The sequence below is a fragment of the Halolamina pelagica genome (genome assembly GCF_900115675.1).
Taxonomy (GTDB): Archaea; Halobacteriota; Halobacteria; order Halobacteriales; family Haloferacaceae; genus Halolamina; species Halolamina pelagica.
Genome location: NZ_FOXI01000005.1, coordinates 108121 through 219470 on the forward strand (window position 1 = coordinate 108121; position 111350 = coordinate 219470).

General features: G+C 69.7%; 108 protein-coding genes and 2 tRNA genes (2 of these 110 only partly in view). 59 read left to right on the forward strand and 51 right to left on the reverse strand.

Annotated elements, in window-relative coordinates:
* Both BMZ83_RS08645 and BMZ83_RS08650 read right to left on the reverse strand, forming a co-directional pair.
* Positions 1-474 carry the 5' portion of an amino acid-binding protein gene (locus BMZ83_RS08645; RefSeq protein WP_074877674.1) on the reverse strand. Its footprint begins 51 nt before the window's first position, so 474 of the gene's 525 nt are visible here — the first part of the coding sequence; the start codon lies at positions 472-474; its stop codon lies beyond the left edge, outside the window.
* 142 nt (positions 475-616) lie between these two features.
* Positions 617-2806 (reverse strand): elongation factor EF-2, encoded by a 2190-nt coding sequence (locus BMZ83_RS08650; RefSeq protein WP_074877675.1) that lies wholly within the window; start codon positions 2804-2806, stop codon positions 617-619.
* Between the two features lie 163 nt (positions 2807-2969).
* On the opposite strand from BMZ83_RS08650, the gene BMZ83_RS08655 reads away from it, so the two are divergent.
* Positions 2970-3704 (forward strand): DUF5781 family protein, encoded by a 735-nt coding sequence (locus BMZ83_RS08655; RefSeq protein WP_074877676.1) that lies wholly within the window; start codon positions 2970-2972, stop codon positions 3702-3704.
* On the opposite strand, the gene BMZ83_RS08660 is transcribed toward BMZ83_RS08655, so the two are convergent.
* The 11 genes from BMZ83_RS08660 to BMZ83_RS08710 all read right to left on the reverse strand — a co-directional run bounded on the left by BMZ83_RS08660 (position 3701) and on the right by BMZ83_RS08710 (position 16140).
* Positions 3701-5062, reverse strand: coding sequence for a PQQ-dependent sugar dehydrogenase (locus tag BMZ83_RS08660; protein ID WP_074877677.1), 1362 nt, complete (start codon positions 5060-5062; stop codon positions 3701-3703). The genes BMZ83_RS08655 and BMZ83_RS08660 overlap by 4 nt on opposite strands.
* Before the next feature lie 45 nt (positions 5063-5107).
* Entirely contained in the window at positions 5108-6316 is a 1209-nt protein-coding gene (locus BMZ83_RS08665; RefSeq protein ID WP_143076918.1) for an MFS transporter, read from the reverse strand.
* A 98-nt stretch (positions 6317-6414) separates the two neighbouring features.
* Positions 6415-7044 (reverse strand): 30S ribosomal protein S7, encoded by a 630-nt coding sequence (locus tag BMZ83_RS08670; protein ID WP_074877679.1) that lies wholly within the window; start codon positions 7042-7044, stop codon positions 6415-6417.
* The gene (locus BMZ83_RS08675; protein ID WP_049979636.1) at positions 7041-7469 is read right to left on the reverse strand and encodes a 30S ribosomal protein S12; all 429 of its coding nucleotides are present in this window, start codon (positions 7467-7469) and stop codon (positions 7041-7043) included. Before BMZ83_RS08675 ends, BMZ83_RS08670 begins: the two co-directional genes overlap by 4 nt.
* A gap of 100 nt (positions 7470-7569) precedes the next feature.
* On the reverse strand, positions 7570-7770 hold the full coding sequence (locus tag BMZ83_RS08680) for a hypothetical protein (RefSeq protein WP_143076919.1): 201 nt from the start codon (positions 7768-7770) through the stop codon (positions 7570-7572).
* 109 nt (positions 7771-7879) lie between these two features.
* Positions 7880-8302, reverse strand: coding sequence for a NusA-like transcription termination signal-binding factor (locus BMZ83_RS08685; RefSeq protein ID WP_074877683.1), 423 nt, complete (start codon positions 8300-8302; stop codon positions 7880-7882).
* A 49-nt stretch (positions 8303-8351) separates the two neighbouring features.
* A complete protein-coding gene (gene rpoA2, locus BMZ83_RS08690; protein WP_074877685.1) occupies positions 8352-9590 on the reverse strand; it encodes a DNA-directed RNA polymerase subunit A'' in 1239 nt (412 codons plus the stop codon).
* On the reverse strand, positions 9583-12510 hold the full coding sequence (locus BMZ83_RS08695) for a DNA-directed RNA polymerase subunit A' (RefSeq protein WP_074877687.1): 2928 nt from the start codon (positions 12508-12510) through the stop codon (positions 9583-9585). Before BMZ83_RS08695 ends, rpoA2 begins: the two co-directional genes overlap by 8 nt.
* Positions 12511-14343: a DNA-directed RNA polymerase subunit B gene (gene rpoB / locus BMZ83_RS08700; protein WP_074877690.1), complete on the reverse strand. Its 1833-nt coding sequence runs from the start codon at positions 14341-14343 to the stop codon at positions 12511-12513.
* Position 14344: 1 nt separating this feature from the next.
* Entirely contained in the window at positions 14345-15913 is a 1569-nt protein-coding gene (locus BMZ83_RS08705) for a DNA-directed RNA polymerase subunit B'' (protein WP_049979641.1), read from the reverse strand.
* Positions 15913-16140 (reverse strand): DNA-directed RNA polymerase subunit H, encoded by a 228-nt coding sequence (locus BMZ83_RS08710; protein WP_074877692.1) that lies wholly within the window; start codon positions 16138-16140, stop codon positions 15913-15915. The genes BMZ83_RS08705 and BMZ83_RS08710 overlap by 1 nt, the downstream gene beginning before the upstream one ends.
* Before the next feature lie 222 nt (positions 16141-16362).
* On the opposite strand from BMZ83_RS08710, the gene BMZ83_RS08715 reads away from it, so the two are divergent.
* Positions 16363-16435, forward strand: a tRNA-Asp gene (locus BMZ83_RS08715).
* A gap of 111 nt (positions 16436-16546) precedes the next feature.
* On the opposite strand, the gene BMZ83_RS08720 is transcribed toward BMZ83_RS08715, so the two are convergent.
* Positions 16547-18088 carry an alpha,alpha-trehalose-phosphate synthase (UDP-forming) gene (locus BMZ83_RS08720; RefSeq protein WP_074877694.1) on the reverse strand — a complete coding sequence of 514 codons (1542 nt, stop codon included), beginning with the start codon at positions 18086-18088 and terminating at the stop codon, positions 16547-16549.
* A 129-nt stretch (positions 18089-18217) separates the two neighbouring features.
* Here BMZ83_RS08720 and folP point away from each other — a divergent pair, with 129 nt between their 5' ends.
* A complete protein-coding gene (gene folP / locus BMZ83_RS08725) occupies positions 18218-19432 on the forward strand; it encodes a dihydropteroate synthase (RefSeq protein ID WP_074877698.1) in 1215 nt (404 codons plus the stop codon).
* Positions 19433-19444: 12 nt separating this feature from the next.
* Here folP and BMZ83_RS08730 read toward each other — a convergent pair whose 3' ends face one another.
* Entirely contained in the window at positions 19445-19711 is a 267-nt protein-coding gene (locus BMZ83_RS08730; protein WP_074877700.1) for a hypothetical protein, read from the reverse strand.
* On the reverse strand, positions 19708-20832 hold the full coding sequence (locus BMZ83_RS08735; RefSeq protein WP_074877702.1) for an ATP-binding protein: 1125 nt from the start codon (positions 20830-20832) through the stop codon (positions 19708-19710). Before BMZ83_RS08735 ends, BMZ83_RS08730 begins: the two co-directional genes overlap by 4 nt.
* A gap of 74 nt (positions 20833-20906) precedes the next feature.
* Between BMZ83_RS08735 and BMZ83_RS08740 the strand changes: the two genes are divergently transcribed.
* Positions 20907-21389: an Ig-like domain-containing protein gene (locus BMZ83_RS08740; protein WP_074877704.1), complete on the forward strand. Its 483-nt coding sequence runs from the start codon at positions 20907-20909 to the stop codon at positions 21387-21389.
* Between the two features lie 124 nt (positions 21390-21513).
* Here the strand turns inward: BMZ83_RS08740 and BMZ83_RS08745 are convergent, their stop codons facing one another.
* From BMZ83_RS08745 to BMZ83_RS08755, 3 genes are read right to left on the reverse strand one after another with little or no spacing between them, the layout of a single operon-like run.
* Entirely contained in the window at positions 21514-22314 is an 801-nt protein-coding gene (locus BMZ83_RS08745) for a protein-L-isoaspartate O-methyltransferase family protein (protein ID WP_074877706.1), read from the reverse strand.
* A 42-nt stretch (positions 22315-22356) separates the two neighbouring features.
* Positions 22357-23304 (reverse strand): methyltransferase domain-containing protein, encoded by a 948-nt coding sequence (locus BMZ83_RS08750; protein WP_074877708.1) that lies wholly within the window; start codon positions 23302-23304, stop codon positions 22357-22359.
* A gap of 46 nt (positions 23305-23350) precedes the next feature.
* The gene (locus BMZ83_RS08755) at positions 23351-23980 is read right to left on the reverse strand and encodes a protein-L-isoaspartate(D-aspartate) O-methyltransferase (RefSeq protein WP_074877710.1); all 630 of its coding nucleotides are present in this window, start codon (positions 23978-23980) and stop codon (positions 23351-23353) included.
* An 87-nt stretch (positions 23981-24067) separates the two neighbouring features.
* Between BMZ83_RS08755 and BMZ83_RS08760 the strand changes: the two genes are divergently transcribed.
* From BMZ83_RS08760 to nikR, 5 genes are all read left to right on the forward strand, one after another.
* Entirely contained in the window at positions 24068-25213 is a 1146-nt protein-coding gene (locus tag BMZ83_RS08760; RefSeq protein WP_074877712.1) for a DHH family phosphoesterase, read from the forward strand.
* Between the two features lie 58 nt (positions 25214-25271).
* Positions 25272-26372, forward strand: coding sequence for an aldo/keto reductase (locus BMZ83_RS08765; protein ID WP_074877714.1), 1101 nt, complete (start codon positions 25272-25274; stop codon positions 26370-26372).
* 71 nt (positions 26373-26443) lie between these two features.
* A complete protein-coding gene (locus BMZ83_RS08770; RefSeq protein WP_074877716.1) occupies positions 26444-26752 on the forward strand; it encodes a hypothetical protein in 309 nt (102 codons plus the stop codon).
* 76 nt (positions 26753-26828) lie between these two features.
* Positions 26829-29096: a pyruvate, water dikinase gene (ppsA, locus tag BMZ83_RS08775; RefSeq protein ID WP_074877717.1), complete on the forward strand. Its 2268-nt coding sequence runs from the start codon at positions 26829-26831 to the stop codon at positions 29094-29096.
* A 64-nt stretch (positions 29097-29160) separates the two neighbouring features.
* Complete coding sequence (gene nikR / locus BMZ83_RS08780; protein WP_074877719.1) at positions 29161-29661, forward strand: nickel-responsive transcriptional regulator NikR; 501 nt, start codon at positions 29161-29163, stop codon at positions 29659-29661.
* A 10-nt stretch (positions 29662-29671) separates the two neighbouring features.
* On the opposite strand, the gene BMZ83_RS08785 is transcribed toward nikR, so the two are convergent.
* Complete coding sequence (locus tag BMZ83_RS08785; protein WP_074877721.1) at positions 29672-31102, reverse strand: amidohydrolase family protein; 1431 nt, start codon at positions 31100-31102, stop codon at positions 29672-29674.
* A gap of 92 nt (positions 31103-31194) precedes the next feature.
* Between BMZ83_RS08785 and BMZ83_RS08790 the strand changes: the two genes are divergently transcribed.
* From BMZ83_RS08790 to mutL, 4 genes are all read left to right on the forward strand, one after another.
* Positions 31195-31863, forward strand: coding sequence for a DsbA family oxidoreductase (locus BMZ83_RS08790; RefSeq protein ID WP_074877723.1), 669 nt, complete (start codon positions 31195-31197; stop codon positions 31861-31863).
* A 222-nt stretch (positions 31864-32085) separates the two neighbouring features.
* Complete coding sequence (mutS, locus tag BMZ83_RS08795; protein WP_074877725.1) at positions 32086-34782, forward strand: DNA mismatch repair protein MutS; 2697 nt, start codon at positions 32086-32088, stop codon at positions 34780-34782.
* 81 nt (positions 34783-34863) lie between these two features.
* Positions 34864-35253 (forward strand): NUDIX domain-containing protein, encoded by a 390-nt coding sequence (locus BMZ83_RS08800; protein ID WP_074877727.1) that lies wholly within the window; start codon positions 34864-34866, stop codon positions 35251-35253.
* Positions 35254-35255: 2 nt separating this feature from the next.
* Positions 35256-37565, forward strand: coding sequence for a DNA mismatch repair endonuclease MutL (mutL, locus tag BMZ83_RS08805; protein ID WP_074877729.1), 2310 nt, complete (start codon positions 35256-35258; stop codon positions 37563-37565).
* Here mutL and coaBC read toward each other — a convergent pair whose 3' ends face one another.
* The gene (gene coaBC / locus BMZ83_RS08810) at positions 37566-38729 is read right to left on the reverse strand and encodes a bifunctional phosphopantothenoylcysteine decarboxylase/phosphopantothenate--cysteine ligase CoaBC (RefSeq protein WP_074877732.1); all 1164 of its coding nucleotides are present in this window, start codon (positions 38727-38729) and stop codon (positions 37566-37568) included.
* Between the two features lie 55 nt (positions 38730-38784).
* Between coaBC and BMZ83_RS08815 the strand changes: the two genes are divergently transcribed.
* Positions 38785-39558, forward strand: a complete 774-nt coding sequence (locus tag BMZ83_RS08815; RefSeq protein WP_074877734.1) for an NRDE family protein — start codon at positions 38785-38787, stop codon at positions 39556-39558.
* A 47-nt stretch (positions 39559-39605) separates the two neighbouring features.
* Here BMZ83_RS08815 and BMZ83_RS08820 read toward each other — a convergent pair whose 3' ends face one another.
* Both BMZ83_RS08820 and thpR read right to left on the reverse strand, forming a co-directional pair.
* Positions 39606-39884 (reverse strand): hypothetical protein, encoded by a 279-nt coding sequence (locus BMZ83_RS08820; protein ID WP_074877736.1) that lies wholly within the window; start codon positions 39882-39884, stop codon positions 39606-39608.
* 89 nt (positions 39885-39973) lie between these two features.
* Positions 39974-40552 carry an RNA 2',3'-cyclic phosphodiesterase gene (gene thpR, locus BMZ83_RS08825; RefSeq protein WP_074877737.1) on the reverse strand — a complete coding sequence of 193 codons (579 nt, stop codon included), beginning with the start codon at positions 40550-40552 and terminating at the stop codon, positions 39974-39976.
* An 81-nt stretch (positions 40553-40633) separates the two neighbouring features.
* On the opposite strand from thpR, the gene BMZ83_RS08830 reads away from it, so the two are divergent.
* Both BMZ83_RS08830 and BMZ83_RS08835 read left to right on the forward strand, forming a co-directional pair.
* Positions 40634-41377 carry a tetratricopeptide repeat protein gene (locus tag BMZ83_RS08830; protein ID WP_074877740.1) on the forward strand — a complete coding sequence of 248 codons (744 nt, stop codon included), beginning with the start codon at positions 40634-40636 and terminating at the stop codon, positions 41375-41377.
* Positions 41377-41679: a DUF424 domain-containing protein gene (locus BMZ83_RS08835; RefSeq protein ID WP_074877742.1), complete on the forward strand. Its 303-nt coding sequence runs from the start codon at positions 41377-41379 to the stop codon at positions 41677-41679. The genes BMZ83_RS08830 and BMZ83_RS08835 overlap by 1 nt, the downstream gene beginning before the upstream one ends.
* Positions 41680-41751: 72 nt before the next feature.
* On the opposite strand, the gene BMZ83_RS08840 is transcribed toward BMZ83_RS08835, so the two are convergent.
* Positions 41752-42552 carry a high-potential iron-sulfur protein gene (locus BMZ83_RS08840; RefSeq protein ID WP_074877743.1) on the reverse strand — a complete coding sequence of 267 codons (801 nt, stop codon included), beginning with the start codon at positions 42550-42552 and terminating at the stop codon, positions 41752-41754.
* A gap of 201 nt (positions 42553-42753) precedes the next feature.
* Here BMZ83_RS08840 and BMZ83_RS08845 point away from each other — a divergent pair, with 201 nt between their 5' ends.
* The 3 genes from BMZ83_RS08845 to BMZ83_RS08855 all read left to right on the forward strand — a co-directional run bounded on the left by BMZ83_RS08845 (position 42754) and on the right by BMZ83_RS08855 (position 44958).
* Complete coding sequence (locus BMZ83_RS08845) at positions 42754-44028, forward strand: aminotransferase class V-fold PLP-dependent enzyme (RefSeq protein ID WP_074877745.1); 1275 nt, start codon at positions 42754-42756, stop codon at positions 44026-44028.
* An 83-nt stretch (positions 44029-44111) separates the two neighbouring features.
* The gene (locus tag BMZ83_RS08850; protein ID WP_074877747.1) at positions 44112-44531 is read left to right on the forward strand and encodes an iron-sulfur cluster assembly scaffold protein; all 420 of its coding nucleotides are present in this window, start codon (positions 44112-44114) and stop codon (positions 44529-44531) included.
* Between the two features lie 85 nt (positions 44532-44616).
* Entirely contained in the window at positions 44617-44958 is a 342-nt protein-coding gene (locus BMZ83_RS08855) for a winged helix-turn-helix domain-containing protein (RefSeq protein ID WP_074877749.1), read from the forward strand.
* Here BMZ83_RS08855 and BMZ83_RS08860 read toward each other — a convergent pair.
* Positions 44955-45683, reverse strand: coding sequence for an RAD55 family ATPase (locus tag BMZ83_RS08860; protein ID WP_074877751.1), 729 nt, complete (start codon positions 45681-45683; stop codon positions 44955-44957). The two genes, BMZ83_RS08855 and BMZ83_RS08860, sit on opposite strands and share 4 nt — an antisense overlap.
* A 182-nt stretch (positions 45684-45865) precedes the next feature.
* Here BMZ83_RS08860 and BMZ83_RS08865 point away from each other — a divergent pair, with 182 nt between their 5' ends.
* Positions 45866-46480: a HalX domain-containing protein gene (locus tag BMZ83_RS08865; protein ID WP_079990146.1), complete on the forward strand. Its 615-nt coding sequence runs from the start codon at positions 45866-45868 to the stop codon at positions 46478-46480.
* Here BMZ83_RS08865 and BMZ83_RS08870 read toward each other — a convergent pair.
* From BMZ83_RS08870 to BMZ83_RS08880, 3 genes are read right to left on the reverse strand one after another with little or no spacing between them, the layout of a single operon-like run.
* Positions 46477-47910, reverse strand: coding sequence for a DHHA1 domain-containing protein (locus BMZ83_RS08870; RefSeq protein ID WP_074877753.1), 1434 nt, complete (start codon positions 47908-47910; stop codon positions 46477-46479). The genes BMZ83_RS08865 and BMZ83_RS08870 overlap by 4 nt on opposite strands.
* Before the next feature lie 42 nt (positions 47911-47952).
* Entirely contained in the window at positions 47953-49233 is a 1281-nt protein-coding gene (locus BMZ83_RS08875) for an MFS transporter (protein WP_079990147.1), read from the reverse strand.
* Between the two features lie 8 nt (positions 49234-49241).
* Positions 49242-50432: an amidohydrolase gene (locus BMZ83_RS08880; protein WP_074877755.1), complete on the reverse strand. Its 1191-nt coding sequence runs from the start codon at positions 50430-50432 to the stop codon at positions 49242-49244.
* Between the two features lie 409 nt (positions 50433-50841).
* On the opposite strand from BMZ83_RS08880, the gene BMZ83_RS08885 reads away from it, so the two are divergent.
* The 3 genes from BMZ83_RS08885 to rnhB all read left to right on the forward strand — a co-directional run bounded on the left by BMZ83_RS08885 (position 50842) and on the right by rnhB (position 53402).
* Positions 50842-51150 carry a hypothetical protein gene (locus BMZ83_RS08885; protein WP_074877757.1) on the forward strand — a complete coding sequence of 103 codons (309 nt, stop codon included), beginning with the start codon at positions 50842-50844 and terminating at the stop codon, positions 51148-51150.
* A 318-nt stretch (positions 51151-51468) separates the two neighbouring features.
* Positions 51469-52752, forward strand: a complete 1284-nt coding sequence (locus BMZ83_RS08890; protein WP_074877759.1) for a tRNA pseudouridine(54/55) synthase Pus10 — start codon at positions 51469-51471, stop codon at positions 52750-52752.
* Positions 52752-53402: a ribonuclease HII gene (gene rnhB, locus BMZ83_RS08895; protein WP_074877762.1), complete on the forward strand. Its 651-nt coding sequence runs from the start codon at positions 52752-52754 to the stop codon at positions 53400-53402. Before BMZ83_RS08890 ends, rnhB begins: the two co-directional genes overlap by 1 nt.
* Here rnhB and BMZ83_RS08900 read toward each other — a convergent pair.
* The 4 genes from BMZ83_RS08900 to secF are packed head-to-tail and all read right to left on the reverse strand — an operon-like array spanning position 53399 to position 56619.
* Positions 53399-53800: a methylated-DNA--[protein]-cysteine S-methyltransferase gene (locus tag BMZ83_RS08900; protein ID WP_074877764.1), complete on the reverse strand. Its 402-nt coding sequence runs from the start codon at positions 53798-53800 to the stop codon at positions 53399-53401. The two genes, rnhB and BMZ83_RS08900, sit on opposite strands and share 4 nt — an antisense overlap.
* A 43-nt stretch (positions 53801-53843) precedes the next feature.
* Positions 53844-54107, reverse strand: a complete 264-nt coding sequence (locus BMZ83_RS08905; protein ID WP_074877766.1) for a hypothetical protein — start codon at positions 54105-54107, stop codon at positions 53844-53846.
* A gap of 41 nt (positions 54108-54148) precedes the next feature.
* On the reverse strand, positions 54149-55750 hold the full coding sequence (locus BMZ83_RS08910) for a preprotein translocase subunit SecD (RefSeq protein WP_074877769.1): 1602 nt from the start codon (positions 55748-55750) through the stop codon (positions 54149-54151).
* On the reverse strand, positions 55750-56619 hold the full coding sequence (gene secF, locus BMZ83_RS08915) for a protein translocase subunit SecF (RefSeq protein ID WP_074877940.1): 870 nt from the start codon (positions 56617-56619) through the stop codon (positions 55750-55752). The genes BMZ83_RS08910 and secF overlap by 1 nt, the downstream gene beginning before the upstream one ends.
* 150 nt (positions 56620-56769) lie before the next feature.
* Between secF and BMZ83_RS08920 the strand changes: the two genes are divergently transcribed.
* From BMZ83_RS08920 to cgi121, 10 genes are all read left to right on the forward strand, one after another.
* Complete coding sequence (locus BMZ83_RS08920; protein ID WP_074877771.1) at positions 56770-57474, forward strand: NfeD family protein; 705 nt, start codon at positions 56770-56772, stop codon at positions 57472-57474.
* A 73-nt stretch (positions 57475-57547) separates the two neighbouring features.
* The gene (locus BMZ83_RS08925) at positions 57548-58693 is read left to right on the forward strand and encodes an SPFH domain-containing protein (protein WP_074877773.1); all 1146 of its coding nucleotides are present in this window, start codon (positions 57548-57550) and stop codon (positions 58691-58693) included.
* A gap of 96 nt (positions 58694-58789) precedes the next feature.
* Positions 58790-60598, forward strand: a complete 1809-nt coding sequence (locus BMZ83_RS08930) for an ABC transporter permease (RefSeq protein WP_074877776.1) — start codon at positions 58790-58792, stop codon at positions 60596-60598.
* Entirely contained in the window at positions 60599-61654 is a 1056-nt protein-coding gene (locus tag BMZ83_RS08935; protein ID WP_074877778.1) for an ABC transporter ATP-binding protein, read from the forward strand.
* Positions 61655-61698: 44 nt separating this feature from the next.
* Positions 61699-62463, forward strand: a complete 765-nt coding sequence (locus BMZ83_RS08940) for an SAM hydrolase/SAM-dependent halogenase family protein (protein WP_074877780.1) — start codon at positions 61699-61701, stop codon at positions 62461-62463.
* 62 nt (positions 62464-62525) lie between these two features.
* Positions 62526-64493, forward strand: a complete 1968-nt coding sequence (locus BMZ83_RS08945; RefSeq protein WP_074877782.1) for an ABC transporter ATP-binding protein — start codon at positions 62526-62528, stop codon at positions 64491-64493.
* A 44-nt stretch (positions 64494-64537) separates the two neighbouring features.
* A complete protein-coding gene (locus tag BMZ83_RS08950) occupies positions 64538-64825 on the forward strand; it encodes a GYD domain-containing protein (protein ID WP_074877783.1) in 288 nt (95 codons plus the stop codon).
* Positions 64826-64871: 46 nt separating this feature from the next.
* The gene (locus BMZ83_RS08955) at positions 64872-66272 is read left to right on the forward strand and encodes an amidohydrolase (RefSeq protein ID WP_074877785.1); all 1401 of its coding nucleotides are present in this window, start codon (positions 64872-64874) and stop codon (positions 66270-66272) included.
* 78 nt (positions 66273-66350) lie between these two features.
* Entirely contained in the window at positions 66351-68732 is a 2382-nt protein-coding gene (locus tag BMZ83_RS08960; RefSeq protein WP_074877787.1) for an ATP-dependent DNA helicase, read from the forward strand.
* Complete coding sequence (cgi121, locus tag BMZ83_RS08965; protein ID WP_074877789.1) at positions 68732-69235, forward strand: KEOPS complex subunit Cgi121; 504 nt, start codon at positions 68732-68734, stop codon at positions 69233-69235. The genes BMZ83_RS08960 and cgi121 overlap by 1 nt, the downstream gene beginning before the upstream one ends.
* A 63-nt stretch (positions 69236-69298) precedes the next feature.
* Here the strand turns inward: cgi121 and BMZ83_RS08970 are convergent.
* Positions 69299-69371: transfer RNA gene (locus tag BMZ83_RS08970), tRNA-Gln, on the reverse strand.
* Positions 69372-69533: 162 nt separating this feature from the next.
* A complete protein-coding gene (locus BMZ83_RS08975; RefSeq protein WP_074877791.1) occupies positions 69534-70088 on the reverse strand; it encodes a DoxX family membrane protein in 555 nt (184 codons plus the stop codon).
* A gap of 128 nt (positions 70089-70216) precedes the next feature.
* Between BMZ83_RS08975 and BMZ83_RS08980 the strand changes: the two genes are divergently transcribed.
* The 4 genes from BMZ83_RS08980 (at position 70217) to BMZ83_RS08995 (ending at position 73313) form a co-directional block, all read left to right on the forward strand.
* Positions 70217-70804: an IMP cyclohydrolase gene (locus BMZ83_RS08980; RefSeq protein ID WP_074877793.1), complete on the forward strand. Its 588-nt coding sequence runs from the start codon at positions 70217-70219 to the stop codon at positions 70802-70804.
* A gap of 37 nt (positions 70805-70841) precedes the next feature.
* Positions 70842-71501 carry a metallophosphoesterase family protein gene (locus BMZ83_RS08985; RefSeq protein ID WP_074877795.1) on the forward strand — a complete coding sequence of 220 codons (660 nt, stop codon included), beginning with the start codon at positions 70842-70844 and terminating at the stop codon, positions 71499-71501.
* A gap of 370 nt (positions 71502-71871) precedes the next feature.
* On the forward strand, positions 71872-72867 hold the full coding sequence (locus BMZ83_RS08990; protein WP_074877796.1) for a ribonucleotide-diphosphate reductase subunit beta: 996 nt from the start codon (positions 71872-71874) through the stop codon (positions 72865-72867).
* A gap of 38 nt (positions 72868-72905) precedes the next feature.
* Positions 72906-73313 (forward strand): acyl-CoA thioesterase, encoded by a 408-nt coding sequence (locus BMZ83_RS08995; RefSeq protein WP_079990150.1) that lies wholly within the window; start codon positions 72906-72908, stop codon positions 73311-73313.
* Between the two features lie 27 nt (positions 73314-73340).
* Here the strand turns inward: BMZ83_RS08995 and BMZ83_RS09000 are convergent, their stop codons facing one another.
* On the reverse strand, positions 73341-74519 hold the full coding sequence (locus BMZ83_RS09000; protein ID WP_074877799.1) for an aspartate kinase: 1179 nt from the start codon (positions 74517-74519) through the stop codon (positions 73341-73343).
* 147 nt (positions 74520-74666) lie between these two features.
* On the opposite strand from BMZ83_RS09000, the gene BMZ83_RS09005 reads away from it, so the two are divergent.
* The 7 genes from BMZ83_RS09005 to BMZ83_RS09035 all read left to right on the forward strand — a co-directional run bounded on the left by BMZ83_RS09005 (position 74667) and on the right by BMZ83_RS09035 (position 83413).
* Complete coding sequence (locus BMZ83_RS09005; protein ID WP_074877801.1) at positions 74667-74954, forward strand: translation initiation factor eIF-1A; 288 nt, start codon at positions 74667-74669, stop codon at positions 74952-74954.
* Positions 74955-75262: 308 nt separating this feature from the next.
* Positions 75263-77125, forward strand: coding sequence for a PINc/VapC family ATPase (locus tag BMZ83_RS09010; RefSeq protein ID WP_074877804.1), 1863 nt, complete (start codon positions 75263-75265; stop codon positions 77123-77125).
* A gap of 155 nt (positions 77126-77280) precedes the next feature.
* Positions 77281-77484 carry an HVO_0649 family zinc finger protein gene (locus tag BMZ83_RS09015; protein ID WP_074877805.1) on the forward strand — a complete coding sequence of 68 codons (204 nt, stop codon included), beginning with the start codon at positions 77281-77283 and terminating at the stop codon, positions 77482-77484.
* Between the two features lie 83 nt (positions 77485-77567).
* Positions 77568-80603: an excinuclease ABC subunit UvrA gene (uvrA, locus tag BMZ83_RS09020; RefSeq protein WP_074877807.1), complete on the forward strand. Its 3036-nt coding sequence runs from the start codon at positions 77568-77570 to the stop codon at positions 80601-80603.
* Positions 80603-81085 carry a hypothetical protein gene (locus tag BMZ83_RS09025; RefSeq protein WP_074877809.1) on the forward strand — a complete coding sequence of 161 codons (483 nt, stop codon included), beginning with the start codon at positions 80603-80605 and terminating at the stop codon, positions 81083-81085. The genes uvrA and BMZ83_RS09025 overlap by 1 nt, the downstream gene beginning before the upstream one ends.
* Positions 81086-81132: 47 nt before the next feature.
* Positions 81133-82137: a WD40/YVTN/BNR-like repeat-containing protein gene (locus BMZ83_RS09030; protein ID WP_074877811.1), complete on the forward strand. Its 1005-nt coding sequence runs from the start codon at positions 81133-81135 to the stop codon at positions 82135-82137.
* A gap of 187 nt (positions 82138-82324) precedes the next feature.
* Entirely contained in the window at positions 82325-83413 is a 1089-nt protein-coding gene (locus BMZ83_RS09035) for a geranylgeranyl reductase family protein (RefSeq protein ID WP_074877813.1), read from the forward strand.
* 33 nt (positions 83414-83446) lie between these two features.
* Here BMZ83_RS09035 and BMZ83_RS09040 read toward each other — a convergent pair whose 3' ends face one another.
* Positions 83447-84493 carry a glycine cleavage T C-terminal barrel domain-containing protein gene (locus BMZ83_RS09040; protein WP_074877816.1) on the reverse strand — a complete coding sequence of 349 codons (1047 nt, stop codon included), beginning with the start codon at positions 84491-84493 and terminating at the stop codon, positions 83447-83449.
* A gap of 48 nt (positions 84494-84541) precedes the next feature.
* Positions 84542-84844, reverse strand: coding sequence for a DUF6432 family protein (locus BMZ83_RS09045; protein WP_074877818.1), 303 nt, complete (start codon positions 84842-84844; stop codon positions 84542-84544).
* A 126-nt stretch (positions 84845-84970) separates the two neighbouring features.
* On the opposite strand from BMZ83_RS09045, the gene BMZ83_RS16850 reads away from it, so the two are divergent.
* Both BMZ83_RS16850 and BMZ83_RS09055 read left to right on the forward strand, forming a co-directional pair.
* Positions 84971-86305 (forward strand): DUF7093 family protein, encoded by a 1335-nt coding sequence (locus BMZ83_RS16850; protein WP_074877820.1) that lies wholly within the window; start codon positions 84971-84973, stop codon positions 86303-86305.
* Positions 86306-86347: 42 nt separating this feature from the next.
* On the forward strand, positions 86348-86728 hold the full coding sequence (locus BMZ83_RS09055) for a DUF5611 family protein (RefSeq protein WP_074877821.1): 381 nt from the start codon (positions 86348-86350) through the stop codon (positions 86726-86728).
* On the opposite strand, the gene BMZ83_RS09060 is transcribed toward BMZ83_RS09055, so the two are convergent.
* Positions 86725-87462 (reverse strand): SDR family NAD(P)-dependent oxidoreductase, encoded by a 738-nt coding sequence (locus BMZ83_RS09060; RefSeq protein WP_074877823.1) that lies wholly within the window; start codon positions 87460-87462, stop codon positions 86725-86727. The two genes, BMZ83_RS09055 and BMZ83_RS09060, sit on opposite strands and share 4 nt — an antisense overlap.
* Positions 87463-87572: 110 nt before the next feature.
* On the opposite strand from BMZ83_RS09060, the gene BMZ83_RS09065 reads away from it, so the two are divergent.
* Both BMZ83_RS09065 and BMZ83_RS09070 read left to right on the forward strand, forming a co-directional pair.
* Positions 87573-88991, forward strand: coding sequence for an LVIVD repeat-containing protein (locus BMZ83_RS09065; protein ID WP_074877825.1), 1419 nt, complete (start codon positions 87573-87575; stop codon positions 88989-88991).
* 114 nt (positions 88992-89105) lie between these two features.
* Positions 89106-89432: a NifU family protein gene (locus tag BMZ83_RS09070; protein ID WP_074877827.1), complete on the forward strand. Its 327-nt coding sequence runs from the start codon at positions 89106-89108 to the stop codon at positions 89430-89432.
* Between the two features lie 4 nt (positions 89433-89436).
* Here the strand turns inward: BMZ83_RS09070 and BMZ83_RS09075 are convergent, their stop codons facing one another.
* Positions 89437-90855: a DUF402 domain-containing protein gene (locus BMZ83_RS09075; RefSeq protein ID WP_074877829.1), complete on the reverse strand. Its 1419-nt coding sequence runs from the start codon at positions 90853-90855 to the stop codon at positions 89437-89439.
* Positions 90856-90983: 128 nt separating this feature from the next.
* On the reverse strand, positions 90984-91340 hold the full coding sequence (locus tag BMZ83_RS09080) for a cell division protein SepF (RefSeq protein WP_074877831.1): 357 nt from the start codon (positions 91338-91340) through the stop codon (positions 90984-90986).
* Positions 91341-91461: 121 nt separating this feature from the next.
* Here BMZ83_RS09080 and BMZ83_RS09085 point away from each other — a divergent pair, with 121 nt between their 5' ends.
* From BMZ83_RS09085 to BMZ83_RS09105, 5 genes are all read left to right on the forward strand, one after another.
* Complete coding sequence (locus BMZ83_RS09085; RefSeq protein WP_074877833.1) at positions 91462-92181, forward strand: DUF1028 domain-containing protein; 720 nt, start codon at positions 91462-91464, stop codon at positions 92179-92181.
* A 57-nt stretch (positions 92182-92238) separates the two neighbouring features.
* The gene (locus tag BMZ83_RS09090) at positions 92239-93759 is read left to right on the forward strand and encodes a carboxypeptidase M32 (protein WP_074877835.1); all 1521 of its coding nucleotides are present in this window, start codon (positions 92239-92241) and stop codon (positions 93757-93759) included.
* A 457-nt stretch (positions 93760-94216) separates the two neighbouring features.
* Positions 94217-94660 carry a DUF5788 family protein gene (locus BMZ83_RS09095; protein ID WP_074877838.1) on the forward strand — a complete coding sequence of 148 codons (444 nt, stop codon included), beginning with the start codon at positions 94217-94219 and terminating at the stop codon, positions 94658-94660.
* A gap of 55 nt (positions 94661-94715) precedes the next feature.
* The gene (gene polX, locus BMZ83_RS09100) at positions 94716-96482 is read left to right on the forward strand and encodes a DNA polymerase/3'-5' exonuclease PolX (protein ID WP_074877942.1); all 1767 of its coding nucleotides are present in this window, start codon (positions 94716-94718) and stop codon (positions 96480-96482) included.
* Positions 96479-96943, forward strand: a complete 465-nt coding sequence (locus BMZ83_RS09105) for a Mut7-C RNAse domain-containing protein (RefSeq protein WP_074877840.1) — start codon at positions 96479-96481, stop codon at positions 96941-96943. The genes polX and BMZ83_RS09105 overlap by 4 nt, the downstream gene beginning before the upstream one ends.
* A gap of 1 nt (position 96944) precedes the next feature.
* Here BMZ83_RS09105 and BMZ83_RS09110 read toward each other — a convergent pair whose 3' ends face one another.
* On the reverse strand, positions 96945-98057 hold the full coding sequence (locus BMZ83_RS09110; protein ID WP_074877842.1) for a DUF7139 domain-containing protein: 1113 nt from the start codon (positions 98055-98057) through the stop codon (positions 96945-96947).
* A 126-nt stretch (positions 98058-98183) separates the two neighbouring features.
* Between BMZ83_RS09110 and BMZ83_RS09115 the strand changes: the two genes are divergently transcribed.
* Positions 98184-98474 (forward strand): DUF5789 family protein, encoded by a 291-nt coding sequence (locus BMZ83_RS09115; RefSeq protein ID WP_074877844.1) that lies wholly within the window; start codon positions 98184-98186, stop codon positions 98472-98474.
* 6 nt (positions 98475-98480) lie between these two features.
* Here the strand turns inward: BMZ83_RS09115 and nreA are convergent, their stop codons facing one another.
* Positions 98481-99740, reverse strand: coding sequence for a DNA repair protein NreA (gene nreA, locus BMZ83_RS09120; RefSeq protein WP_074877846.1), 1260 nt, complete (start codon positions 99738-99740; stop codon positions 98481-98483).
* A gap of 270 nt (positions 99741-100010) precedes the next feature.
* On the opposite strand from nreA, the gene rnhA reads away from it, so the two are divergent.
* On the forward strand, positions 100011-100607 hold the full coding sequence (gene rnhA, locus BMZ83_RS09125; protein WP_074877848.1) for a ribonuclease HI: 597 nt from the start codon (positions 100011-100013) through the stop codon (positions 100605-100607).
* Positions 100594-101244, forward strand: a complete 651-nt coding sequence (locus BMZ83_RS09130; RefSeq protein WP_174955523.1) for a DUF7108 family protein — start codon at positions 100594-100596, stop codon at positions 101242-101244. The genes rnhA and BMZ83_RS09130 overlap by 14 nt, the downstream gene beginning before the upstream one ends.
* 7 nt (positions 101245-101251) lie before the next feature.
* On the opposite strand, the gene BMZ83_RS09135 is transcribed toward BMZ83_RS09130, so the two are convergent.
* Positions 101252-101614 (reverse strand): PadR family transcriptional regulator, encoded by a 363-nt coding sequence (locus tag BMZ83_RS09135; RefSeq protein ID WP_074877850.1) that lies wholly within the window; start codon positions 101612-101614, stop codon positions 101252-101254.
* A 203-nt stretch (positions 101615-101817) separates the two neighbouring features.
* Here BMZ83_RS09135 and BMZ83_RS09140 point away from each other — a divergent pair, with 203 nt between their 5' ends.
* The gene (locus BMZ83_RS09140) at positions 101818-102348 is read left to right on the forward strand and encodes an inorganic diphosphatase (protein ID WP_074877852.1); all 531 of its coding nucleotides are present in this window, start codon (positions 101818-101820) and stop codon (positions 102346-102348) included.
* A 504-nt stretch (positions 102349-102852) separates the two neighbouring features.
* Here the strand turns inward: BMZ83_RS09140 and BMZ83_RS09145 are convergent.
* The 5 genes from BMZ83_RS09145 to BMZ83_RS09165 form a co-directional block, all read right to left on the reverse strand.
* On the reverse strand, positions 102853-103929 hold the full coding sequence (locus BMZ83_RS09145; protein ID WP_074877854.1) for an aminotransferase class I/II-fold pyridoxal phosphate-dependent enzyme: 1077 nt from the start codon (positions 103927-103929) through the stop codon (positions 102853-102855).
* A gap of 51 nt (positions 103930-103980) precedes the next feature.
* On the reverse strand, positions 103981-105648 hold the full coding sequence (locus tag BMZ83_RS09150) for an ABC1 kinase family protein (RefSeq protein WP_074877857.1): 1668 nt from the start codon (positions 105646-105648) through the stop codon (positions 103981-103983).
* A gap of 62 nt (positions 105649-105710) precedes the next feature.
* Entirely contained in the window at positions 105711-106064 is a 354-nt protein-coding gene (locus BMZ83_RS09155; RefSeq protein WP_074877859.1) for an Hsp20/alpha crystallin family protein, read from the reverse strand.
* Positions 106065-106264: 200 nt separating this feature from the next.
* Positions 106265-107170: a DUF106 domain-containing protein gene (locus BMZ83_RS09160; protein WP_074877861.1), complete on the reverse strand. Its 906-nt coding sequence runs from the start codon at positions 107168-107170 to the stop codon at positions 106265-106267.
* 85 nt (positions 107171-107255) lie between these two features.
* On the reverse strand, positions 107256-107870 hold the full coding sequence (locus BMZ83_RS09165) for an adenylate kinase (protein WP_074877863.1): 615 nt from the start codon (positions 107868-107870) through the stop codon (positions 107256-107258).
* An 88-nt stretch (positions 107871-107958) separates the two neighbouring features.
* Between BMZ83_RS09165 and BMZ83_RS09170 the strand changes: the two genes are divergently transcribed.
* Positions 107959-108384: a hypothetical protein gene (locus BMZ83_RS09170; protein WP_074877866.1), complete on the forward strand. Its 426-nt coding sequence runs from the start codon at positions 107959-107961 to the stop codon at positions 108382-108384.
* Positions 108385-108415: 31 nt separating this feature from the next.
* On the opposite strand, the gene BMZ83_RS09175 is transcribed toward BMZ83_RS09170, so the two are convergent.
* Positions 108416-109441, reverse strand: coding sequence for a GNAT family N-acetyltransferase (locus tag BMZ83_RS09175; RefSeq protein WP_074877868.1), 1026 nt, complete (start codon positions 109439-109441; stop codon positions 108416-108418).
* A complete protein-coding gene (gatD, locus tag BMZ83_RS09180) occupies positions 109432-110703 on the reverse strand; it encodes a Glu-tRNA(Gln) amidotransferase subunit GatD (protein WP_074877870.1) in 1272 nt (423 codons plus the stop codon). Before gatD ends, BMZ83_RS09175 begins: the two co-directional genes overlap by 10 nt.
* 103 nt (positions 110704-110806) lie before the next feature.
* On the opposite strand from gatD, the gene BMZ83_RS09185 reads away from it, so the two are divergent.
* Positions 110807-111301, forward strand: a complete 495-nt coding sequence (locus tag BMZ83_RS09185) for a hypothetical protein (protein ID WP_074877872.1) — start codon at positions 110807-110809, stop codon at positions 111299-111301.
* On the opposite strand, the gene BMZ83_RS09190 is transcribed toward BMZ83_RS09185, so the two are convergent.
* On the reverse strand, positions 111298-111350 hold the 3' end of the coding sequence (locus BMZ83_RS09190; protein WP_074877874.1) for an ArsR/SmtB family transcription factor. The gene runs 607 nt beyond the window's last position; the window shows 53 of its 660 coding nt (coding positions 608-660); its start codon lies off the right edge, out of view — the gene reads right to left on this strand; its stop codon occupies positions 111298-111300. The two genes, BMZ83_RS09185 and BMZ83_RS09190, sit on opposite strands and share 4 nt — an antisense overlap.

The following is a 111350-nucleotide window of genomic DNA, read 5'->3' on the forward strand; positions in this document are numbered from 1 at the left end:
GATCTCGCGGACGCGATCCAGCGCGGCCCCGCGTTCGCCGGAGCGCGCGCCCAGCCGCAGGTACGCACTCGAGACCGCCTCGACGCCGTCCGGTGCCGACAGCGAGAGCTCCTCGACGGAGACCGTCGACGCGCGCTCGATCTCCCGCAGCGTCGCCGAGAGGTCGGTGTCGACGAGGTGGCCGGTCAACAGGACGCGGAACGCCTCGCCGTAGTACTCCTCGTCGGCTGCGACGACGGTCACCCCTTCCTCGCGCAGCCCCTCGATCACGTCGTCGAACCGACCGGCCGGACAGTCGATCGCCACCTCGACGGGAATGCGGCCGCCGGGTGTGAGGTTCCCCCGCTCGTGGAACACCGAGAGCAGGTTCCCCCCGTGCTCGGCGATGGGTTCGAGCGCGGCCATGAGTTCGCCCGGCTCGTCGGTGAGTTCGAGCCGGAGCGTGTGCGTGGTGACGCTTTCCTGCCGACTCATTGCTGGACGGCACCTCGATCGAACGGATACGGACGGAGCACGTCTGAACGGAGCGTCGGGGTCGGTAAAAGCCTTCCCGGGGTGTGTGAGCGGTCGCTAGCTGGTGGGAGAAAGAGCGAAGAGAACCGCAGATAGCGTCGACTTAGAGGTAGTCGATCGACTCGGGGAGTTCGAGCTTCATCCCCTTGCGCTCGCGGATCTCCATGATCTTCTCGCGCTGGAGGTTGTCCGCCATCACGCGGAAGCCGGCGTTCTCGGTGTTCCACGAGGCACGCCCCTCCGTCGCGCTCCGGATGTCGCTGGAGAAGCCGATCATCTCGCCGACGGGCGCGACGCCCTCGACGACCATGAGGCCGCCCTCCTGGTACATGTCGTCGACGCGGCCACGGCGACCCTGGATCTCGCCGGAGGCGGCGCCCATGTGCTCGCTGGGCACGTCGATGCGGACGTTCTGGATCGGCTCGAGCAGGCGGATCTCGCCGTCGATCAGCGCGTGGTGAACGGCCTCACGCACTGCGGGGATCACCTGTGCCGGACCGCGGTGAATGGTGTCCTCGTGGAGTCGGGCGTCGTGCAGGCGCAGGAGCGTCCCCTGCACCGGCTCGGCCGCCAGCGGGCCGTCGTCGAGCGCCTCGCTCAGCCCCTCGACCACCAACTCCATCGTCTCGTTCAGGTGCTGGATCCCCTTCGTGTCGTCGATGAGGATGTTGGTGCCGTGGATCGTCTCCACGTTCTGGGAGGTGTCCTTATCCATGCCGGCCTCCTGCAGCGCTTCACGGCGCTCCAGTTCGGGCATGTCCATGGAGACCTCGCCGCGCTGGATGGCCTCGACGATCTCCTGGTCCATCGGGTGGATGGAGATGTAGAACTTGTTGTGGCGGTTGGGCGAGACCCCCTCGACCTCGCGGGACTCCTCCTGGGGCTGCTCGCGGTACACCACGATGGGCTCACCGGTGTTGACCGGGATGCCCTGGTCCTTCTCGATACGCTGGGTGATCACTTCGAGGTGGAGCTCACCCTGCCCGGAGATGAGGTGTTCCCCGGTGTCCTCGTTGATCTCGATCTGGATCGTCGGGTCCTCCTTGGCGACCTGCTGGAGCGTCTCGATCAGCTTCGGCAGGTCGTCCATCGTCTGTGCCTCGACGGACTTCGTGATCACCGGCTCCGAGATGTGCTCGATCGACTCGAACGGCGTCATCTCCACGGAGGAGACCGTCGAGCCGGCGATGGCGTCGCGCAGGCCCGTGACGGAGGCGATGTTCCCCGCGGGCACGCGATCCACTTCCTCGCGTTCGCTCCCCATGAACAGCCCGACGGACTGGATCCGGTTCTGGCCGGCCGTCCCGGAGACGTAGAGGTCCTGGCCCTTCTCCAGCGTCCCGGAGAAGACACGACCGGTCGCGATCTCGCCGGCGTGGGGGTCCATCGAGATGTCGGTCACCATGAACACGACCTCGCCGTCCTCGTTGACCAGCCGCATGTCCTCCGCGAGTTCGGACTCGGCGTCGCCACGCCAGATGCGCGGGACACGACGGGGCTGGGCGTCGACGGGGTTGGGGAAGTGCTCACAGACCATGTCGAGCACCACGTCCGACAGCGGCGAGCGCTCGTGGAGCTCGTCGCGCTTGTCGTTGCGCTCCAGGTCGATGATGTCCTGGAAGGAGATGCCGGTCCGCTGCATCGACGGCATCGAGACGCCCCACTTGTAGAGCGCCGAGCCGAACCCGACGGTCCCCTCCTCGACGGAGACCGTCCAGTCGTCGTCGATGTCGTCCATCTCCTCGATCATCCCGCGGATCAGCTCGTTGACGTCAGAGATGACGCCGAGCAGGCGCTCCTGCATCTCCTCCTCGCCCTCCTGGAGCTCGGAGATCAGGCGGTCGACCTTGTTGATGAACAGGGTCGGCTTCACGCCCTCGCGGAGCGCCTGTCGCAGCACCGTCTCCGTCTGGGGCATCGCGCCCTCGACGGCGTCGACGACCACCAGCGCGCCGTCGACGGCACGCATCGCTCGGGTCACGTCGCCACCGAAGTCGACGTGGCCCGGGGTGTCGATCAGGTTGATGAGGTGGTTGGTGTCCTCGTACTCGTGGGTCATCGAGACGTTCGCCGCGTCGATGGTGATCCCACGCTCCTGTTCGTCCTCCTTCGTGTCCATCGCCAGCTGCTCGCCGGCGGTTCCCTCGGAGATCATCCCCGCGCCGGCGAGGAGGTTGTCCGAAAGGGTCGTCTTCCCGTGGTCGACGTGGGCGGCGATGGCGATGTTCCGGATGTTCTCCGGAGTGTCCATCAGCCGCTCACACTCTTGGACAATTTTCTTGCGTCGGCCCATTACCGTCGAGTACCCGTGGCGGGGTCAAAAGGGTAGTGTTTCGCGTAGGCGGGTGTGCCACCGCCACACGGCGGTTTGGCCGTTCATGCGGGTGTTTTCGTCTCTCCCCGCCACCGGCGGCCCCGAAACCGTCTTCCCCCTCTACCCCGTGGTAGGTGTACACATGGATATACGGCTCCCAGATAACGGTCCCGCGGAACCGTTTCTCGGCGCAGCAGACCTCCTGGAGACCGAGAGCGACGTCGAGCACCCCGTCCACGTCCGCGTCCGCGACGACCCCGACGAGCGGACCTGGGCCGGCCACTACGAGGACCGCCACGTGCTCAACATCTCCCGCCAGGCGGCGACGAGCGCGATGGCCCGGGAGCTGGCGTTACACGAGCTCTCCCACATGGCGCGCTACGAGCAGCACCACCCCTCCCACCACCAGTCGACGCGCGAGGCCATCTTCCTCGCGCTGGCCGGGAAGAGCGTCGAACGCCGCAAGCTGACCCACGTCCACCAGCTCGCGAACCACATGAAGGACATCTACGCCGACGACATCACGCTCTCCGTCGCCCCGGGCGGGAAGCTCGTGACGTTCTTGGAGTCCCGGCTGGCCGACGCCGTCGCCGACCGTCCGCCCGCGGTGCCGACGGGCTGGCAGCTCGCGACGCCCGGCTCGGACCCGGAGATCACCGCGGTCAACGCCGCCTTCGCGCTCGCGCTGGTCGAGCGCCACGACCTCGTCGACGGGAGCCACCGCATCTACGACCTCGCGCACGCGGCCGCGGACGACGCGCCCGAGGTCGGCGTCGAGCGGTTCGCCGAGACGTTCCGCTCGCTGGCCGCCGACCCGTCCGAGAGCGAGTACCGGAAGGCGCTGGTCGACGTGACCCGGGCGTACGTCGCCGACTAGCTCTCGGTGATCCGCACTAACACGTCGTCGCGCTCGCGCGGGAACGGGTCCTTCGCCCGCCCGTCGCGGTTGGACGTGATGGCGTACAGCGCGCCGTCCGGCCCCTCCTCGACGTGGCGGACCCGCCCGAGTTCGTTCACGAGCAGGTCGTGGCTGGTGACGGTGGAGGCGTCGTCGAGCCAGTCGGCGTCGTGGCGGACGCCCGTCTCGCCCAGCGCCGGCGGCTCGCCGTCCGGCGGCGTCAGCGTGAACGCCTTCAGCCGCTGGTGGACCAGACAGCCCACGAGCAGCCGGTTCGAGAGCGTCGGCGCCGCGTCGCCGCGGTAGAACGTCGAGCCCGACGGCGCCCAGGTCGCGCCCTCGACCTGCGAGCTCGCGACCGGCGGGCGGTAGTCGGTGTCGGGGTACTCCTCGGCGCTCGCCGCCTCCGGCCAGCCGTAGTTCGTTCCGACTTCCAGCGCGTTCAGCTCGTCGGGGCCGGTGCCGTGCTCGTTCTCGATCGGCGTCGCGTCCGGGAGCCAGCTGATCCCCTGGGGGTTGCGGTGGCCCAGCGTGAACACCCGCGGGTCGCCGCCGCTCTCGTTCTCGGGGGCGCCCTCGCCGGTGGGGGTGAGTCGGTGGATCTTCCCCGCCAGTGACGAGGGATCGGCCGCGAGTTCGCCGTCGCCGGCGTCGCCGGTCGTCACCCAGAGGTAGTTGGCCGGGCCGAACCGCACCCGGCCGCCGTTGTGGATGTTCGCTCTGGTCCCCTCCCGCGCGGGCGCCTCGAGCAACACGTTCGCCGGCTCCGCCGGCCGCTCGCTCTCGGGGTCGAAGGCGGCGACCCTGACCACCAGTTCCTGCTCCTCCTCGCCGATGTCGGCGGTGTAACACACGTACAGCAGCGGCACGTCGGGGTAGTTCGGGTGGACTTCGACGCCCATCGTGCCGCCCTCGCCGCCGTCGACGAACCAGCTGGACTCGTCGCTTCCGGGCTCGACCGAGCCGGCGTCGATGACGTTCGCCGGCTCGAACAGCGACGTCACCTCGCCGTCGGCGTACCGCAGCACCTGCCCGGTGCGCTGGGTGAGAAAGAGCTCGCCGTTGTCGGCGAAGGAGAGGTCCCACGGGATCTCGAGCGTCTCGGCCAGCACCTCGACGGAGAGGTCGGGCTCGGCGGCGTCGGTCGGCGCGGACCACTCGGGGTCGTAGCCGTCCCAGGCCGTCTCGTCGTGCTCGAGGCTGGGGTCGTACCCTGCCCCCCCGGGACTCGGTGAGTCCGTGGGCGGGTCGCTCGGCTCGTCGGGGCTGCTACAGCCCGCGAGTCCGATCGTGGAGAGGGCCAGCATCGTCCGACGCGAGAACGTGTCGGGGTCCATTGTTCGGGTATCCACGAGCCGGGAGTAAAGGTCTTCTGTCGGCCGTCAGGAGACACGGGATCCGTCCGTCGCGACCAGACGTAGTGGCCGACCGACTGTCGACACGGCAGCCACGATGAGGAATATCCCCCCGAGTGCGGCGACAGCGGTCGTCTCCCCCAGTGCGTCCGCGACCACGCCCGCGCCGATCGCCAGCGGCAGCTTGTAGAGCCTGACGAGCATCGAGACCGCCGATACCGCCGTCGCCCGCCCGGCGTCGGCGACTGCCTCGCTCACGCGGCCGTTGACGACGGGCAACAGCAGGGCTCGGGAGGCCCGCTGGGCGACGAACATTGGGAGGGCGGCGATCAGCGTCAACCGTGGGAGCACTAGCACCCCGCTCGTGAGGGCGGGTACGACGATCAGGAGTCGCCGCGTCCCTAGGCGATCCTCGAGCAGGCCGGCCCGCTGGCTCGCGACGGCCGTGACGCCGCTGAAACTCGCGTACAACAGCCCCAGCGAGAGACCAACCGGGAGGTGCCCCGGAATCGCCGTCTCAAGTAACGACTCGGCGACGGGCTGGACGTACGTCATCGACGCGCTCAGAACGGCGAAGAACAGGCCGGCGTAGAGCGCGAACGACCGGAGTGACGGACGGGAGACGGCCCGTCGGAGCACCCCGAACGTCTCCGCCGCGTTCCGAGTATCGCCCTCGTCGTCGCGATAGGCTCGGTTCTTCGGGAGCGAAGCTAGCGCCACTAGCCCGAGGAGGTTTAGGCCGGCGCTGGCAAGAAAAGGCCACGCCGGATCGAACCCGTAGAGCGCCCCACCGCCGACGGCGGTGACGACCGAACTCCACGCCATCACGGCCTCGCCACGGCCGCGGATGCGAGTGAACTCACCGGCGTCGAGGCGCTCGCTGAGTGTGTCGTAGAGCCACGCGTCGATACTTCCGGAGGCGAAGGTGAGCCCGAGCGCCCACGGGACGTACAGCACTGCGTAGCCGGCGGCCGAGCGGACGAACACGAACCCCAGCAACGACAGCGCCTTGAGCCCGATGCTGAGCCCGATACTGGTCCGCCGACCCAGTCGGTCGCCCACGTAGCCCGTCGGCACCTCGCCGAGGACGACGATCGCTGCCGACAGCGCGCTCAGCGTCCCGACGACGGTAAAGGAGAGATCCCGGAGCAGGAACAGCGTGAAGATCGGGGAGACGAACCCCACCGACCGGGTCGCCTGCAGTAGGTAGAACTTCCGCACGACAGTGGAGGGCATCCTGCGGGGGTCCACGCTGATAGCGCAAAAACGCACCGCAACACCGATCGAACGGCGGCACCGCTACCCACGTGGAGAACGGAGAGAGGGAGAACCGCTTAGCGGGCCGCGGCCGCGACGCGCTCGGTCTCCTCCTTCTGGGAGATCGGGTACGCCTGCACGTCGTAGTCGGCGGCGCCGATCAGCTGCTGGGCGAGCGCCTCGGCAGCCGGCGTCGTCGTGTTTCGCGAGGCGTTGAGCGTGCCCTGCGCGATGAACTTCAGGCCCTGGTCGACGCGGCGCTGGGGCGCCACGTCGACGGCTTTCGGGACCGAGATCCCGCCGTACTTCAGGCGGACGGTCTCCTCACGCGGCGCGGCGTTCTCGACCGCCGTGACGAGCACCTGCGCCGGGTTCTCGTCGGTCTGCTCGTGGACGATGTCGAAGGCGTCCCGCACGATGCGGGTCGTCTTCTGTTTGTGACCGGTGTTGTCCTCGGTCTGCATCAGCCGGTTGATCAGGCGCTCGACCACGCTGATCTCGGACTTCTCGAACTGCTTGCCGGCGTGGCGACCCATCGTGTGTGCGACGGGCGTCACGGTGAGGTAGTTCTGGGTCGAGGGGTCGGAGTACTCGATCTCGCTCACGTCCCACTCGCCGAACAGCTTCGCGCCCGTGGCGGACGACTCCTCCTCGGCCTCGGCGTCGACCTCCTCGGTCTCGGCCTCGGCGGCTTCTTCCTCGCTCATCTGACGGGTTTCTCCGCGTTCCCGCGAACCAGTTCGATCAGCGACACGCCGTTGACCTTCTCGACCTTGTAGTTGACACCGGAGATGTCACCCATCGCACGACCCTTCGAGCCACCGATCCCGGCGATGGTGACCTCGTCGTGCTCGTCGATGAACGAGATCGCGCCGTCACCGGGACAGAACGCCGTGACCTGCTTCCCGTTCTTGATCAGCTGGACCCGGACGCACTTCCGGATGGCCGAGTTCGGCTGCTTCGCCTCGATGCCGACCTTCTCCAGCACGATCCCTCGACCCTGGGGCGCTCCCTCGAGCGGGTCGGACTTCTCCTTCAGTCCTCGTTCTCGGCGCGCGTACTCCGAGTCGGACCACCGCCGCTTCTGGCGGTCCTTCTTGAGTTTGCGCGCGGCGTATTTGCCGTTCGCCATACCACAACTCCCCCACGGAGCCACTTAAGCGTCCCCTTTCGGAGAGGCGGGACGGGCGCAGAACTGATTAGCGGTATCGCTAATCGGATCTGAGCGCGTTTCACTGCTCGGTCGACGACGGCGTCTCGGTCGCCGCCACGGGAATCCCGGTCGACCACCTGTCGACGCCCCAGTCGAGCCAGACGCGGTCGTCGTCCCCCGTCCCGTAGCGTACCGTCGACGGGCTGAGTTCCCGTTTCCCCCCGCATCGAGGCTCGCAGTCACGAGATCCGACCCGGACGCGGGGGTCCGACAGGCTCACACCGAACGTCCCCGGCCCCTCGCCACGGTTCGTCACCGCGAACGAGACCGTTACCCACGTCTCCTGTCGAACGGTCCGGATAAATGCTTCGTGGGGCGAGTGCCCCGACTCAGGCCAACTGCACGTCGTCCAGGTCGAAGTGCCGGGCCGCCAGCCGTCGGGCGGCCTCGATCGACTCGCCGTCGGCGCCGATGGCGACCCCGCGGTCGGCCTGGGCGACCTCGACGTACGCGACGGTGCTGCCGCCCTGCGTCGAGAGGGTGACGTTACGCACGGCCGCGGGCGCGAGGCAGTTGGCGACGAACGCGGCCGGCTCGTCGGCGTCCTCGACGAGGTCGACCCGGGTCCCCAACTGCTCCTCGACGGCGTCGACCGTCCGGCCGTCGGGACCGATCGCCGCCCCCATCTCGCCCGCCGGGATCAGGAACACCACGCGGTCGTCGTCGACGAGGCAGTCGACCGGCGTGACGCCGGTCACCTCGGCGAAGGCGCCGATGTACTGCCGGGCCTCGTCCGACAGCGTCAGCGTCATCGACGCCACCTCCGGGCTGGCGGCTGCGTCGGTGGGCGGCGCCGATCCATCAGTCGTCGGCGGACTTCATCGCGCTGCCCGAGCCCATACGGAGGTCCACGTCGCCGGTCCCGATGGAGACGGGCTTCCCGACGATGACGTTCTCGATGACGCCGTCGAGGTCGTCGACCTCGCCGTGGACGGCGGCGTCGAGCAGGTGGTTCACCGTGACCTCGAACGCCGCGCGGGCGAGCACGGAGTCCTTGGACCCCGAGATGCCGTGGCGGCCGATCGACTCGATGGTGCCGGGGTTGGTCATGATGTCCGCCACCAGCATCAGGTGCCGGACGTTCACGTCGTCGAGCCCCTGTTCGGCCAGCGTCTCGTGGGTCTCGTTGATGATGGTCTCGCGGGCGGCCTCGATCCCGAGTTCCTCGTTGATCTCGTGGATGTTGTTACACGTCGACCGGGAGGTGTCGACGCCCTCGATCTCGAGCACGTCGCCGAAGGCCGACCCCTCGGTGTAGAGGACGAACTCCTCCTCGTCGCGGTCCTCGAGCTCCTCCTTGCGGATCACGACGCGGGAGACCTCCTCGATCCCCTTGAACACGACCTCGCGGAGCTCCTCGACCAGTTGGAGCAGCTCGCGGTAGCTGGGCTGCTCGGGGCCGAAGGCGATGGTCGTGCCCTTGCGCTTGGTCGCGACCTTGAGTTCGCTCTCGATGGTGTCCTGGATCTCCTCGGCGATCTCGCCCACGTCGTCGTAGGTGGGCCAGCGCTTCTGGAGGGTCTCCTCGTTGAGGTCGATGGTGACCTGCATGTCCGCGACGTTGGTCGAGACGTTCCCGAGCGCGAGGATCTTGGTGGCCTCGATCTGCCAGACGACCTCGCGGGCCTTGTCGCGGTCGGTCGCGTACTCCTCCTCGAGGTGGACGGTCATCGTCGGCGTGTCCGGCGTCTTCCGGGCGTCGACGAGCTCGATCAGCCGGGGCAGCCCCTGTGTCACGTCGATCTCCGCGACGCCCGCGAAGTGGAACGTGTTCATCGTGAGTTGGGTCCCCGGTTCGCCGATCGACTGCGCCGACACCGTCCCGACGGGGTCGAGCGCGTCGACGCGGGTGTCCTCGTACCGGGCGACCACGGCCTTGACGATCTCCTCGATCTCCTCGGCGGTCGCGCCCTCGTTCTCCTCGATGGCGCCGTAGATGCGGTCCTTCAGTCGGCGCGGGAGCTCGGTGTCCTCGACCAGCGCCTCGGTCGCCTCGTCGACGTGCTCGAAGCTCTCGGGGAGCGCCTCGGCGTCAGTCATCGCTTACCCCCTGTCCCGCCTTGTTCAGGCCGGGACCGGCGAACTCCGAGAGGTTGGTCTCCTGGGTCTGCTCGCCGAGGAAGCGGGCCTTCTGCTCCTCGCTGCTGAACTCCTTGTCCAGCACGCGCTGGGTGATCGCCTCCACGTTGACGGGGTCGTCCTCGTCGGAGGAGACTTTCACCGGCGAGGTGCCGTCCTCGCCGAACTCGAACTGGACGACGGTGCCGGAGGTGTCCCGGACGGTGCCGTCGTACTGTGCCTCGAGTTCCGAGAGCGCGTTGATCAGTCGGCGCTGGAGGTAGCCGGACTTGGAGGTCCGGACTGCCGTGTCGACCAGCCCCTCGCGGCCACCCATCGCGTGGAAGAAGAACTCCCGCGGGGTGAGGCCGGAGCGGTAGGAGTTCTCGACGAATCCGTGGGGTTTCGCCGAGAGGTCGCCCGGCTCGAAGTGGCTGAGGGTGCGGCCCTCGTAGCCGCGGTTGATGCGCTCGCCGCTGACGGTCTGCTGGCCGACGGAGCCGGCCATCTGGGTCAGGTTCAGCATCGACCCACGCGCGCCGGACTGGGCCATGACCACGGCCGGGTTGTCGTCGGCGAAGTGGTCGTCGGCGATCTCCCCGGCGGAGTCACGCGCCTTGCCCAGCGTCTGCATGATCTTGAGTTCGAGCGTCTCGTCGACGGTCCGGCCGGGGATCGAGTTCAGATCGCCCGCCCGGTACGTCTCGATCAGCTCGTCGATGCGCTCGTGGGCGTCGTCGATGGCCTCGTCGACCTGCTCGCTCGCCTCCGGCGGGATCGACTCGTCGTCGATCCCGATCGAGAACCCGAAGTGCATGATCGAGCGCATCGCGAGCGTCGCCACCTCGTTGACGAACACCCGGGCGCGCGTCTTCGAGTAATCCTTCGTGATGGTGTCGACGATGTCGCCGCCGAAGGCGCCGATGGCGCCCTCGTCGATGGTGCCCTGCAGGAGCTGGCCGTCGTCGATGACGACCTCGTCGTCGGCCTCGGAGCGGAACTCGAGGTTGAGGTCGTCCGGCAGGAGTTCGGAGAACACGGTCCGGCCCTCCCAGACCGGCTGCCCGTCCTCCTCGCCGTCGGGCTCGGGGAGCTCGTCGACGCTGGTCGCACGCAGCAGGTCCAGCGCCTGGTTCTCGGTGAACGTCGGGTTGTTCCGAGTCAGCAGGTAGGTGCCACTGATGTGGTCCTGGATCGCGCCGATGATGTTCTCACCGAAGCGCGGGCTGAGCATCTGTTCCTGGACCCGCATCAGCACGCGGGCCTCGGCACGCGCCTCCTCGTTCTGGAGCGCGTGCATGTTCATCTCGTCGCCGTCGAAGTCGGCGTTGTACGGCGTACAGACCGTCGTGTTCAGCCGGAACGTCTTGTACGGCATCACGACCACCTCGTGGGCCATGATGGACATCCGGTGCAGCGACGGCTGTCGGTTGAACACGATGATGTCGCCGTCGGTCAGGTGTCGGGAGACCTCCCAGTCGGGTTCGACCTTCTCGGCGAGCTCCTCGCAGTTCTTCTCGGTCACCTTCAGCCGGCGACCGTCGGGGCGCTTGACGTAGTTGGCGCCGGGGTGGCCCTCGGGGCCGTTCCGGACGTACGTCTTCGCCTCCTCGAGGTTGCGCTCGGAGACGTTCATCGTCTGGGTCATCTCCCGCGCGACGCGCTCGGGGACGCCGACCTCGTTCAGGGAGAGGGTCGGGTCCGGCGAGATGACGGTCCGCGCCGAGAAGTTCACGCGCTTCCCGGACAGCGAGCCGCGGAAGCGACCCTCCTTCCCCTTGAGTCGCTGGGAGAGGGTCTTCAGCGGCCGGCCGGAGCGGTGCCGGGCCGGCGGCGTCCCGGAGATCTCGTTGTCGACGAACGTGGTGACGTGGTACTGCAGCAGCTCCCAGAGGTCCTCGATGATCAGCTGGGGCGCACCCGCCTCGCGGTTCTCCATGAACCGCTGGTTGATGCGGATGATGTCGACCAGCTTGTGGGTCAGGTCGTCCTCGGAGCGCTGGCCGTTGTCAAGCGTGATCGAGGGGCGGGTGGTGACCGGCGGCACCGGCAGCACCGTCATGATCATCCACTCGGGCCGGGAGGTCTCGGGGTTGACGCCGATGTTCGCCAGGTCCTCGTCCGGGATGTCCTCGAACCAGTCCCGGATGTCGCTGGGCATCAGCTTGTTCTCGTCCTCCTCGGTGAGGTCGATGTCGAGCGCCTTCTCCAGCGCCTTGCGGTCCTCCTCGCGCGGGCGGAACTCGCCGCCGAGGATGTCGTTGACCCGGTCGAGCGCGATGCCGGTCTCGTCGGCGAGTTCGGTCGGGGCCATCCCGGCGTCGTCCTCCTCCTCGTCGGGCTGCATCGCCTCGGCGATGATCTCGGAGTACTCCGCGGCCAGAACGTCCTGGACCTCGTAGTAGGTGGTCGGCTTCTCGTGTTTGATGTCGTACTGGGTCTCGCCGCAGTACGGACACCGCGAGGTCTTCCGGGCCTGCCGGATCGCCGCCTTCAGCACGTCGTCGGGGTCGTCGCCGAGCTCCTTGGCGCGCTCGAGCCGGTCGGCGAACTCCTCCTGCTCGTCCTCGGTCAGGGAGAGCCGGCCGCACTCCCGACACGTGCCACGCAGCAGGCGACGGATCAGCTTCGCGAAGCCGACGTGGATCACCGGCGCCGCGAGCTCGATGTGCCCGAAGTGGCCGTTACACGAACCGGAGTGCTGGCCGCAGGTCCGACACTCCAGCCCGGGGTCGATGACCCCCAGTCGGGGGTCCATGAGCCCCATGTCGATGGGGTAGCCGTCGTCGTCGTACGTGTCGGCGGTGATCACCTTCGTCGCACTCATGTCCCGGTACGTCTCCGGGTCCATCAGGCCGAAGCTGATCTTGCCGATCTCCTTGGGTGAGCCTGAGATTGACATTTATACTGCGTCCTCCAGTTCGAGTTTGGGTCGGATGCCGAGCGCTTTCATCTCGTCGAGCAGCAGCTTGAACGCGTAGCTGACCTCCAACTCGTGGATGTTGTCCTCGTCCTTCGTGACGGGGTCGTACACCCGGCGCTGCTCCACGTCCTCCACCGCGACCATCCCGGTGTCCTCCGAGATGTACACCGTCTCGCGGTCCGAGGAGTCGAGCAGTCGTTCCTTCAGCGCCATCGCGGCGCCGTGGCCGATGAGCACCTCGCGCTCCATCTCCCCCACACGCAGGCCACCCTCGCGGGCGCGACCTTCGGTGGGCTGGCGGGTGAGCACCTGCACCGGCCCGCGGGAGCGGGCGTGCAGCTTGTTGCTCACCATGTGGTACAGCTTGTGGTAGAAGATGGTGCCGACGAAGATCTCGGCCTCGATCTTCTCGCCGGTGACGCCGGAGTACATGACTTCCTTGCCCGAGGACTTGAAGCCGTGCTCCTCGAGGCTGTCCCGGAGCTTGTCCTCGCCCTCGCCCTGGAACGGCGTGCCGTCGACACGCCGGCCCTCGAGCGAGCCGACCTTGCCGCCGAGCATCTCCAGCACGTGGCCCACGGTCATCCGTGACGGGAGCGCGTGGGGGTTCATCACGAGGTCGGGGATCAGCCCCTCCTCGGTGAACGGCATGTCCTCCTGGGGTGCGAGGTGGCCGATGACGCCCTTCTGGCCGTGCCGGGACGCGAACTTGTCCCCGAGCTCGGGGATCCGCTCGTCCCGCACGGAGACCTTCGAGAGCTTCGAGCCGTCCTCGCCCTCCATCAGCGTGACCGTGTCGACGATGCCGTCCTCGCCGGAGCGCATCGTGACCGAGGTCTCGCGGCGCTTCTGGGGCGACAGGCCGCCGAGGTCCTCCTGCTCCTCGAGGAACCGTGGCGGCGAGGTCTTGCCGAGCAGCACCGAGCTCTCGTCGACCCTCGTCTCGGGGTTGACCAGGCCGTCCTCGTCGAGGTGAGTGTAGGCGTCCTCGCCGCGTGCGCCGCGCACGTCCTGCGAGGGCGTCTCGAAGCGGTCCTCCTGGCCGCCGGGGTAGCGTCGCTCCTCACCCTCGTAGGTGCGGAAGAAGTGCGAGCGGGCGAGGCCGCGCTCGACCGAGCCCTGGTTCATGACCAGCGCGTCCTCGATGTTGAACCCCTCGTAGGACATGACCGCGACCGTGAAGTTCTGGGCCGCGGGGCGCTCGTCGAACCCGATCTGTTCGGTGGTCTGCGTCTTGACCATCGACAGCTGCGGGTAGTGCAGGAGGTGCTGGCGCGTGTCGGGCCGGATCCGGTAGTTCGCGCTCGGGAGCCCGAGTGACTGCTTCATCATCCCGGCACCCATCGTGATACGCGGCGACGCGTTGTGCTCGGGGTAGGGGATCATCCCGGCGCCGATGCCGAAGATGAGCTGGGGGTCGACCTCGAGGTGGGTGTGGTTCTCGGTGATGTCACCCTCGTCGACGGCGACGAGGATGTCCTCCTCCTCCTCGGCGTCGATGAACTCGATGATCCCGCGGTCGACGAGGTCGTCGAACTCGAGTTCGTCGTTCTCGACGGCCTCGATGTGCTCGTCGGTCAGTCGCGGCTCGCCGTCGTCGACGACGATCAGCGGCCGTCGCGCGCGGCCGGAGTCCGCGTTGACGATGACCTCGCGGGTGCGGTCCTTGACCGCGACGTTGACCATCTCGCTGACCTCGCCGCTGCGGCGGGACTCTCGGATCTGTGCTGCCAGTTCCTCGGGGTCCGGGTGGGTCCCCACGAGGCTGCCGTTGACGTAGACCTTCGCAGGCCGTTCTTGTTTTCCTGCCATCTCAGTCGTCCGCGGGTGTTGCTCGTTCGACGCCCTCGATACCGGGGATGCCCTCGACGCCCATCTCGTCGAGTTCGCGCTTCAGTTCGCGCTCGTCGTCGACGTGTTGGGAGAGCTCCATCGCCTGGGCGAAGTTCTTCACCAGCCCACAGTTCGGCCCCTCCGGGGTCTCGGAGGGACAGATGCGTCCCCACTGGGTGGCGTGCAGGTCACGCGCGTCGAAGTGAGGCTGGGAGCGACTCAGCGGCGAGCGCAGCCGTCGCAGGTGGCTGAGCACGCCCATGTAGTCGGTCCGGTCGACCAGCTGGGAGACGCCCGAGCGGCCGCCGACCCAGTTCCCGGTCGCGATCGGGTGCTCCAGGCGCTCGGTGAGCACGTCCGACCGGACGACCGTGTTGACGCTGAGGTCGCGGTTGCGCATGTTGGCGCGTTCGAGCTGGTACTTCACGTCCCGGGAGAGCTTGTTCAGCGCGGTCCGGAACAGGTCCTTCATCAGGTCGCCGCTGACCTTGAGGCGCTTGTTGGAGTAGTGGTCCTTGTCGTCGGAGTCGCGGCGCCCGAGCGCGAGCTCGAAGCAGGCCTCGGCCATCCGGCAGAGGTAGTACGCCTTGTTGATGCGCACGTCCTCCTCCTCGACGCCCTCCTCGTGGAGGTGCGGCAGGAGGTAGCGGTCGATGACGTAGTTCGCCCGCTTGAGCTGGTAGTTCTTCCCCTGGCCCGAGGCGACGCGCTTCCCGAGGGTTTCGATCGCCTCCTCCTCGGTCTGGACGTCGGCCTCCTCCAGGTTCTCCAGCATGAACTTCACGATCTCGGGGTCCTCCGAGACGCGGTGGACGATCTCCTCGTCGGACTCCAGCCCGAGCGCACGGACCAGCGTCACGAACGGCACCGAGCCGGAGACGGAGGGGAAGCTGACCTCGAGCAGCCCCTCGCGGTTGCGCTCACAGAGCACGAGCGCGCGGTAGCCACGGCGCTGGGAGAACGTCTTGGCCACCTGGATGTCGTCGCCGTACTTGGTGTCGTGCTCCGCGAGGATCTTGTTCGGCGCCAGGTCCTCGCTGGTCATCAGCACGCGCTCGGAGCCGTTGACGATGAAGTAGCCGCCGGGGTCGACGGGGTCCTCACCGATGTCGATCAGTTCGTCGTCGGAGAACCCGTCGATGTTGCATTTGTTCGAGCCGACCATGATCGGCATCCGGCCGACCTTGGTCTCGGTCTGGTCGACGACCTCCTCGGGCTCGTCCTCGCCGCCCCGGACGATGGACATCTCCATGAACACGGGGGCGGCGTAGGTGATGTTCCGCAGGCGGGCCTCCTGCGGGTAGAGCAGTTCCTCGGAGCCGTCGGCTTCCCGAACTCGCGGCGTCAGGATGCGGACGTCGCCGAGTTCGACCCAGACGGGCTCCTGTCCTTCCTTGTCGCCGATGTCGGTGCCGATGGTCTCCTTCTCGTCGACGACGTCCTGCATGCCCCGGTCGAGGAAGTTGTTGAACGACCGGAAGTGGTGCTCCGCCAGTCGCTCCTGGGAGAAGTACTCCCGGGAGACTGCGCGGCGACTCTCTCGGTCCATTATTGCACCACCAGCCGATAGACGACGGCGGTGTCAGTGGTTCGCGAGTCGCGCTCGATGCGGACGACGTCGCCGGGCTCTGCCTCCTTCGGCAGGGCGGGATCCCTGCGCTTGATTTTGGGTAGGTTCGTCTTCTTCACTTGGTACTCCTCCAGCACGTCCTCGATCTCGGGCTCGTCGAGGAGTGTGTGCTCCGGAACCAGTTCGTGTTGGCTTACGTCTACCATAGGTGTTGGGCGTTCAGAGAATCGGTCACGAGATACTACGGCTGTATTTTAGCCGGCGGCACATAACGCTTGCTAATGTAGGTTGCGCGTGCGCGAGGCGTTGGCACCCGTCGCCGTCGACGACCGGGCGCGGTCGCGTCACGGGGTGGCGTCGCACGGCGGCGACGGATGGCAAGCCTTATTTACAACACGGCGGTACGATTGAGTGCAGCGAGGCAGCGTGCCCGGATGGTGTAGTGGCCCATCATACAACCCTGTCACGGTTGTGACGCGGGTTCAAATCCCGCTCCGGGCGTCTTCTGCTGAACTCGAACGGCGAGCGAGAAGCTTGCTTCGAGCGAGCCCTCCCAGTTCTCTTCCCGTTCCGATCGCGTGCTACCGACCGGTCATCCAGTAGACCGCCGAATCAGTCGTCGGCGGCAGCCACCTGCGACGCCCCCGCCAGCACGTCGAGCTGCGTCGCGAGCCACGCGTCGATGTCCTCCTCCCGAACCGACGCCTGCAGCGACTCCATCCGGTCGTGCCGCTCGGGTTCGCCCATCCCGAGTGCCGTCCGGATCGTCTCGGCGAACGTCGACACGTCGTAGGGGTTCACCGGGAGCGCCGCGGGACAGAGCGACTCGGCGGCGCCGACGAAGCGACTGAGCACGAGCGCGCCCGGCACCCGGTCGCGGTTGGGTGACTCGAGCCCCTTTGCCTGTGCGAGACCGGCGTTTGGGAACGGCCGGCCCTGTGCGGCGACGAACTCCTTCGCGACGAGGTTCATGCCGTCCCGCCGGGAGCTCACCACCGCCACGTCGGCGTTGCGGTACAGCCCCGCGAGTTCGCGGTCGTCGACGTCGTCCTCGATGTACACCGCGGGCGTCCAGTCGTCCGTGCCGTGGACCCGGTCCAGTTCCGCGATCCGGTCCCGGACCGCGTCGTAGTAGCGCCGATAGGCCGGGATCCCCTCGCGGGTCCGGGTTCCCTTCTGGACGTACGTGAACTCGCCCGCCAGTTCCGGGTTCGTCTCCAACAGGTGCGAGAGCGCGTCGAGGCGTTCCACCACGCCCTTCGTGTAGTCGAGGCGGTCGACGCCCAGGACGACCGGCCGGTCGGGGTCGAGGTCGTACCGGTCGGTGATGCGGTCCCAGTAATGGGCTGCGGCGTCGCTCCGGGCGTTCGCTGCCACGCGCTCGGTGTCGATGCCGATGGGCGACGCGTACGCCGCAACGGTCCGCCCGTCGTAGCGGATCCCCGAGTCGGTCACCTCGGCCTCGGGGACGAACCGCGCCACGCAGTCCCGGAAGTTCGCGGCGTAGCGCTCCAGGTGGAAGCCGACCGCGTCGTTGCCCAACAGTCCGCGGAGCAGTTCGGTCGCTTGCGGGCAGATCTCGAAGAAGTCGGGCGTGGGCCAGGGGACGTGCCAGAACTGGACCAGCCGCGCGTCCGGTCTGGCCTCCCGGACGTACTTCGGCGCCAGCCCGAGGTGGTAGTCCTGGAACCAGACCAGGTCCGGGTCCGCGTCGACCGCCCGCTCGGCGAACCGGCGGTTGGCTTCGCGGTACGCTGGCCAGAACTCCGGGTCGACGGTCACCGGGTCGGCTTCGAGGTGACAGATCGGCCAGAGCACCTGGTTGCTGTAGCCGTAGTAGTAGTTCTCGACCAGCCGGCGGGGGAGGTCGAGCCGGGCGAGCGTGTAGCCCGGGCGGTCGTCGTCGTCCTGTGCCGTCGACTCCGGCGGCAGTTCGACCTCGCCGTCAGGGGCGACTGCGGGGTCGAAGTCGGCGTCGCCGCTCCCCCACGCGACCCACGTCCCGCCGGTCTCGGCGACGACGCCGTCCAGTGCAGTGACGAGCCCGCCCGCGGGACGCTCGACCGTCGGCTCGCCGTCGGCGTACCCGTGGACGTACGGCTCGCGGTTCGAGACGACCACGAGCGACCGGTCGCCGAGCGCGTCGTCGATCACGCTCGGTGGTGGTCGCCGGCCGGTGTTGAACCCATCGGGACCGGCACTCGCCCGGGGGGACGACGATACCGACAGCGGGCCGGGGGCCGGTTCCAGCACGCTTTAGCCCGCGCCGCCGGACGCTGAACCATGAACCACGTCGACATCGCCGGCCTCCCCGTCGGGGACGGCCACCCCCCGCGGATCATGGGCGTGCTGAACATGAGCGTCGAGTCCAACTACGACCCCAGCACTTGGGGCGACGTGGACGGCGCGGTCGAGCACGCCGAGCAGATGGCGACCGAGGGCGCCGACATCATCGACGTGGGGCTCCAGTCCTCGAACCCCAAGAACCCGTGGCAGGCCGTCGACACCGAACTCGACCGCCTCGATCGGGCGCTCGAGGTCGTCGACCGCGCCGACTGCGACGCGGTCTGGTCGATCGAGACGCGCTACGCCGAGGTCGCCGACGCCGCCCTCGACGGCGGCTTCGACATGGTGAACGACGTGTGCGGCTTCGCGGACCCCGACATGCCTGACGTGTGCGAGAAGCACGACGCCGCGGTCGTGAAGATGGCGTCGCCGCCGGACATCCAGTCCCCCGGCCACCTGAAGTCCATCGACGACTGCTTCGCCGCCCTCGAACGCGGCGGCTTCACCGAGAAGACGATCATCGACCCGGCCTTCGGCGGCTGGTACGACGAGAAGACCCACGAGGACAACTGGGAGATGTTCCGCCGGCTCCGGGAGTTCCGCGCGTTCGGCCGGCCGATGCTGACCGCGACCAACCGGGAGGACTTCCTCGGCGTCGTCGCCGATCGCCCGGAGACCGAGGACCAGCTCGCGGTCAGTCTCGCGGCGGCGACGATGGAGGTCGAGCGCGGCGCCGACATCGTCCGCACCCACGACGTGCCCGAGACGGCCGACGTGGTCGCGGTCGCGGCGTTCCTCGGCGACGGCGACCGCGCCAACGCCGGCGACGCCGACGGGGACGCCGCGAGCCTCCCGAACGTCGCCGCACGCGAGGTCGAGCGAAACGTCGGCCTCCGCGGCCACAACGGCGTCGAACCCGGCGAGGCGGCGACGCTGTCGTTCCGCACGACCGGCCTCAACGAACCCATCCGCGAGCGACTCGCAGCTATCGGTGCGGACTACGGGGTCCTCGTCGCAGCCGGCGCCGGGGAGCGCCCGTCGCCCGAGAACGTCGCCGGCGGGCGCGGCGACAGTCCCGCCAGCGAGGGGACGTTCGTTGCCGGCACCGCCTCGGCGTTCGAAGACGCGCTCGCCGAGATCGCCGAGGTCGACGCGCTCCAACCGCTCGCCGGACGAATCCGGCGGACGCTCGCCCGCGAGCGTCTCGCCTGATCGCGCCCCCGCCTACTCCCGGCGCATCAACAGCGTCACCGCGCCGATCCCGCCGAGCACGACGGCGAGTGCCAGCACGCCGACACTGAGGATCACCATCGACTCGACCGCCCGGAACTCGACGGCGGTGGCGACGAAGAACACCAGCGCGAGCAGGAGCAACAACAGGATCCCGACGCCACGGATCGGGTTCTGTCGGACGGCCAGCCTGAACCGCTCGCGGAGCGTCGGCGTGCCCTCGTCCCAGGCCCCCCCGGCTCGGTCATCAGAGCGACTCACGGTTCCACGTTCGACCGCTCGTACCTGTCGCTTTCCCTTCGGTCCGGCTGCCCCTCCATCGTCACCCCGCTCGCCCGCGGCGTGTGGCCGCCGTGGGGGGTGTGGCGTTCCCGAACCCGGATCGTGTGCGTCGACTCCGTCCCGTCGTCGACGATCAGCGCCTCGCCCCGGCCGCTCGGGAGCCGCTCCCCGACCGTGCCCGACAGGTACGTCGGGCTCGCCCGTTCCAGCGCGTCGATATCGGCTTCGCTCGTGAGCCGGTGGGCGACCAGAAGGTCGGCCTGTGACGCCGCTACGGCCGGGAGCGCCGCAGGACGCTGCGTCGCCAGCACCAGCGAGACGCCCGGTGCCCGTCCCCGAGTCAGCAGCGTCCGGAGCGCCGATCCGGCGACGCCGTCGACGGCGACGTGGGCCTCGTCGACGAACAGCCAGGGCAGTCGCGGTGCGGGGTCGTCGCCCGCCCGAGCGTCGTAGAGCAGCCGCGCCACGGCGCCGATAACGGCGCTGGTCGGCGCGTCGTCGATCCCCGACAGCTCGAGCACGGTCGTCGCGGGCCCGAACAGGTCGTCCGGATCCAGCCCGTCCGAACCGAAGATCCCCCACTCCCGCGCTCGGCCCAGGTGGTTCGCCGCCGCGCGACGGACCGCCCGCCGACCGTCCGCCGCGTTCACGCGTTCGAGCATCCCCGCGAGCGTCGACGCCGACGCGGCGGCCTCCCAGACCAGCGCGCCCGGCCCGTCCGCGGGGTCGAGGCCGACCAGCGCCGGCCACTCCGACGCGGGGACGGCGTCGGCGCGGATCCGCGGGGCGTCGATCACGCGCGCCGGGACGGCCTCGCCGTCGACCGAATCGCTCGCCAGCCCTGTGAACGCCCCCATCGGATCGACGACGACGGGCGCGACGCCGCGGGCTCGCGCGGTCGCCTCCGCGAGCACGCCGAGCGTGTGTGACTTCCCGGCGCCGCGCTTCCCGACGACGAGCCCCGCGTGTGGCCGATCGAGGTCGATCCGGACGGTTGCGCCGACGCTCCCGTCCCGGGCGAGATAGCGCCCGAGGTGGCCGGACGGCGCCGACGACTCGCAGCCCGGCCGTGGCTCTCGCTCGCGTCCGACGACGTGCATACCGGCGGTGGCTGCGCGACCCCCCTTGAGTTCTCGCCCGGCGATTCAAGTGCGATGACGGGACCAGCCACCCCATGCTCGATCCGAGCCGCGTTCGAGGCACCGTCGTCGACCGACTCGCCCCGCTCCGGGAGGACCAGCGGGCGATCGAGGGGCTGCCGGTGCGCCTCGTCGTCTCGCTGGTCGTCGGCGCGGCCTGTCTGAGCGTGATGCTGAACCTGGTCAACGGCGTCGGCGGGCTCGCGGCCGCCGAGGTCGACGTCCGCCCGACCCCGGAGGTGGTAGAGGCGGGGCCACAGGAGCTGACGTTGCGGGTCGTCGACGCCGAGGGCGACCCGGTCTCGGGCGCGACGGTCATCGTCGACGGCGGCACCGCGAGCCTCGACGGCGTCGCCACGGCCAAAACCGGTGCGGACGGCACCGCGACCGTCTCCGTCGACCCACAGCTCGGGGCGAACCAAGCGGAGGGAACGCTGACGCTCGACGTGAAGCCGCCGGCGGGCGGGTCGTACGTCGACCGCCGCGAGAACAGCCACGTGCTGGTGATTCAGGGGTGAGTCAGTCCGACCGCCCGGCGGTCGAGAGCGGGGCGGTACCGTGGCAGCGGTCGCTCCCACGCTACCTGCTCGTCGGGCCGGCACTGACCGGCGTAGCCCCTCGAGAAGTGGCCCGCTCGTCGCCCTACCGCCGATCGCCGTAGTCGCCCCAGTTGGGCGCGCCGTCGCTGCGCTTCCGCCCCGAGAGGCGCTCGTCCCAGTCGAGCCACTCGTGCTCCCAGCCGGGCGAGGCGCCTCGCTGGGCGTGTTCGCGGTCCTCGCGGCGGGTCCGGTTGCGGGTGACGCCGGGCTGTTCGCCGTCGACCAGCAGCGGCGCGAACCGGACCGGCCCCCGCTCGTCGACGCGCCGGTAGCCGTCGGGCGCGTCGTCGTCGCGCGTGACGGCGACGAGCGTCTGGTCGGTGTTCCCCTTCGGGATCACCAGCCGACCGCCGTCGGCCAACTGGTCGAGCAGGTCGCTCGGGGGTTCGACGGCGGCGGCCTCGACCAGAATCCGATCGTAGGGCGCGTACTCCGGGAGGCCGGTCGACCCCTCGCGACAGTCGACGAGCACCCCGCCGTAGTCGGCGGCGTCGAGGTTCGAGCGGGCGCGGTACACCTGCGGCCGCGCGATGTCGAGGGCGTGGACGTGGCGACCGCCGAGTATCTCCGCGAGCACGGCGGCGGTGTAGCCGGCGCCGGCGCCGACCACCAGCGCGTCGTCGCCCTCTCGGGGGTCGAGCGCGGTCAGGAGGCGGGCGACCGTGCCCGGGGCGAGCGTGACGGCGCCGTCGACCGTCGACGGCCGGTTGTCGTAGGGGGCGTCTTCGACGAACTCCCGACGCGGCACCGTCCGCATCGCGAGCCCGATCTCCTCCGGGAGCGGGCGGCCGAGGCTGTGTTCCAGCCCGTCGACCATGTCGTCCCGGAGCACCGCGGGATCCATACCCGCGAGTCCGTGATGGGGCTATTTGAACTCGGCGGTGCGTCAGACGCCCGATACGTCGTCCGGTAGCCGTCCGGCGATAGCCTGATACGGGGTGTCCGGCACCTCGCTCGTCTCGACTGCTTCGAGGCCGGCGTCGGCGAACCACTCGCGGACCGTCGCTTCCGGATACGGCTGGCCGTTCCCGGTCGCGAGTGCGGCCGCCGCGACGGCGACGGCGGCGCCCGAGCGGTCCCGGAGCGGTTCGACACAGACGGCCGCGCCGCCGGGAACGAGCGCGTCGGCGATCCCGAGCGTCGTGAAGCGGTTCTCCTCGGCGGACTGGCGCCACGCCGCGTCGACGGTGAGCACGAGGTCGAACGTCGGCTCCACGTCGGCGAGGCTGCCGGTCTCGAGGGCCACGCGCTTCCGTTCGAGCAGCGGTTGGACGGCCGCGGCCACGGTCGCCCCTTCGAGCAGCGTCACGTCCAGCCCCCGGTCGGCGAGTGCGCGGGCGTGCCGGCCGGGGCCGTCGGCGACGACGAGTGCCCGATCCGCGTCCGGGTTCGCCGCCAGCGCGGCGTCGACGGTCGCTGCCACGGTCGCGTCGTCGACCGCCTCGGCGGCGCCCAGGCGGTGGCGGATCAGTGTCTCGGGGTCGGCCTCGATCGGCGGGACGCCGCTCCCCATCGTCCGCGGGAGGGCGACGTAGGCGTCGAAGCGGTCGAGTGCGGTCGGGACCCGCCCGATCGACCGCAGATCCCGCGTCGCGAGCAGCCCAAGCGCGCGGTTGGTGGGTTCGACGGCGTCGCCCACGCGGTGCAGGAAGTCGAGTTCGATCAGCGCGTCGACGACGATCGTGGCCGCACGCTCCGTGACGCCCGCGGCGTCGGCGGCCTCGGCGGCGCCGCCGGACCCACGGACGAGCGCCTCGAGCAGCCCCGTCTCGCGGGCGGCCCACAGCAGCGCGAGCGCCGGCGTGTCGAGGTCGGTGTCTCCAGCGGTCGGCATGTCTCTCAGACGAGTGATTCGGGCGGAAAGCGGTTGGGATCGGCGACTACTCGCCCTGCATCCGGACGAACCGCACGCCCTCGAACGTCTGCTGCTCCGTCCGGCCGTCCTCGCGGACCGTCAGCAGCACCAGTTGCTGTCGCCTGTCGCCGACGGGGGCGAGCACCCGGCCCCCGGGACGAACCTGCTCGACGACCGCCGGCGGCACCGACTCGGCCGCGCAGGTGAGGTAGGCGGCGTCGTACGGCGCGTGGTCCGGCCACCCCTCGTGCCCGTCGCCGGTCCTGATCGCGACCTCGTAGCCGAGACTCTCGAGCGTCTCGCGCGCCCGGTCGGCCAGTTCGGGGACGTACTCCACGGAGTAGACGTTCCCGTCGCCGACGACCTCGGCGGTGACCGCGGCGTGGTAGCCACAACCGGTGCCGATCTCCAGCACGCGATCGCCCGGCTCGAGCGCGAGCCGCTCGACCATCGACGCCACCATGTGCGGTGCGGAGACGGTCTGCCCCTCGCCGATCGGGAGGGGGCGGTCCCGGTACGCGATTCCGCGTTTGTCCGGGGGGACGAACTCGTGGCGGGGCACCGAGCGCAGCGCGTCGGCGGTCGACTCGCGGTCGATCACGCCCCGCTCCCGGAGTCGCTCGACCATCCGCTCCCGGCGCTGTTCGAACGCCATCGTCGATAGGTAGGGCTGGCAGGAATAAAGGGGGTTCGGCGAGCGCGTGCCGAAACTACTTCCCTTCCCGGTCGGAGAGGGTCACCTATGCAGACCGCCGGCTACGCGGACGCGATCGCGAGGGCCGAGCGGTTCGCCCAGCAGAACCCCGAACTCGTCGCTACCGTCGTGGCGGTGGTGACGCTCTCGATCGTCGCCGCGCTGGCGCTGCTGCGCTACCGCCGGCCGTTGGGGGTCCGGTTCAAGGAGGCGCTGGCGAACAAGGAGCGGGTGGCGGTGCTGATGCATCCCGATCCCGACCCGGACGCGATGGCGGCCGCGATCGGTATCGCCCGACTCGCCGAGCAAGTGGACTGTGAACCGACGGTCCAGTTCACCGGACAGATCCGCCACCAGGAGAACCGCGCGTTCCGGAACGTGCTCGACCTCGACATCGAGGCGATCGACCACGTCTCCGAACTGGCCGCCGAGGCGGTGGTGCTGGTCGACCACAACCAGCCCCGCGGGTTCGAGGGTGCCCACGGCGTCCTCCCGTTCGCCGTCGTCGACCACCACCCAGGCGAGGGGACCGGGGAGGTGTTCACCGACGTGCGCACCGACTACGGCGCGGCCGCGAGCATCGTCGCGGAGTACTTCCAGGACGTGGGCGGGAAACCGGTGCCGCCGGACGTCCACGAGAGCGAGGTCGACGCGCGGTTCACCCTCCCCTCGCGGGAGTCGACCGGGCTCCTCTACGGGATTCTCGCGGACACGCGCCACCTCACCAGCGGCGCCGCGTCGGCGGACTTCAGCGCGGCGGCCTCGCTCGCGCCGGGCGTCGACGAGGACGCGCTGGACCGCATCGCCAACCCGCAGGTCAGCGGCGAGACGCTCGACGTGAAAGCCCGCGCCATCGCCGGCCGGCAGGTCGAGGGCTCCTTCGCCGTCAGCGACGTGGGGACCCTGTCGAACGCCGACGCGATCCCGCAGGCCGCCGACGAACTCATCACGCTGGAGGGGATCACCGCGGTCGTCGTGGTCGGCGAACGCGATGGGACAGTCCACCTCTCGGGGCGATCGCGGGACGACCGCGTCCACATGGGCCGGGCGCTGGAGAACGCGGTCGAGGACGTCCCCGACGCCAGCGCCGGGGGCCACGCCCGCATGGGGGGCGGGCAGTTCCCGGCGGACGAGGAGGTGTCCCGCGAGGCGCTCGTCGAGCGCATCTTCGACAGCCTCGAAGGCGACGTGTAGCGCCCCGCGGCTCCCGTCGAACGGCAGCCCTATCCGGATCCACACCGTTCTCCCGACGATGGCGACCCACGACGCGACGTGGCGCTACCGCGATCGCTTCGGCGACCGGTACGGCCGCACCTACTTCCGGCGGTTCGGTCCCGGCGTCGTCTCCTCGATCGGCGCCGGCAGCTACCGGGGCGAGCCGACGCCCGAAGTCGACGAGCGCCACCACGAGGCGCTGGTCACGGCGCTTTCGAACGGCTGTAACGTGCTGGACACCGCACCGGACTACCGCCGTGGCCGCGCGGAGGGCGTCGTCGGCGACGCGCTCGCTGCCGCCGACGTGGACCGCGACTCGGTGCTGCTGGCGACCAAGGGCGGCTTCGTCCCCTTCGACGGCGAGCGCCCCGCCGACCCCTCGGCGTACGTCCGCGAGCAGTTCGTCGAACCCGGGCTCGTCGACCCGGCGGACCTCGCCCGCGGGAGCCACGCGATGACGCCCGCCTTCCTCGAGGCGATGCTGGACCGCTCGCTCGGCGCGCTGGGCGTCGACGCGGTGGACTGCTACTACGTCCACAGTCCCGAGACGCAGTTGGCGGCTCGGTCCAGCGAGGCGGTGTACGACAAGCTCCAGGCCGCGTTCGAGCAGCTGGAACGCGAGCTCGAGCGGGGCCGGATCGGCCGCTACGGCGTCGCCTCCTGGGAGGCGTTCCGGGTGCCGCCCGACCACGACCGGCACCTCTCGCTCGCGCGGGTGCTCGATCGGGCCCGAGCGGCCGCCGAGTCGGTCGGGGGCGACGCCGACGACCACGGGCTCGCGGCGCTCCAACTGCCGTTCAACGTCCACATGGCCGACGCGTTCACGAGCGCCCACCACGAGGACCCAGAGAGCGGCGAGGCGGTGAGCGCGCTCGAGTTCGCCCATCGCGAGGGGCTGTCGGTGTTCGCGAGTTCGGCGCTGATGGGCGGCGACCTGGTCGAGGGGCTCCCGCCCGACATCTCGGCGGAGCTGGCGGGTGACAGCCCGGCCCAGCGCGCGATCAACTTCGCGCGGTCGGCGCCGGCGGTGGTGTCGGCGCTCGTGGGGATGGGCCGGCCGGCCTACGTCCGGGAGGATCTGGCGGCCGGGACGTTCGACCCGCTCGGCGCGTCGGCGTTCGACGCGGTGTTCGAGTAGTCGGCGCCTGTCGACGGCGCGACCCGTCGCCGACCCGAACGGTTTTCCACGCGAGTCCGCAACTCCTCCCCATGGCAGACGATAGCGAAGGTGACGGGGAGGTCGTCGCCGAGGCGACAGCCGAAGAGGACGCCGACGAGGAATCGACCCGCGAGCTCCAACTGATCGAGGACGAGAGCGGGTTCTGGACGCTGGTCGACTCCGAGCGCGGCGCCATCGGCGACGCTCCGACGAAGGCCGCCGGGCTCCACCTGATGGAGCAGGCGCTCGAGGACATGGATGGGGTCTCGATCCCCGACATCGAGCCCGAGGAGCCCAGTGAGCGGCCGGATCGGGACCCGAAACTGCCGCCCGAGCCGTCGATGCCGGACGAGGAGTAACTCCAGCCGGGCGTCGGCGGCGGGAATCCCCGGCCGTCCGGAACCTTCTTTATCGGTAGACCGGATTCCTCAATTGATGGGAGTACTCTGGCTCGACGACGTTCGCGCCGCGGACCTGGAGACGGTCGGCGGGAAGGGCGCTTCCCTCGGTGAACTCACTGGGGCGGGGCTTCCCGTGCCGCCGGGATTCGTCGTCACGGCGGGGACGTATCGGGCGTTCATCGAGGAGGCAGGTATCGACGAGAAACTGTTCGCAGCGATGGACGTCGACCCCGAGGACTCCGCCGCGCTCAAGGAGGCCTCCGAGACGGCCCACGAGCTGATCCTCGAGACGCCGTTCCCCGACGCGGTTCGCGAGGAGATCCTCGCGGCCTACGACGACCTCGACGACGGCGAGGCGTTCGTCGCGGTCCGCTCCTCGGCGACCGCCGAGGACCTGCCCGACGCCTCCTTCGCGGGCCAGCAGGAGACGTTCCTCAACGTCCAGCGCGAGCAGCTGCTGGAGCGTGTGAAGGAGTGCTGGGCGTCGCTGTTCTCGCAGCGCGCCATCTACTACCGCGAGCGCCAGGACTTCCCGCACGACGCCGTCGACATCGCCGTCGTCGTGCAGGAGATGGTCGACGCCGAGAAGTCAGGCGTGATGTTCACCTCCCACCCCTCGACGGGCGAGCCGCGCCTGATCATCGAGGCGGCGTGGGGGCTGGGTGAGGCGGTCGTCTCGGGGACGGTCTCCCCGGACAACTACGTCTACGACCGGAACAGCGACTCGGTCGAGGAGGTGACCGTCGCCGACAAGAAGGTCAAGATGGTCAAGGACGCCGAGACCGGCGAGACCGTCGAGGAGACGGTGGAACCCGACCGCCGGAACGAGCGCGTGCTCTCCGACGACGAGATCGAGGCGCTGGTCGAACTCGGCGAGCGCGTCGAGGACCACTACGACGAGCCACAGGACGTGGAGTGGGCGGTCGCCGACGGCGACATCTACATGCTTCAGTCCCGCCCGATAACCACGATCGACGACGACGACGCCGATCTGGAGGAGGAACGCGAGACCGAGACCGAGAACGAGGGCGACGTGCTCATCCGCGGGCTCGGCGCCTCGCCGGGCGTCGTCTCGGGCGAGGTCCGCGTCGTCACCGAACTCGACCAGCTCGACAAGGTCGGCGACGGCGACGTGCTCGTCACCGAGATGACGATGCCCGACATGGTGCCGGCGATGAAACGCGCCGCCGGCATCGTCACCGACGAGGGCGGCATGACCAGCCACGCCGCGATCGTCTCCCGGGAACTCGGCGTGCCCGCGGTGGTCGGCACCGGGAGCGGCTCCCGCGAACTCGTCGACGATCAGGTCGTCACCATCGACGGCGACCGCGGCACCGTAATCGAGGGCCGGACCGAGCCCGCAGAACCCGACCACGAGCCCGTCGAGGAGGTCCGCCCGAAGACCCCGGTCAAACCCATGACTGCGACCGAAGTGAAAGTCAACGTCTCCATCCCGGAGGCTGCCGAGCGCGCGGCCGCGACGGGCGCCGACGGCGTCGGCCTGCTCCGGATGGAGCACATGGTGCTCACGCTGGGCAAGACGCCCGAGCGCTACATCGAAGAGGAGGGCGGCGAGGCCTACCAGGACCAACTGGTCGACGGGATCCAGGGCGTCGCCGAGGAGTTCTACCCCCGGCCCGTGCGCGTCCGCACGCTCGACGCCCCGACCGACGAGTTCCGGACGATGGAGGGCGGCGAGGACGAGCCGACCGAGCACAACCCGATGCTCGGCTGGCGCGGCATCCGTCGCAGCCTCGCCAAGCCCGGCGTGTTCCAGCACGAGCTCGCGGCGTTCCGCAAGCTGTACGACATGGGCTACGACAACGTCGAGCTCATGCTCCCGCTCGTCAACGACGCCGACGACGTGATCAAGGCCAAGCGGCTGATGGAGGAGGCCGGTATCGACATCGAGAAGCGCAACTGGGGCGTGATGATCGAGACGCCCGCCAGCGCGCTCTGTGTCGAGGAGATGGCCGCCGAGGGGATCGACTTCGCCTCCTTCGGCACGAACGACCTGACCCAGTACACGCTGGCGGTCGACCGCAACAACGAGCACGTCGCCGACCGGTTCGACGAGCTCCACCCGGCGGTGCTCGAGCTCATCGCCGACACGATCGAGACCTGCCGCGAGCACGACGTGGACACCTCGATCTGCGGCCAGGCCGGTTCCAAGCCGGAGATGGTGAACTTCCTCGTCGAGGAGGGGATCTCGAGCATCTCCGCGAACATCGACGCCGTGCGCGACGTGCAGCACGAGGTCAAGCGCGTCGAGCAGCAGCTGATCCTGGACTCGGTCCGCTGAGGCGAGCGCGGGACCGCTCCCGTGTTTGCTAAGGATTATTAACGAACGGCGCCTCTCTTGTTACATGACCGTCGTCAGCGTCTCGATGCCCGAGGAACTGCTCGACCGCATCGACAACTTCTCCGAGGAACACGGCTACACGGGCCGCAGCGAGGTGATGCGCGAGGCCGCCCGGAACCTGCTGGGCGAGTTCGAGGACCGCCGACTGGAGGACCGCAACCTCATGGCCGTCGTCACCGTCCTCTTCGAGTACGAGACCACGAGCGTCGAGGAGCGCATGATGCAGCTCCGCCACGAGCACGAGGGGCTGGTCGCCTCGAACTTCCACTCCCACGTCGGCGAGCACCACTGCATGGAGCTGTTCGTGCTCGAGGGCACGCTCGAGGAGGTGTCGGCCTTCGTCGGCAAGATCCGTGCGACCCGGGACACGCTCACCGTGGACTACTCCGTCACGCCCGTCGACGGCTTCGACCCCGCGTCGGGGCTGGGACCGCTGTCGAGTCACGACGAGGAGGACGACGCCGAGAGCGAGCGCGGCTCGGACGCCGAGAGCCACGACCACTGACCCCGCCGCTTCAGAGCCAGCCGCCGTCGACCGCGTCGACGAGTGCCGAGTCCGCGGCCCGCCAGTCACCGCTCGCGCGCTCGTACAGCGCCCGCGCCCGCTCGGTCGCCTCCGCGACGGCCGCCTCGGGGTCGGCATCGACGAACGCCCCGTCACGCAGGACGGCCTCGCCGGCGACGAACACGTCCCGGACCTCCCGCCCCGTCGTCGAGTAGACGAGGTTCGGAACCGCGGTGTGCAGCGGCGACTCGACGGCCGGCGCCGTCGAGAGTCGGTCGGTCTCGACGACGACGAAGTCCGCGCGGGTGCCCGCTTCGAGCGTTCCCACCTCGTCGGCGATCCCCAGCGCCGCGGCGCCGCCGACGGTCGCGAGCCGGAGTGCCTCGGGCGCCGTCAGCGCGGTCGGGTCGGTGTGCTCGACTTTCGAGAGCGTCGCGGCCGTCCTGGCTTCGCGGAACATCGAGTGGTGCCCCGGGCCCGGCGCCTGATCCGTGCCGATCCCGACTGGCGCGCCGTACTCGCGGAACTCCGCCACGGGCGGAACGATCCCGTCGATGGCCGAGATCGACGAGGGGCAGCCGAGCATGGCGGCCCCGCCAGCAGCGAGTTGCTCGCGCTCCGCCGGAGTCGCGCCGTGACAGTGGACCGCCACGAGCGAGTCCTCGACGATCCCCAGCTCCTCGAGCACCGAGACCGTCGACTCGTCGGCGCCGTAGCGCTCCTCGATCTGGATCGCCTCGCGTTCGCCCTGTGCGGTGTGCAGGTGGAGCTTCGCGCCGCGCTCGTGGGCGAGCGCCTGCACCGTCCGGAGCAGGTCGGGCGACACCATGTCCAGCGCCTGCGGGCCGTAGGCCGGCGTCACGAGCGGGTCGTCGCCGAACTGTTCGAACAGCCGGTCCGCCCGCGCCAGCGCTCGCTCGCCCTGCTCGCGGTCGAAGGGGTACAGCTCTCGCGGCCCGAGGTCGTCGCGCTCCTCTGGCACCTCGTTGATCGTCTCGACGGCGACCACGTCGACGCCGAGGGGCTGGTAGACTTCTTCGACGAGTGTCTCGACCTCGCTCGCGTACTCACAGATCGTCGTCGCGCCGCCGCGGACCGCCTCCAGCACGCCCAGCCGCGTGCCGGCGACGCGGTCGTGCTCGTCGGCGTGCGCAGAGAGCGGGCCGAGCGCGCGGTTCATCCACTCGATCTCGGGCACGTCCTGTGCGCCGCCGCGGAGGAGGGTGTGGGCCATGTGGGTGTGGGCGTTCACGAGGCCGGGCATGACCACCGAGCCCTCGGCGTCGACCACCTCGTCGGCGTCGCTCGGGGCCGGCGCCTCGGCGGCCGGGCCGACGTAGCTGAGCCGCCCGTCCGTGACGGCGAGCGCGCCCGAGTCGACGATCCCCAGCCGGTCGTCCCGCATCGTGAGCAACGTGCCCCCGGTGACGAACGTGTCCATGGCGGGTGCTGGGAACGACGGCGCTTGAAGCTTCGGCGGGCCACGGGCGCCGCTATCCGGTAGCTTTTCCGAGTTCACCCGTTGGAGAGGGTATGTCCGAATCCGACGGCGTCGTCGACGCCGAGAAGGCGGTCGACGCCGATTCCGACGAGGTCGTTGTGTTCAGCGATTACGTCTGCCCGTTCTGCCACCTGGGGCGGGCGTCCCTCGAGCAGTACCGCGAGGGTCGCGACGCGCCGCTCCGGGTCGAGTGGCACCCGTTCGACCTCCGCGGGTACAAACGCGACGAGAACCGCGAGATCCAGACGGACGTCGACGACGGGAAGGACGACGACTACTTCGAGCAGGTCCGGGAGAACGTCGAGCGCCTGAGCGAGGAGTACGGCGTCGACGCCGACATCGACGCGGTTCCCGACACCGACTCCTGGAACGCCCAGCAGGCCGCGTTCTACGTCCGCGAGGAGCTCCCCGAGCGGTTCGGCGCCTTCGACGACGCGCTGTTCGAGGCCTACTGGACCGACCACCGCGACATCGGCGACCCCGACGTGATCGCCGACGTGGCCGAGTCGGTCGGCCTCGACGCCGCGGAGATCCGGGACGCCGCCACCGACGATGACTGGGCCGACCGACTGGAGGCACAGTTCCAGGACGCCCGGGACCGCGGCGTCACCGGCGTGCCGACCTTCGCCGCCGACGGCCACGCCGCCCGCGGCGCGGTGCCGCCGGCCCAGCTCGAACGCCTGATCGAGGGCGAGAACTGAGCGCTACCCACGAAGCACTTATACCTCGACTTCGTTCGTTTAGTTGTCGCGCTGCCGACCCGGTTCGGGGTAGGGGCCTTCCGGGACGGCACCGCGGCGATGCGCGCATCGCCGTGCTCGGCCAGACGTGGCCGGTCACCCACGGCGGCATCGTTTATCCGATCCAGTCACGTTCGCCAGCGACCCGCAGGGCTTTAGCCACCGACACACCGAGAGGGGTCCATGTCGCAGGGTATCGTCGAGGAGTTCCTCTCTCTGAAGGCCGAGACAGACGCGGACCTGCTGATGATGCAGTGTGGCGACTTCTACGAACTGTTCGCCGACGACGCCGAGGTCGTCGCCGACGAACTCGACCTCACGATCTCCCAGAAGTCCTCGCACGGCTCCTCCTACCCGATGGCGGGCGTCCCGCTCTCGGAGCTCACGCCCTACCTGACAGCGCTGGTCGAACGCGGCTACCGCGTCGCCGTCGCCGACCAGTTCGACGCCGAGGACGGCTCGAAGTACCGCGAGATCACCCGGCTGGCGTCGCCGGGCACGCTCGTCGAGACGACCGACGACGACGCGCAGTACCTCGCCGCGGTCGTCGAGGGCGACGCCGGGCGCGGTGAGAGCGAGTACGGCCTCGCCTTCGCCGACATCACCACGGGGCGGTTCCTCGTCACGGCCGTCGACGGCGCCGACGCCGCGGGCGCCGAACTCTACCGCTTCTCGCCCACCGAACTCCTCCCCGGTCCAGACGTGCGCACCGACGACCCCCTGCTCTCGCGCCTGCGGGAGCGCCTCGACGCCACCCACACCCTCCGCCCGAGCGACGAGTTCGGCTCCGGCCGCGCACGCCACCGCGTTCGGGACCGCTTCGGCGAGTCAACCCTCGAGAGTATCGGCCTCGAGGGGGACTCCCCCGCAGTACAGGCTGCGGGGGCCGTCCTCGCCTACGTCGACGACACCGGGCTCGGCGTCGCGGCGGCGATGAGCCGGCTCCAGCACTACCGCCCGGACGACCACCTCGACCTCGACGCGACCACGCAGCGCAACCTCGAACTCGTCGAGACCATGCAGGGCGGCAGCGAGGGGTCGCTGTTCGACACCGTCGACGCCACCGTCTCCTCGCCCGGCCGGCGCCTGCTCCGGGAGTGGCTCACCCGGCCGCGCCGGGACCGCGACCTGCTCGCGCGCCGTCACGACGCGGTCGAAGCGCTCGCGAGCGCCGCGCTCGCCCGCGAGGCACTCCGGGACCGTCTCGACGACGCCTACGACCTCGAACGGCTGGCGTCGCGTACCGCCTCGGGATCGGCCGACGCCGGCGACCTGCTCGCGGTGAAACAGACCCTCGGCGTGCTGCCGGCGCTGGAGGAGGCCATCGCCGGCACCCAACTGGAGACCTCGCCGCTGCCGGGCGTGCTCGAGAACCCCGACCGCGAGACTGCGGCCGCCCTCCGGGGAGAACTCGACGAGGCGCTCCGGGAGGACCCACCGAAGACCGTCACACAGGGCGGCATCTTCCGCGAGGGCTACGACGACGAACTCGACGGGTTGATCGAGCGCCACGAGGAACTGGAGCAGTTCCTCGACGGCCTCGCCGGCCGCGAGAAGCGCGAACACGGGCTCTCACACGTCACCGTCGACCGGAACAAGACCGACGGCTACTACATCCAGGTCGGCAAGAGCGTCGCCGATCAGGTGCCCGAGCACTACCGCGAGGTGAAGACGCTCAAGAACTCAAAGCGGTTCGTCACCGACGAACTCGAGGAGAAGGAACGCGAGATCATGCGCGTCGAGGAGGCCCGCGGGGAGCTGGAGTACGAACTGTTCGAGACGCTCCGGGATCGCGTCGCCGACCACGCCGAACTCCTGCAGGACGCCGGGCGGGCCATCGCCGAGGTCGACGCGCTGGCTTCGCTGGCGGATCACGCCGCGCGCAACGACTGGACCCGACCGGAACTCACCGACGGCGACGCCCTCCACGTCGAGGCCGGCCGCCACCCCGTCGTCGAGACGACGACCGAGTTCGTCCCGAACGACCTCCACCTCGATCGCGACCGGCGGTTCCTGATCGTCACGGGTCCGAACATGAGCGGGAAGTCGACGTACATGCGCCAGGCCGCGCTCATCACCCTGCTCGCACAGGCCGGGAGCTTCGTCCCCGCGAGATCCGCCGAGGTCGGCCTCGTCGACGGGATCTACACCCGCGTCGGCGCGCTGGACGAACTCGCCCAGGGGCGCTCGACGTTCATGGTCGAGATGCAGGAACTGAGCAACATCCTCCACTCGGCCACCGAAGACTCGCTCGTGATCCTGGACGAGGTGGGGCGTGGAACCGCGACCTACGACGGCATCTCGATCGCGTGGGCCGCCACGGAGTACCTGCACAACGAGGTGCGGGCGAAGACGCTCTTCGCGACCCACTACCACGAGCTCACGACGCTCGCGGACCACCTCGACGGCGTCGCGAACGTCCACGTCGCCGTCGACGGCGAACCGGGCGAGGAGAACGACGTGACGTTCCTCCGAACCGTCCGGGACGGGCCGACCGACCGCTCCTACGGGATCCACGTCGCGGACCTCGCGGGCGTGCCCGGCCCGGTTGTCGACCGTGCGGGCGACGTGCTCGACCGCCTGCGCGAGGACAAAGCGATCGAGGCGCGGGGCTCCGGCGGCGACGGGACCAAACAGGCGGTGTTCGACCTGAGTTCGGGCAGTTTCGCCGGCGAGGGGACCGAGTCACGGCAGGAGCCCGGTGGCGCCACGGACGCCGTCGGCGACGGTGGCGGGGCGGGCGTCGAGGCGCGCGACGCGGCCGTCGACCCCGAGGCCGCCGACGTGCTCGACGAACTCGACGGGATGAACGTCGCGGAGATCTCGCCGGTCGAACTGATGCAGCGCGTCGAGGAGTGGCAGTCCCGGCTGGACGAGTAGGCCGAGCGCATCGTTCTTTGCGACGCGGCCTGTGGGTCCGCGCATGAACCGATCGCAGCGAGTCGAGGCGGGGGGCCGACCGTGAGCCGGCGGTTCGCGGTCACCCAGAAGGCGGTGCTGTTCGGCCCCGAACCCGAGCAGCGGCTGCTGTTGCTGGAGAACGAGGACGGCGTCTGGGAGCTCCCGGGCGGGCAGCTCCACGCGGGCGAACAGCCGGTCCCGGGGCTGCAACGGGCGATCCGGGAGGCGACCGGCCTCGACGCGAGCGTCGACGGCCCGATCCTGAACACCGCGTGGGAGATCGACGAGGGCGGCGCGTTCGCCGCCGTCTACCGCGCCCACAGCCCGACCGAGCAGGCGACGCTGGCGGGCGACCACGTCCGGGCGGTCTGGCTCGCCCCAGACGAAGCCGTCGAGCGCGACCTGAACGACACCCAGAAGCGCGCGATCGAACGGGCGGGGGATCGCTGAGCATGGCCGGACCCGACGAGGGCGACCCCGAAACGCCCAGTATCACCGCGCTCGACGAGGAGACCGTCCAGCGGATCGCCGCCGGCGAGGTGGTCGAGCGCCCAGCCTCGGTGGTGAAGGAGCTGGTCGAGAACAGCATCGACGCCGACGCGTCCCGCGTCTCGATCGCGGTCGACCGCGGCGGGAAAGACGGGATCCGCGTCCGGGACGACGGCGTCGGGATGACCGCCGACGAGCTCGATCTCGCGGTCCGGGACCACCACACGTCCAAGATCGGCGACATCGGCGACCTCGAGGCGGGCGTGGGCACGCTCGGCTTCCGGGGCGAAGCGCTCGCAGCCATCGGCGCCGTCGCGCGGACCACCGTGCGCTCGAAACCCCGCGGCGGCGGGATGGGCCACGAACTCACCGTCGAGGGCGGCGACATCGGCGAGCCCGAACCCGCCGGCTGCCCCGCCGGGACGGTCGTCGAGGTCGCGGACCTGTTCTACAACGTCCCCGCCCGGCGGAAGTTCCTCAAGACCGACGCGACGGAGTTCGACCACGTCAACACGGTCGCCACGCAGTACGCGCTGGCCAACCCCGGCGTCGCCGTGTCGCTGGAGCACGACGACCGGGAGGTGTTCGCCACGGAGGGCACTGGGAACCTCCGATCGACGGTGCTCTCGGTGTACGGCCGCGAGGTCGCGGAGTCGATGGTCGACGTGGAGTGGTCCGCGGCGGGCGACGACGTGCCCGTCCAGTCAGTGCGGGGGCTCGTCTCCCACCCCGAGACCACCCGCGCGGGCCGTGAGTACCTCTCGACGTTCGTCAACGACCGCTACGTCACCGCGTCGGCGCTCCGGGAGGCGGTCCTCGAGGCCTACGGCGGCCAACTGGCGCCGGACCGCTACCCCTTCGCGGTGCTGTTCGTGGAACTCGACCCCGCGACCGTCGACGTGAACGTCCACCCGCGAAAGCTCGAGGTCCGCTTCGACGACGAGCAGGGGGTCCGCGAGTCGGTCACCGAGGCGGTAAGGGACGCCCTGCTGGCGGAGGGGTTGATCCGCACCTCCGCACCCCGCGGGCGCTCGCAGGCCGACGAGACGCCGGTCCGCCCCGGAACCGACGACGAGGAGGCCGTCGGCGGCGCCGACACGCAGCACGAGGAAGCCAGCGGCGTCGCCGAGCGCCGGGCCGAGCGGAGCGGCGGCGTCCGGACGCAGTCGGGGCTCGACGGGGCGGACGGGTCGACCGCGGGCGATTCGTCCGACGCCGGCGTCGGGGAGGGCGCGGACGGGACCGCGACCGAACTCGACGACTGGGACGAGGACGCGGGTAGTTCGACGGCGGAGTCCACACCGAGTGAGACCGACGCCGACGACTGGTCGGTCGACCTCTCCGGCGGGTCGGACGCGTCGTCGCCGACGGCGGACGAGTCGGCGGCCGCCGGCGAATCCGGGAGCGTCGAACCGGCCAGTCCCGGGCGCGACGACCGCACGCGCAGTTCCGCGCGCGCCCGCTCGACCGACCACGCGGCCGAATCGGGCCGGACCACCGACTCCCGCGACGCGTCGTCCGGTCGCGAGCGGTCGTTCTCGACGGCGACGCAGCAAGCCCTCGGCGGCGGCACCGCGGAGACCGGCGGCGAGTTCGACTCGCTGCCGACGCTGCGGGTGCTGGGCCAACTGCAGGACACCTACGTCGTCGCCGAGACCGACGACGGGTTGGTGCTGATCGACCAGCACGCCGCCGACGAGCGCGTGAACTACGAGCGCCTCCAGCGGCAGTTCGCCGACGGGATGGCGAGCCAGGCGCTGGCGGCGCCGGTCGACCTCGAGCTGACGGCTCGGGAGGCCGAACTGTTCGCGAGCCACGCCGACGCGTTGGCGGAGATCGGGTTCGAAGCGGAACGTGCGACCGGCGACGGTCGGCCGGGCGCCGGAAACGATGCGACCGGCGACGGTCGGCCGAGCGGCGGCGACGGCCGCACCGTCGAAGTCACGGCGGTGCCGGCGGTGTTCGACGCGACGCTCGACCCCGAACTGCTGCGGGACGCGCTCTCGGCGTTCGTCTCGGCGGGCGACGGCGAGGCCGCGGTCGACGACGCCGTCGACGACCTGCTGGCGGACCTGGCGTGCTACCCGTCGGTCACGGGGAACACGTCGCTCACCGAGGGGTCCGTGAGCGAACTCCTGTCGGCGCTGGACGACTGCGAGAATCCCTACGCCTGCCCGCACGGCCGCCCCGTGATCGTGGAGATCTCCGGCGAGGAGATCGGGGAACGGTTCGAGCGCGACTATCCGGGGCATGGGGAACGACGACGGGAGTAGTCACACGTTACCGAGTACCTCGGCCAACTCCGCGGCCACCCACGCCCCCAGTTCCGACTTGCTCCCCGTGAACTCCGCGTACCCCTCGCCCCGAACCAGCAGCACCCGCGTCTCGTCCTCGCCCATCACGCTCGCGTCGTTGGCGACGACGAAGGAGAGTCCCGCGCGATCCAGGATCCGCCGGGCCTCGTCGACCAGTTCCGCGTCCTCGACGCCGGTCTCGGCTTTGAAGCCGACGATGGGGAGGTCGGGGTGAGCCTCGCGGACGGCGTCGATGAGCTTCGGCGCCGGCCGGAGCGTCAGCGACCGCTCCTCGCCGGACTTGATCTTCGATTCGGCGGCGTCGACGGTGAAGTCCGAGATGGCCGCGGCCGAGACCAGCGCGTCGGCGCCGTCGTCGACCGCCGCGAGTACCGCGTCGCGCATCTCCGCGGCCCGTTCGGCCCGCCGCACGTCGGCGTAGGGCACGTCGTCGCCGTCGTGGACTAGCGTCACGTCGGCGCCGCGGACGTAGCAGGCCGTCGCGATCGCGCGCCCCGTCTTTCCGGACGCGCGGTTGGTGATGGTCCGGATCGGGTCGATCGGCTCGCTGGTCGCGCCCGCGGTGACGACGACGTGCTCGCCGGCGAGTGAGTCGGGCGTCGTCTCGCGGGCGACCTCGGTGACGATCGCCGCCTCGGTGGCGATCTTCGCCTTCCCCTCCTCGATCCGGGGGTCGACGAAGTCGACGCCCCAGGACTCGACGCGGTCGATCGCGTCCAGCACGCCCGGGTGGTCGTACATCGGCTCGTGCATCGCGGGCGCGATCAGGACCGGGACATCCGCGCCCATCGCGGTCGTCGCGGTCGTCGTGACCGGCGAGTCGTCGACTGCGGCGGCGATCTTCCCGACCGTGTTGGCGGTACAGGGCGCGATCAGGAGCACGTCCGCCCAGCCGTCGCGGCCGCAGAGATCGACGTGTTCGACCGCGCCCGTGAGTTCGGTGATCGGCTCGTTGTCGGTCGCGAACTCGACGGCCCAGGGGTGGACGATCCCCTGCGCGCTCTCGGTCAGCACGCCGCGGACCTCGGCCCCCTGCCGGCGGAGCTCGTGGGCGAGTTCCACGACCTTCACCGCGGCGATGCTGCCGGTGACCCCCAGCGCGACGTTGACGCCTTCGAGCATCGACCGTCCGGTGGGACGCCGCGGGCTTAAACACCCGCCGCACGTACCCGTCCCCGTGTGTACGCTGACCCTCGCCTGGCAGACCTTCGAGGACGCGCCCGTCGTCGTGGCGGCGAACCGCGACGAACGACGTGACCGGCCCTCCGAGCCGCCGGCGCGGATCGAGGAGGACCCGACGGTGATCGCCCCCCTGGACGCGAAAGCCGGGGGCACGTGGCAGGGGTACAACGAGTCGGGGCTGTTCGTCGGCGTGACCAACCGCTGGACCGACGCCGACCTCGCGGGCGAGCGCTCGCGGGGGCTGCTCGTCCGTGACGCGCTGCGGGAGCCCTCCGCGGAGGAGGCAGTTCGGATGGTCGAGCACGCCGTCGAGGACCACGAGTACGCGGGGTTCAACCTCGTGCTCGCCGACGCAACGGCGGCGTTCCTGCTGGAGTGGGACGGCCGCCTGCTGGTCCGCCGGCTGGACCCGGGCGTCCACGTTGTCGTCAACGTCGGCGCCAGCGACGCGCCCGCGATCCCGGCGTCGGCCGCCGAACGCGGGCAGGAACAGGCCGCGGACGCGGCTGCGGTCCGGACCGAGCTACTCCCCGAGCCCGACGAGTCGAGCGACGCCTGGCTGGACCGCGCGGCGGCGGTGCTCGGCGATCACGAGTTCGGCGTCTGCGTCCACGAGAACGGCTACGGCACGGTTTCGGCGTCGCTCATCGCGCTCGGCGCCGACGAGGGCGCCGATGGCGGGTTCGCCGCCGACAGCGTGCGGTTCGACTTCGCGGACGGGCCTCCCTGCGAGACGGCGTTCGAACCGGTCGACGCGCCGCTGAGGTAAGTGGCGCGAATCCGGACCACCCCGAAGAAACGGACTGAAAACGACGTTTAGCGTCGGATCGCCGCGCCGGCGGCCGCGCCGACAACGACGCCGGCCGCGAAGCCCGCGGCGGCGACGCGGCGGCGGCGCGCTGCCACTTCCGCGGGGAAGTACTCCTCGGTCAGGTCGAGGGCGCGCTCGGCGAGCTGGTGGCGCGCCGCCGCGGCCTCCTCGCTCTCGGCCGCCCGGGCCCGAAGCGCCGCGTAGCGCGCTCGGAGCTGCTCGGTCGCGACGTCGGCGTCGACGGTTCGGCCGCCCGCGTACTGCTGAATTCGGCTGAGTTCCATACTACCCGGTCGCTGCCGGCGGAGATAACTGTTGCGTGGGCAAGGACAGAAGTTCGCACGGCTCGGGCGGCTGCCGAGTCCGGAACCGGTCAGAACGGGAACCGGGCGACAGTCTCGTGTTCGGCGCCGTCATGGCCGAGGACCGAACGTTTCAGTCGGAGTTCCTCGGCGGTGAAGCGGCCGACGGTTGGGTTCGTGTTCCGGAGGCGGTCCTGGACGAGGTCCTTCCCGCGGGCGTCGTTCATCCGGGCGAGCGTGACGTGGGGCGTGAACTCGTCGTCCGCCACGTCGAAACCGCGCTCGGTGGTCGCCGTCTCGAGTGCGGCGGCGAGGTCGTGGAGGTCGGCGGTGCCGTCGCGGACGCCGGCCCAGACCACCGAGATGTACTCCGCGGAGGGGAACGCGCCGAGGCCGCCGACCTCGACCTCGAAGGGGTCGAGGCCCGCTGCGTCGACGGCGGCGGCGCCGGCGACCTTCGCGTCGTGGACGGTGGGTTCGTCGTCGTCGGCCTCGTCCGCGGTCGGTGTGTCGCCGAGGAACTTCATCGTCAGGTGAGCCTGCTCGGGGTCGGTGAAGCTGAGTCCGTCGGCGTCGGCCAGATCCTGCTGAACCGCGGCGAACGGCTCGTGGAGTTCTTCGGGCAGGTCGATCGCGAAGAACAGGCGCATACGCGGCGACAGGGGCCGGCGCGACTAAGCGTTGGGGTCGGACGCGTAACCCTTACCCCCGACGACCGCGAATCACGGGTAATGACTGATAACCCCCGTGAGGACCGAGACCACCAGTTCTCGGAGGGGCAGGGACTCCCCGACGAGTTCGAGGAGTTCGACATCGACCCGCCCGAACTGAAAGTCGACCCCGACGAGGTCGACCCCGTCGACAGCCGGGTGCTGTCGGACCTGCTCGACGAGCGCAACGTCCCCGAAGACGAGGTCGACACCGACCAACTCATCGACGTCGGCGTCTCCTACACGCAGATCAACCGCTTCGAGGAGGCCACCGAGACGTTCGAGCGCGCCGCCAAGTTCGCCGATGACCCTCACAAGGAGCAGGAGGCCTGGGTGAACAAGGGCGCCGCACACGCCGAACTCGAGGAGTACGACGCGGCCATCGGCGCCTACAAGGAGGCCATCGACATCGACGACGACTCCGAGCACGCCGCCACCGCCGAGACCAACCTCGCCTACGCGCTCTGGGAGTTCGGCCAGAGCGAGGAGGCGCTGCGACACGCCGAGAACGCGGTCGAGATCGACCCGCGGTTCGCGCAGGCCTGGTACAACCGCGGCTTCTTCATGCTCGAACGCGGGCTCGCCGAGGACGCCGTGGACTGCTTCGAGAACGCCCAGCGCCTCGGGATGTCCAACGCGGAAGTGCTCGAGGAGAAAGTCCGCGCGCTGGAGGAAGTGGGCCGCGAGGAGGAGGCCGAGGAGGTGCGCCAGCGTGCCGAGGAGATGCGCGAGGAGGCCGAGCAGCAGATGGTCGACGAGTACTGATGCTGCTGCGCGAACGGGAGACCGAACGCGGCCTGCTCGTCTCCGTCTGTGACGCCGACCTCCTGGGTCAGACCTTCGAGAACGGGCGGGTCTCGATCACGGTCGAAGAGTCGTTCTACGGCGGCGAGGCCGCCGTCGAGGCCGACGCCGACGCCGTGATCGACGGCCTCCGGCGCGCGTCGGTGGCGAACCTGGTCGGCGAGGAGTGCGTCGGCGTCGCCGTCGAGGCGGGCATCATCGACGAGGGGACCGTGCTGGAGATCGGCGAGACCCGGCACGCGCAGTTACTGCAGATCCAGTAGCGGTCGTCGCACACGGTGTGAGTCGTCCGGGATCGAGCGACCCACACTCCGGAGGGCCGATGGCGGGAGGCGTCACAGTTCGGCACTGACGTGTTTCCAGATCGCACACCAGTCTTCGGCGGCGACGTACCCCTCGACCTTCGCACAGGCGCCCCACGTGTCGCCGTTCTTGTCGGGGATGTACTCCGCACAGTTACCGCAGGACTGGCCGGGTTGTGCCAGCCCGTCCGCGATGGCCTCGACGGACTCACTCAGTTGGACGTCCTCCTGACTCTGGAGATCATCGGGATCGCGTGCCTCGCCGGTCTGTGAGTCCGCGGTCCGGTACTGCTCCGGAACCTCGGCGGTTGCCAGGTCGGCTTCGGACATGTCCTCGGGTACCGCCGGTTCGGGTAGCGATTCGTAGATCGTACACCAGTCCGCCCCGTCGACGTAGCCGTCGACCTCCGCGCACGCACCGAACGCGTCGCCGTTCTTGTCCGGGATGAAGTCGGCGCAGTTCGCACAGCACGTTCCTGGTTGGTGTGCGTCGTTCTCCACGGCGGCGTCGTACTCGGAGAACGCGACGTCGGCCTTCGCGTTCAAGTCGTCCGGGTCGCGCTGCTCGTTCCCGAGCGACGTCGCCGAGAGGTACACGTCGGGGACGGGCCCGTTTTCGAACTCCTCCTCCGAGACACCTTCCGGACGTTCCTCCGCGTCTTCGTCTCCCGTCTCCTCCCCCGTTTCAGTCCCCTCCGTCGTCCCGGTTTGGTCACCCGGATCGCCACCACACCCGCTCAAAGCGGCTATTCCGACGGTCGCCACGAGGTAGTTCCGCCGGGTCCACATGTCGTAGATCGGTTCTCGATCGTTCCACGAACCTCGTCGTGACATCTCGATTGAACTTCGGAACCATCACGTATAATCATTATTGTAGCTATTTCGAACTAATATTTTGCAATATAATATAGGAGGCTGATGAGAATATCCCTCGGGTGAAGGTTCACTTCGCGTGAGCACGACGGGGATCGTTCGGCTCGGCAGCTACCAACCCCTACCGAAGGGGTGTTGGTTCTCCAGCCCCTTTCTCCAGTAATGCCTGTATCCGACGCTACCGGCCTCGACGTGGAGGCCATCCGGGAGGATTTCCCGATCCTCGACCGGAAAATCGGCGGCGACGTGACCGTCCCGGGTCCCGACGAGGACGACGACACGCCGCTGTACTACCTCGACAACGCCGCGACCAGCCACACGCCCCGGCAGGTCGTCGAGGCGATGACCGAGTACTACTACGAGTACAACTCCAACGTCCACCGCGGCATCCACAGCCTGAGCCAGGAGGCGTCGGTGGCCTACGAGGAGGCCCACGACCGCGTCGCCGAGTTCGTCGGCGCCGACGGCCGCGAGGAGGTCGTCTTCACCAAGAACACCACCGAGGCGTTCAACCTCGTCGCCTACACCTGGGGGCTGACCGAGCTCGAACCCGGCGAGAACGTCGTCACCACGCAGATGGAGCACCACGCCTCGCTGGTCACGTGGCAACAGCTCTGTGAGAAACAGGGCGCGGAGGTCCGCTACGCCGAAATCGACGACGACGGCCGCCTGGACATGGACGACCTGCGCGCGAAGGTCGACGACGACACCGCGATGGTCAGCGCGGTCCACGTCTCCAACACGCTGGGCACGATCAATCCCGTCGAGGAGATCACCGAGATCGCCCACGAGCACGACGCGCTCTCCTTCATCGACGGCGCGCAGGCGGTTCCGACCCGCCCCGTCGACGTGGGCGAGATCGACGCCGACTTCTACGCCTTCTCGGGCCACAAGATGCTCGGCCCGACGGGGATCGGCGTGCTCTACGGGAAGGAAGGCCTGCTCGAAGAACTGCCGCCGTTCCTCGTCGGCGGCGCGATGATCCGCCGCGTCGAGTTCGAGGGGGCGACGTGGGAGGACCTGCCCTGGAAGTTCGAGGCCGGGACGCCGCCGATCGCGGAGGCTGTCGGGCTCACTGCGGCGATCGACTACCTCGAGGACGTGGGGATGGACGCGATCGAACAGCACGAACGGGAACTCGCGACCTACGCCTACGACCGCCTGAGTGAGTTCGACGACGTCGAGATCTACGGCCCGCGCGAGGGGCGCGGCGGGCTGGTCGGGTTCAACCTGGAGGGCGTCCACGCCCACGACCTCTCCTCGATCCTCGACGACCACGGCGTCGCCGTCCGCGCGGGCGACCACTGTACCCAGCCGCTGCACGACGTGCTGGACGTCCCGGCGTCGACGCGCGCGTCGTTCTACCTCTACAACACCCGCGAGGAGATCGACGAGCTGATCGACGCCGTCGACACCGCCCGACAGCTGTTCGCCTGAGCGGCCGTCGACGCGGGAGTGCCCCTCCGGCAAGGAGGGGGACTCCCGGAACCCTTTTCCGGCGAAACCGCCTGTTTCGAGCCATGAGTGGCTCGGACATGTACCGCCAGCAGATCCTCGATCACTACAAGAACCCGCGCAACTACGGGGAGATGGCGGACCCGGACTTCTCGCACGTGGGGGAGAACCCCTCCTGTGGGGACACGATCAAGGTCGACGTGAAGCTGGCCGACGACGACGAGACCATCGAGGAGGTCTCCTTCACCGGCGACGGCTGCGCGATCTCGCAGGCCGCGGCGTCGCTGCTGACCAAGGAACTACCCGGCAAGCGCATCGAGGACCTGCACGGGATGGACACCGACGACATCACCGAGATGCTCGGCGTCGAGATCTCGCCGATGCGGATCAAGTGTGCGGTGCTGGCCCGGCAGGTCGCCCAGGACGGCGCGAAGCTCTACCGCGGCGAGATCGACGAGAAGGACCGCACGATCACTGAAGAGTAGCCGCTATCGGAACTGATTCTTGGCGTCAACTGACGATCACGTGTGGCGGTACGTTTTTGAAACGTCGTCTCATTTCCGATAACGAATGGCCTCGGACGAGATCCTCGAGGTGCTCGGGAACAAGTACAACCCGGAGATCCTCGACGCCGCGAGCGAGCCGAAATCCGCCCAGGAGCTCTCCGACCAGCTCGACGTGCCGATCGCGACCTGCTACCGCCGCATCGACGAGCTGACCGAGGCGGACCTGCTGGAACTCCACGACCGCCCGCTCTCGGAGGAGCACCGCCGGATCAAGGTGTACCGTCGCTGTATCGACGAGATCTCCATCGACTTCCGGGACGGACTCAGCGTCGAACTCGAGCAGCGCTCGGACGTGACCAACAAGCTCGACGAGGTCTGGCGCCGGATGTCCCAGGGCCAGAGCTAGAACCCCGGCCGCTCCTCGCTGCCCATCATCGAGAAGCCGCCGGCCCGCTCGTAGACGGTGATCCCCCCCTCGCCGATCTCCATGGGGAAGATGTCGGTGTTGATGTCCTGTTTGCGCATCTTCGCGACCCAGATGTAGCGGTTGACGCCGTTGTCCGTCGGCGTCTGGATGAAGTAGATGTTCCCGTCGGTGAGGAAGTTCTCCAGGCCGATCTCGGTCTCGGGGAACACCGCCCCCTGCTCGTTGATCAGCAGCGAGGTGAGCCCGTTCTTCTTGAGGATGTCCGAGAACTTCAGCAGGTAGGTGCGCTTCTCGGCCTCGTCGTCGAAGAAGAGGCTGAACATCGTCAGCGAGTCGAGCACCAGCCGGTCGTAGGTGGTGCCGGCGAAGTCCTGCAGGAGGCGGTCGATCGCGGTGTTGAAGTCCTCCTCTCGGAGCATCGTCGACTTGTCGTACACCTTGATGTCGCCGTTCTCGACCAGTTCGCCCCACTCCTCGAAGCCGACCGACTCCGCGGCCTGCCGGATGTCCTCGGCGTTCTCCTCGAAGGAGATATAGATCCCCCGCTCGTCGAACTCCCTGACGCCGTTGTAGAGGTACTGGATGCCGAAGATGCTCTTGCCGGTCCCGGGGTTCCCGCTGACCAACACCGTCGAGTCATCGACGATACCGCCGTTGAGAATCGCGTCGAGACCGTCGACCCCGGTCTCGGTAACGTCGACCATGAATAGCGTGACGTAGCGCCGCGGAGGGAATTAAGCCCACCGGGTCCGCCGCCGTTCCGAGGGGCCGTTTCTCGGCTGAAGGCCAGCGTCGATCGCCGATGCGCGGTGTGGGTCCGACGTGGCGGGGGTTCGGCGCGATGGTGACGGTACAGTTAACTGTTGGCAGTCGAACTGTTGGCATCATGAGTGAGGCGGGGTCCGATTCGCGGGAGACAGACCGAACTAACGAGCGGGGAGACGCGACCCGGGTGTTGATCGTCGAGGACGAACCCGACGTGGCCGAACTCTACTGCACCACCGTGGAGGCGGAGGGGTACGACGTGGACGTCGCCAACAGCGTCAGCGCCGGCGCCGACCGGCTGTCCCCGGCGTACGACATCGCGCTCCTCGACCGTCGGCTCCCGGACGGCCACGGGGAGGACCTGCTGACGACGATCCGCGACCGCGAACTCGACATCCGGGTCGGGATGGTGACCGCGGTCGAACCCGACTTCGACATCGTGGAGATGGGGTTCGACCTCTACGTGCTCAAACCGCTCTCCCAGGGCGAGCTGATCGACGCCGTCGAGCGCCTGGGCACCCGGAGCGAGTACGACGACCGGCTCCAGCGGACCGCGGCGCTGGCCTCGAAGCGGGCGACGCTGGAGGCCGAGAAACCGCGCGAGGCGCTCGAACGCAGCGAGAAGTACCAGCAGTTGACCGCGGAGCTCGCGGAGCTCGACGCCGAACTCGAGCGGATCACCGAACAGTTCGACACCCAAGACTACCGACGGCTCTTCGAGGACATCGGCGCTTAACCGACCTGTTCGCCGACGATCCGGTCGGCCTCGTCGAGGAACGCGTCCCGCTTCTCCCGGGGGATGGTCGCCCCCGCCGCCACGTCGTGGCCGCCGCCGCCGCCACCGACCGCCGCGGCGGCCTCGGACATCACGACCGAGAGATCCAACCCCTCGCCGACGAGGAACCCGCTCCCCCGCGCCGACACTTTCAGTTCCTCCTCGTTCTCCTGTGCGAACGCGAGGATGGGCTGGTCGCGCCGCACGCCCTCCGCGCCCAGCGCCATCCCGGCGATGATGCCGACGATGGTCTCCCGGATCCGCGTGCCGGCGTCGAACCACTGGAGGTGCTCGGCCCGCTCGACGCCCTCGGTTTTCACCCACTCCAGCCCCTCGGAGAGGTTCCGGCGGTGGGTGCGAAGCAGGGTTCGTGCTTCGTCGAGTGCTTCGCCGCGGTACCCCAGACAGACCGCCAGCCCCACGTCCGCCCGCTCGTAGCGAGCGGTCGCGTTCAGGACGGTGGAGAACTCGCTCACGTCCCGGAGTTCGGTGCCGACCTCCTCCGCGGAGAGGGTGTAGGTCGTCGTCGTCACGCCGTTGACGCGATCGGGGGGGACGCCCCGCGAGATGGCGTGGCGCATCAGCGCGCTGGCGACCGTCTGGCGCTCCTCGAAGGAGAGGTCCACCCAGCGACGCCAGTCGCCGTCGACTTTGAGGTCGATCTCCAACTCCGAGAGGAACTTGATCGCCCCCTCCTCGTCGCCCGAGATACCGGGGATCCGGAGTTCGCTGGCGTACTCGAGGAGTTTCGGGAGTGGACGCGTCTGTCGACCGTACAGCGAGATGTCCGTCACCTCCTCGATCACGCCCGCGTCGACGCCCTCGGCAACGATCCCCTCGTTGGCGCCGCGGAGCCCGCCGTCGGTGTCCTGCATGTCCCCGACGGCGCCGACGACCGCCAGCGCCGCGAGGTCGCGGTTGTCGACGCCCTCGGACTCCATCGCGCGGGCGAGCACGTACGTCGCTCCCGCGCCCGAGAGTTCCGACGCGCCGTCGATCCCGAACAGCAGCGGGTTGAGGTGGTGGTCGATCTCGGGCGGGTCCTCGCCCTCCTCGCCGGTCACCGGCTGGTGGTGGTCGGCGACGACGGCGTCGAAGTCGCCGGCGCGGTGGTGGGGGAGGATGTCGTCAAGCTGGCCGCTTCCGAAGTCCGTGAACAGCGCGACCTCGTGGTCGGTGGCGGCGACGCGGTCGATCGCGGCGGCGTCCAACTGCTTCTCGAAGGTGGTCTCGAAGGGGATCCCGGCCCGCTCGAGCGCGGTGGCGGCGATGGCGCCGCTGGTGAGGCCGTCGGCGTCGATGTGCGAGGCGAGCACGACGGAGTCGGCGGCCAGCACGCGCTCGGCGCAGACGCTCGCACGGTCGGCCATCGCGGGGACGGGGTCGCTCATCGCTCTGGTCGAACTGGGGGCGGCTTGGGGTAAAAAATCTCGTTAGTCGTTCGGGACAGCCTCGGGCGACCGGAGGGTCTCGGGGTCGCCGTCGAGCGTCGCGAGCACCATCGTCGCCGTCAACACGGCGAGCCCGGCACAGACCAGGTACTCGATCCGCATGCCGACCACCGACGCGAACGGCAGCGCCACGAGCGGCCCGATCGTCGAGCCCAGGTCGCCGAACACGTTGTAGACGCCGCCGAGTTTCCCCACGTCGCCCCCGGGGGCGATATCGCCCAGGTACGCCATCAGTGGGGGCCCCGTACCGCCGACGCCGATCCCCACGAGCGCGACGCCGACGACCGTGGACTCGACGCTGGGCACGAGTGCGAGCAGCGCGAAGCCGCCGGCGAGCAGCCCCAGCGCCGGGATCACGGTGTAGGTCCGCGAGGACAGCGTATCCGAGAGTCGCCCGACCACGAGCGTCGTCACCGACATCGCGAGCACGGAGATCGCCATCACGATCCCGCTGACGCCCGTCGACGCCAGCGAGCCGAGCCCGATGTCGAACTCCCGGGTGTACAGCACGACCGTCGAGAGCAGGATCCCGGCGTAGAGAAAGCGCACCGCGAGGTTTGTGGCCCCGATGCCCAGCACCCGGGCGTCGGCGCGGACGACCGCCGGGAGGTCCCGCAGCCGCGTCGTCGTCGACGCGCTGCCCTCGACGTTCGGCAGGACGACGAACGCGACGAACGCCGCGAACAGCCCCGCGACGCCCGCCGCGGCGAACGCCTCGCTGTAGCCGTAGAGGTCGGTCAGGATCCCGCCGAGGATGAGGCCGGCGGGGAAGCCGAGGCTCTGGCCGCCGCGCATGTACCCCACCCACTTCCCGCGGTTCTCCGCGGTGGTGACGTGGGTGACGGTGGTGAACGCGCCGACGAACACGAACGCGGAGCCGACGCCCCACAGCGCCCGCGAGAGAAAGAAGATCGCGGCGCTGGAGAGGGGGATCGCCCCCGGATCGAGCGCGACCACGTAGCCAAAGGGCACCAGCCCCTGCAGGACGAGGCCCACCAGCATCGGTCGCCGCGTGCCGAGGCGGTCGAGCACCTGCCCCGCCGGCGTGTTCAGCAGCAGCCGCGTGAACCGGTTGACCGAGAGGATCATTCCGACGACGAACGAGGAGATGCCCAGCACCGTCCCCAGCGTCGGGAGGGTCGGGAACGCCACGCCGCCGCCGACGCCGCCGAAGAACACGCCGGCGATCACGGCGCCGACGACGACCGGGACGCTCGGGTCCTCGTCGTCGATCGCGGGGCTCGAGAGGGTGGGGACCTGCACGGTCGGCGCTACCAGGCGTACTCCTCGCGCGGATCGACCGCGTCGGCACCGCGGTCGAACACGTGCTCGCCGTCGACGAACACGTGCTGGGTCCGGCTGTCGACCCGCCAGAACTCGCCGTCCCAGACCGCCACGTCGGCGTCGGTGCCGGGTTCGAGCGTGCCGACCCGGTCCTCGATCCCGAGGATCTCGGCGGCGTTAGTCGTCACGGCGTCGAGGGCGGCCTCCTTCGGGAACCCCTCACGCACCGCGAGCCCCACGCACACGTCGAGGTGCTGCTGGGGCAGGATCGGGGCGTCGGTCTGGATCGCGACCTTCACGCCGGCGTCGTGGAGGATTCCCGGCGTCTCGAAGGTGATGTTCCGGAGCTCGTACTTCGTCGCCGAGGAGATCGACGGGCCGACGACCGCGGGCACGTCGCGCTCGACGAACTCCTCGGCCATCACGTGGCCCTCGGTCGCGTGTTCGATCGAGAGGTCGTCGATGCCGAACTCGTCGGCGATCCGGAACACAGTCCGGATGTCGTCGGCGCGGTGGGCGTGGACTCGGAGCGGGAGCTCGCCCGTGAGCACGCGGGAGAGGTTCTCCATCCCGAGGTCGCGCTCGAACTCGTCGTCCTCGTCGGCGCTCTCCTTCCGGTCGAGGTAGTCCTCGGCCTCCATGAACTGCTCGCGGAGCGTGGCGGCGACGCCCGGCCGGGTCGAGGGCTGGCGCCCCTCGCGCTCGCCGTGGAAGCGCTTGGGGTTCTCGCCCATCGCGGCCTTCATCCCGTCCTCCGTGATCAGCATCTCGTCGGCCCGGTCGCCGTAGGTCTTCATCGAGACGATCACGCCGCCGATGACGTTGCCGGAGCCCATCCGGCTGGAGACGCTGGTGACGCCGTTCTGGAAGGCGTGTTTGAGCTCCTCGTCGCGCGGGTGGAACCCGTCGAGCGCGTTGACGTGGGGCGTCGTCGCCGACGTGCCCTCGTTGAAGTCGCCGTCCTCGGGTTCGCCCCACTCGGCCATGCCGGCGTGGGAGTGGGCGTCGACGAGGCCCGGCGTGACGTGGGCGCCGTCCACGTCGATCTCCTCGGCCCCGGCAGGCACGTCGACGGCGTAGCCGACGTCGACGATCTTCCCGTCCTCGATCAGGACGTCGCCCTCGACTGTTCCGCGTTCGGTCTGGGTGTGTACGATCCCGTTCCGGATGGCTCGCATACTCGCAACTCGCTGCGTGGGGTCAAATGATTTCGGTTCGAAGCAACGGGTGAACGCGGCAGTCCGTTCGGCCCCGTGGGACGGGTTCACAACCACGGAGTAGAATTAAGTGCCACCGCGTCAGAGGAACTGACAGGACGAACGATGCGCCTCCCGACATCCCTCCCGATGCTCACAGGGCTCAATAGCTCTGAGCTCGGGTCTACCGGAGCGGACCGGTTCGGGTACGTCGGGATTATCGCCATCGTACGCCCGCAGGTTCGGTCCGGTCGGCTCGCAGCGTGAATCGGTTCACGGCGGCCCGGTCGGTGCGAACCTGCACTCTCCTGGAGCCGTCTGTTCACGTTGTGGGCCAACTCCCACGGGAGCTGGTCCCCCCAGCACGTTCGAGTCGTGGTGGGAGCGTGCGATGAGCACCAAAAGCTCCGACGGGTCGGCGGTTCGCCGCCACCCCGTCGGCGTGGACTGTACAGTCAGCGTCCCGCGCAACGCCGCCGGCGACCTCGAGACCGGCGTCCGCGACCGCCTCGGCGGCGCCGACGGCGTCGACGCGGTTGAGGAGGTCGACCTCCGGGGCATCCGGCCCGGCCTGAACGACCTGACGGTCACCGTCTCGGCCTCGCTGGTCGTCGACGACGGCGCCGAGACGGCCGCGCGGCTGGAGGACCGATTCGGCGTCAGCGAGGTGGAGGTGGAGTTACGCACGGGGCCGCCCTAGCCAGTCACGGCTCGCGACCAGCCAGCGACGCCATGTCGCTGGCACGGAACTGATGCCGTGACTGTGCGTAGCCAACTACGGTGCGTGACCAGCTAGCGACGCCATGTCGCTGGCACGGAACTGATGCCGTCGCTGTGCGAAGCCGAACAGGTCGACCGACCGGCGCGCGCCGTCGGCACCGGTCCCCGCTGTCGCGGGCCCGACGACCAGGCAGATCGCGATTCGGGCTCGATCCCTCCATCACTACACCCTTCGACCACCCAGCGGCGCCGCCGGGGAAGGGCAAGGTAGTTACCCGTTCCGCCCCCGACTCCAGCCATGAGCGTACTGGAGGACGCCCGCGCCGTGCTCGCGATCGACGGGGTCTGCGACGCCTGTCTGGGCCGCGTCTTCGCCGACCGGAGCCACGGCCTCACCAACCGCGAACGGGGCCGGGCGCTGCGGACCGTCGTCGGACTCGAGGACGACGAGGCGCCGGACTACGTCGACCCGGCGGACTGCTGGGTCTGCGAGGGCCGCTGTGGCGAGTTCGACGAGTGGGCCGAGCGTGCCGCCGCCGCGGTCGGGGACGTGGAGTTCGAGAGCTACCAGGTCGGCACTCGCCCGCCCGCGCTGATCGAGGAGAACGAGCGCATGCTCCGGGAGGACGCGGGGCTCGACGCCGACGCCGGCGAGCGGTTCAAGAGCGAGTTCAACCGGGAGGTCGGCAAGCGCGTCGGCCGGCTCACCGACGCCGAGGTCGACTTCGAGCGCCCGAACGTGCAGTTCCTGCTCGACCTCGCGGCGGACACCGTCGAGGCGCAGGTCAACTCCGCGTTCGTCTACGGCCGCTACCGGAAGCTGGAACGGGGCATCCCGCAGACGAAGTGGCCCTGTTCGGCCTGCAACGGTAGCGGGCGACAGGGTCGGGAGCCCTGCGAGGAGTGTGACGGTTCGGGCTATCGCTACCCCGAGAGCGTCGAACAGCTCACCGCGCCGGTCGTCGAGGACGTGATGGACGGCATCGGGGCGACGTTCCACGGCGCCGGGCGCGAGGACGTCGACGCCCGGATGCTCGGCACCGGTCGGCCGTTCGTGATCGAGATCGAGGAGCCCCATCGCCGAACCGTCGACGCCGACCGCCTGCAGGAGGACATCAACGCCTTCGCCGACGGCAAGGTCGAGGTCGAGGGGCTCCGCCTCGCGACCCACGGCATGGTCGAGCGCGTGAAGCGCCACGACGCCGCCAAGCGTTACCGCGCGCAGGTCGCCTTCGACGGGGACGTGGACGCCGAAGCGTTCGCCGCGGCGCTCGAGGAACTCGACGGTGCGACGATCGAACAGGAGACGCCCAACCGCGTCGATCACCGCCGGGCGAGCAAGGTCCGAACCCGCAAGGTGTACGACATCGAGGGCGAGCTCGAGGACGCCCGCACCGCGACCGTCGAGATCCACGGCGAGGGCGGCCTCTACATCAAGGAACTCGTCTCGAGCGACGAGGGCCGCACGACGCCATCGCTCGCCGGGCTGCTGGGCGTCGACGCCGAGGTGACGGCCCTGGACGTGCTCGCGGTCGAGGGCGAGTCGGAACCGTTCGAGAACGCGTCGTACTTCCGGGACTGATGGTCGTCGGCGCCGACGAGGCGGGGAAGGGGCCGGCGCTGGGGCCGATGGTCGCCGGCGCGGTCAGGGCCGCCCCCGCCGACCTCCCCGCCGGCCTCGACGACTCGAAGCAGCTCTCGGCCGCGCGCCGGGAGGAACTGGCCGCCGACCTCCGCGAGCACCCCGAAATCTCGGTCGCGACCGCCGTCGTCCCCTCCGAGCGTATCGACGCCCCCGAGACCGACATGAACACGCTCGGCGTCGCCGCGCAGGCCGAGGCCGTCGCCGCGGTCGCGGTCCCGGGCGACGATGTAGTCGCCGACGCCGCCGACACCGACGAAGCACGGTTCGGCCGGCGGCTCACAGATGCGATTGCGGAGTCCGGACTCGAGGTCGCCGTCACTGCCGAACACGGCGCCGACGAGACCCACGCGATCGTCTCGGCGGCGAGCGTCATCGCCAAGGTCGAGCGCGACCGCCGGATGGCCGAGATCGACGCCGAGTACGACCGTGAGGTCGGAAGCGGCTACCCCTCGGACCCGACGACGACGGAGTTTCTGGCGGCCTACGTCGACGAGCACGGGGAACTCCCCGACTGCGCGCGGGCGACGTGGGCGACGTGCGAGGACGCGCTCGCGAGCGCGGAGCAGTCCGGACTGAGCGACTTCTAGAACCGGTCCAGGCCCTCGCCGCGCTCGAACGCCAGCAATCGGCGCTTCGCGTCGACGCCGCCCGCCGCCGAGAAGCCGCCGCGACCGTCGGCGCCGACGACGCGGTGACACGGGACGACGATCGGGAGCGGGTTCGCGCCGCAGGCCTGCCCGACGGCCACGGCGCCGGCGTCGAGGTCGGTGGCGAGTTCGCCGTACGTCCGGGTCTCGCCGTAGGGGATCCCGTTCATCGCCCGCATCACGTCGCCGAGGTGGCTCTCGGGGTAGTCGACGCCGAGGTCGAACGCCTCCCGCTCGCCGGCCGCGTACTCCTCGATCTGGCGGCGGAGTTCGGCCCCGCTCTCGGCGACGAGACTGGCGTCGAGGTCGTAGGCGTCGCCGCGAACACGGATCCGCATCTGCTGAGAGGAGCGTTCCCGCGGGCAAAAAGTCCGCGCCCGATCACCGGAACGGCGGGAGCCCCCACGCGTACGCGCCGAGCGCGAGCAGGGCGCCGACACACGCGAAGAGCACGACGAGGAGCGGCACGTCCAATACCAGCAACACGCCGGCAAGTGCCGGGAGCGCGAAGAAACCCAGCAGCAGGCCGCCGCCGATCTGGCTCAGCGCACGGACTCCGCCGCGGATCTCCTCGCGGACCGCTCGCCGGATCGCCCGCTCCGTCTCGGGGTCGACGTCGTCGCTATCGTCGGCGCTGGAGGGCATGCGCAGAGGTTCGCGCGAACGTGAGAAAAGCGTTCGGCCGCTCAGTGCTTCCCGGTCAGCAGCGAGCGCAGGATGTCGCCGTAGGCCGGACGGGTGACCAGCACCCCGACGAGCACCCCGAGGATGGTGAAGATCGCGAACCCGCGGAGCTGGCCGAGCGAGAGCACCGCCAGCGGCGACAGCGCGACGATCGTCGTCGCCGCCGCGGCGCCGATGACCCAGAACGCCTTGCGGAAGCGGCTCTGGAACACGCGCTGGCTGGTCACCTCGCCCTCGCTCATCACCTCGTCGGCGATGATGATCAGGTCGTCAACCCCGGTCCCGATCGCGGCCACGAAGCCGGCGATCACCGAGAGGTCGATCGGGTAGCCGATCGCCGCGGCGGCGCCCATCAGGATCACGACCTCCGAGAGCGCGGTGACGATCATCGGCCCCGCGACCTCGACGCGTTGGTAGCGGGCGAACACCACGCCGCTCACCGCGAGCACCGCGGCGATCCCCGCGATCAGCGAGTCGGTCTTGAACCGGTCCGACTGCGAGGGGTCGACGTAGAGCATCGAGTTCTGGTTCAGGTCGAGCTCGGTCGGGAGCGCGCCGGCGCGGAGGTTGATCGCGACCTCCTGGGCCGTCGAGAGGTTGCCGGTCGTCAGCCGGAACTGCGGGTCGTCGGCCCACTCACCGGTGCGCATCGGCTCGGCGAGCCCCTCGTCGACGGCGAAGGAGTTCAGCACCTGGCCGTCCTGGACGAGCAGGATGCAGGGTTCGGTACTGTTGGGGCTCTGCTCGTAACTGCACTCCGTACCGCCCTCCTGTGCCAGTCCGGTGTCGACGAAGCGCTGCTGGACGTCCTCGGCACTGTCGTCGGCGACGACGACGCCGACCTCGGCGCCCTGGCCGCCCTGAATCTGCTGGGCGTTACCGACCTGCCGGAGGTCGTCGGAGTCCATCACGGTGGTCCGGACGTACGTACCGTTCTCGTTCTGGTGGTACGCCTGGATCAGCACCTGGCCGCGGGACTCGATCAGGTCACGGACCGCGGTCTGGTTGGCGTTGGGCACCTCGACGACGATCACGTCGCCGCCGACCACCCGGACGGTCCCGCCGGAGAGCCCGGCCTCGTTGACCTTCTGCCTGAGGACGGTGACCGCGGTCTGCTGGGTGATCCCCGAGACGCGGTTGTACGTGTTGTCGGCCTCGTAGCCCGCCTCGTTCAGCGCGGCGTCGAGCTGCGCCGCCGTGACGTTGGCGGTCCGTACCTCGACGACAGTCGTCTGCTGGGTGGTGTCACCGTACTCGCCGGGGAAGCGGACGGCGACGTCCTGGGCGCTCGCGTTCTCGAGCCCGGCCGCGACTCCTTGGCGTATCGTCGCCCGTTCCGTCCCCTCCGGGATGTCGACGCCCGTGGCGTGGACGCCGACCAGCGGCGCCTGGATCCGGGTGCCGCCGGAGAGCTCGAGGCCGAACTGCAGGTTGGTCACGCCGGTGTCCGCCGCGCTCCCGTTCGCCGTCGACCCCGGCGTGTCGGTGCTCGGCGCCAGCGTCGGCGAGAACAGCGCGAACACGCTCGCGAGCACGATCAGGACCAGCAGCACGACCCGCCAGTTCTCCTTGATGCTGGCCCACGTCCCGCCTTCGTCGGCCATTATCGGTTCACCCCCTCGAACTTCCACCAGCGGAGCAGCGACATGTTGAGCATGTAGGTGTTCAGCAGGTCGGTCGTGAGGCCGAACACGAGGATCAGCCCGATCGAGGAGAGCAAGCCGATCCCGAAGGCGGTCGCGACGACGGTCATCACGACCATCGCGGCGATGGAGGTCAGCGTCATCGTGATCCCGGTCTCCATCGCCCGGTAGGCGGACTCGTAGAAGCTCCCCTGCCGGCGGAGCACGTGGTTGTTGAGCAGGATGTCGGAGTCGACCGAGTACCCGATGATCATCAGCAACGCGGCGACCGAACCGAGCGTGAGCTGGATGCCGAGGACGTTCATCAGCGCCAGCGGCACCACCACGTCAGAGAACGCCGACACCACGACGGCGATGCTCGGGACGAACGTCCGGAACATCGCGAAGACGAGCACGCTCATCCCGGCGAAGGCAATGGCGACGCCGCCGATGGCCTGGATTTGTGCCTCGCTCCCGAAACTGGGCGAGGTGGAGTCGATGGACTCAACACCGAAGCCGGCGTTCTCGGCCTGGGTCTCCAACTGTTCGCTGTTCGCCCCCGTCCCGAAGCTGACGATGTAGACGTCGCTCCCGGCGACCGGCTGGACGCCCGCCGGCTCGGCCGTGAACGCCTGCTGAATCCGCTGTTGGGGGTTCTCCCCGTCGATCTGGAGTCGCATCTCGGTTCCCCCGGTGAACTCCATGCCGAGATCGACCGGCGCGCCGGTCGTGAGCCAGACGCCGCCGACGATCAGGAGGGCCACCGCCAGCACCGCGAGCGGAACCGCGACCAGCTGTCGGTTCGAGTACTCGGTGTAGTCCACCTCCGGGAGCCCGAAGGGGAGGTCCACGCCGGGCACTCACCTCACCTCCCGGACGAACTGATTCATACCGCCGAGTTCCCCTCGCGTCCCGAATAAGCCTTCTCTTACCGTTCGCGCCCGGGCGCCGACGTGGCACGGAGCCAACGTTGATACGTCGCGCGGTCCATGACCAGCACGATGCTGCTCCAGTCAGGGCTGCTCGGCCCGGAGACGCTCCCCCTGCTGCTCGTCGCGGCGGGGATCGCGCTTTCGATCGCCGAAGCGCTAGCGCCGGGCGCCCACTTCGTCGTCGTCGGCGTCTCGCTGCTCGGGGCGGGGCTGCTCGGCCTGCTGCTCGGCCCCGCGGCGACGCCGTTCGTACTCGCGGGGCTCGTGCTCCTGATCGGGATGGTCACGCTGTACGGCTACCGCGAACTCGACATCTACGGCGGGAAGGGGCAGGCCCAGACCAGCGACTCGGCCGACCTGAAGGGTCGGACCGCCCGGGTCACCTCGCGAGTAACCCCCCGGGAGGGCGAGGTCAAGATCGAGAGCGGCGGCTTCAACCCGTACTACTCCGCCCGCACGATCGAGGGTGAGATCCCCGAGGGCGAGGAGGTGATGGTGGTCGACCCGGGCGGCGGCAACGTCGTCACCGTCGAGTCGCTGGGCACGATCGAGGGGAGCCTCGACCGCGAACTCGAACGCGCCCGCGTCGAGAACGCACGCAAGGAGGCCGCGGACGAACGCCCCGACGACGTGACCGAGGACACCGAAACGGCCGACGAGGCGGACGCCGGCGACGCGCGAACGGCCGACGAGGCGGGCGACGACTCCGGCTGGACCTCCCGGCCGGACGAGGAGTCCGACGAGGAGTCCCAGCGAGAGACCGAAACGAACTGAACGCGGGTCGACGGCGCCGACTGGCGGTTTTTTCGCGGGAAACTATTAAGCCACCAACACCCGAACCCCGTGTATGGTCATCGCACCACTGCAGTTCGCCGGCGCCGTCACCGGCGTCGTCGGGCTGCTGTTCCTCTTCGTCGTCATCGCCGCGGTGTGGCAGGCCGTGGAGATCGTCGACGCTACGGAGAAGAAAGCCCTCACCGTGTTCGGGGAGTACCGCAAACTGCTCGAACCGGGCATCAACTTCATCCCGCCGTTCGTCTCCCAGACCCACGCGTTCGACATGCGGACGCAGACGCTGGACGTGCCCCGCCAGGAGGCGATCACGCGGGACAACTCCCCGGTCACGGCCGACGCCGTCGTCTACATCAAGGTGATGGACGCCCGGAAGGCGTACCTCGAGGTCGAGGACTACAAGACCGCCGTCTCCAACCTCGCCCAGACCACCCTCCGTGCGGTGCTGGGCGACATGGAACTCGACGACACGCTGAACAAGCGCCAGGAGATCAACGCCCGCATCCGGAAGGAACTGGACGAGCCCACCGACGAGTGGGGCATCCGCGTCGAGTCCGTCGAGGTCCGGGAGGTCAACCCCTCGAAGGACGTGCAGCAGGCGATGGAGCAACAGACCTCCGCCGAGCGCCGCCGCCGCGCCATGATTCTCGAGGCCCAGGGGGAGCGACGCTCCGCCGTCGAGGAGGCCGAAGGGGAGAAGCAGTCCAACATCATCCGTGCCCAGGGGGAGAAGCAGTCCCAGATCCTCGAGGCGCAGGGTGACGCCATCTCCACCGTGCTCCGGGCGAAATCCGCCGAGTCGATGGGTGAACGCGCCATCATCGACAAGGGGATGGAGACCCTGGAGAACATCGGCCAGGGCGACTCCTCGACGTTCATCATGCCCCAGGAGCTCACCTCGCTCGTCGGCCGGTACGGTCAGCACCTGACCGGGAGCGACACGAAGACCAAGGAGAGCCTCAACTCGTTGGACTTCGACGAGGAGACCCGCGAGATGCTGGGCCTCGACGACATCGAGGACATCCTCGGCCAGATCGACGAGGCCGCCGAGCTCGACACCGAGGCGATGGAGCAGGAGGCCGAGAAGATCATGTCGGGCGACACCGAACCCGACATCCAGTCGGCCGACGACGTGGTCGCCGACGCCGACGAGTCCGAGTTCGCCGACGACGCCGAAGTCGAGACCGAGGAGTCGAACTAGCCCGCCGCCCCGTTCTTTCGCTGGGTATATAACCGACGAATAGCTACCGGCGGGTGTGTCCCGACGGGTGACCGACCGCGTCGCGTCGCCGCCGCGATGAGCCCGTCGATCCGGCAGCGAGTGGAGGCGGCGACGCTCCCGCTGGCCGGGCTGGTCACCCTGCTCCTGCTGACGCTGCTGTTCTACTACCCCGTGGGTCGAGTGCTCTCGGAGGCGGTCTGGCGTGCGGGCGGACCCACCGCCGAACCGCTGCTCGCGGTGCTCTCCGACCCGTTCTTCTTCGGCGTGGCCGCTCAGGCCGTCGAGAACCCGGCGGTGCTGTGGACCGCGATCGAGCCGCACACGCTCCGCCTCCCGCTGCCGTTCGTCGATGCCGGCGTCTCGCTCGCCTACCCCTTCCCCGACTACCGACTGGGGCTGTTCGGCTTCACCGCGTATCAGGCGCTGCTGTCGACGCTCGCGAGCGTCGTGCTCGGGCTGCCGGGCGCGTACGTGCTCGCCCGCTTCGAGTTCCCGGGCCGGAGGACCGTGCGCTCGCTGACCGCGGTGCCGTTCGTGATGCCCTCGATCATGGTCGCCATCGGCTTCATCGCCACGTTCGGGCGGACCGGCGTGGTCAACACGGCGCTGACCGCGCTGGGGCTCCCCCGGATCGAACTGCTGTACACGCTGCCGATCATCGTGATCGCCCACGCGTTCTACAACGCCCCGCTGGTGATGCGGGTGACGGCGGCCGCGTGGGAGGGCATCGACGCCGGCACCGCCGAGACCGCCCGGAGCCTCGGCGCCTCGCCCCGGCGGGCGTTCGTCGACGTGGTGTTGCCCCAGCTCCTCCCCGCGATCCTGACGGGCGCACTGCTGACCTTCGTCTTCTCCTTTATGTCGTTCGCGGTCGTGCTCGCGCTGGGCGGGCTCTCGCTGGCGACCGTCGAGGTATGGGTGTACCAGCGCGTCACCCAGCTCGACTACGAGACGGCGTCGGCGCTGGCGACGCTGGAGATGGTCTTCTCGCTGGTGCTGACCTACGCCTACCTGCGCTACGAGGCCCGCCAGCGCGCCGAAAGCGCCGCGCGGCCGCCCGAGCGGAAACCGCTGTTCGGCCCGCTGAACGTCGACCGGCTGGCCGTCTGGGGGTACGTCGGCGTCGCGCTGGTCGTGTTCGTGACGCCGATGGCGAGCATGGTCCTCGCGAGCGTCACCGGGCCGAACGGGTTCACGCTGGAGTACTACCGCTTCCTCGTCGAGCGACAGACGACCGGCGCGGCGTTCCAGATCAAACCCCTGACCGCGATCCGGAACTCGCTGCTGTACGGCGCCGGCAGCCTCGCGCTCGCGGTGCCGATGGGGGTGTTGCTGGCGGTCGTCTCCACCCGCGAGTTCCCCGGGAGCAAGCTGCTCGACACGCTCTCGATGGCGCCGTTCGCCGTCTCGGGCGTCGTCGTCGGCCTCGGGTTGCTCCAGGGGTTGGTGTTCGGCACGACCGCGTTCGGTTACCGGTTCACCGTCACCGGCGCCGTCGCCGTCGTCGCCGCCCACGCAGTCGCCGCCTACCCGTTCGTCACGCGCAACGTCGCGCCGCTGTTGGCGACGATCGACCGATCGGTCGTGGAGTCGGCGCGGGTCCTCGGGGCCTCGCGGGTCCGGGTGCTGCTGGACATCGAACTCCCCCAGGTGGTGGCGGGCGTGCTCGCGGGCGCGGCGTTCGCGTTCGCGATCAGCGTCGGGGAGTTCGATTCGACGGTGATTTTGGCCAGCGGGAGCGCCGCCTACACCATGCCGGTGGCCATCGAACGATTCCTCGGGCGGCGGCTCGGTCCGGCGACGGCGATGGGCTGTGTCCTCCTGGTCGTCACGGCCGTCAGCTTCCTCGTTATCGACCGACTCGGTGAAGGGAGGGGGATGTAGATGGTCGCCATCGAACTCGACGGGATCCGGAAGGCGTTCGACGACGCCGTCGCGCTGGAGGGCGTTTCACTCACGGTTGAGGGAGGGGAGTTCTTCACGCTGGTCGGGCCCTCCGGCTGCGGGAAGACGACGACGCTCCGGACGATCGCGGGGCTCTCAGGCCCCACCGAGGGGACGGTCCGCTTCGACGGCGAGGACGTGAGCGACGTGCCCGTCGAGGACCGCAACGTCGGCGTCGTGTTCCAGAGCTACGCGCTGTTCCCGCACATGACCGTCGCGGAGAACGTCCGCTACGGCCTGCGCTTCACGGACCCACCCAGAGGGCTCACGGCCGACGAGCGCGTCGACGAACTGCTCGAACTGGTCGACCTCCCCGAGATGGGCGACCGCGAGCCCGACGAACTCTCGGGCGGGCAGCAACAGCGGGTCGCGCTCGCCCGCGCGCTGGCGCCCGAGCCGGACGTGCTGCTGCTTGACGAGCCCATGAGCGCCCTCGATGCGCGACTCCGGGAGCAGCTCCGTCGGGAGATCAGGCGTATCCAGCAGGAGTTGGGTGTCACGACGGTGTACGTCACCCACGACCAGGAGGAGGCGCTCGCGGTCTCGGACCGCCTCGCGGTGATGCACGACGGCGGCGTCGAGCAGGTCGGCACGCCCGTCGAGGTGTACGAACGCCCCGCGACCGAGTTCGTCGCCTCGTTCGTCGGCGAGAACAACGTGTTCTCGGGCGTGGTCGTCGGGGGCGAAAGCGACGAACTGGCGATCGAGGTCGACGAGCGGGCCCCCGAGGGCCACCGGTTCCGTGTCGCCGCTCCCGACGACGATGCCCACGCCGTGGGCGACCGCGTGACCTTCTGTGTGCGGCCGACGCATCTCGACCCCGAAGCCGGACGGAACCGCTTCCCGGTCGCGCTCGACACCGCGGAGTACCTCGGCGGAACCACGCGACTCTACGGCGAGTGGGCCGGCCGGGAGGTCGTGCTCCGCCTGCCCGAACCGCCTGCGGCGGACTCGCTGATGGTCGGGTTCGACCCTGCGGACGCGACCCTCCTCTGAGGCGAACCGACGCTTTCAGCCCCCTGTCGCCCGTTCGTTCGCCCATGATCACGCTCGCCTCCGACTTCGGCACCCCCTACCCCGCGGCGATGAAGGGCGTCATCCTCCGGCAGTGTGACGCGCGACTGGTCGATGTCGCCCACGACTTCCCCCGGCAGGACGTGCGCGCGGCGGCGTTCTGGCTGCGCGAGGTGCTCCCGGAGTTCCCGCCGGCGACCCACCTCGTCGTCGTCGACCCCGGCGTCGGGACCGACCGCGCCGCAGTCGTCGTCGAGGCCGGCAACCACCGCATCGTCGCGCCGGACAACGGCGTCGCGCTCCCGGCGGCCCGTAAGCTTGCCGCCCGGGCGGACGGCGACGGGATCCGCGTCTACGAGATCGCGTACGACGACGGCGCGACCGCGAGCAACACGTTCCACGGCCGGGACGTGTTCGCGCCCGCCGCGGCGCGCGTCCACGAGGCCGACGCCGTCGACGACGCTGATCGCGTCACCCCCGCCGACGAGTGGGTCGACCTTCGGTTCCCGGAACCGGCGGTCCGCGACGACGGGGCGACCGGCGAGGTACTCGTCGTCGACGACTTCGGGAACGCGATCAGCAACGTCCCCGGGCGTGTGCTCGACGGCCGCGACGCGGTGACCGTGAACGGCGAGTCGGCGCCCGTGCGGGACGCCTACGCTGAGATGGCCCCGGGCGAGCGACTAGTGACCGTGGGGAGCCACGGCAACGTCGAGTTCGCGGTGAACCAGGGGCGGGGCGACGACGCGTTCGGACTCGGCGTCGGCGACGACGTGTCGCTCGACTGGTGAGAACCCCACACGTGTCGCCGCCACCGAGTCGTTTTCCCCGTGGGGCCCGGAGATAGTGGGACGTGCCACCAGACGACGATGACGAGTTCGCGGAACTGCGGGCGGAGGAGGGCAACGCCATCCTCCGGCTGTTTCTGGAGTACGGTCGCGAGCGCCTGCCGACGTTCGTCGGCGGCGCCGGCGCGGCGATCGTGCAGATGCTGATGGCGCTGGTGCCGTCGTTCGTGCTCGCGATCGCGATCGACTCGCTCTTCTTCGACACGCGGGCGTTCTCGCTGCCGCTGGTTCCCGCGGTGTGGATCCCGGGCGACCAGGGCGGACAGTTCCTGCTCGCCGGCGGTCTCGTCGCCGCCTCCTACGCGCTGAGCTCGGTCTTCAGCTGGGCGAACAACTACCTCTGGAACAGCTTCTCCCAGCACTTCCAGCATGCAGTGCGTGTGGACACCTACGACGCGCTCCAGCGACAGGGCGTGGAGTTCTTCGACAACCGCCAGACGGGCGAGGTGATGAGCATCCTGAACAACGACGTGAACCAACTCGAGGGGTTCCTGACGAACAACCTCAAGAGCCTCATCACCATCGTCGTCCGCGTCGGCGGGATGGGCGCGGTGATGCTGCTGATCAACTGGCGGCTCGCGCTGATCCCCGTCGCCGCCATCCCCGCGCTGGGGTACCTCAGCTACTGGTTCGTCGAGACCATCCACCCCAAGTACCAGGAGGTCCGCAGCGCCGTCGGGCGACTCAACAGCCGACTGGAGAACAACATCGGCGGCATCGAGACGCTGAAGTCGTTCACCACCGAGCCCTTCGAGACCGACCGGGTGCGGGAGTCCTCCAGGGAGTATCTCGACTCACAGTGGGACGCGATCACCACCCGGATCAAGTTCTTCCCCAGCCTGCAGGCGACGACCGCCGCGGCGTACGTCTCGGTCTTCTTCGTCGGCGGCTGGTGGGTGGTGACGGGCACGCCGCCGCACCCGTTCTTCTCCGGCGGCGACCCCGACGCGACGCTGACCGCGGGGACGCTCGTGCTCTTCCTGAACTACTCGCGGCGCTTCGTCTACCCGATGCGGCAGATGGGCCAGATCATCAACGGCTACCAGTACGCGGAGGCTGCGGGCGAGCGGATCGTCGGTCTACTCGACGACGACACCCGCGTGGGGACGGAGACCGACGGCGTCGAACTCGACGACGAGGAGCGACGTACGCCCGCCTACGGCACGGAGGCCGACGGCGTCGAGGGGCACGTCGAGTTCGACGACGTGCAGTTCGCCTACCGCGACGAGGACGGCGAGGCCGAGGAGACGGTCCTGCGCGGCATCAGCTTCGAGGCCGACGCCGGCGACTACGTCGGCCTCGTCGGCCCGACCGGCGCCGGGAAGTCGACGACGATGAAGCTCCTGCTGCGGTTCTACGACCCCGACTCGGGGACGATCAGGCTCGACGGCCGGGACGTGCGGGATATCGACATCCGGAGCCTCCGCGAGCACGTCGGCTACGTGAGTCAGGAGCCGTACCTCTTCTACGGCACCGTCGCCGACAACATCGCCTACGGCGTCCCGGAGTACGACGACGAGGCGATGCACGAGGCCGCCGAGACCGCCGGCGCCCACGAGTTCGTCGCCGACCTCGAGGACGGCTACGACACGATGGTGGGCGAGCGCGGCGTCAAGCTCTCGGGCGGCCAGCGCCAGCGGATCGCGCTGGCGCGGACGATCCTCCGGGACCCGGACGTGTTAGTCCTCGACGAGGCGACCAGCCACGTCGACAACGAGACCGAGGCGGTGATCCAGAACAGCCTCGAAGCGTTGACCGAGGACCGTACCGTCTTCGCCATCGCCCACCGGCTCTCGACGGTCCGGGACGCCGACCAGATCCTGGTGATGGACGACGGCGAGATCGTCGAGCGCGGCGACCACGAGCGGCTCATCGACGGCGACGGGCTCTACGCCAACCTCTGGCGCGTGCAGGTGGGGGAGATGGAGGCGCTGCCCGAGTCGTTCGTCGAGCGCAGCCTCGAAGCGCAGTAGCCCGGCCGGAACGTTTTCGTTACGTGGCAACGTTTGGCACGGTTATGGGTACGTACATGGCGCTGGTCGACGTGACCGACGAGACCGTCCAGAACGTGCAGGACCTCGCCACTATCTGGGGCGACCTGACTGGCGACATCGAGGCACTGGGAGGAGAACTGCTGGAGGCCTACGCGATCCTCGGCGAGCACGACTTCCTCGTGATCTTCGAGGCCGACGGCCGCGACGGCGCGTTCCAGACCTCGGTCTCGATCGAACGATACGGGCTCGACACCCAGACGATGGAGATCATCCCGGTCGACGACCTGGGCGGGCTCGTCCAGGACATCTGATCGCGGTCGGGGAACCCTTATCGCGACGCAGTAACACCCACCGGTCGTGAGTAAACAGGACCTGTTCGACGAGATCGAGGCCGAACGCGACTGGCTGACAGACGTCTCCGAGCAACTCTGGGAGAACCCGGAGGTCGCGCTCCAGGAGCACGACTCCGCGGCGCTGCTGCAGGACGCGCTCCGCGAGGAGGGGTTCACCGTCGAGTCCGGCGTCGCCGGCATCGACACCGCCTTCGTCGCGCGGTACGGCGACGACGAGCCCGTCGTCGGGACGATGGGCGAGTTCGACGCGCTACCGGGGATGAGTCAGGCCGCGAAAGCCGAGCGCGAACCGATAGCGGAGGGCGCGCCGGGGCACGGCTGTGGCCACAACCTGTTCGGCACCGGGAGCCTCGCGGGTGCCGTCGCGGTCAAGCGCGCGATCGAGCGCGGGGACGCCGAGGGATCGGTCGTCTACCTCGGCACGCCCGCCGAGGAGGTCGGCGCCGGCAAGGTGTACATGATTCAGGACGGCGCGTTCGACGACGTGGACGCCGTCGTCTCGTGGCACCCCGACTGGATCAACGCGCCCAACAAGGGCTCCTGTCTCGCGGTCGATTCGTTCTCGATCGAGTTCACGGGGGAGACCGCCCACGCCGCCGCGGCGCCGGAAGCCGGCCGGAGCGCGCTCGACGGCGTCCAACTCCTGGGTACCGGGATCGAGTACATGCGCGAGCACGTCGCGGACGCCGTCCGCATCCACTACGTCGTCACCGAGGGGGGGCAGGCCGCCAACATCGTCCCCGAGGAGGCGGCGATGGAGGTGATGGTCCGCGCGCCCGACCGCGACTCCGTCGAGACCGTCTCGGACCGCGTCCGCGACGCCGCCGAGGGCGCGGCGCTGATGTCCGGCACGGACGTGGACGTGACCCAGACCACCGGGATGTACGGCGTGCTCCCGAACTACGCGCTCGCGGACTCGATCCGGGCGAACATGGACGCCGCCGAGTTCCCGCTGACCGAGGAGCAGGAGGCGTTCGCGGCCGAACTGAAGGAGACGCTCGACGACCCCTCCTACGCCGGCGTCCCGCCGGAACGCCGCGACGCGGCTGCCGATTCGGCGATGTTCACGGACCCCATCGACGCCCCCGACGAGGACGCGACCGGCTCGTACTCCACGGACTCCGGCGACGTGTCGTGGACCGTCCCGCTCGGTCGGTTCCGCGCGGCGACGTGGCCCGCCGGTACCCCGGCCCACTCGTGGCAGGCCGTCGCCGCCGGCAAGGACCTCGGGACGGCGGCGATGCTGTTCGCGGGCAAGGTCGTCGCCGGCTCGCTGTACGACCTGCTGACCGACGAGGAGCTGCTCGCCGAGGCCCGCGCGGAGTTCGAGGAGCGAAAGGGCGACCGCGAGTACGAGTCGCCGCTGCCCGAGGACGCCGATCCCTACGAGCTCACCGACCGCTGATGCGGGTCGGTCGCGCCGAAAACCCGGCGTCGCGCCGGACCCCGCAACTTAAACCCGAGAGCGGGCAACTCCCACCCAATGAAGCCGACGGAGCTGTCGGGCCTGCCTGCGGGCGTCGGGGAGCACCTCGAGGGCGAGGGCGTCGAGGCGCTCTACCCGCCCCAGGCCGAGGCCGTCGAGCGCGGCGTGACCGACGGCGAGAACGTCGTCGCCGCGGTCCCCACCGCCTCGGGGAAGACGCTGATCGCCGAACTCGCGATGCTCTCCGCCGTCGAACGCGGCGGGACCGCCCTCTACATCGTCCCGCTCAGAGCCCTCGCGAGCGAGAAGCGGGCGGAGTTCGAGCGCTGGGAGGAGTACGGCGTCACCGTCGGCGTCTCGACGGGGAACTACGAGTCCGACGGCGAGTGGCTGGGCTCGCGGGACGTCGTCGTCGCCACCAGCGAGAAGGTCGACTCGCTGGTCAGGAACGGCGCGCCGTGGATCGACGACCTCTCCTGTGTCGTCGCCGACGAGGTCCACCTCGTCGACGACCGCGAGCGCGGCCCCACGCTCGAGGTCACGCTCGCGAAACTCCGGCGGCTCAACCACGACCTCCAGACGGTCGCGCTCTCGGCGACGGTCGGCAACGCCCCCGAGATCGCCGACTGGCTCGACGCCGAACTGGTCGACTCCGACTGGCGCCCGATCGACCTGAAGACGGGCGTTCACTTCGGGAACGCGATCAACTTCGCCGACGGCTCCCAACGGAAGGTACGGGTCGACAGCGGCGGCAAGCAGACCCCGGCGCTCGTCGACGACACGCTGGACGAGGGGGGATCGAGCCTCGTGTTCGTCAACTCCCGGCGCAACGCCGAGTCCGCCGCCGGCCGGCTCGGCGGCGTCACGGGCGACCACCTGACCGACGCGGAACGCGTCGAACTCCGGGAACTGGCGGCCGACATCCGGGACGTGTCCGACACCGCCACCAGCGACGACCTCGCGGACTGCGTCGAACGGGGGGCCGCGTTCCACCACGCCGGCCTCTCCAGCGAGCACCGGGACCTCGTCGAGGACGCGTTCCGCGACCGGCTGATCAAGGTGATCGCGGCGACGCCGACGCTGGCCGCGGGCGTGAACACGCCCTCCCGCCGCGTGATCGTCCGGGACTGGCGGCGCTACGACCCGGAGTTCGGCGGCATGAAGCCGCTCGACACCCTCGAAGTGCACCAGATGATGGGCCGGGCGGGCCGGCCGGGGCTCGACCCCTACGGCGAGGCGGTCCTCTTGGCGTCGAACAACGACACGAAGGAGGAACTGTTCGAGCGCTACATCCACGGCGAGCCCGAACCGGTGCGCTCGAAACTCGCCGCTGAACCCGCGCTGCGGACCCATCTGCTGGCGACGGTCGCCTCCGGGTTCGCGAACACTCGCGAGGACATCCTGGAGTTCCTCGACAACACGCTCTACGCGGTCCAGAGCGCCGGGAACGCGCAGTTGGAGTCGGTGACCGACACGGTCCTGAACTACCTCGACGCCAACGAGTTCGTCGACCGCGACGGCGACACGATCACCGCGACCGAGATCGGCCACACCGTCTCGCGGCTCTACCTGGATCCGATGAGCGCCGCGGCGATCATCGACGGCCTGCGCGACGCTGAGGGCGACGACGGGAGCCGGGAGTACGGCTCCCGGGGCGCCGTGGACGGCGACCCCGACGAGTCGTCCGGCTTCGTCACCGGGAACGACCTGCTTGACGACGATCCGCTGGCCGACACGGAGGCGGAGGGCGACGCGGGGACGGGCGACGACGCCGACGATGTCTCCGCGCTCGGCCTCTACCACCTCGTCTCGCGGACGCCGGACATGTACCAGCTCTACCTGAAGTCCGGCGACCGCGAGACCTACGAGGAGGAGCTGTTCGAGCGCGAGACCGAACTGCTCGGGCGCACCCCCTCGGAGTACGACGACGTGGCGTTCGAGGAGTGGCTCTCCGCGCTCAAGACCGCCCGGATGCTGGAGGACTGGGCCGGCGAGGTCGACGAGAGCCGCATCGCCGAGCGCTATGGCGTCGGCCCGGGGGACATCCGCGGGAAGGTCGACACCGCCCAGTGGCTGCTCAACGCCGCCGAGCGGCTGGCGGGCGAACTCGACCTCTCGAACGTCGTCGCCGTCCGCGAGGCGAAAAAGCGCGTCGAGGACGGCGTCCGGGAGGAGCTGCTCGACCTCACGGGCGTCCGTGGCGTCGGGCGCAAGCGCGCGCGGCGGCTGTTCGAGGCCGGTATCGAGACCCGTGCGGACCTCCGGAACGCGGACAAGTCGGTCGTGCTCGGGGCGCTCCGCGGGGAGAAGACCGCCGAGACCGTCCTCGAGAACGTCGGCCGCGAGGACCCGTCGATGGAGGGCGTGACCGCGGACGCCGACGCGAAACGTGCCGGGCGCGAGGAGGAGGAGGGCCAGGCCTCGCTGGGTGATTTCTGATGCGCCTGCTCGACGGGACGACGACGGTCGACGACCTCGACGCGTTCCTCGCGACGCTCGACGACGTGGCCGAGGCGACCGGGACGACGGTGCAGGCGTTCGACGCCGACTACGTGGTCTCGGCTGCACACCTCGCCCGCGCGCTGGACCGCGCCGACCGCGCCATCGCCCGCGGGGAGAACGTCGCCCGGGAGCGCGCGGTCGAGGTGCTCTGCTACGCGGCCGGCCGCCGGCAGATCAACCGTGCGCTGGAGATGGGCGTGGCCGAGGGGGCGAACCGCGTCGTCGCCCTGGTGGACTCGCCTGCCGGCGACGAGAGCGCGGAGGCCGAGGCGGTCGAGCTGCTCCGCGACCACGTCGAGGAGGCGGCAGTGCTGGGCGAGTACGACGAGGCGACGGTCAGGGCGTTCTTCGACGTCTCCGACGCCGAACTCGACGCCGTCGACGGCGGCCTCGCGGACCTGGTGCTCGAGCGCGTGGCGCTGCTGGACGTGGAGAAGTAGGTACGCGACTGACCTCGCATGGGTTCGGTCGCCCTCGCTGGTCGGTCGAGAACCGTGAGGAAGTAGTCCATCCTGGATTCGAACCAGGGTCGAAGCCCCCAGAAGGCTTCAGGATTGGCCACTACCCCAATGGACTGATCCGTCCGCCACCTCGTCGCCGCCGGTGGCGTCCTTCGCATCCAACGCTAGCCCGTTGGCAAGTATGAGTGTTTCGGAGTCAATCGCCGGCCAGCCGTCGGTTCGCGTGCCGCGTGGCTGTCCCCGCTGGCGTCGAAGAAAGAGATCCCCCACCGCGACGTTACCCGAGGAGGTACCGCATCCACGGGTAGCGTTCCACCAACGGCCGGCCGTCGATCTCGTACTGCTCGATGTACTGGTCGACCCCGAGGATGCGGCCCGCGCCGAACGCCGCGACCGCGAGGAACGTGAGCATGTACGCGAAGTCGCCGTTGATGTAGCCGTGGGAGACGCTCCAGTTGCCCAGGTAGAACATGAGCATCATGAACGCGCCCCAGAACGCCGCGAGGCGGGTGAGCCCGCCGACCAGGAGCCCGAGGCCGATCAGCAGCTCACCCCAGGGCACCGCGACGTTCACGAAGTCGAGGAACAGCTGGGACGACCCCATCGCCTCGAACAGCCCGGCGACGGGGCTGCCGTTGGCCCGCGGCGCGTTGTTGAGGTAGCCCGCGGCCGAGAAGCTCCCGCTGAGCACCTTGTCCAGCCCGCTCTGGAAGAACGCGATCCCCATCATCAGGCGCAGGGCGAGGATGAACCACACGCTCAGCGTGTGGAGCTTCCCCTCTGCGGTGAACCCCGCCACCGTGCTCCGGAGTGTTACTTCTTGAGTTGCCATGGTTGGAGTGTGAACCGGACGGGTCTTATGCCCCGCCGGCCGTTCCCGAACTCTGGGAACGCCGATTACGGCCGTTCTCGGCCGCTGGGAACCACCACCTACTTGCCCGCTTCGCCCACAGAACCGGTATGTACGTCGGCCGCTTCCTCGTCGCCGCACCCGGACTGGCAGCCTACCGCGTCTCCTCGCGCTCGTTCCCGAACCGGAAGGTGATCGAGCGCGACGGCAGCCTCACCGTCGTTCCCACGGACGACGCCGAACCGACGGACAACCCCTACGTCTCCTACAACTGCGTCCGGACCGTCGACCGCCCCGAGGGGCAGCGAGCCGTCGTCGGCAACGGCTCCCACGTCGACCCGATCGCGGAGAAAGTCGGGATGGGCTACCCCGCCCGCGACGCGCTCGCGGCCGCGCTGCTCGCGCTGGACTTCGAGAAGGACGACTACGACACGCCCCGGATCGCCGCCGTCGTGAGCGACGACACCGCGTTCGTCGGCACCGTCCGCCGGGACGCACTGCTCGTTAAGGAGGTCGACGAGCCAACGCTCGTGGCGACCTACGAGAAGGACAGCCCGGAACCGTTCGCGCTCGAGGCCGACGACGCCGCCGCGGCCGCGCGGGAACTGTACGACAGCCCCTACGAGCACGCCGTCTGTGCTGCGGGAGTGACTGTCGGCGTCGACGGCGTCGAGACGGCGATCCACAACGGCGAGTAGCACGACGCTTTTCCCGGTCGCCGCGCTTTCGTCGCCCATGCGACTCGGCGTCATTTCGGACGTGCACGGGAACCTGCCCGCGCTGGAGGCGGTGCTCGACGGCATGCCGACGGTGGACGCGCTGGTCTGTGCCGGCGACGTGGTGGGCTACAACCCCTGGCCGGCCGAGTGCGTCGACACGGTTCGGGAGCGGGGGATCCCCAGCGTACAGGGGAACCACGACCGGGCAGTCGCCAGCGGCCGGGCACCCGGCTTCAACGGGATGGCTCAGGCCGGCGTCGACTACGCCCGCGAGCAGCTCGACGCCGACGCGCTCGACTGGCTGGACGCGCTCCCGACCGAGCGCCACGTCGCCAACGGGCGGGTGAAGGTCGTCCACGGCCACCCCGACGACCCGGACCACTACACCTACCCCCGCGAGTTTGCCCCCGACTTGCTCGACGGCGAGGAGCTGCTGATCATGGGTCACACCCACGTCCAGCACCACGCGGTCTTCGACGAGGGGATCGTCCTGAACCCCGGCAGCGTCGGCCAACCCCGCGATCGAGACCCCGACGCGGCCTACGCCGTGGTCGACCTCGACGACCGAACCGTCGACGAGCGTCGCGTGAGCTACGACATCGACGCCGTCGTCGACGCCGTGGCGGATACCGACCTCCCCCCGGAGATCGGGGAACGGCTGCGGGACGGTCGGTAGCGCCACGGGAAATCAGTTTCCGGGCACCCCTAGTTCTCCGCTTCCAGTACCCGCCGAACAGCGACGCGTCGACGGTCCTCCCGCCCGTCGAACAATTAAGCTTGTACTATTGAAACCAAACTGGGAAAGCCTTAACCCGGTCGCCGAAAACCGAGCAAACGGCGAGACCCGGTTCGCGGGAGCGAGCCGAAAACGGCCGATAGCGGTGCTATGAGTGGCAACGCTGTCGATCGCTCCCGCCGGGTCCGTCGCGGAACATGACCCAAGCGAACCCACCTACGACCGATCGAATCGACGACCGACTCGCCGCGGCGACGGCGCATCTGGACCTCCCGAGCGTCGAGGACCCGACCTGCGAGGCCTGTCAGTAATGCCGATCGACTACCTCACCGACAGCGACACGCACGACCCGAACAAGATCCTGCCGTTCGACTACGAGTGGGCCCGCGAGTACTACGAGGCGGGCGTCGACAACAACTGGGTGCCCGAGGAGATCCCGATGGGCAACGACGTCAAGCAGTGGAACGGTGACGAACTCACCGACGCCGAGCGCCGGCTGGTCGAGTGGAACCTCGGGTTCTTCTCGACGGCGGAGTCCCTGACCGCGAACAACATCGTGCTCGCGGTGTACGACCACGTGACGGCGCCGGAGTGCCGCCAGTGCCTGCTCCGGCAGGCGTACGAGGAGGCCGTCCATACGGACACGTTCATCTACTGCTGTGACTCGCTGGGGTTCGAGCCCGACTACCTCTACGGGATGTACGACCGCATTCCCGCCATGGAGGCCAAGGACGACTTCGTCGTCGGCCTCACGCAGGTCGTCGACGACCCCGAGTTCACCATCGAGGACGAGGACGACGTGCGGGCGTTCCTCCGGGACCTCGTCGGCTTCTACGTCATCATGGAGGGGATCTTCTTCGACGCCGGGTTCGCGATGATGCTCGGCCTGAAGCGCCAGGACAAGCTCACCGGGATCGGCGAGCAGTTCGAGTACATCATGCGCGACGAGTCGCTGCATCTGGGCTTCGGCATCGAACTCATCGGCGCCATCCGCGAGGAGACCGACGCCTGGACCGCGGAGTTCGAGTGGGAGATGCGCAACCTGATCCTCGACGCGGTGGGGCTGGAACAGCGCTACGCCCGCGAGGCGTGCCCCGAGGAGATCCTCGGGATGGGGCCCGAGCAGTTCTCGGAGTACGTCGAGTACGTCGCGGACCGACGGCTGACCCAACTCGGCATGGAGCCGGAGTACGGCACCGAGAACCCGTTCCCGTGGCTCTCGGAGGCCGCCGACCTCAACCGGGAGAAGAACTCCTTCGAGACGCAGGTCACGGAGTACCGCTCCGGGGGGTCGCTGGAGTGGTGAGACTCATCGACTCCTACACCGAGACCAGCGAGGTGGTGATGCCCGACGAGACCAACAACCTCGGGCGCGCGCTCGGCGGCTGGGTGCTCCACCGGATGGACCTCGGCGGCGTCGTCGCCGCCCGGCGGTTCGCACAGTCGCAGGTGGTCACCGCCAGCATCGACCGCGTGGACTTCCACGCGCCGATCGACTTGGGCGATATCGTCGTGCTCACTGCCTACGTCTACGACGTGGGGGAGACGAGCATGCAGGTGCGCGTCGACGTGACCGCCGAGCGCCCCAGCGAGGGCGTCGAGCGCGACACCGCCTCCTCACACCTGACGTTCGTCGCCATCGACGACGCGGAGCGCGTGCAGTCGGTGCCGGAGCTGACGGTCGAAACCGCCGAAGAACGTCGCCTGCGGGAGGCCGCACGGAACGGGGAGCCGGCGGCGCCGACGCAGTAGCGGGCAGGTCCCACCCCTGGTCCGCCTTCAGAACTGCTCGTGGACGATGTCGAGCGTTTCCTCCCGGTCCTCCCACGCCACGAAGATGGCGACGGAGGTCGCGGAGGTGATCAGGTCGTGGATGTTGATGCCCGCCTCGGCCAGCGGGTCGACGAGCGTCCGGATCACGCCCGGCTGGTTGGGCAGTTCGCCGCCGGTCACGCGGATCACGGCGATCTCGTCCTCGACGGTGACCGAGGAGAGCGACTCGTCCTCGACGACCGCGTCGTGGAGCGTCGCCTCCGCCTCCTCGGCCACGGTGGTCTCGACGTAGTACGTCAGCGAGTCCATCCCGCTCGCGACGGCGTCGATGTTGATCCCCGCGTCGCTGAGCGTCTGTGAGACCTCCGCGAGGATCCCCGGCCGGTTCCGGATCGCGCGCCCGGCGACGGTGAGACAGGACAGCGGCGCCTCCTCCATGTCGATCAGGTGCTCGAAGCTCCCCTCGACGCTGGTCCCGCCCGAGAGCAGGTTGCCGTGCTGGTAGTGGACCACCCGGACGCCGAGGTCCTCGTCCTTGTAGACCAGCGCGGAGGGGGCGACCACCTCGGCGCCCCGGAACGAGAGGTTGCGGAGCTCGTCGACGGTGATGCTGCCGACGTTGCGCGCGCCCTCGACCACCCGCGGGTCGCCGGTCATCACGCCCTCCACGTCGGTGACGATCACCACCTCGTCGGCGTCGAGATACTTCCCGAGCATCATCGCCGTGGTGTCCGAGCCGCCGCGGCCGAGCGTCGTCACGTTGCCCGCGGGGTCCTCCGCGAGAAAGCCCGTGATGACGGGGACGGTGTCGCCCAGTACCGCGGCGAGCTCGTCGACGCGGCGCTGGGTCTCCTCGGCGTCGATCTCGCCGCGCTCGTTGGTGACGACCGGCCAGTCCTCGCCCCCCGGTTCGAGGAAGGTGGCGTCGACGTCCCGTGTCGCGAGCGCGGCCTTCAGCATCCGGACGGAGGTGCGCTCCCCCATCGAGACGATCTCCGCGCGGTCCTCGTCGCTGGCGTCGAAGGAGATCTCGTCGAGCAGTTCGTCGGTCTGTGACCCCATCGCGCTGGCGACGACGGCGATCTCGTGACCCGCCGCGACGGCGTCGGCGACGGAGTCCGCAGCCCGTTCGATCCGGTCGCCCGAACCGAGCGAGGTGCCGCCGAACTTCGCGACTACGCGCACCGTCGAACACCTGCCAAGTCGTGCGTTCCGTTCATACGCCTGCTTCTCGGAGGCCCGAGTTAATGCTGTCTCTCCCGGTATTCGGTGTGGGGGTCAGTGACGGGCGTGTATCCCACGGCTTATCCGTGGGTGCCGCGTAATGATCGTATGAGCGAGGATTCATCAGGGCGCAAGAACCTCCGGATGCCGGACGACGACCAAGTGTTCGGTGTCGTCACCGAGCACCTCGGTGGCAACCACGTTCGGGTTCGGTGTGCGGACGGCGAGACGCGACTGGGGCGCATCCCGGGGCGGATGAAGTACCGCACCTGGATCAGCGAGGACGACGTGGTCATCCTCGAGCCCTGGGACTGGCAGGACGAGAAGGGCAACATCGAATGGCGCTACGAGGAGCAGGACGCCGAGCAGCTGCGTCGCGAAGGCCACATCGACTGATTCTTCGGCGGCTGAACCGGGTCCCGCCCGCTTCGGTTCGACAGCGACGGTGCTGTTCGGCCGTCAATTTTTTGTGTGTCAGTCATTAACACACACATGAACCCCGTTGAGGCGGGTTCCGACGGGAACTACCGTCGTAGCGGACGAGAGGCGAACCGGTGACCGAGTGATCGATCCCGAGACGCCGACCACGCTCGACGTTCGGACGGGCCGGGCGGCCGGGGTTGGCCGCCCGGCGTCGACTCCCTCGTCCCCGCCGGCAGGCGGGGCATATACACCCTTTTGGGCCTCCGCCGCCTACCACACGTGTGAACGTCGTTCCCGACACCAGCGTCGTCGTCGACGGCCGCGTCTCCGAGCGCGTCGCCGACGGGCGCTACGAGGGTGTCACCGTCTACGTCCCCGAAGCCGTCGTCGGCGAGCTCGAAGCCCAGGCCAACGCGGGGTACGACCCGGGTTGGACTGGGTTAGAGGAGCTCCAGCGTCTCGCCGAGTACGCCGACGACGGCGAGATCCGGGTCGAGTACGTCGGCCGTCGCCCCAACGCCGCCGAGACCGAAGGCGCCGGCGAGGGCGACATCGACGCCCTGATCCGCGACCTCGCGGCCGAGTACGACGCCACGCTGTTGACCAGCGACGGCGTGCAGGCCGAGGTCGCCCGCGCGAAGGGGCTCGACGTTGACTACGTCGAGCCCGTCGTCGACACCGACGCCGCCGAACCCGAGACCGAGGGGCTGGCCGTCGAGGAGTTCTTCACCGACGACACGATGAGCCTCCACCTCCGGGCCGGCACACAGCCCAAGGCCAAACGCGGCGAGATCGGCGAGATGCACTACGAGCGGATCGCCGACGAGCCGACGAGCGACGAGCAGATGGAGGAGTTGGCGACCGACGTGATCGAGACCGCCCGGGCCTCCTCGGACGGCTTCATCGAACTCAGCGAGGAGGGGATGGACATCGTCCAGTACCGGGACTACCGGATCGCGGTCGCCCGCCCGCCCTTCGCCGACGCCGTCGAGATCACGGCCGTCCGGCCGGTCGCGAAGACCACCATCGACGACTACGCGATGGCCGACGAGCTCAAGGAGCGCTTCACCGAGCGCCAGCGCGGCGTGCTCATCTCCGGCTCGCCGGGCGCCGGGAAGTCCACGTTCGCCCAGGCGGTCGCGGAGTACCTCAACGACAACGACTTCGCGGTCAAGACGATGGAGAAACCGCGGGACCTGCAGGTCGGCCCCGAGATCACCCAGTACACCGAACTCGGCGGCTCGATGGAGAACACCGCCGACTCGCTGCTGATGGTCCGGCCGGACTACACCGTCTACGACGAGGTCCGCAAGACCGAGGACTTCGAGACGTTCGCGGACATGCGGCTGGCGGGGGTCGGGATGATCGGCGTCGTCCACGCCACCCGCGCCATCGACGCGCTCCAGCGCCTCGTCGGCCGGGTCGAACTCGGGATGATCCCGCAGGTCGTCGACACCGTCGTCTACATCGAAGCCGGGCAGATCCACACCGTCTACGACGTGGAGACCGAAGTGAAGGTGCCCGCCGGGCTCACCGCCGAGGACCTCGCGCGCCCGGTGATCATGATCACCGACAGCGAGACCGGCACGCCCAAGTACGAGATCTACACGTTCAACCGGCAGGTCGTCACCGTCCCGCTCGACGACGAGGGGGAGGAGCCCTCCGGGGTGAACCAGATCGCGAAACAGGAGATCGAGCGCGAGATCCACTCGGTCGCCCGGGGCCACGTCGAGGTGGAACTCCAGGGCCAGGACCGCGCGGTCGTCTACGTCGAGGAGGACGACATCTCCTACGTGATCGGCAAGGGCGGCGGCCGGATCACCGAGATCGAGGACCGGCTCGGCATCGACATCGACGTGCGCACCCACGAGGAGAACCCCGCCCCGACGGCCGCCAACGGTGGCGAGTCGGCCGGCTCCCCGCAGGGCGAGGTCGTCGACCCCGAGATCACCGCCCGCCACGTCGTCATCCGGCTGGACGAACACGTCGGCGAGACCGTCGAGGTCCGCGCCGGCGGCGATTACCTGTTCACTGCGACCGTCGGCCGCGGCGGCGACGTGCAGGTCTCCCGCGGCTCGGCGATCGCGGAGGAGCTCGAGGACGCGATCGACCGCAAGCAGCAGATCACGGTCGTTCCGGCCTGACCGGCGACCGCGATCCGACCGGCGACGCGTTCGCTGTCCCGCAGTCGGGCGGTTCTACCGCAGATGAACACGGCGAGCGGCCGAGCCGTCGCAGTGCCGTGGCCCTTGTCAACTATGCGCAAGAACTTAGACGCTACGGCGCCAAGATCCACAGTATGGCCACCAGCAACCGCGGCATGAACCCGCTCGACACGCTCCGGGACCGCTTCGACGAGGTGGAGACGGTCTGTCCGGCGTGTGGCTACGACGACGACGACGGGACGTGGGCCACCGAGACCGACGGCGCCGAGGTCCGGTACGAGCACGACTGTCCGAGCTGCGGGAAGGTCACCGCCCACACGATATCTCTCGGGCGGTAGCTGGAGGGCGGACAGCGGGCGCGTGCGCGGTGATCCCCCGGGACCGACGGGTTCAACCCTCCCGACTCCGTAGCCGGCGCTGAATGAGTAAGGACTTCATCGAGGTCCGCGGCGCCGAGGAGAACAACCTCGCGGACCTCGACGTGGAGATCCCGCGGGAGGAGTTCAGCGTCGTCACCGGCCTCTCCGGCTCGGGGAAGTCCTCGTTGGCGTTCGACACCGTCTACGCCGAGGGCCAGCGCCGCTACATCGAGAGCCTGTCGGCGTACGCCCGGAACTTCCTGGGCCAGATGGACAAGCCCCAGGTCGAGTCCGTCGAGGGGCTCTCGCCGGCCATCTCCATCGACCAGAAGAACGCGGCGAACAACCCCCGATCGACCGTCGGGACCGTCACCGAACTGCACGACTACCTGCGGCTGCTGTACGCCCGCGTCGGCACGCCCCACTGCCCGGAGTGCGGTCGCGAGGTCGGCACCCAGAGCGCCCAGCAGATGGTGCGCCGCGTGTTCGAACTCCCCGAGGGCACCCGCGCGAAGATCGCCGCGCCCGTCGTCCGCGACCAGAAGGGCGCGTTCGAGGACCTGTTCGAGGACCTGGTCTCGGAGGGGTACGCCCGCGTCGAGGTCGACGGCGAGCGCTACGACCTCACCACCGACGACCCCGACCTCGACGAGAACTACGACCACACGATCGACGTGATCGTTGACCGCGTGAAAGTCGCCGCGGAGGACCGCTCGCGCATCACCGACTCCGTCGAGACCGCGCTGGAGGAGGGCGACGGCGTGCTGAAGGTGATCCTGCCGTCGCCGCCCGCGGACCTGCCCGAATCGTTCGGCGGGAACGTCTCGCGGAGCACTGGCGACCTCGCGGACGACGATTCCGACGCCGGCACCGACGCGGAGGACCGACTCGTCGTCGAGTTCTCGGAGGAGCTGGCCTGCACCCACTGCGGGATCGACTTCTCGGAGATCGAGACGCGCTCGTTCTCCTTCAACTCGCCCCACGGCGCCTGCCCCGAGTGTGAGGGGATCGGCGAGACCAAGGAGGTCGACGAGGACCTCGTGGTCGTCGACCCCGAGAAGCCGATCAAGGACGTGTTCGAGCCCTGGAGCTACAACCGCTCGTACTACCGCACCCGGATCGACAGCGTCGCCGAGCACTTCGGCGTCGACGTGACGACGCCGTTCTCGGAACTGCCCGACGACCAGCAGGAGCAGTTCCTCTACGGCACCGACGACGAGGTCGTGTTCGAGCGCCAGACCAAGAACGGCACCCGGCGCAAGGAGAAGCGCTTCGAGGGCGTCATCCCCAACCTCGAACGCCGCCACGTCGAGACTGACAGCGACTCCACCCGCGAGCACATCGAGGAGTACATGGCCGTCACCACCTGCCCGGCCTGTGAGGGGACCCGCCTCAAACCGCAGTCCCGGTCGGTGCTCGTCGACGGCACCGACATCACCGAGGTCAACCGGCTGAGCATCGCCGACGCCCGCGAGCACTTCGAGGGGATGGAGGCGAACCTCTCCGAGCGCGACCGCACCATCGCCGAGGAGATCCTGAAGGAGATCCGCGCCCGCCTCGGGTTCATGGAGGAGGTCGGCCTCGACTACATCACGCTCGACCGCGAGGCGTCGACGCTCTCCGGCGGCGAGAGCCAGCGCATCCGGCTGGCCACGCAGGTCGGCTCCGGCCTCGTCGGCGTGCTCTACGTGCTCGACGAGCCCTCGATCGGCCTCCACCAGCGCGACAACGACCGGCTGCTGAACACGCTCGAGGGGCTGCGCGACCTCGGCAACACCCTGCTCGTCGTCGAACACGACGAGGAGACGATGCGCCGCGCGAACCACGTGATCGACATGGGGCCCGGCCCGGGCAAGCGCGGCGGCGAGATCGTCGCCCAGGGGGACTTCGACGATATCGTCGACAGCGAGGAGTCGGTCACCGGCGACTACCTCGCCGGCCGGAAGGAGGTGCCCGTCCCCGACGAGCGACGGGACTCCGACGAGGCCCTCACCGTCGTCGGCGCCCGCCAGCACAACCTCAAGAACGTCGACGTGGACCTCCCGATCGGCCAGTTCACCGCCATCACCGGCGTCTCCGGCTCCGGGAAGTCCACCCTGATGCACGACGTGCTGTACAAGGGGCTCGCCCGGAACATGAACGACAACACGAGCGTCGACCCCGGCGAGCACGACGCCATCGAGGGCACCGAGAACATCGAGACGGTGCGACTGATCGACCAGTCGCCGATCGGCCGTACCCCCCGATCGAACCCGGCGACGTACACTGGCGTCTTCGATCACGTCCGCGAGGCGTTTGCGGGGACGAAACTCGCCCAACAGCGCGGCTACGACAAGGGTCGGTTCTCGTTCAACGTCAAGGGCGGGCGCTGTGAGGAGTGTGGCGGGCAGGGCACCGTCAAGATCGAGATGAACTTCCTCTCGGACGTGCACGTCCCCTGCGAGGAGTGTGGCGGCGCGCGCTACAACGACGAGACGCTGGACGTGGAGTTCAAGGGCAAGACCATCGCCGACGTGCTCGACATGGACGTCGAGGAGGCCTACGAGTTCTTCGAGGCCAACTCCCAACTCCGCCGCCGCCTCAAGCTGCTGAAGGACGTGGGACTGGGCTACATGAAGCTCGGCCAGCCCTCCACGACGCTCTCGGGCGGCGAGGCCCAGCGCGTGAAACTCGCCGAGGAGCTCGGCAAGAAACAGACCGGCGACACGCTCTACCTGCTCGACGAGCCGACGACGGGGCTGCACAAGGAGGACGAGCGCAAGCTGATCGACGTGCTCCAGCGCCTGACCGACAACGGCAACACCGTCGTCGTCGTCGAGCACGAACTCGACCTCGTCAAGAACGCGGACAACATCGTCGACCTCGGCCCCGAGGGCGGGGAAGCCGGCGGCGAGATCGTCGCCAGCGGCACGCCCGAGGCGGTCGCCCGGGTCGACGAGTCCCACACCGGGCGGTACCTCCGGGACTACCTCCCGACCGTCGACGCCGAGGGGCCACGTGCGGACCGCCGCAAGCCCGCAAAGGAGGAGCCGGCCACCACCCCGGCCGAGGACGACGCCGACGAGGAAGCCGAAGCGCCCGCGGCCGACGACGACTGATGGCGGGTTCCCCGACACGCCGGCGACTCCTCGCGGCCGTCGGCGCCGCTGGGACCACGGGCCTCGCGGGCTGTACGGCCGCCGAGCGCGCCCGCCTCAACCCCTTCGCCGCACCGCCGGTGTCGATGACCGTCATCCGGGCCAGCGGCGACGAGAGCGAGACGACCTGCCGGCTCGACGCCGACGGTGTCGCCGAGATTCCCGAACTGCAGGGGCCACTCGACGAGCTCAACGACGCCGACGACGGCGAGCGCGTCGAGCGGGGACTCTCCATCGCGACGGGACGGGAGATCTCGAACTTCTTCACTCGGCAGTGCGAGGACGACGTGGGCGGGATCTACCGTTACGACGGCGCCGACTACCTGATCGGGCTCACCTATCGAGATCAGGCCGACCACCAGGATCACCACGAGCACCTCGCAAACGAGAGCGAGACGGGTACCGACGAGGGGACGGGTACCGAGACGCCGACCGAACAGTAATCGCCGCCGGCGCTACCTTTTCGACGCCCGCCCCCGACGTTCCGGGTATGTCCACCGCCTACGCCGTCTACGAGGACGCGCTGTTCGTCGTCGATCTCGACCGAGCGTCGATGGTCCGCGAACACCCCTTCGACTCCCGGTCCGAGTGCGTCGCCGTCGCCGACGACGCCGTCCTCGTCGGGACGTTCGAACACGGTCTCCAGCGCTCGACCGACGACGGGGCGTCGTGGGAGCGCGCCGACGGGATCGAACCGGACGCCGTCACCTCGATCGCGGTGGCGCCGGACGATCCCGAAACCGTCTACGCGGGCACCGAAGCCAGCGGCGTCTACCGGAGCACCGACGGCGGGCGGACGTTCGAGAGGCTCGACGGGCTCACCGACCTCCCCTCCGCCGACGAGTGGTCGTTCCCGCCGCGCCCCGACACCCACCACGTGCGTTGGATCGAACCCGACCCCGCCGACCCGGACCTGCTCCACGTGGCTGTCGAGGCGGGCGCGCAGGTTCGCGCACGCCTCGGCGAGGACGGCGGCGTCGACTGGGAGCCACGGGTACCGAGCGCCCGCCGGGACGTTCACACCATCATCACCCACCCCGACGCGGGGGGCCACGCTTGGGTCGCCGCCGGCGACGGGTACGCCGAGACGGCGGACGCCGGCGAGTCCTGGCAGCACCCGCAAGCGGGACTGGAGCACACCTACTGCTGGAGCGTCGCCGTCGGGCTGAACCCCGCGTCGACCGGCCGTTGGACGCCGCGTGTCCTGCTATCGGCGGCGACGAGCGCGCGCGAGGCCCACCGCGTCGGCGAGTCGTACCTCTACCGCCGCGAGGGCGGCGCGTGGGAGCGCCTCGACGACCGCGGGATCCCGACCGGCGAGGGGACCTACCGCGCAGTTCTGGCCCGGGGCGACGACGAGGCAACGTTCTGGGCGGCGAACAACCACGGGCTCTACCGTACCACTGACGGCGGCGACGCTTGGACCGAGATCGACGTTTCGTGGCCGGAGCGCCTCGGTGACCAGACGTGCCGCGGGCTCACGATCGTCGACTGATCCCCGCGGCGATCGTCCGTCACCCCCGATTTCAAGTACCAGAACGCGACCAGTGCCGTCGATGCTCTGACCCACCGACGCGGGCCGTCCCGGACGGGCGTCCGACGTACCGGTGCGCGATAGGGAAGCGCGTCGGCTGTCAGCCCCAACCACGAGACATATGGTCCGCGGCCGGATAGCCGGGGGTATGTACGACTTCGCCGTCGTCGGCGTCGGGCCCGCCGGCGCGCGCGTCGCCCGCCGCGCGGCCGAGGCGGGCGACGACGTGATCGCCTTCGAGCAGGGCGAGATCGGGACCCCGCTGGCCTGTTCCGGACACGTCTCCAGAGACATCTGGGAGTACACGCCCGACGGCGCCCGCGAGGAACTGCTCCAGAACGAGGTGTACGGTGCCGACTTCCACGTCGGCGGTCCGGACAGCGACGCCTACTCCTTCTACAAGGACGAGCCAGTCTCGAACGTGATCGACCGCGAGGAACTCGATCGCACGCTCGCCGCGGCGGCCCGGGACGCCGGCGCGGAGATCCACGACGGCCACACCGTCACGGGCGTCGACGAGGGCGTCGACAGCGTCGAGCTCACCGTCTCACCCGACGACGGCGAGCCCTTCACCGTCGAGGCGAAGATGGTCGCCGGCTGTGACGGTCCCGTCTCCCGGGTCCGACGCGCGGTCGACCTCCCCGAACCCGACGAGAAACTCCACGGCGTGCTCGGGTTCGATCCGGAGCCGGACCACGGCGACTTCGTCGACGTGCACCTCACGGTCCCGAGCTTCTTCGCGTGGCGGATCCCTCGGGGGGAGGGGGGCGTCGAGTACGGGTTGGCGGTCCGGCCGGACGCCGAGGAGGACGCGCGCGCCCGGTTCGACCGGCTCGTCGACGCCTACGGCGCCGAGATCGACCGGTTCTGCTCGGGCGCCATCCCCATCGGCCCGCCCGACTCGGTCACCTCCCACCGCGTGTTCCTCGTCGGCGACGCCGGCGCACAGACGAAACCGTTCACCGGCGGCGGCATCCTCTACGGCATGCGCTCGGCGGACCACGCGGTCCGGCAGATCGACCCCGACGACCCGGCGACGCTGTCGGCCTACGAGGTCGCGTGGCGCGACGAACTCGCGACCGAGATCCGACTCGGCCACTGGCTCCGGCGGGCCTACTCGCTGCCGGAACCGGTCCAGCGACTCGGCCTGCGACTCACTTCGGGGGAGATCGGCGTCCACATGGACCGCCCGACGACGCTGTTCTCGCGTGAACACCTGCGGAGCTACCTGCCCTAGGGCGGTCTCGTCGATCTCGGTTCGACAGCGCCCTCAGTACGACGGGAGCCGCCTCGACCGGTCGCTCCCCTCGACGAACGGGAGCTCGGTCCGCGTGGCCGGCATCTCTCCCGCTGCGGTTCGGACCGATCGCACCGTCTCCCCGCGCTCGACCCGTGCGAACGCGATCGCGGTCGACAGCGACGGACTCCTCCGGGCCCGGGTCAGTTCGCCGACGACGCCGTCGTCGCCGACCACCGGCGTCCCGGCCGGCGGTAGCGAGTCCTCGGCGTCGGCGCCGAGATCGAGGCCGACCAGTCGGTAGGTCGGCGCCTCGGCGCCTCCTGCGACGCCGGCCACGTCGGTCAGCCCGAGCGTCCCGGGTCGCTCGCCCCGGATCTCGGATTCGAACAGCGGCGTCCCCGATTCGAGCGTCAGCGTCTCGTAGGTCTGGTAGCCGAACGGAGCGGCGCCGTTGCCCCGCGAGAGCAGCGTGGTCCACACCTCCGCGGCGTCGTCGGCGGCACAGATCACTTCGTAGCTCTCCTCGCCGCCGGGCGCGTCGCCCGCGACGACGGAGACGCCGGCGTCGCCCATCGACCCGCGGACGAACGAGTACGCCCCCGTCGGCGCGCCGGCCTTGTGGAGCACCGACGCGATCTTCTCGGTCGCCATCGGGCCGTGGACCCCGAACACGCCGAACTCGGTCGTCGCGTCGCGCACGTCGGCGTCCCGGCTGTCGCCACCGAGTCGCTCGGTGAGCGCGCTGTCGCGCCCGGGCGGCGTGAAAAGCAGCAGGCGCCGGCCGGCGTCGTAGACGAACAGTTCCGTCTCGATCGCCCCCTCGCTGTCGAGCGCCAGCGCGTAACAGCCGCCGCCGTCCTCGTGCGGCACGTCGTTGGTGACGGCGTCGTCGACGACAGCCCGGCGGTCCGATCCGGTGACGACGACCACGCCGTACCCCATCTCGATCACCCCGACCGCGTTTCGCACCGCTCGCACGGCGCGGTCGGGACGCCCGTACTCTTCGACGACCGATCGACCGCCCCGGTCGCCGAACGTGGCCCCGTGGTCGGTGTGGCTCCCGGCGACTAGCGTCATCGACCGATAGTTGGCCGGCGGCGGGAAAAACACCGCCGGTTCAGCGACTCAGAACCCGAACCGCTCCCGGATGATCTGCAGGACGCTCGGGTCGTCGTCGTCGTCCAGGTCCTCGGGGTCGGCGACGACGCCCTCGGCGGGGTAGAGCACCACGCTGTCCCCGTTGCTCTCGACGTCGATCAGTCCCTCCTCCTTGAGGTCGCCGAGTGCGGGCTCCAGCCGGTCGATGTCGGCGTCGACCGCCGCGCGAAGTTCGAGGACGCTCATCCCCTCCTCGGCGCGGTCGGCAAGCGCCGCGAGCACCTCGAACTCCACCTCGTCCCGGTCGCGAAGCTCTGGACTGACGGCCATACGCGCTCGTGGGTGTGCGATCGGTTTACCTCTACCGGCGACCCGCCGACCCGTGCGGGCAGGTGTGACGAGTTGCGCCCGGAGTTGGCGGGGTATTTTTAGCCTTCCGCCTGTCTAACTCCGGTAATGGGACTCAGGTGTCTGCTCGGACACGACTTCGGCGAGCCGGAGACCGAGCGTGAACGAACGGAGGAGGGTAACGAGGTCGTCGTTACCGTCCGGGAGGTCAAGACCTGCCAGCGCTGCGGCGAGAAGCAGGTAGTCAGCGAGAACAAGGAGATCACCTCGATCGAGCAGCTCCGGGAGTCGGCGACGGGCGAGTCGCCGGCGACCGAGCCGTCGGCCGCCGCCGGAAGCGACGCCGACACCGCCGAGGAGTGGGGGACCGACGAGCTCTCGCCCGGTCGAGACGAGAGCGCTCCCGAGCCGGAACCCGGTGCCGACGAGCCGACGCCGGCCGACTCGGAGCCGGCCGAGGGGCCCTCCGCGGCGGTCACCGACGCCGACGAGGACCCCGTCGAGCGGGGCGTCGCCGACATCATCGAACAGGCCGAGCGCGACGACGACATGCTGCAGGGGCCGTCCGAGCCCGCGGACGCGGCCGACGAGGCCGCGGACGACGAGGACGACGTACCGGTCCACCCGGGCCAGCGGTCGGCAGCCGCCGAGGAGTCCGAGATCCCTGACGCCGAGGACGACGACGGCGTGATCCTCGACGAGGACGACACGGAACCGCCCGAGAACGCCAGAACGCAGTGGGAGGAGGAAGCGAGCCCGGAGGAGGTCCCGGGACAGGACCCCGAGGTGGAGGAGCCCGCGACACCGGAGGGGGCCGAGGCGGAGATCATCGACGCAGAGTCCGACCCGTCGGTCGCCGATTCGGATGCCGAAGCGACGGAGTCGACCGACCCGGTGGAACCGACCGAACCGGACGCGAGCGACACCCAGCAGTCCTCGACGCCCTCCGCGGTGGAGTCCGAGGACGCCGAGATCGTCGACGCCGAAGCCGGGCCGGCTGATCCGGAACCCGCCGACCCCGAGCCGACGCCGAGCGAGCGCGAGGAGACCGACGAGGGCCACATGCCCTGGCCCGACGCCCCCGGCGAGGACGAGGGCCACGACGCGACGACGCCGGATGGCGAACCGGCGGACATCGACTTCGGCGAGGAGTTCGTCGCGGACGACGAACCCGAGTCTACGGCGTCGTCACCCACCGACCCCGAACCCGTCGAGACGGACCGCGAGAACGGCGACCGGACGCCGACGGGCGAGTCGAGCGACGCGTCGACGGCGCCGACCGCCAACGTCGACCTCGAGCGTTCGAGCCGCGACGCCGAACTCGAGTACTACTGTCCCGAGTGCGGGCTGACCCGGGACGTGGGCAACTCCTCGATGCGTGCGGGCGACATCTGTCCGGAGTGTCGCGTCGGCTACATCACCGAGCAGCAGAAGGCGGAGTAGCGGTCCACAACAGGTAAACCGACCGCTCGCAAACGGGCGGGCATGAAGGAGTACAAGATGCGCCGCGGGGAGACCTTGGAGGAGCGCATCCCGGACATGGAATCGACGGTCGAGGACTACTTCGGCGAGATCACCGGGACCGAGGAGTACAAGGGGAACGATCTCTACGTGGTCAGCGAGCCCGACAACCCCGTCTTCGAGCGCGTCGTCGCCGGCGCGGTGAAGTACTCGGGCAAGAAGGACTGGCTCGGCGTGGAGTTCGAGGAGCGCGACCCGACCGAGCTCGGCGCCGACGAACTGGAGGCCGCCGGCGAGGCCGTCGACGCGAAGAACGATTTCCTGCTCGAAGCCACGGGGCGTGACGCCAAGTCCCGGCGGGAGTCGCTCAAGCGCGAAGTCGAGGACGACGCCCCGGACTACTAGATCTCCTCGGGCAGCCACCCGCCGTCGATCTCGACGTTCTCGCCCGAGACGTACTCGCTCTCCGCGCGACAGAAAAAGAGCGCCGCGTTCGCCACGTCCTCGACGGTGCCCCAGCGCCCGCGCGGGGCGTCGTCGGGGAACTCGTCGCTGCTCTCGAGCACGTACGGCGACACCGCGTTGACCGTGATCCCGTCGTCCTGCGTGTCGGCCGCGAGCATTCTGGTGAACATCAGCACGCCCGTCTTCGCGACGAAGTAGGGGAAGTTCGTCGCCCCCACGAGCGCCTGCTCGCTGCTCGCGTAGCCGACGTTGACGATCCGCCCCCACTCCTGCTCGCGCATCGCCGGCAGTGCGCGCCGCGAGCAGAGCATCGTCCCGGTGAGGTTCGTGTCGAGCACCCGGTGCCACGCGTCGAGGTCGATCGCTTCCCAGTGCCGGGGGTCGAAGTCGCCGACGTTGTTCACCAGCACGTCGACGCTCCCTAGTCCCGCCTCCACGTCGTCGAACAGCGTATCGACGCTCTCCGGATCGGTCACGTCGCCCTGCACCCTCGTCGCGTCGACGCCGCGCTCCCGGACCTCCGCCGCCGTCGCCGCGGCTTCCTCCGCACTGCTGTGGTAGTGGATCGCCACGTCGGCGCCGCAGTCGGCGAGCGCCAGCGCGAGCCCGCGACCAAGCCCCGAAGCGCTCCCGGTCACCAGCGCGACCCGTCCGCCGAGATCTACGTCGTCCATACGCCCGCCTCGGACGCCGGTCCCAAGCACGTTTCGCCCGCGTTGGGTCGGCTGCCACGCTCCCCGGTACGACCCGACCCCTTATCCGTTCACGCGCGCTCTCGACAGCCATGCGCAGGCGCGACGCGCTCTCCCTGCTCGCCGCCGGCGCCCTCCTCCCGGGCCGGGTCGCGGGCCACCCGACGCCGCCCGAGGGCGATCCCGACGGGACCCCACCGACCCGGACGGACACGGGCTACGGTCCGCTCGCCCGGATCGAGGTCGAGGGTGCCACGGAGGCGGTCGTCTCCGACGACGGGACCACGGCGTTCGTCGCCGCGACGACGGGGTACGCCGTCGTCGACGTTTCCGACCCGGACGACCCGGCCATCCTCGCCGAGCGCCGCGACCTGCTCGCCGACCGCGAGGGCGGCCCGCTCGCGGGGATCTACGACGTGAAGCTCTCGGGCGGGACGCTGCTGGTCGTCGGGCCCGCCAATCCCGGCCAGAGCGACCTCTCGGGCGCGCTGGTCGTCGACGTTTCAGACCCCAAAAACCCCGACCGACGGGCGTTCTACGAGACCGACTACCCGATCCACAACTGCGACCTCGAGGGCGACCGCGCCTACCTCACCGCCAACGAGGGCGATCGACGGGCGCTATCGATCGTCGACGTGAGTGACACGCCGACCGAGATCGGCGGGTGGTCGCTCCGCGGACACGACGAGCGCTGGGACGACCTCGCACCCTACCCCCGAACGCTCCACGACGTGTTCGTGCAGGACGGCGTCGCCTACCTCGCCCACTGGGACGCCGGCACGTGGCTGCTCGACGTGAGCGACCCCGCGGCGCCGACGGTGCTCGCCCACGTCGGCCGCGACCCCGAGACGGTCGTCGAGCAGTACGAGTCCGGCGATGACGGCTACGACGGGCTCCCCGGCAACGACCACTACGCCGCCGTCGACGAGGCCGGCGACCTGCTCGCGATCGGTCGCGAGGCGTGGGCCACCGAGGAGCGTCCCGAGGGCGGCCCGGGCGGGATCGACCTCTACGACGTGTCGACGCCAGAATCGCCGACGCAGCTCTCGACGATCGCCCCGCCGCCGACGCCGGACGCGACAGAAGAGGGCGTCTGGACGACCGCCCACAACTTCGAGTTCCGGGACGGAATCCTCTACAGTTCGTGGTACCGCGGTGGCGTGAAGCGACACGACGTGAGTGACCCGGCCGACCCACGGGAGCTGACGTGGTGGGCGGACCGCCACCACGCGGAGTTCTGGACCGCGCGCGTCGCCGTCCCCGAGTCGACGTTCGTCGCCGCCTCGCGGGCCACCGGCAGTGCCCCCGCCGCGCTGTACGTCTTCCCGGACGCCGACGGTGAGACCACCTGGGGGTTCGGCAACGACGCGTCGACGCCGACGAGCGCCGAGACGCCCACGGCGACGGGCACTCCCTCACGCGTCAGCACGCCGGGGTTCGGCCCGCTCGCGGCGCTGGCCGGCGTCGGCGCGGGCGCGTTCGCCTGGTGGCGCCGGCGCGATCGCCCGTGAGCCGGGCGGGAACCCCACGGGTCGCGCAAGAACGATCGTGACACAGTTTTTTCGCGGCGATCGCCGTGCAGGGAAACCGCAAGCTACCAGTGTCCCCGGCCCCAACTGGAAGCAATGAGCCAGGAGAGCCTCAAAGAGCGCGTCGAGACCTGGATGACCGGGCAGATGCCCATCATCCAGATGCACGGCGGGCGGAGCGTCGTCCGGGAGGCCGACCCGGACACCGGCACCGTCAGCGTCGAACTCGGCGGCGCCTGTGCCGGCTGTGGGATCAGCGACCTCACGGCCCAGAACATCAAGCGCGACATGATCATGGAGTTCGACGACGTCGACGAGGTCCACGTGATCGTCCCCTCGACCGGCGAGCAGGGCGACTCGACCGTCGAGGGCGGCCGCGGCGGCGAACTGCAGCACGCGACCGAGCACCCCAACCACTTCTGACCCGCTAGATCGCGCGCTCGATGCTCGCGGCGACGCTGCGGGCTTTCTCCGCCAGCGTCTCCGGCACTTCGCCGGCCTCGACCGCCGCGTCGAGTTCGTCGTCGTCGACGCGCTCGACCGTTCCGTCGGGGTACTTGATCACGTCCACGTGGAGGTCGACGTAGCGCACCGCGTCGGGGAACAGCTCCGCCGGCGTGCAGACGTTGACGTACGTCCCCTTGTGCTCGCCGTCCGCCGAGCGGTACGTCGTCGGGTACCACCAGCGCCCCTCGCGGAACTTCGTGTGGGCGATGTCGCCCGACTCCTTGAGCGTGTCCAGCGCGTCGTAGCTCCCGCCGCCGCTCAGTTCGCGTTCGACCGCGAGCGTCTCGCCGTCGCGATCGACGACCTCGGCCTCGCCGAGGACGATCCGGTGGCCGGCCGGCTTCCCGTGGTCGAGGCGGACGGTCTCGCCCTCGTGGGGGCCGAACTGGTCGGCGACGACCGGGAACGGGAACTCGTCGCCCAGGTCCCCACTGCAGAGCGCTTCCGCGAAGTCGACGCCCGCGCTGGCGGCGTCGGTGCCGGCCTTCGTCCGGTGGTGACCGGGCATCGTCGCCGTCACCTCGCGACGGACCTCGTCCAGCGCGAACCGCGACGCGCGGCCGAACCAGACCCACGCGCCAGTCGTGGAGCTGGCCACCTCCCGGACCGGGTCGGGGTCGCCGGCGTCGTCGACGGCGTCCTCCAGCGCGCCGGCCCGCTCGCCCGCCCGCTCGAGCGCGTCCTCGAGCGTGGCCATCTCGGCGTCGCGGGCGTCGCGTGCCCACTCAAGCCCCCAGCCCTCCGGTGCCGACGCGGAGAGCAGGTCGGTGATCCCGGCGAGCTCGCGCCCGGCGGCGTCGTCGCGGCCGGCCACGCGGACCCCCTCGCGGCCGCGGGTGAGCGTCGCCAGTCCGGCCTCGACCTGCAGGCCGGTGTCGAGCATCGGTCGGTCATCGTCCCACGGCGCCGCGGCCTCGGTCACCTGTACGCGCACCGCGTCGCCCTCGTCGACGCGGCCGTCGACGGCGCGGAACGGGAGGTAGCCCTCCGTCTCACCGAGGGCGACCGCGGCGCCGCTGCCGAGCGTCTCGGTCACGCGGCCGTCGAACACCGCGCCGACGGGAGCGGGGTCGTCCCAGGCGAGCGTGTCGAGACCGGTGTCAGCGAGCAGTTCACGGATCGAGGCCACGGCCTCCGGATCGCCGGCGACGCTGACGCCCTGTCGGTGCGGCCCCGTCTCGATCGCGGCGTCGTGGTCGTCCGCGGGGAGGTCGGCGTCGAATCGCCGCTGTATCGGCGGCGAGGCCTGTACGACACGGTGGCCGGCGTCGAGCAGCGTCCGCGTGAGCGCGGTGGCGTAGATCCCCCGGACCCGGACGCTCGACGTGGGGTCGGTCATGGATCCGGGTTGGCTCGGGGGGAACAGGTAGGTGACGGTTCGATCACGGCTGAACTGGCCGGCGACGCCGGGGTAGTCGGCAGAAAGTGTGGTCCGATAGAACCGCCGTCGGCGGCCGGCCGTCGCGATCAGCTCAGCTTCTCGCGGGCGATGCCCACGCCCGTCGGCGTGACGACGATCTGATCGTCGCCCTTCTGGACGATGTCGCCGTCGACCTCCTGGGCGACCTGCCGGAGCTCCTCGATGATGCGGTCGCTCTCGGTGTCGGTCGTCGAGTGACGGGTGATGTCCGCGACCACCATGTCGCCGTCGTAGACGGCGTCCTTGATGGCGATCACGTCCTGCTGGCCGCCGATCTCCGCGAAGTGAACGCTCATGCTCCCCGCGCTCCCCGGACTCTCGAAGTCCTCCTCGAGGTCCAGGGTGACGTAATCCTCGGTGTCGCGGTTGCCGCCCCCGCCGAGGATTTTGCTCATGATTCCCATGTCGGTTGCAACCCGGGCTGTCGCATTAGTTCTTGCGCCGGCGGGACGACGGCACGTCGATCGCCCCCCCGTATTCGCCGGGAGAGGACCACTTTTCCCCGCGCCGACCCCAGCGACGCCCATGACGTTCAGCATCTGCGTCCGCGAGGAGTACCAGGACGAGGACGGCAACGACCAACTGCGGTTCGGCGTCGCGGTCACCACGCGGCTGCCGGCGGTCGGGACGCTCTGTCCGTTCGCCTCCGAGAACGGCGCGGTGGCGACCCAGAGCCTCGTCAACGTCGAACTCGGCGAGCGGGGGATCGAGTACGTCGACGACGGGCTCGCGGTCGACGACGCGCTCCAGTCGCTGTTGAACGCGGATGAGGGGGCGGCGAACCGCCAGCTCCACGGGATCGACGCCGACGGGACGTTCACGTTCTCCGGCGAGGAGTGCAAGGACTGGTACGGCCACGTCGAGGGCGAGAACTACACCGTCGCGGGCAACCTCCTCACCGGCGAGGCGGTGATCGAGAACGTCGCCGAGACGTACGAGGACTCCGGCCGGGACGCCCCGCTCGCCCAGCGCCTCATCGACGCGCTCGGCGCCGGCTACGCCGAGGGCGGCGACAAGCGCGAGGAGCTCCACGTCCAGAGCGCCGCGCTGAAGGTGCGGACCACCGAGGACGAGGAGCACGCGCCGTACTACAACGACCTGCGCGTCGACGCCACCGAGACGCCGATCCAGGACCTGCGGGAGACGTACCGCCTCGCCGGCGACGGGTTCGCGGAGGCGATGGAGCGCTATCAGGACGCCATGGAGGAAGACGACCTCGAGGCGGCCGACGAGGATACGGAGTAGCGGCCCACGGGCTGCCGGGGCCCGGGGATTGATAGGCTCGCAGGCTGATTACGGGCTGTGTCAATCGAAGAACCTCCCGCGGACGCCCCCGACGCGTACCGCGACCTCATCGAGCAGAACCGGCGGATCTCCTACCTCAACGACGCGAGCGGCGTGCTGGGGTGGGACCAGCAGGTCACCATGCCCGAGGGCGGCGCGTCCGCCCGCTCGAAGCAGCTCTCGGCGCTCTCGGCGGTCACCCACGACCTGATGACCGCCGACGAGTTCGAGGCGGCCCTCGTCGCGAGCGAGGACGTCGCCGACGACCTCGACTGGCGCCAGCAGGCCGCCGTCCGCGAGATCCGGCGCAGCTACGACCGGACCGCCGACGTGCCGGGCGACCTCGTCGAGGAGCTCTCGGAGGTCCAGAGCGACAACCAGCAGATCTGGCAGGAGGCCAAAGCGAACGACGACTTCGAACTGTTCGCGCCGCGGCTGGAGAAACTCCGCGATCTCTCCATCGACCGCGCCGACCACATCAACCCGGACCAGGCGCCCTACGAGGTGCTCTACGAGGACGGGCTCCCGTACATCTCCCGCGAGCGGACGAACGAGATCTTCGATCGGTTGAAGGCGGAACTGGTTCCGCTGATCGAGGAGATCAAGGCGCACGGCGACGACCTCGCGACGCCCTACGAGGGCCAGGAGTACCCCGAGGAGGACCAGCGCGCGCTCTCGGAGGCCGCCCTCGACGCCATCGGCTACGACCGCGACCACGGGCGACTGGACATCTCCGCCCACCCGTTCACCTCGGGCACGCAGTTCGACGCCCGCGTGACGACACGGTACAAGCCCGAGAACCCGATGGACGCGCTGACTGCGACCATCCACGAGTACGGGCACGCGAGCTACATGCTCGGGCTCCCGAAGGAGAACTACGGCACGCCGCTGGGCCAGTCGCTCTCCTCGGGCGTCCACGAGTCCCAGAGCCGCTTCTGGGAGAACCACGTCGGCCGCACCAAGCCGTTCTGGGAGTTCTTCCTCCCGAAGGTCAAGGAGCACCTCGACGGCGTCGACGACCTCACGGTGCAGGAGGCCTACGAGGCGGTCAACCGCATCTACCCGAACAACCTCATCCGTGTGGAGGCGGACGAGCTCACCTACCACCTGCACATCATCCTCCGGTGTGAGATCGATAGCGCGTTCGTCGCCGGCGAGATCGACGTCGACGAGATTCCCGAGCTGTGGAACGAGAAGATGGAGGAGTACCTCGGCGTCACGCCCGACGGCGTCGGCGAGGGCTGCCTGCAGGACATCCACTGGTCCTCCCGGTTCGCGGGGTTCCAGGGCTACACGATCGGCAGCGTGCTCGCGGCCCAGCTCGACGCCGCGATGCGCGACGACATCTCCGACGTGGACGGCAAGATCCGCAACGGCAACTTCGAGCCGATGCGCGAGTGGATGAACGAGAACGTCCACAGCCACGGTCGCGCGTACAAGTCCGACGACCTGATCGAGGAGGCGACCGGCGAGCCGCTGACCGCCGACTACTTCCTCGACTACGTGAACGAGAAGTTCACCGACCTGTACGGGCTGTAAGTCGGCTACGAATCGGTTCTCGGTGTTTTCGTTCGGTTCGTTTCGGTGAGCGTTGGCGGTCTCTGAGGTCGATACTCGAACGGCGACCGCAACGGCATCCCGTTCGTTGGCAACTTGTGACCGCACCGCCCCGCACCGCGGCCACAGCCTCCCCAGCCGACTCGTTCGCTATCGCTCACTCGTCCCTCGCGCGCTCGTTCGCGCCGACGCGCTCCGGTCGCGCGCCACTCCGGCTGGTCTGCGGTTGCGGTGGACGCCTCGCGAGCGCCAGCGGTCGGCGCCCGCGGGGGGAGGGGTGGGGACTGGAAACCGCGCCGGGCCTCGTGCCCGGCGCATTGCGGTCCCGGAGTCCAAGCATCGAGGTGCTGCCGCTGTCACGGTTCCGGGAACCCGCCCTGACCACCGAAAACGAATAACGGGCGAAGGAGCAAAGAGCCGCCCCGCCCAACCTCCCCCCGTGAAGGAGTACGAGCGCAAGCAACTGCTCGAACGGGTCGGCCGCGAGGCCGCCACCATCGGCGCCGACATCCCCCGGGAGATCGAGGTCCAGGGCGAGACACTCGAACTCCAGCAGTTCGTCTTCGAGATCAAGCGCCGGGACACGGTGCCGGCCGACCAGCGCGAGCGCGTCGACGAGGCCAAACGCAACCTCCGGCGGGAGCGCAACGAACGGCTCGAACTGATCGAGGACGGCGTGGTCAGCTACGAGCGGGGGGAGGAACTCGCCAACAGCGTCATCGGCATCGACCGCGCGCTCGACGCGCTCGAACAGCTCGAACCCGCCGACATCGAGAGCGAGGCCGCCAGACAGGAGGCCGCCGACCAGAAGCGCTGGATGAACTTCCTCCAGCAGGCGCTCGGTCACGATGACGACGGCAGCCCGCGACGCGGGTCGCTCTGACCGACGCCGACGACCGCGCGACGCAACCGATCGACACTACACCGAGAGCCACCACATGCCCACGAACGACGAACTCGCGACCCTGCTCGAAGAGATGGCCGACCTGCTGGACGCCGAGGACGTGGAGTACAAGCCCACGGCCTACCGGCGCGCGGCGGAGAACGTCCGGGAGCACGCAGAACCGGTCGAGGAACTCGCCGCCGAGGGCGAGGACGCCGTCGCGGAGATCGACCGCGTCGGCGACGCCATCGCGGCGAAGCTGGTGGAGTACGTCGAGACCGGCGAGATCGAGGAGCTCGAGGAGCTCCGCGAGGAGCTCCCGGTCGACATGGCCGCGCTCACGAGCGTCGAGGGGGTCGGTCCCAAAACCGTCGGCACGCTCTACGAGGCACTCGGGATCACCGACCTCGACGAACTCGAAGCCGCGGCCCGGAACGGGGAGATCCGGGAGGTCAAGGGGTTCGGCCCCAAGACCGAGCAGAACATCCTCGGCGGCATCGACTTCGCCCGACAGGCCCACCAGCGCACGCTCCTGGGCAAGGGGCGCCCGCTGGGCGAGGCCGCGCGGGAGTTCCTCGTGGGGATCGAGGCCGTCGAGGAGGCCGAACTCGCCGGCTCGAACCGGCGCTGGAAGGAGACGATCGGCGACGTGGACGTGCTGGCGGCCAGTACGGACGGCGAGGCGGTCGTCGACGCCTTCCTCGACTGGGAGAACTCCACCGAGACCATCGAGTCCGGGCCCACCAAAGCCAGCCTCCGGACCGGCGACGGCGTCCGGGTCGACCTCCGGGTGGTCGACCCCTCGGAGTTCGGCGCGGCGCTGCAGTACTTCACCGGCAGCCGCGACCACAACATCCACCTGCGCAACGTCGCCATCGACCGCGACCTGAAGCTGAACGAGTACGGCTGTTTCGACGTGTCCGGGGTCGACGACCCCGACGGAAGCCAGCGCGTCGGCGATCGCGTCGCGGGCGAGACGGAGGAAGGGATGTACGGCGCGCTGGACCTGCCGCCGATCCCGCCGGAGCTCCGGGAGAACACCGGCGAGATCGAGGCCGCCCGCGACGGCGCCCTCCCCGACCTCGTCGCGGAGGACGAGATCCGGGGCGACCTCCACGCCCACACCGACTGGTCCGACGGCGACGCGACCGTCGAGGAGATGGCGCTGGGTGCCGCGGAGTTCGGGCACGACTACCTCGCGATCACCGACCACGCCGAGGGGCCGGGGGTGTTCGGGAACATGGGGCTCGCCCCCGAGGAGATCCGCGAACAGGCTGACGCCATCGACGGCGCCCGCGACGCGCTCGCCGAGGCGGGCCACGACCTCGAACTGCTCCACGGCGTCGAGACCAACGTCGACGCCGACGGCGGGCTCTCGACCCCCGACGACCTGCTCGCGGAGCTGGACGTCGTGATCGCCTCGCCCCACGCGGCGCTGGACCAGGACCGCGGGCCGGCGACCGACCGCCTCGTCGCCGCGATCGAGCACCCCCGGACGGACGTCCTCGGCCACCCGACCGGCCGCATGATCAACGAACGAGCGGGGCTCTCCCCCGAGTTCGACCGGCTCGCCGAGGCCGCAGCCGAGAACGGGACGGCGCTGGAGATCAACGCCAACCCGCAGCGCTTGGACCTGCGGGACTCGGCGGTCCGGGTGGCCGTCGAGGCCGGCGCCGTCGTCGCGATCGGGACCGACGCCCACCGGCCGGGGGCGTTCGCCGAGAGCCGGTACGGCGTCCACACCGCACGCCGGGGCTGGGCCGAGACCGACGACGTGCTCACCACCCGCGACGTCGACGGGGTCCGGGCGTTCCTCGACTGACCGTGAGCGACGGTGGGCGGTCCGAGCGCCGGTTCCTGCTCGACGTGATGCTCGGGAAACTCGCGACGTTCCTGCGGATGTGTGGCCACGACACCGCCTACGCGCTGGACCGGGGCATCGAAGCCGACGAGCGGATCCTCCGGCTCGCGACGGCGGAGAACCGAACGCTGCTCACTCGCGACGAGCAGCTGGCCGCGCAGGCCGACGACGCGATCCTGCTCACCGAGCGCGACGTCGAGGACCAGCTCCGGGAGCTGCGGGCGGCGGGTGTCGACCTCTCGCTGCCCGCGCGACCGCGCCGCTGTAGCAACTGTAACGGCGAGCTCGCACCCGCCGACGCCGACGAGGCGCCGGCGTACGTGCCCGACGACACCGAAACCTACCGCTGTCGGGACTGTGGGCAGTGGTTCTGGAGGGGATCACACTGGGCCGACGTTCGCGAGACGCTCGCGGCGCTGTGAGCTACTGCCGGGGGGTGTAGTCGTCGCAGGCGTCCATGTCGTCCATGAGGTCCTCGTGGAACCCGCAGTAGGGCTGCATCCCTCGCTCGGTCTGGACGTACTCGAAGTGACGGCAGGAGCCGCAGTAGCTGTCCCGGTCCGGCCCGCTCTCGGCGCGGTCGGGGCTGGCGCCGGTCGGCGTCCAGTCGTCGTCGCGTCGGGGCGAGTTCCCCGAACCCACGTCGCTCACATCGCCGGCGGAACCGCCGGCCGCCGGGTTGGACGGCCCCGTCGAGCGGCCGGCGGCCGACTCGCGGTTCTCGCGCCGTGGCGGCTTGGAGCCGACGGACTCGGTACTGCCGTCCGTGCCGGCGGGGTTCGAACTCCCGTTCGACGTCGACGCCCCGTTCGAGGGGGTACTTGGGCCGGCGTCCACGATCTCCGACTCGTCCACGAACGCGCCGCTGCCACCCAGATCGTCGATCGCGTTCGTCGACGCGCCGCCGTCGCTCGCCACGCTGCTGTTCCCGCCGCCGGCGCCCGGTCGGTCGGGCGCTTCGACATCGGGGGTGTCGCCGAGGACGCCCATGCTGCTCGAGAACTTCGGGAGCTCCGAGGTCGGGACCTCGATCACCTTCGTCTCGCCCTGGGTCGTCACCTCGACGTGGGCGGTGCCGCCGGGGCTGTTCCGGGACTCGAAGTTGACGATCCCGGTGAATAGACACCACAGCGTGGTGATGATACCCGCCGCGTAGAGCAGTGCGACCGGGAGCGTCAGGAGCGTCCGGCCGTTGAGACAGTTGGTGCCGACCCACTGGCAGGGGTAGGCGTGGGCGAACAGCGCGACCCCGAGGATCGAGAGCGCGGCGCCGATCACGGCCGCGGCCCGGGTCCGCCGGCCGGAGGGGAGGACGGCGAAGATCCCCAGGATCGCCGCCGGGACGCCGAGCCCGGCGAGGATGCCCGCCCACTCCCAGGAGGCCGTCAGCGAGTCGAACGGGGTGATCGCCCCCACGATCACGCCGGCTATCGCGAGCAGGCCGCCGACCGCGAACAGGCCCAGCCCCGCGTACAGTCGCCGGAGGCTGGTCTGGAACTCCGCGTCGGGCTTGTACACCTCCGAGAGACTGGTCATGTTCGGTGCATCAGGCCCCACGGACAAAAAGCCGTACGTCATACACATATCGGTAAAAAGACAGTTACGGCCTCGCCCGTCGATGCCATCGAAAGCGTTACCGTCCGGACGGGCGATGTGCCGGACATGAGCGAAGAAGAGACCGAAGCGGAGGCCGAGGAGCCGGCGGTCGAACTCGGTGCGGGGAGCCCCGTCGAGGGCGCGCCGCTTGCCCGCGTCGCCGCACGACTCACCTGGCCCCAGGAGCGCAGTCGCATCGTCGAGAAGGAGGGTGACGCGACCGTCCGGACCCCTGAGGGCCCGCGCAGCCTCGAGGACGTACTGGCGGAGACGGACACCACCTACTTCGACACCCGGCAGTCGTTCGTCGAGGCCGTCGAGTCGGTCGTGGGCCGCGGCCCCGTCCAGACCGAGTAGCGCGGCTCAGAACTCCAGCAGGCTCGACTGGACGCCCGCCGCCATCGTCGACTTCCTCCGCAGCCGCGCCGCCGAGACCGGGAGGTGGCTGCCGATCTCGCTGACCGCGCCCGACAGCGACTCCGCGGTGCCGTGTTCGCCCTCGAAGGCGTGACGGACGGCCTCGCGGACCTGCCAGACCCCAACGGGGCCCCAGTAATCGTCGGAGACGTGGCGGAGTACGAGTGCCTTCCCCTGCCGGCCGATCTCCGAGAGGTGTTCGAGCACGCCGAGGCGGGCCGCGTAGTACGCGCCCGCCGTCTCGTCGACGTACCCCGTCCGCCCCTCGAACTGCTCGTGGGCGCTCGCGAGGTACGTGCCCGCATCCGGATCCGGGTTCCAGATGCTCCCGGGCGCCTTCATCTCGACGAGTTCGTACTCCCACTTCCCGGGTGCGAGGACGACCCAGAAGCTGTTGCCGAGGTACTCGTTGTGCCAGACTTGGACGCTGTCGACGCTCCGGTTGCCGCGGAGCGTCCCGCGGAGGTACTGGCCGACGGTGTCGTCGACGGCGGTGATCGACCACCGCGTCGGGACCAGTTTCCGGTTCTCGGCCTGCCCCAGCGCGCCCGCCGAGAGGATCGTGTTGATGTCGTACACGTCGAACCCGCGGCGGTAGAGGTAGTTGATCGCGCCCTGGGCCTGCCAGTCGTCGTCCTCCAGGGTCTTCTCGACTGGCCGGGGGACGTGGGGGTTCTCGGTGAGGTCGGCCGACTGGGCCGTCGCTCGCGGGCCGACCGGCGTCGCCACGTCGTCGCGGGACACGTCGTAGTCCACCTCCGGCCGGCCGTCGAGGCCGACCTCGACGCCGACGGGGCGGTCGGCGATCGCGATCTCGCGCTGGACGCCGGTGAACCCGTCCCACGCGTCGTGCACGTCGACGCCCACGCCCGTGCGGTTGGAGTTCAGCAGGCTGGTCCGGCGCTCGAACACGTCCGCGATCCCGACGCCCTCGTCGTACCACTCGCCGCTGGTCTCGAAGCGGCCGGCGTCGTCCTCGTGGCCCACGGGCGAGAGGATCCCCGTCGAGACCTCCGGGTAGTTCGAGCGGCCGACGAAGATCGACGGCGAGACGCTCCCGACCAGCGAGTCGTCCGTGACGTGTTCCTCGAAGCGGTTCTCGAAGGACTCCAGTTGGTCGAGTATCTCGTAGTTCTTCTCCTCGGCGAGGCGCCGCCGCTCGGCGGCCTCGTCCGCCTCGTACTCGAGATACTCGTCGAGTCGCATCACCCCGGACTCGGCGCTACGTCGGCTTGAAAGTTCTGTGCACGGCACCCCCGTATGCGGCGCACAGGTGGCGAACGGCGTCACGACGGATCCCCCGGCCGGTGTGTCGCGCTCCCGCCTCGGCCGAACCGGGGGCAGTTCTCAGCGCATGGGGTGGCTGGTCCCGTCCCCGTACTTGAGTGTCGGGGCGGTTCCGCGTCGATTGACGCGAGCCGCTCCCCCGCGGTCGGGGAACGAACCGCCTTTACTCGCCGGCCGGGTAGTGCCCCCATGCCGACGGTCACTGTAGACCCCGACGACGCACGCGAACGGCTGCGGGAGGCCGGCGTCGAGGTGTCGACGGGCAACACCGACCACGAGCGATGGCGGGCCGAACGCGGCGACGCCGTCGCGGTCGCCTACGACGACAAGGTCGTCGTCCAGGGGAGTTCACCCACGGATCTCACGCTGCTGCTCCGGGACGGCGGCGGCCGCGCACACGTCTACTTCGACGGCGCCAGTCGGGGTAACCCCGGGCCGGCCGCGGTCGGCTGGGCCATCGTCAGCAGCGACGGCGTCGTCGCTGAGGGGAGCGAACGCATCGGCCGCCGGACGAACAACCAGGCCGAGTACGAGGCGCTGCTGCGGGCGCTCCGTGCCGCCCGGGACCTGGGCCTCGACGAGCTCGACGTTCGCGGCGACTCACAGCTCGTGGTCAAACAGCTCCGCGGGGAGTGGAACACCAACGACCCGGAGCTCCGGGAGCTGCGCGTGACCGCCCGGGAACTGCTCCGGGCGTTCGACCGCTGGGACGTCGAGCACGTTCCGCGGGAGATAAACGACCGCGCCGACGACCTAGCGAACGAGGCACTCGATGACGCCAGATAGCGATCCCGAGACGGCCGAACGAACCGAGGCGGTCGACGCTGCGGGTACCGACGACGAGCGCGTGCCGGACATCCCGGCCGACGCCGTCGACGAGGCCGAGCGGCTCACCCGACTGGCCCGTGCGGCCGACCGTCGGGGCGACGACGCCGCGGCCGAGGAGGCGTCGGTGTACCGCGAGCGTCGGGACGACCTCGTCGCCGAGCACGATTACGAGACCCGCATCCGCGACGAGGACGACACGCTCGTGCTCTACCCCGAGGAGTGGCTGGAGGACGGCGTCGTCCAACTGGACCGGATCGAGGAGACCGACCGCGGGGTCGAGGTCACGCTCTCGGGGCCGGGCGACCCCGAGCGCTGGCAGGAGGTCGCGGACCACAACGACGACCTCGTGGCCGCCGTGGCCGACGACGCCCCGGAACACGAGGCCAACGCCCGGGCGCTGGCGGCGTTTGCCAGCAACCACTACGCGAAACCGCTCGAGAAGCTGACCGCCGAGGAGGTACGGGAGTTCCTCGACGAGTACTACCCGCGCAACGCCTGGCCGAGCGAGGCGCAGGCGTCGCTGATCGGGGAGTCCGTCCGAAAGCTGTTCGCGGCGGCCGATACCGAGCCGCCGGAGCCGGTCGAAGAGTCGTAAGCCGTCCTTAGAGGTTCTCGTCGACGATCTCGCCGATCTCGTCGGCTCGGCTCTCGTCGGTGACGTACCGGGAAAGCGTCCACTCGAGACTGTCAAGCACCGCCTCGCGCCCCTTCTCGGTCAGCGCGTACTGGTTCGTTCGCTTGTCGAGTTCGCTCTTCTCGACCAGCCCCATCTCGACGAGGTCGTCGAGGTTGGGGTAGAGTCGACCGTGGTTCACTTCCGTCCCGTAGAACTCCTCGAGCTCGCGTTTGATCGCGAGCCCGTACATCGCCTCCTCGGAGAGGATGACGAGGATGTTCTGCTGGAACGCGGTGAGATCTCGTGCGATACCTGGCTGCTCGTCGTTGACTGCTTCTGCCTCTGACATTGTTGATGTGGGGCACTGTGCGCTACCCCCCACCATGTACGCGACATGCCCCCCTTCCCGGGGCGTTGTCGGCGCCGACGCACAGCACGGGGTATTCGTACAGTGCTCGCAACATGTTCTACTCGTCCAACCGTAAAAGCATTTTCGCCCGGACAGGAACGTCCCGAAAAGCATTTGCCCGACTTGCCGGAACCTCTGGAGGCATGACGAACCTCTGGGAAGATCTGGAGACCGGGCCGGACGCGCCCGAGAAGATCTACGCGGTTGTCGAGTGCCTCAAAGGCGAGCGCAACAAGTACGAGTACGACAAGGACGTGCCGGGCGTCGTACTCGACCGCGTACTCCACTCGAACGTTCACTACCCCTACGACTACGGCTTCATCCCACAGACCTACTACGACGACGAGGACCCGTTCGACGTGATGGTGATGGTCGAGGACGCCACGTTCCCCGGCTGTGTGATCGAGGCCCGTCCGGTCGCACTGATGAGGATGGACGACGACGGCGAGCAGGACGACAAGGTGCTGGCCGTCCCCAGCGAGGACCCGCGATTCGACCACGTCCAGGACATCGACGACGTCCCCCAGCAGATCCTCGACGAGATCGACGAGTTCTTCGAGACCTACAAGAACCTCGAGGCGGGCAAGGAGGTCACGACGCTGGGCTGGGAGGACAAGCAAGCGGCGCTCGACGCCGTCGAGCACGCGCAGGACCTGTACGAGGAGACGTTCTAACCAGTCACGGCTCGCGAGCGACGGCGGCCGCCGGGTCGCCGTCGACGAGCCCGTTGCCGTCTGTGTGAGAACCGATACGCCTCGCAACTCACTCGGGCCTCTGGGCCGGAGTGACGGGGCGTGTTGCCGTCGCTGTGTGACGATCCACACAGCCACTACCGGACACGACCAGCGCGCGCTGGCTCGCGCCCGGTCGCCGACTCGGCGGCCGCCCGCCCGTCGGCGCCGATGCGCCCCAGTTCTCCACTCCACGCCTCCGATACGCCGGAGACATGCGTATTCCCCAGAAACATCGGTCGCGGGAGCGCCATGCGTTATGCGTATGGGTAATCTCTTGAGTGGTCGGGCCCACCGTTCTCACATGGCCGCAAAGAACCCCTCCGTCGGCATCGACCACGTGACCGTCGTCCCCGAACCGGCGGCGTCGCCCGGCGAGTCCGACGAGGACGAAGCGGACGCCGACGCCGAGCAGTGAGCGGGTCCCCGGAGACGGGAGCCGGCGATTCAGTGGTTGCGGATCACGTCTCCGACCCGCCCCAGTCCCTCCTGTAGCTCCTCAGTCGGGAGCCCGAAGCCGATGCGGAAGCGGTTCTCGTAGGGGCCGAACAGGTGCCCCGGCGCCAGCACCACCGACGCCTCCTCGACGACGACGCGGCAGAACTCCTCGGCGTCCTCGAACCCGTCGGGCACCGTCACGAACCCGTTGACGCCGACCGGTTCGTGCCAGTCGAGGCCGTGCTCGTCGATCCAGTCGGCGACGATCTCGCGGTGCTCGGTCGCGAGGTCGCGGTTCTCGGTCAGGATGTCCTCCTCCTGTTCGCCCAGCGCCTGCTTCGCGACGTGCTGGCCGAACAGCGTCGGCGAGATGGTGGTGTAGTCCTTCCAGCGCCACGCGCGCTCGACCACCTCCTCGTCGCCGACGACCCAGCCGAAGCGCAGGCCGGCGAGGCCGTACGCCTTGGTGAGACTGGTCGTCGAGATGCCGTACTCGCCCAGCGCCGCCGCGGGCGTGATCGGCTCCTCGGCGAGCAGGCGGTACACCTCGTCACAGAGCAGGTAGGCGTCGTGGTCGGCGGCGAGGTCGTACAGCTCCCGGACCGTCTCCTCGTCGTGGTAGTTTCCGGTCGGGTTGTTGGGGTTGTTGAGCACGACGACCGCGGTGTCGTCCCGGATCGCGTCCGTCACCCCCTCGACGTCGACGCTCCAGTCCTCGCGGTTCAACGGGACCCGGGTCACCTCGCCGAACGCCTCCGGGACGGCGTGGAGCGCCTGGTACGTCGGCGTGACGACGACGGCGTGGTCGCCGTGCTCGGAGTTCAACAGCGAGAGGAAGGTGAGGAAGTTGGCCTCCTGCGTGCCGACGGTGAACAGCACCTCGTCGGCGTCCCGGCCGTAGCGTGCGCCGACGTCCGCGCGGAACTCGGGGTCGCCGTTCGTGGGGATGACGTACCCGAGTTTCCCCGGATCGAGGTCGAAGCGGTCGGCCGGCAGCGAGCGGATCCCGCTCTCGGCGAGCATGATGTCGGCGTCGTGTTCGTACTCGGCGAACCAGCGTTCGAGGCCGAACGGTGAGACGTCCATACGCCCAGTCCGTCGGGCGGCCGCAAAAACCACCGGGTGCCGGCGACCGTCTCAGTCCCGGTCGCGCTCGCGCATGCTCTGGCGGGTGAACTGCGGCGTCGCCCGGATCGACTTCCGCTTGCGCCGGAACGAGCGCCAGAGCGCGACCACCAGCGGCGCCGTCACCCCGAGGATGCCGACCGAGACCCGCCAGTCCTGCCCGAACGCGTAGATTAGCGCCGCCGAGAGCACGCCGGCGGCGACGAAGATCCCCAGGATCAGCCGCTTGGCGAGGTCCCGCATCACGTCGTCGTCGTCTTTGACGTTGATGTTGACGGTGAGGTTCTCGTCCTCCAACCCGTCGAGCACCCGGTCGAGCTTCGGCGGGACCGTCACCAACGCGCCGGCGGTCTCCTGTGCCTGGTCGGCGGCATCGCCGGCGATACGTCGGGCGGTCTGCTCCCGGTAGCCCTGTTCGGTGAGGTAGTCGGTCGCGACGCTGATGAAGTCGAAGTCCGGGTCGAGCGTCACACACACGCCCTCGACGACGGTCGCGACCCGGAGCACCAGCGCGAGGTTGCGGGGCAGCCGCAGCGGGAACTCGTAGATCGTCCCCTCGACCTGCTCGATGATCTGCTGGACGCGGTACTGCTCGATGTCCTCGCCGCGGGCGTCCTGGATCGCGAGCTCCATCACCTGGCCCATCACCTCGCGGTCGGCCTCCGGCGAGAGCGTCCCCATGTCGACCAGCGCGTCGAGGATCGCGTCGGTGTCCTGCTGGGCGATGGCGACGTAGAACTCCACGATCTTCTCCTGGATGTACGGCTCGACCCGCCCGCTCATCCCGAAGTCGTAGAAGATGACGGCACCCTCCTCGTCGACCGCGAGGTTGCCGGGGTGGGGGTCGGCGTGGAACACGCCGTCGTCGATGATCATCTGCAGGTAGATGCGCTGGAGGCGCTCGGCCAGTTCGGTGCGGTCGATCCCCTTCGCGTCGAGCTCCTCGACGTCGTTGATCTTCGTCCCCGGGAGGTACTCCATCGTCAACACTGATTCCCCGGAGGCGTCGATGTGGGTCCGCGGGATGCGGATCTCCTCGTCGTCCGCGAAGTTCTCGCGGATCTCCTCGAGCATCGCGCGCTCGCGGCCGTAGTCCATCTCCTGGCGGATCGTCTTCGCGAACTCGTCGGCGAGGTTCGACAGCGAGAACGAGCTCGACTCGTCGACGAAGAAGATGATCACCGGCAGCGACCAGCGCAGCACCCTGAGATCGGCGTTGACCAGCGGGACGATCCCCGGCCGGCGGACCTTCACGGCCACCTGCTCGCCGTCGTGCACGGCGCGGTACACCTGCCCGAGGCTGGCGCCGCTGATCGCGTCGGTGTCGAACTCGTCGAACGTCTCCTCGACGGGGCCGAGTTCGGCCTCGAGGACCTCCTTGGCCTCCGTCCAGTCGGCCGGCGGCACCTCGTCCTGCAGGCTCGAGAGCACGTCGACGTACTCCGGCGGCGCCACGTCCGGCCGGGTCGACAGCAGCTGGCCGAGCTTGATGAACGTCGGCCCGAGGGTCAACAGCGTGTCGAGCAAGGCCTCGGCGCGGCGCGTGCGCGTCTCGCTGTCGACGCTGCGGCCGCGCCCGAACAGCAGGAACCGGTTCCGGTCCCGCGCCCACGCGAACAGCAGCGGCAGGAACCCCTTGACGACGACGAGGAACCGCCAGTAGGCTCGGAGGGATGCCAGCCTGAATCACCCCACCCTTGGGCGCGTCGGCTCCCCGGCGGTGCGGCCAGTCGGTCCGATCATCAGGCGTCGTCGATGTTGATCGACTCGGCCGGCCCGGCCGACCGCTTCGGGATGGTGACGGTGAGGACGCCGCGCTCCATCGACGCCTCGGCGTCGCTGCCGGCGTCCGGCGGGAGCGGGATCTCCACGTCGAGGAACAGCGGGCGATCCTCGCGCACGTAGTCGAACTCGCCGCCGAACGACTTCTCGCGGCGCGCTTCGATCCGGAGCCGACCGCCCTCGCTGCGCAGGTCGGTCGTGTCGGCGGTCGCCCCCGGCAGGTCGATCACGAGTCGGTAGGCGGACTCGCTCTCGAGCAGGTCGGCAAACACCGCGTCCGGGAGCTCTCGGAGCGCATCGCGAACTGTGTCCATAGCCGATCTATGGTGGCGCGTCTCGAAAAAGCCGGCGGTGGCGGTGGGGTACCGCGGCGGCGGTCAGCCGCGGTGATCGTGGGGTGATGCGGCGACGATCAGCCGCGGGACTCGTGGGGGTTCTGCGGCAACCGACAGCCGTGTCGATCGTGGAAGGAAGCGGAGAAGGGAGCGGTGACGACGGCGGTTCGGGACCCCGTTTAGGAGGTCGACGGCGTCATCTCGATGTCCATCGCCTTCTGGATGATCTGGATCGACGCCGTCGAGCAGACGAAGTACCAGAAGATCCACGGCTGGATCGGCCCGAGCATCGGCTCGGTCCACGTCATGACGCCCCAGATGGGGAAGATGACCTCGCCCAGCACGTGGTGGCTCTCCGCGCCGCGGGCGCCGATGGCCCAGTACATCCACAGGAACACCGGGATGGTGAGGAACATGATCCAGGCCATCGGGCGGAACTGCTCTTTGAACATGCCGAGCTGGTCGCCCATCGCCTCCATCTGCTCCTCCTGGATCTTCTGCATCGCGGCGTCGTCGCCGCGCTCTTTGGCCTCCTTGCGGCGCTCCTGGATGTCCTTCATCCGGTCCTGGTAGGCGCTCATCTTCTCCATGTCCATCAGCAGCGCGCGCAGGACCGTCGAGTAGAGCCCGGTGGTCATCGCCAGCAGCAGGACGACCGCGTAGAACGGGAGCACGTCCAGCAGCGGCCCGAGCACCACGTCGATGGCGCCCCCGACGACGTTCCGGACCGGCGCGTAGGCGTAGCCGACCATGAACAGCACCGTCCCGCCGCCGGCCATCTTGTCCCACTTCGACCACGACGTGCTCTCGACGTCGTCGAGGTCGACCGACGAACTGGTGAGATCGTCGTCGGACTCGAGCGCCTCGCGGGCGGCCTCGGGGTCCTCGATCCGGAACCCCGTCTCGCCCTCGACGAGCACCTCCTTCTCGATCAGTCGGCCCCACTGGCCGCTCTCGATCTCGCCTTTCACGTCCGCCCAGCCGACCTCGCCGTCGTCGGCGCGGTCGAGCACCGTCTCGACGACGTCCCGCATCGCGGGATCCTCCGAGACGAGTTCGCGGACGCGCTTCTCGGTCCGTACCATTGAGCCTCCCTTCGCTACCGGGCGTAATGAACCTTTTACTTGCCGCTGTCGAGGCTGGCGACGACTGCAGAACCGAGGGAGGCGGTTACGCGTCGATAGCGTCGGTGAGACGCTCGAACACGTCCTCGGGCGTTCCCTCGCCGTCGACTTCGACCAGTTCGCCCGTCTCCCGGTAATGCTCGATCACGGGCTCGGTGTTCTCCTCGTACACTTCCAGTCGGTCGCGAACGACGTCCTCCTCGTCGTCGTCGCGCTGGACGAGTCGCTCGCGGACCTCCTCGTCCTCGGGCATGTCGAACTTGACGTGGTAGTTCTCGCCGGTCTCGGGGTCGACGCGGCGGCCGGTCAGGCGCTCGACCAGCGTGTCGCGGTCGACGTCAAGGAAGAACACGTAGTCCAGCTCGGTCGCGTCGTCGAGGTACTCGACCTGCTCGAGGTTGCGCGGGTAGCCGTCGAGGACGTAGCCGTCGGCGTCCTCGAGCGCGGCCGCGAGCACCTCGTTGACGACCTCGTCGGGGACGAGCTCGCCGGCCTCCATGAAGCTCCGCGGCGTGCCGTACTCCGTCTCCATGTCCTTGTTCGCTCGCAGGGCGTCGCCAGTCGAGACGTGATCGAGGTCGTACGTCTCGCAGAGTCGCTTCGCCTGCGTGCCTTTGCCGGCGCCGGGCGGACCCAGCAGTAGGATGTGGTAATCGGCCATGTCGGAACCGACTCGGGCCGAGCATAAAGGCTTGAAGAAAGCGGTCGGCGTCCGGGACTGATTAGTCGCCGCGCTCCCCAGAGCCGGTATGACTCGCTTCGACGCCGACACGCCCACCGACCGTCGGAAGCTGTTTGCCGACGCCGTGACCGCCCACCGCACCCGGGGGAGCTCCTTCCTCACTATCGAGGCCGCGCCGCCGGAGTCCCCGGCGTTCGACCCGGACGGCGACGACGAGGAGGAGCAGGACGAGCCCCAGCCGTGGCTCCAGTTCGCCGAGAAGACGTTCAACCTCGACGTAACCGACGCGGAGCTGGACAGCGTCAAGTCGCTGGTCGACGAGTTCCCGGAGTTCCGCATCGACGACCTCGAGTCGCCCGAAACCGCGGAGGGGACCAACGTCCGGATCACCGCCCGCTCGGACGCCAACCGCCTCGCGGACTTCGCCGACCGCGTCTTCCGCGAGGTGTACGAGCGCGAGGAGGAGTACCGGGCGTGGGTCGTGGCTGTCTGAGCGCGCCCCCCCAGAAGGGACCGCCTGCGAACTACGCCCAGTGGCGCTCGGTCAGGTCCGCACGCATCACGAAGTCGGGCTCGTCGCCCACGTCGGCGCCCGCGAGCGCGGTGTCGCTCACCCACTTGACCGACTCGGGGATCAGCACGCGCGTCGTGTCGGCGTCGACCGAAGCGGCGTCGCGGCTGATCGCGGCCAGCAGCGCGTCGCAGGACGCGCGATCGCGCCACGCCGCGACGCCGTACTCGGCGCGAGTCCGTGACTCGCCGTCGTCCTCGAACTCGCTCGTCCGGACGCGGTGGCTGAACCCGCCGATACCGCCGTCTGGCGCCGAGACGACCAACAGCCGGTCGTCCGCAGCAGCCCGCCGGAGGCGCTCGCGGGTGAGCTCCGACAGCGCCCACGACTCCGTGGGGTCGAGTGCGAGCCCGTCGAGCGCGTCGCGCGCCGCCGCGTCGGTCCAGAACCCCCACGCTGCGTCGGGGTCGGCGTCGACGACCGCGGCGTCGTCGGTGCGGGCCGTCGCGTCGGCGTCCGGCTCGGGCTGGACCCACCGGAACTCGGTGCCGGGCTCGAACCCGTTGACCCGCGAGGCGCCGAGGCCGCTGGTGTTCCACGAGAACACCATGTTCCGGGCCACGCGCCGGCCCGTCTCGTGGAGCCAGTGGAAGCCGGCGTCGTTCAGCGCCCGCGAGAGCCGTCGACCGCGGTACTCCGGGTCGACCCGCATCGCCTGCATCCACCCCTCGTGCTCGCTGAGGCCGACCGCCTGACAGACCCCGACCGCGCGGCCGTCGGCGAGTTCGTCCACGTCGGCGGGATCGACGCCGTCGACGGACTCCGGCGCCGGCGGCGACTCGGTGGTGTCGACCGCGACGAACGTCCGCGTGTCGGGGTCGTCCGCCGCCATCCACCGCGGGAACGCCTCGGGGATGTAGTCGCCGCTCTCCCAGGTGTCGGTGGTGAACGCGGCGACCGCCGGGTAGTCCCCGGGGACCGCCTCCCGGACCTCGATCGCCGCGTCGGCGGCGTACTCCGTCGTCGTGGTTACGTCCATGGCTGGGACTCCTCGGTGAGTTCACCGGCGAGGTCCCGCCCCATCGCGTCCGCGGGGTTCCGGGCGTTTTCGAGCGCCCACATCAGCTTCACCTTCGCCGTCCCGGGGAGCGTGTCGCCCGCCTCCACGACCCCGGCGTCGAGCAGGTCCCGCCCGGTGTCGTAGACGCGGTCACAGACCCGCCCCTCGATGCACTGGGAGGTCATCGCGACGGTCGTGCCGTCCTCGACCAGTTCTTCCAGTCGCGGGATGAGGTCAGTGTGCACGTGGCCGAGCCCCGTGCCTTCGACGATAACGCCGTCTTTCCCGTCGAGGTAGTCCCACGCGGCCGGATCCATCCCGGGCGTCGGCTTGACGAGTTCCACGTCGGTCGCGAGGTCGGGGTTGATCGCGAGTTCCGCCTCGCCGCGCGCGGTGTATTCGCTGTCGAAGCTGACGCCTGCGGCGTCGCCTTGCCCGTCTTTCGCCGCCTCGTAGTCGACGCTCCCGAGCGGCTCGCCGCCGACGGTCTCGAAGGCGTCGCGCCGCGAGGTGTGGTTCTTCCGGACGCGCGTGCCGCGGTGGAGCGCGCAGTCGTCGTCGGAGGGGGTGGCGTGCATGCAGACCATCACCTCGGCGGCGTCGGCCGTCGCCGCCTCGACGGCACAGACCGCGTTCATCACGTTGTCCGAGGAGGGGCGATCCGCCGAGCGCTGACTACCTGTGAAGACGATGGGGACGGGCGTGTCGAGCATGTACGAGAGCGCGGCCGCCGAATACTGCATCGTGTCGGTGCCGTGCATCACGACGACGCCGTCGGCGCCGGCCTCGATCTCCTCCTCGACGGCCCGAGCGAGCTCCTGCCAGATCGAGGGCTCCATGTTCTCGCTCAGGATGTCGGCGACGACGCGGCCGCGGTAGTTCGCCCGGCCCGCGAGTTCGGGCACGGCCCGCAGCACGTCCTCGGCGTCGAAGCGCGCGGTCACGGCGCCGGTGCGGTAGTCGACGGTCGAGGCGATGGTGCCGCCGGTCGAGACCAGCGCCACCGTCGGCAGGTCCTCGTCGAACTCGATCTCGGAGTCCTCGCCGCCGCCGGCCTCGCCCTCCTCGACGTCGTACACGTCCGACTCCAGTAGCTCCACGTCGGCGCCCTCTCGGGCGATCCCGACGTTGTAGCCGCCGTCGAGTTTGAGCACGAGGTGGGCCTCGTCGGTCGTCGGCATCAGGACGCCTTCGTCGGTCGCGCCGTCGTGATCGACGCGGACGCGGTCCCCGGGATTCATACCCGCAGGTTCCGGTCGGCCGGACTTGAAACTGCCTTCTTCCGGCGCCCTCCGGGGCCGTGTCGGCGCAAGACCCATACTGCCGGCTCCCCCAGATGTGGCCATGCAGCGATCGCGCGAGCGGAACACGGAAACCGAGGCGGAGATCGCCGCCGACGCCGACGACGAAACCGCGTCGAGCGGGGGCCGCCTCTCGGGCGTTCGCCGGCGCGTCGGCCGGTTGTTCTCCCTCCGCGGGTTCCTGTTGGCGTTGGCGACTGTCGTCGTCGGGGTCGTCGCCGGCGGCGCGGTCGGCGGGATCGTCCCGTTCATGGGGACGGTCGGCCGGGTCGTCGGCGTGGTCGCGGCGACGTTCCTCCTCGGGCTCGTCCGCTCGCGCCGGCAGTACCTCGAAGTCGGCGTCGCGGGCGCGGCGGTGGCGGCGGTGCTGGCGGTGACGCAGGTGTTCAGCGGCGTGTTCCTCCCGATCGGCGTCGAGTGGCTCCAGCAGTACGGGCTGGCGCTGGGCGCCATCGGCGCCGGGAGCGGCGCGGTGGCGTCGCTGCTGGGCTACTACTTCGGTCGGGACCTCCGTGCCGGGCTGACGAAGTCGATCTAGGCGAGTTCCCAGGTGTCGCCGTCGGCTCTTCGGAGGAGTCCGTGTTCGG

Excerpts from the sequence above, each read along its gene's own strand:
- BMZ83_RS08650 (WP_074877675.1), bottom strand. The coding sequence starts at position 2,806 with ATGGGCCGACGCAAGAAAATTGTCCAAGAGTGTGAGCGGCTGATGGAC.
- BMZ83_RS08655 (WP_074877676.1), top strand. The coding sequence starts at position 2,970 with ATGGATATACGGCTCCCAGATAACGGTCCCGCGGAACCGTTTCTCGGC.
- BMZ83_RS08660 (WP_074877677.1), bottom strand. The coding sequence starts at position 5,062 with ATGGACCCCGACACGTTCTCGCGTCGGACGATGCTGGCCCTCTCCACG.
- BMZ83_RS08665 (WP_143076918.1), bottom strand. The coding sequence starts at position 6,316 with ATGCCCTCCACTGTCGTGCGGAAGTTCTACCTACTGCAGGCGACCCGG.
- BMZ83_RS08670 (WP_074877679.1), bottom strand. The coding sequence starts at position 7,044 with ATGAGCGAGGAAGAAGCCGCCGAGGCCGAGACCGAGGAGGTCGACGCC.
- BMZ83_RS08675 (WP_049979636.1), bottom strand. The coding sequence starts at position 7,469 with ATGGCGAACGGCAAATACGCCGCGCGCAAACTCAAGAAGGACCGCCAG.
- BMZ83_RS08685 (WP_074877683.1), bottom strand. The coding sequence starts at position 8,302 with ATGACGCTGACGCTGTCGGACGAGGCCCGGCAGTACATCGGCGCCTTC.
- rpoA2 (WP_074877685.1), bottom strand. The coding sequence starts at position 9,590 with ATGACTGACGCCGAGGCGCTCCCCGAGAGCTTCGAGCACGTCGACGAG.
- BMZ83_RS08695 (WP_074877687.1), bottom strand. The coding sequence starts at position 12,510 with ATGTCAATCTCAGGCTCACCCAAGGAGATCGGCAAGATCAGCTTCGGC.
- rpoB (WP_074877690.1), bottom strand. The coding sequence starts at position 14,343 with ATGGCAGGAAAACAAGAACGGCCTGCGAAGGTCTACGTCAACGGCAGC.
- BMZ83_RS08705 (WP_049979641.1), bottom strand. The coding sequence starts at position 15,913 with ATGGACCGAGAGAGTCGCCGCGCAGTCTCCCGGGAGTACTTCTCCCAG.
- BMZ83_RS08710 (WP_074877692.1), bottom strand. The coding sequence starts at position 16,140 with ATGGTAGACGTAAGCCAACACGAACTGGTTCCGGAGCACACACTCCTC.
- folP (WP_074877698.1), top strand. The coding sequence starts at position 18,218 with ATGAACCACGTCGACATCGCCGGCCTCCCCGTCGGGGACGGCCACCCC.
- BMZ83_RS08735 (WP_074877702.1), bottom strand. The coding sequence starts at position 20,832 with ATGCACGTCGTCGGACGCGAGCGAGAGCCACGGCCGGGCTGCGAGTCG.
- BMZ83_RS08740 (WP_074877704.1), top strand. The coding sequence starts at position 20,907 with ATGCTCGATCCGAGCCGCGTTCGAGGCACCGTCGTCGACCGACTCGCC.
- BMZ83_RS08745 (WP_074877706.1), bottom strand. The coding sequence starts at position 22,314 with ATGGATCCCGCGGTGCTCCGGGACGACATGGTCGACGGGCTGGAACAC.
- BMZ83_RS08750 (WP_074877708.1), bottom strand. The coding sequence starts at position 23,304 with ATGCCGACCGCTGGAGACACCGACCTCGACACGCCGGCGCTCGCGCTG.
- BMZ83_RS08755 (WP_074877710.1), bottom strand. The coding sequence starts at position 23,980 with ATGGCGTTCGAACAGCGCCGGGAGCGGATGGTCGAGCGACTCCGGGAG.
- BMZ83_RS08760 (WP_074877712.1), top strand. The coding sequence starts at position 24,068 with ATGCAGACCGCCGGCTACGCGGACGCGATCGCGAGGGCCGAGCGGTTC.
- BMZ83_RS08765 (WP_074877714.1), top strand. The coding sequence starts at position 25,272 with ATGGCGACCCACGACGCGACGTGGCGCTACCGCGATCGCTTCGGCGAC.
- BMZ83_RS08770 (WP_074877716.1), top strand. The coding sequence starts at position 26,444 with ATGGCAGACGATAGCGAAGGTGACGGGGAGGTCGTCGCCGAGGCGACA.
- ppsA (WP_074877717.1), top strand. The coding sequence starts at position 26,829 with ATGGGAGTACTCTGGCTCGACGACGTTCGCGCCGCGGACCTGGAGACG.
- nikR (WP_074877719.1), top strand. The coding sequence starts at position 29,161 with ATGACCGTCGTCAGCGTCTCGATGCCCGAGGAACTGCTCGACCGCATC.
- BMZ83_RS08785 (WP_074877721.1), bottom strand. The coding sequence starts at position 31,102 with ATGGACACGTTCGTCACCGGGGGCACGTTGCTCACGATGCGGGACGAC.
- BMZ83_RS08790 (WP_074877723.1), top strand. The coding sequence starts at position 31,195 with ATGTCCGAATCCGACGGCGTCGTCGACGCCGAGAAGGCGGTCGACGCC.
- mutS (WP_074877725.1), top strand. The coding sequence starts at position 32,086 with ATGTCGCAGGGTATCGTCGAGGAGTTCCTCTCTCTGAAGGCCGAGACA.
- mutL (WP_074877729.1), top strand. The coding sequence starts at position 35,256 with ATGGCCGGACCCGACGAGGGCGACCCCGAAACGCCCAGTATCACCGCG.
- coaBC (WP_074877732.1), bottom strand. The coding sequence starts at position 38,729 with ATGCTCGAAGGCGTCAACGTCGCGCTGGGGGTCACCGGCAGCATCGCC.
- BMZ83_RS08820 (WP_074877736.1), bottom strand. The coding sequence starts at position 39,884 with ATGGAACTCAGCCGAATTCAGCAGTACGCGGGCGGCCGAACCGTCGAC.
- thpR (WP_074877737.1), bottom strand. The coding sequence starts at position 40,552 with ATGCGCCTGTTCTTCGCGATCGACCTGCCCGAAGAACTCCACGAGCCG.
- BMZ83_RS08830 (WP_074877740.1), top strand. The coding sequence starts at position 40,634 with ATGACTGATAACCCCCGTGAGGACCGAGACCACCAGTTCTCGGAGGGG.
- BMZ83_RS08835 (WP_074877742.1), top strand. The coding sequence starts at position 41,377 with ATGCTGCTGCGCGAACGGGAGACCGAACGCGGCCTGCTCGTCTCCGTC.
- BMZ83_RS08840 (WP_074877743.1), bottom strand. The coding sequence starts at position 42,552 with ATGTCACGACGAGGTTCGTGGAACGATCGAGAACCGATCTACGACATG.
- BMZ83_RS08845 (WP_074877745.1), top strand. The coding sequence starts at position 42,754 with ATGCCTGTATCCGACGCTACCGGCCTCGACGTGGAGGCCATCCGGGAG.
- BMZ83_RS08850 (WP_074877747.1), top strand. The coding sequence starts at position 44,112 with ATGAGTGGCTCGGACATGTACCGCCAGCAGATCCTCGATCACTACAAG.
- BMZ83_RS08855 (WP_074877749.1), top strand. The coding sequence starts at position 44,617 with ATGGCCTCGGACGAGATCCTCGAGGTGCTCGGGAACAAGTACAACCCG.
- BMZ83_RS08860 (WP_074877751.1), bottom strand. The coding sequence starts at position 45,683 with ATGGTCGACGTTACCGAGACCGGGGTCGACGGTCTCGACGCGATTCTC.
- BMZ83_RS08865 (WP_079990146.1), top strand. The coding sequence starts at position 45,866 with ATGAGTGAGGCGGGGTCCGATTCGCGGGAGACAGACCGAACTAACGAG.
- BMZ83_RS08870 (WP_074877753.1), bottom strand. The coding sequence starts at position 47,910 with ATGAGCGACCCCGTCCCCGCGATGGCCGACCGTGCGAGCGTCTGCGCC.
- BMZ83_RS08880 (WP_074877755.1), bottom strand. The coding sequence starts at position 50,432 with ATGCGAGCCATCCGGAACGGGATCGTACACACCCAGACCGAACGCGGA.
- BMZ83_RS08885 (WP_074877757.1), top strand. The coding sequence starts at position 50,842 with ATGAGCACCAAAAGCTCCGACGGGTCGGCGGTTCGCCGCCACCCCGTC.
- BMZ83_RS08890 (WP_074877759.1), top strand. The coding sequence starts at position 51,469 with ATGAGCGTACTGGAGGACGCCCGCGCCGTGCTCGCGATCGACGGGGTC.
- rnhB (WP_074877762.1), top strand. The coding sequence starts at position 52,752 with ATGGTCGTCGGCGCCGACGAGGCGGGGAAGGGGCCGGCGCTGGGGCCG.
- BMZ83_RS08900 (WP_074877764.1), bottom strand. The coding sequence starts at position 53,800 with ATGCGGATCCGTGTTCGCGGCGACGCCTACGACCTCGACGCCAGTCTC.
- BMZ83_RS08905 (WP_074877766.1), bottom strand. The coding sequence starts at position 54,107 with ATGCCCTCCAGCGCCGACGATAGCGACGACGTCGACCCCGAGACGGAG.
- BMZ83_RS08910 (WP_074877769.1), bottom strand. The coding sequence starts at position 55,750 with ATGGCCGACGAAGGCGGGACGTGGGCCAGCATCAAGGAGAACTGGCGG.
- BMZ83_RS08920 (WP_074877771.1), top strand. The coding sequence starts at position 56,770 with ATGCTGCTCCAGTCAGGGCTGCTCGGCCCGGAGACGCTCCCCCTGCTG.
- BMZ83_RS08925 (WP_074877773.1), top strand. The coding sequence starts at position 57,548 with ATGGTCATCGCACCACTGCAGTTCGCCGGCGCCGTCACCGGCGTCGTC.
- BMZ83_RS08930 (WP_074877776.1), top strand. The coding sequence starts at position 58,790 with ATGAGCCCGTCGATCCGGCAGCGAGTGGAGGCGGCGACGCTCCCGCTG.
- BMZ83_RS08935 (WP_074877778.1), top strand. The coding sequence starts at position 60,599 with ATGGTCGCCATCGAACTCGACGGGATCCGGAAGGCGTTCGACGACGCC.
- BMZ83_RS08940 (WP_074877780.1), top strand. The coding sequence starts at position 61,699 with ATGATCACGCTCGCCTCCGACTTCGGCACCCCCTACCCCGCGGCGATG.
- BMZ83_RS08950 (WP_074877783.1), top strand. The coding sequence starts at position 64,538 with ATGGGTACGTACATGGCGCTGGTCGACGTGACCGACGAGACCGTCCAG.
- BMZ83_RS08960 (WP_074877787.1), top strand. The coding sequence starts at position 66,351 with ATGAAGCCGACGGAGCTGTCGGGCCTGCCTGCGGGCGTCGGGGAGCAC.
- cgi121 (WP_074877789.1), top strand. The coding sequence starts at position 68,732 with ATGCGCCTGCTCGACGGGACGACGACGGTCGACGACCTCGACGCGTTC.
- BMZ83_RS08975 (WP_074877791.1), bottom strand. The coding sequence starts at position 70,088 with ATGGCAACTCAAGAAGTAACACTCCGGAGCACGGTGGCGGGGTTCACC.
- BMZ83_RS08980 (WP_074877793.1), top strand. The coding sequence starts at position 70,217 with ATGTACGTCGGCCGCTTCCTCGTCGCCGCACCCGGACTGGCAGCCTAC.
- BMZ83_RS08985 (WP_074877795.1), top strand. The coding sequence starts at position 70,842 with ATGCGACTCGGCGTCATTTCGGACGTGCACGGGAACCTGCCCGCGCTG.
- BMZ83_RS08990 (WP_074877796.1), top strand. The coding sequence starts at position 71,872 with ATGCCGATCGACTACCTCACCGACAGCGACACGCACGACCCGAACAAG.
- BMZ83_RS08995 (WP_079990150.1), top strand. The coding sequence starts at position 72,906 with ATGCCCGACGAGACCAACAACCTCGGGCGCGCGCTCGGCGGCTGGGTG.
- BMZ83_RS09005 (WP_074877801.1), top strand. The coding sequence starts at position 74,667 with ATGAGCGAGGATTCATCAGGGCGCAAGAACCTCCGGATGCCGGACGAC.
- BMZ83_RS09015 (WP_074877805.1), top strand. The coding sequence starts at position 77,281 with ATGGCCACCAGCAACCGCGGCATGAACCCGCTCGACACGCTCCGGGAC.
- uvrA (WP_074877807.1), top strand. The coding sequence starts at position 77,568 with ATGAGTAAGGACTTCATCGAGGTCCGCGGCGCCGAGGAGAACAACCTC.
- BMZ83_RS09025 (WP_074877809.1), top strand. The coding sequence starts at position 80,603 with ATGGCGGGTTCCCCGACACGCCGGCGACTCCTCGCGGCCGTCGGCGCC.
- BMZ83_RS09030 (WP_074877811.1), top strand. The coding sequence starts at position 81,133 with ATGTCCACCGCCTACGCCGTCTACGAGGACGCGCTGTTCGTCGTCGAT.
- BMZ83_RS09035 (WP_074877813.1), top strand. The coding sequence starts at position 82,325 with ATGTACGACTTCGCCGTCGTCGGCGTCGGGCCCGCCGGCGCGCGCGTC.
- BMZ83_RS09040 (WP_074877816.1), bottom strand. The coding sequence starts at position 84,493 with ATGACGCTAGTCGCCGGGAGCCACACCGACCACGGGGCCACGTTCGGC.
- BMZ83_RS09045 (WP_074877818.1), bottom strand. The coding sequence starts at position 84,844 with ATGGCCGTCAGTCCAGAGCTTCGCGACCGGGACGAGGTGGAGTTCGAG.
- BMZ83_RS16850 (WP_074877820.1), top strand. The coding sequence starts at position 84,971 with ATGGGACTCAGGTGTCTGCTCGGACACGACTTCGGCGAGCCGGAGACC.
- BMZ83_RS09055 (WP_074877821.1), top strand. The coding sequence starts at position 86,348 with ATGAAGGAGTACAAGATGCGCCGCGGGGAGACCTTGGAGGAGCGCATC.
- BMZ83_RS09060 (WP_074877823.1), bottom strand. The coding sequence starts at position 87,462 with ATGGACGACGTAGATCTCGGCGGACGGGTCGCGCTGGTGACCGGGAGC.
- BMZ83_RS09065 (WP_074877825.1), top strand. The coding sequence starts at position 87,573 with ATGCGCAGGCGCGACGCGCTCTCCCTGCTCGCCGCCGGCGCCCTCCTC.
- BMZ83_RS09070 (WP_074877827.1), top strand. The coding sequence starts at position 89,106 with ATGAGCCAGGAGAGCCTCAAAGAGCGCGTCGAGACCTGGATGACCGGG.
- BMZ83_RS09075 (WP_074877829.1), bottom strand. The coding sequence starts at position 90,855 with ATGACCGACCCCACGTCGAGCGTCCGGGTCCGGGGGATCTACGCCACC.
- BMZ83_RS09080 (WP_074877831.1), bottom strand. The coding sequence starts at position 91,340 with ATGGGAATCATGAGCAAAATCCTCGGCGGGGGCGGCAACCGCGACACC.
- BMZ83_RS09085 (WP_074877833.1), top strand. The coding sequence starts at position 91,462 with ATGACGTTCAGCATCTGCGTCCGCGAGGAGTACCAGGACGAGGACGGC.
- polX (WP_074877942.1), top strand. The coding sequence starts at position 94,716 with ATGCCCACGAACGACGAACTCGCGACCCTGCTCGAAGAGATGGCCGAC.
- BMZ83_RS09110 (WP_074877842.1), bottom strand. The coding sequence starts at position 98,057 with ATGACCAGTCTCTCGGAGGTGTACAAGCCCGACGCGGAGTTCCAGACC.
- BMZ83_RS09115 (WP_074877844.1), top strand. The coding sequence starts at position 98,184 with ATGAGCGAAGAAGAGACCGAAGCGGAGGCCGAGGAGCCGGCGGTCGAA.
- nreA (WP_074877846.1), bottom strand. The coding sequence starts at position 99,740 with ATGCGACTCGACGAGTATCTCGAGTACGAGGCGGACGAGGCCGCCGAG.
- rnhA (WP_074877848.1), top strand. The coding sequence starts at position 100,011 with ATGCCGACGGTCACTGTAGACCCCGACGACGCACGCGAACGGCTGCGG.
- BMZ83_RS09130 (WP_174955523.1), top strand. The coding sequence starts at position 100,594 with ATGACGCCAGATAGCGATCCCGAGACGGCCGAACGAACCGAGGCGGTC.
- BMZ83_RS09135 (WP_074877850.1), bottom strand. The coding sequence starts at position 101,614 with ATGTCAGAGGCAGAAGCAGTCAACGACGAGCAGCCAGGTATCGCACGA.
- BMZ83_RS09140 (WP_074877852.1), top strand. The coding sequence starts at position 101,818 with ATGACGAACCTCTGGGAAGATCTGGAGACCGGGCCGGACGCGCCCGAG.
- BMZ83_RS09145 (WP_074877854.1), bottom strand. The coding sequence starts at position 103,929 with ATGGACGTCTCACCGTTCGGCCTCGAACGCTGGTTCGCCGAGTACGAA.
- BMZ83_RS09155 (WP_074877859.1), bottom strand. The coding sequence starts at position 106,064 with ATGGACACAGTTCGCGATGCGCTCCGAGAGCTCCCGGACGCGGTGTTT.
- BMZ83_RS09160 (WP_074877861.1), bottom strand. The coding sequence starts at position 107,170 with ATGGTACGGACCGAGAAGCGCGTCCGCGAACTCGTCTCGGAGGATCCC.
- BMZ83_RS09165 (WP_074877863.1), bottom strand. The coding sequence starts at position 107,870 with ATGGCCGATTACCACATCCTACTGCTGGGTCCGCCCGGCGCCGGCAAA.
- BMZ83_RS09170 (WP_074877866.1), top strand. The coding sequence starts at position 107,959 with ATGACTCGCTTCGACGCCGACACGCCCACCGACCGTCGGAAGCTGTTT.
- BMZ83_RS09175 (WP_074877868.1), bottom strand. The coding sequence starts at position 109,441 with ATGGACGTAACCACGACGACGGAGTACGCCGCCGACGCGGCGATCGAG.
- gatD (WP_074877870.1), bottom strand. The coding sequence starts at position 110,703 with ATGAATCCCGGGGACCGCGTCCGCGTCGATCACGACGGCGCGACCGAC.
- BMZ83_RS09185 (WP_074877872.1), top strand. The coding sequence starts at position 110,807 with ATGCAGCGATCGCGCGAGCGGAACACGGAAACCGAGGCGGAGATCGCC.